This window comes from Hyphomicrobium sp. (genome assembly GCF_047600905.1).
GTDB lineage: Bacteria > Pseudomonadota > Alphaproteobacteria > Rhizobiales > Hyphomicrobiaceae > Hyphomicrobium_B.
On sequence record NZ_JASGKD010000001.1, the window covers coordinates 1,015,888 to 1,128,764 of the forward strand.

General features: G+C 60.5%; 113 protein-coding genes, 1 tRNA gene and 2 pseudogenes (1 of these 116 running past the window's edge). 55 read left to right on the forward strand and 61 right to left on the reverse strand.

Annotated features, from left to right (window positions below; all coding sequences use genetic code 11):
- The first annotated feature begins 154 nt into the window (after nt 1-154).
- From eno to QM780_RS05060, 5 genes are all read left to right on the forward strand, one after another.
- Entirely contained in the window at nt 155-1,444 is a 1,290-nt protein-coding gene (gene eno / locus QM780_RS05040; RefSeq protein ID WP_415069394.1) for a phosphopyruvate hydratase, read from the forward strand.
- 265 nt (nt 1,445-1,709) lie between these two features.
- Nucleotides 1,710-1,892 carry a hypothetical protein gene (locus QM780_RS05045; RefSeq protein WP_415069395.1) on the forward strand — a complete coding sequence of 61 codons (183 nt, stop codon included), beginning with the start codon at nt 1,710-1,712 and terminating at the stop codon, nt 1,890-1,892.
- A 128-nt stretch (nt 1,893-2,020) separates the two neighbouring features.
- Nucleotides 2,021-2,200 (forward strand): hypothetical protein, encoded by a 180-nt coding sequence (locus QM780_RS05050; protein ID WP_415069396.1) that lies wholly within the window; start codon nt 2,021-2,023, stop codon nt 2,198-2,200.
- A 143-nt stretch (nt 2,201-2,343) separates the two neighbouring features.
- Nucleotides 2,344-3,219 (forward strand): ParA family protein, encoded by an 876-nt coding sequence (locus QM780_RS05055; protein WP_415069397.1) that lies wholly within the window; start codon nt 2,344-2,346, stop codon nt 3,217-3,219.
- Nucleotides 3,220-3,288: 69 nt separating this feature from the next.
- Nucleotides 3,289-3,831, forward strand: coding sequence for a peroxiredoxin (locus QM780_RS05060; RefSeq protein WP_415069398.1), 543 nt, complete (start codon nt 3,289-3,291; stop codon nt 3,829-3,831).
- Nucleotides 3,832-3,862: 31 nt separating this feature from the next.
- Here the strand turns inward: QM780_RS05060 and cysC are convergent, their stop codons facing one another.
- The 3 genes from cysC to QM780_RS05075 all read right to left on the reverse strand — a co-directional run bounded on the left by cysC (nt 3,863) and on the right by QM780_RS05075 (nt 5,667).
- A complete protein-coding gene (gene cysC / locus QM780_RS05065; protein ID WP_415069399.1) occupies nt 3,863-4,504 on the reverse strand; it encodes an adenylyl-sulfate kinase in 642 nt (213 codons plus the stop codon).
- Nucleotides 4,505-4,671: 167 nt separating this feature from the next.
- Entirely contained in the window at nt 4,672-5,013 is a 342-nt protein-coding gene (locus QM780_RS05070) for a hypothetical protein (RefSeq protein WP_415069400.1), read from the reverse strand.
- Nucleotides 5,014-5,193: 180 nt separating this feature from the next.
- Nucleotides 5,194-5,667 carry a DUF1810 domain-containing protein gene (locus QM780_RS05075; RefSeq protein WP_415069401.1) on the reverse strand — a complete coding sequence of 158 codons (474 nt, stop codon included), beginning with the start codon at nt 5,665-5,667 and terminating at the stop codon, nt 5,194-5,196.
- A 423-nt stretch (nt 5,668-6,090) separates the two neighbouring features.
- Here QM780_RS05075 and QM780_RS05080 point away from each other — a divergent pair, with 423 nt between their 5' ends.
- From QM780_RS05080 to QM780_RS05095, 4 genes are all read left to right on the forward strand, one after another.
- On the forward strand, nt 6,091-7,290 hold the full coding sequence (locus QM780_RS05080) for a YbfB/YjiJ family MFS transporter (RefSeq protein WP_415069402.1): 1,200 nt from the start codon (nt 6,091-6,093) through the stop codon (nt 7,288-7,290).
- A 211-nt stretch (nt 7,291-7,501) separates the two neighbouring features.
- Nucleotides 7,502-8,320 carry a hypothetical protein gene (locus QM780_RS05085; protein WP_415069403.1) on the forward strand — a complete coding sequence of 273 codons (819 nt, stop codon included), beginning with the start codon at nt 7,502-7,504 and terminating at the stop codon, nt 8,318-8,320.
- Between the two features lie 4 nt (nt 8,321-8,324).
- The gene (gene cysQ, locus QM780_RS05090) at nt 8,325-9,167 is read left to right on the forward strand and encodes a 3'(2'),5'-bisphosphate nucleotidase CysQ (protein WP_415069404.1); all 843 of its coding nucleotides are present in this window, start codon (nt 8,325-8,327) and stop codon (nt 9,165-9,167) included.
- 318 nt (nt 9,168-9,485) lie between these two features.
- On the forward strand, nt 9,486-9,932 hold the full coding sequence (locus QM780_RS05095; RefSeq protein ID WP_415069405.1) for a nuclear transport factor 2 family protein: 447 nt from the start codon (nt 9,486-9,488) through the stop codon (nt 9,930-9,932).
- A 107-nt stretch (nt 9,933-10,039) separates the two neighbouring features.
- On the opposite strand, the gene QM780_RS05100 is transcribed toward QM780_RS05095, so the two are convergent.
- Nucleotides 10,040-11,320, reverse strand: coding sequence for a PAS domain S-box protein (locus QM780_RS05100; protein ID WP_415069406.1), 1,281 nt, complete (start codon nt 11,318-11,320; stop codon nt 10,040-10,042).
- Between the two features lie 364 nt (nt 11,321-11,684).
- Here QM780_RS05100 and QM780_RS05105 point away from each other — a divergent pair, with 364 nt between their 5' ends.
- Nucleotides 11,685-12,722: a PAS domain-containing protein gene (locus QM780_RS05105; RefSeq protein ID WP_415069407.1), complete on the forward strand. Its 1,038-nt coding sequence runs from the start codon at nt 11,685-11,687 to the stop codon at nt 12,720-12,722.
- A 146-nt stretch (nt 12,723-12,868) separates the two neighbouring features.
- Here the strand turns inward: QM780_RS05105 and QM780_RS05110 are convergent, their stop codons facing one another.
- Together QM780_RS05110 and QM780_RS05115 are read right to left on the reverse strand one after the other, a co-directional pair.
- A complete protein-coding gene (locus QM780_RS05110; RefSeq protein WP_415069408.1) occupies nt 12,869-14,077 on the reverse strand; it encodes a glycosyltransferase 87 family protein in 1,209 nt (402 codons plus the stop codon).
- A gap of 446 nt (nt 14,078-14,523) precedes the next feature.
- Complete coding sequence (locus tag QM780_RS05115) at nt 14,524-15,936, reverse strand: hypothetical protein (protein WP_415069409.1); 1,413 nt, start codon at nt 15,934-15,936, stop codon at nt 14,524-14,526.
- A gap of 569 nt (nt 15,937-16,505) precedes the next feature.
- Here QM780_RS05115 and QM780_RS05120 point away from each other — a divergent pair.
- Nucleotides 16,506-17,117 (forward strand): SOS response-associated peptidase, encoded by a 612-nt coding sequence (locus tag QM780_RS05120; protein ID WP_415069410.1) that lies wholly within the window; start codon nt 16,506-16,508, stop codon nt 17,115-17,117.
- An 83-nt stretch (nt 17,118-17,200) separates the two neighbouring features.
- On the opposite strand, the gene QM780_RS05125 is transcribed toward QM780_RS05120, so the two are convergent.
- A complete protein-coding gene (locus QM780_RS05125) occupies nt 17,201-18,130 on the reverse strand; it encodes a hypothetical protein (RefSeq protein ID WP_415069411.1) in 930 nt (309 codons plus the stop codon).
- Between the two features lie 93 nt (nt 18,131-18,223).
- On the opposite strand from QM780_RS05125, the gene QM780_RS05130 reads away from it, so the two are divergent.
- The 6 genes and pseudogenes from QM780_RS05130 (at nt 18,224) to QM780_RS05155 (ending at nt 23,805) form a co-directional block, all read left to right on the forward strand.
- Complete coding sequence (locus tag QM780_RS05130) at nt 18,224-18,772, forward strand: hypothetical protein (RefSeq protein ID WP_415069412.1); 549 nt, start codon at nt 18,224-18,226, stop codon at nt 18,770-18,772.
- Between the two features lie 417 nt (nt 18,773-19,189).
- Nucleotides 19,190-19,600 (forward strand): annotated as a pseudogene (locus tag QM780_RS05135) (DNA methyltransferase); the annotation flags it as partial.
- 540 nt (nt 19,601-20,140) lie between these two features.
- Nucleotides 20,141-21,436: a hypothetical protein gene (locus QM780_RS05140; protein WP_415072081.1), complete on the forward strand. Its 1,296-nt coding sequence runs from the start codon at nt 20,141-20,143 to the stop codon at nt 21,434-21,436.
- A gap of 2 nt (nt 21,437-21,438) precedes the next feature.
- Entirely contained in the window at nt 21,439-22,242 is an 804-nt protein-coding gene (locus QM780_RS05145; RefSeq protein WP_415069413.1) for a hypothetical protein, read from the forward strand.
- 220 nt (nt 22,243-22,462) lie between these two features.
- Nucleotides 22,463-23,410 carry a tyrosine-type recombinase/integrase gene (locus QM780_RS05150; protein ID WP_415069414.1) on the forward strand — a complete coding sequence of 316 codons (948 nt, stop codon included), beginning with the start codon at nt 22,463-22,465 and terminating at the stop codon, nt 23,408-23,410.
- Between the two features lie 11 nt (nt 23,411-23,421).
- Entirely contained in the window at nt 23,422-23,805 is a 384-nt protein-coding gene (locus tag QM780_RS05155) for a hypothetical protein (protein WP_415069415.1), read from the forward strand.
- Here QM780_RS05155 and QM780_RS05160 read toward each other — a convergent pair.
- The 4 genes from QM780_RS05160 to QM780_RS05175 form a co-directional block, all read right to left on the reverse strand.
- Nucleotides 23,802-24,758, reverse strand: a complete 957-nt coding sequence (locus tag QM780_RS05160; protein ID WP_415069416.1) for a DUF2971 domain-containing protein — start codon at nt 24,756-24,758, stop codon at nt 23,802-23,804. The two genes, QM780_RS05155 and QM780_RS05160, sit on opposite strands and share 4 nt — an antisense overlap.
- Nucleotides 24,759-24,764: 6 nt before the next feature.
- On the reverse strand, nt 24,765-25,826 hold the full coding sequence (locus QM780_RS05165) for a DUF4268 domain-containing protein (protein ID WP_415069417.1): 1,062 nt from the start codon (nt 25,824-25,826) through the stop codon (nt 24,765-24,767).
- 202 nt (nt 25,827-26,028) lie between these two features.
- Nucleotides 26,029-26,460, reverse strand: a complete 432-nt coding sequence (locus QM780_RS05170; protein WP_415069418.1) for a hypothetical protein — start codon at nt 26,458-26,460, stop codon at nt 26,029-26,031.
- A gap of 35 nt (nt 26,461-26,495) precedes the next feature.
- A tRNA-Ser gene (locus QM780_RS05175) sits at nt 26,496-26,585 on the reverse strand.
- Nucleotides 26,586-26,801: 216 nt separating this feature from the next.
- Between QM780_RS05175 and QM780_RS05180 the strand changes: the two genes are divergently transcribed.
- The 7 genes from QM780_RS05180 (at nt 26,802) to QM780_RS05210 (ending at nt 34,350) form a co-directional block, all read left to right on the forward strand.
- On the forward strand, nt 26,802-28,004 hold the full coding sequence (locus QM780_RS05180) for a septal ring lytic transglycosylase RlpA family protein (protein ID WP_415069419.1): 1,203 nt from the start codon (nt 26,802-26,804) through the stop codon (nt 28,002-28,004).
- Between the two features lie 120 nt (nt 28,005-28,124).
- Nucleotides 28,125-29,303 (forward strand): D-alanyl-D-alanine carboxypeptidase family protein, encoded by a 1,179-nt coding sequence (locus QM780_RS05185; protein WP_415069420.1) that lies wholly within the window; start codon nt 28,125-28,127, stop codon nt 29,301-29,303.
- 30 nt (nt 29,304-29,333) lie between these two features.
- Nucleotides 29,334-29,963 (forward strand): dTMP kinase, encoded by a 630-nt coding sequence (tmk, locus tag QM780_RS05190; protein ID WP_415069421.1) that lies wholly within the window; start codon nt 29,334-29,336, stop codon nt 29,961-29,963.
- A complete protein-coding gene (locus QM780_RS05195) occupies nt 29,963-31,096 on the forward strand; it encodes a DNA polymerase III subunit delta' (protein WP_415069422.1) in 1,134 nt (377 codons plus the stop codon). Before tmk ends, QM780_RS05195 begins: the two co-directional genes overlap by 1 nt.
- Nucleotides 31,097-31,142: 46 nt before the next feature.
- Nucleotides 31,143-32,684 carry a methionine--tRNA ligase gene (gene metG, locus QM780_RS05200; protein WP_415069423.1) on the forward strand — a complete coding sequence of 514 codons (1,542 nt, stop codon included), beginning with the start codon at nt 31,143-31,145 and terminating at the stop codon, nt 32,682-32,684.
- Nucleotides 32,685-32,737: 53 nt separating this feature from the next.
- Complete coding sequence (locus QM780_RS05205; protein WP_415069424.1) at nt 32,738-33,556, forward strand: TatD family hydrolase; 819 nt, start codon at nt 32,738-32,740, stop codon at nt 33,554-33,556.
- The gene (locus QM780_RS05210; protein ID WP_415069425.1) at nt 33,553-34,350 is read left to right on the forward strand and encodes an MBL fold metallo-hydrolase; all 798 of its coding nucleotides are present in this window, start codon (nt 33,553-33,555) and stop codon (nt 34,348-34,350) included. The genes QM780_RS05205 and QM780_RS05210 overlap by 4 nt, the downstream gene beginning before the upstream one ends.
- Nucleotides 34,351-34,375: 25 nt before the next feature.
- Here QM780_RS05210 and QM780_RS05215 read toward each other — a convergent pair whose 3' ends face one another.
- The 9 genes from QM780_RS05215 to QM780_RS05255 form a co-directional block, all read right to left on the reverse strand.
- A complete protein-coding gene (locus QM780_RS05215) occupies nt 34,376-34,768 on the reverse strand; it encodes a DUF930 domain-containing protein (protein ID WP_415069426.1) in 393 nt (130 codons plus the stop codon).
- Between the two features lie 210 nt (nt 34,769-34,978).
- The gene (locus QM780_RS05220; RefSeq protein ID WP_415069427.1) at nt 34,979-35,710 is read right to left on the reverse strand and encodes an SDR family NAD(P)-dependent oxidoreductase; all 732 of its coding nucleotides are present in this window, start codon (nt 35,708-35,710) and stop codon (nt 34,979-34,981) included.
- A 36-nt stretch (nt 35,711-35,746) separates the two neighbouring features.
- Entirely contained in the window at nt 35,747-37,234 is a 1,488-nt protein-coding gene (purF, locus tag QM780_RS05225; protein ID WP_415069428.1) for an amidophosphoribosyltransferase, read from the reverse strand.
- A gap of 90 nt (nt 37,235-37,324) precedes the next feature.
- Nucleotides 37,325-37,963: a CvpA family protein gene (locus QM780_RS05230; protein ID WP_415069429.1), complete on the reverse strand. Its 639-nt coding sequence runs from the start codon at nt 37,961-37,963 to the stop codon at nt 37,325-37,327.
- Between the two features lie 55 nt (nt 37,964-38,018).
- Nucleotides 38,019-39,395, reverse strand: a complete 1,377-nt coding sequence (gene radA, locus QM780_RS05235; protein ID WP_415069430.1) for a DNA repair protein RadA — start codon at nt 39,393-39,395, stop codon at nt 38,019-38,021.
- A gap of 142 nt (nt 39,396-39,537) precedes the next feature.
- Nucleotides 39,538-40,683: an alanine racemase gene (gene alr, locus QM780_RS05240; RefSeq protein ID WP_415069431.1), complete on the reverse strand. Its 1,146-nt coding sequence runs from the start codon at nt 40,681-40,683 to the stop codon at nt 39,538-39,540.
- 23 nt (nt 40,684-40,706) lie between these two features.
- Nucleotides 40,707-42,215: a replicative DNA helicase gene (locus QM780_RS05245; RefSeq protein ID WP_415069432.1), complete on the reverse strand. Its 1,509-nt coding sequence runs from the start codon at nt 42,213-42,215 to the stop codon at nt 40,707-40,709.
- Between the two features lie 157 nt (nt 42,216-42,372).
- A complete protein-coding gene (gene rplI / locus QM780_RS05250) occupies nt 42,373-42,957 on the reverse strand; it encodes a 50S ribosomal protein L9 (protein WP_415069433.1) in 585 nt (194 codons plus the stop codon).
- 36 nt (nt 42,958-42,993) lie between these two features.
- Nucleotides 42,994-43,389 (reverse strand): hypothetical protein, encoded by a 396-nt coding sequence (locus QM780_RS05255; protein WP_415069434.1) that lies wholly within the window; start codon nt 43,387-43,389, stop codon nt 42,994-42,996.
- A 47-nt stretch (nt 43,390-43,436) separates the two neighbouring features.
- On the opposite strand from QM780_RS05255, the gene QM780_RS05260 reads away from it, so the two are divergent.
- Nucleotides 43,437-43,718: a hypothetical protein gene (locus QM780_RS05260; RefSeq protein WP_415069435.1), complete on the forward strand. Its 282-nt coding sequence runs from the start codon at nt 43,437-43,439 to the stop codon at nt 43,716-43,718.
- Nucleotides 43,719-44,119: 401 nt separating this feature from the next.
- Here QM780_RS05260 and rpsR read toward each other — a convergent pair whose 3' ends face one another.
- Complete coding sequence (gene rpsR, locus QM780_RS05265; RefSeq protein WP_415069436.1) at nt 44,120-44,374, reverse strand: 30S ribosomal protein S18; 255 nt, start codon at nt 44,372-44,374, stop codon at nt 44,120-44,122.
- Between the two features lie 2 nt (nt 44,375-44,376).
- Nucleotides 44,377-44,940, reverse strand: a complete 564-nt coding sequence (gene rpsF / locus QM780_RS05270; RefSeq protein ID WP_415069437.1) for a 30S ribosomal protein S6 — start codon at nt 44,938-44,940, stop codon at nt 44,377-44,379.
- Nucleotides 44,941-45,318: 378 nt separating this feature from the next.
- Here rpsF and QM780_RS05275 point away from each other — a divergent pair, with 378 nt between their 5' ends.
- The 9 genes from QM780_RS05275 (at nt 45,319) to gmk (ending at nt 53,361) form a co-directional block, all read left to right on the forward strand.
- Nucleotides 45,319-45,558: a hypothetical protein gene (locus QM780_RS05275; protein WP_415069438.1), complete on the forward strand. Its 240-nt coding sequence runs from the start codon at nt 45,319-45,321 to the stop codon at nt 45,556-45,558.
- Between the two features lie 233 nt (nt 45,559-45,791).
- On the forward strand, nt 45,792-46,313 hold the full coding sequence (locus tag QM780_RS05280; RefSeq protein ID WP_415069439.1) for a VOC family protein: 522 nt from the start codon (nt 45,792-45,794) through the stop codon (nt 46,311-46,313).
- Nucleotides 46,314-46,466: 153 nt separating this feature from the next.
- Nucleotides 46,467-47,414 (forward strand): ACP S-malonyltransferase, encoded by a 948-nt coding sequence (gene fabD / locus QM780_RS05285; protein ID WP_415069440.1) that lies wholly within the window; start codon nt 46,467-46,469, stop codon nt 47,412-47,414.
- 10 nt (nt 47,415-47,424) lie between these two features.
- Complete coding sequence (gene fabG, locus QM780_RS05290) at nt 47,425-48,171, forward strand: 3-oxoacyl-[acyl-carrier-protein] reductase (RefSeq protein ID WP_415069441.1); 747 nt, start codon at nt 47,425-47,427, stop codon at nt 48,169-48,171.
- A gap of 398 nt (nt 48,172-48,569) precedes the next feature.
- Complete coding sequence (locus QM780_RS05295; protein WP_013215676.1) at nt 48,570-48,812, forward strand: acyl carrier protein; 243 nt, start codon at nt 48,570-48,572, stop codon at nt 48,810-48,812.
- Between the two features lie 139 nt (nt 48,813-48,951).
- On the forward strand, nt 48,952-50,214 hold the full coding sequence (fabF, locus tag QM780_RS05300; RefSeq protein WP_415069442.1) for a beta-ketoacyl-ACP synthase II: 1,263 nt from the start codon (nt 48,952-48,954) through the stop codon (nt 50,212-50,214).
- 131 nt (nt 50,215-50,345) lie between these two features.
- The gene (mltG, locus tag QM780_RS05305) at nt 50,346-51,698 is read left to right on the forward strand and encodes an endolytic transglycosylase MltG (protein WP_415069443.1); all 1,353 of its coding nucleotides are present in this window, start codon (nt 50,346-50,348) and stop codon (nt 51,696-51,698) included.
- A gap of 99 nt (nt 51,699-51,797) precedes the next feature.
- The gene (locus QM780_RS05310) at nt 51,798-52,688 is read left to right on the forward strand and encodes a YicC/YloC family endoribonuclease (RefSeq protein ID WP_415069444.1); all 891 of its coding nucleotides are present in this window, start codon (nt 51,798-51,800) and stop codon (nt 52,686-52,688) included.
- A 1-nt stretch (nt 52,689) separates the two neighbouring features.
- A complete protein-coding gene (gene gmk / locus QM780_RS05315) occupies nt 52,690-53,361 on the forward strand; it encodes a guanylate kinase (RefSeq protein ID WP_415069445.1) in 672 nt (223 codons plus the stop codon).
- Here the strand turns inward: gmk and rsmA are convergent.
- The 6 genes from rsmA to lptF form a co-directional block, all read right to left on the reverse strand.
- Nucleotides 53,358-54,224 (reverse strand): 16S rRNA (adenine(1518)-N(6)/adenine(1519)-N(6))-dimethyltransferase RsmA, encoded by an 867-nt coding sequence (rsmA, locus tag QM780_RS05320; RefSeq protein WP_415069446.1) that lies wholly within the window; start codon nt 54,222-54,224, stop codon nt 53,358-53,360. The two genes, gmk and rsmA, sit on opposite strands and share 4 nt — an antisense overlap.
- Nucleotides 54,221-55,273 carry a 4-hydroxythreonine-4-phosphate dehydrogenase PdxA gene (pdxA, locus tag QM780_RS05325; protein ID WP_415069447.1) on the reverse strand — a complete coding sequence of 351 codons (1,053 nt, stop codon included), beginning with the start codon at nt 55,271-55,273 and terminating at the stop codon, nt 54,221-54,223. Before pdxA ends, rsmA begins: the two co-directional genes overlap by 4 nt.
- The gene (locus tag QM780_RS05330; protein ID WP_415069448.1) at nt 55,257-56,606 is read right to left on the reverse strand and encodes a peptidylprolyl isomerase; all 1,350 of its coding nucleotides are present in this window, start codon (nt 56,604-56,606) and stop codon (nt 55,257-55,259) included. Before QM780_RS05330 ends, pdxA begins: the two co-directional genes overlap by 17 nt.
- Nucleotides 56,607-56,749: 143 nt before the next feature.
- Nucleotides 56,750-59,308, reverse strand: a complete 2,559-nt coding sequence (locus tag QM780_RS05335; protein WP_415071972.1) for an LPS-assembly protein LptD — start codon at nt 59,306-59,308, stop codon at nt 56,750-56,752.
- 3 nt (nt 59,309-59,311) lie between these two features.
- Nucleotides 59,312-60,406 carry an LPS export ABC transporter permease LptG gene (gene lptG / locus QM780_RS05340; protein WP_415069449.1) on the reverse strand — a complete coding sequence of 365 codons (1,095 nt, stop codon included), beginning with the start codon at nt 60,404-60,406 and terminating at the stop codon, nt 59,312-59,314.
- Entirely contained in the window at nt 60,403-61,590 is a 1,188-nt protein-coding gene (gene lptF / locus QM780_RS05345; protein ID WP_415069450.1) for an LPS export ABC transporter permease LptF, read from the reverse strand. The genes lptG and lptF overlap by 4 nt, the downstream gene beginning before the upstream one ends.
- 379 nt (nt 61,591-61,969) lie before the next feature.
- Between lptF and QM780_RS05350 the strand changes: the two genes are divergently transcribed.
- The gene (locus QM780_RS05350) at nt 61,970-63,499 is read left to right on the forward strand and encodes a leucyl aminopeptidase (protein ID WP_415069451.1); all 1,530 of its coding nucleotides are present in this window, start codon (nt 61,970-61,972) and stop codon (nt 63,497-63,499) included.
- A gap of 151 nt (nt 63,500-63,650) precedes the next feature.
- Here QM780_RS05350 and QM780_RS05355 read toward each other — a convergent pair whose 3' ends face one another.
- The 3 genes from QM780_RS05355 to QM780_RS05365 form a co-directional block, all read right to left on the reverse strand.
- Nucleotides 63,651-64,031, reverse strand: a complete 381-nt coding sequence (locus QM780_RS05355; RefSeq protein WP_415069452.1) for a hypothetical protein — start codon at nt 64,029-64,031, stop codon at nt 63,651-63,653.
- Between the two features lie 14 nt (nt 64,032-64,045).
- Nucleotides 64,046-64,774, reverse strand: coding sequence for a hypothetical protein (locus QM780_RS05360; RefSeq protein WP_415069453.1), 729 nt, complete (start codon nt 64,772-64,774; stop codon nt 64,046-64,048).
- Nucleotides 64,775-64,849: 75 nt separating this feature from the next.
- Nucleotides 64,850-65,368, reverse strand: a complete 519-nt coding sequence (locus QM780_RS05365) for a hypothetical protein (protein WP_415069454.1) — start codon at nt 65,366-65,368, stop codon at nt 64,850-64,852.
- Between QM780_RS05365 and QM780_RS05370 the strand changes: the two genes are divergently transcribed.
- Complete coding sequence (locus QM780_RS05370) at nt 65,367-66,026, forward strand: DUF2306 domain-containing protein (RefSeq protein ID WP_415069455.1); 660 nt, start codon at nt 65,367-65,369, stop codon at nt 66,024-66,026. The two genes, QM780_RS05365 and QM780_RS05370, sit on opposite strands and share 2 nt — an antisense overlap.
- A 70-nt stretch (nt 66,027-66,096) precedes the next feature.
- Nucleotides 66,097-66,981, forward strand: coding sequence for a nucleoside triphosphate pyrophosphohydrolase (gene mazG / locus QM780_RS05375; protein WP_415069456.1), 885 nt, complete (start codon nt 66,097-66,099; stop codon nt 66,979-66,981).
- A gap of 13 nt (nt 66,982-66,994) precedes the next feature.
- On the opposite strand, the gene QM780_RS05380 is transcribed toward mazG, so the two are convergent.
- From QM780_RS05380 to dusB, 9 genes are all read right to left on the reverse strand, one after another.
- Entirely contained in the window at nt 66,995-68,221 is a 1,227-nt protein-coding gene (locus QM780_RS05380; RefSeq protein WP_415069457.1) for an FAD-dependent oxidoreductase, read from the reverse strand.
- Nucleotides 68,222-68,232: 11 nt separating this feature from the next.
- A complete protein-coding gene (gene hflX, locus QM780_RS05385) occupies nt 68,233-69,642 on the reverse strand; it encodes a GTPase HflX (protein ID WP_415071973.1) in 1,410 nt (469 codons plus the stop codon).
- Nucleotides 69,642-69,890 carry an RNA chaperone Hfq gene (hfq, locus tag QM780_RS05390; protein ID WP_415069458.1) on the reverse strand — a complete coding sequence of 83 codons (249 nt, stop codon included), beginning with the start codon at nt 69,888-69,890 and terminating at the stop codon, nt 69,642-69,644. Before hfq ends, hflX begins: the two co-directional genes overlap by 1 nt.
- Nucleotides 69,891-70,072: 182 nt before the next feature.
- Nucleotides 70,073-70,936, reverse strand: a complete 864-nt coding sequence (locus QM780_RS05395; protein WP_415069459.1) for a D-amino-acid transaminase — start codon at nt 70,934-70,936, stop codon at nt 70,073-70,075.
- Nucleotides 70,937-70,948: 12 nt separating this feature from the next.
- Entirely contained in the window at nt 70,949-72,349 is a 1,401-nt protein-coding gene (locus QM780_RS05400; RefSeq protein ID WP_415069460.1) for a sigma-54-dependent transcriptional regulator, read from the reverse strand.
- Between the two features lie 44 nt (nt 72,350-72,393).
- Entirely contained in the window at nt 72,394-74,724 is a 2,331-nt protein-coding gene (locus tag QM780_RS05405) for an ATP-binding protein (protein ID WP_415069461.1), read from the reverse strand.
- Between the two features lie 247 nt (nt 74,725-74,971).
- Nucleotides 74,972-76,417 carry a nitrogen regulation protein NR(I) gene (gene ntrC / locus QM780_RS05410; RefSeq protein WP_415069462.1) on the reverse strand — a complete coding sequence of 482 codons (1,446 nt, stop codon included), beginning with the start codon at nt 76,415-76,417 and terminating at the stop codon, nt 74,972-74,974.
- Complete coding sequence (locus QM780_RS05415) at nt 76,417-77,586, reverse strand: two-component system sensor histidine kinase NtrB (protein ID WP_415069463.1); 1,170 nt, start codon at nt 77,584-77,586, stop codon at nt 76,417-76,419. The genes ntrC and QM780_RS05415 overlap by 1 nt, the downstream gene beginning before the upstream one ends.
- Nucleotides 77,583-78,569, reverse strand: a complete 987-nt coding sequence (dusB, locus tag QM780_RS05420) for a tRNA dihydrouridine synthase DusB (protein ID WP_415069464.1) — start codon at nt 78,567-78,569, stop codon at nt 77,583-77,585. The genes QM780_RS05415 and dusB overlap by 4 nt, the downstream gene beginning before the upstream one ends.
- 284 nt (nt 78,570-78,853) lie before the next feature.
- On the opposite strand from dusB, the gene QM780_RS05425 reads away from it, so the two are divergent.
- The 5 genes from QM780_RS05425 to QM780_RS05445 all read left to right on the forward strand — a co-directional run bounded on the left by QM780_RS05425 (nt 78,854) and on the right by QM780_RS05445 (nt 82,755).
- Nucleotides 78,854-80,035, forward strand: coding sequence for a bifunctional 2-C-methyl-D-erythritol 4-phosphate cytidylyltransferase/2-C-methyl-D-erythritol 2,4-cyclodiphosphate synthase (locus QM780_RS05425; RefSeq protein ID WP_415069465.1), 1,182 nt, complete (start codon nt 78,854-78,856; stop codon nt 80,033-80,035).
- Complete coding sequence (locus tag QM780_RS05430; protein ID WP_415069466.1) at nt 80,032-80,652, forward strand: cation transporter; 621 nt, start codon at nt 80,032-80,034, stop codon at nt 80,650-80,652. The genes QM780_RS05425 and QM780_RS05430 overlap by 4 nt, the downstream gene beginning before the upstream one ends.
- 182 nt (nt 80,653-80,834) lie before the next feature.
- Nucleotides 80,835-81,320 carry a MarR family winged helix-turn-helix transcriptional regulator gene (locus QM780_RS05435; RefSeq protein ID WP_415069467.1) on the forward strand — a complete coding sequence of 162 codons (486 nt, stop codon included), beginning with the start codon at nt 80,835-80,837 and terminating at the stop codon, nt 81,318-81,320.
- Between the two features lie 107 nt (nt 81,321-81,427).
- Nucleotides 81,428-81,919 carry a CinA family protein gene (locus QM780_RS05440; protein ID WP_415069468.1) on the forward strand — a complete coding sequence of 164 codons (492 nt, stop codon included), beginning with the start codon at nt 81,428-81,430 and terminating at the stop codon, nt 81,917-81,919.
- Nucleotides 81,916-82,755, forward strand: a complete 840-nt coding sequence (locus tag QM780_RS05445; RefSeq protein WP_415069469.1) for a pentapeptide repeat-containing protein — start codon at nt 81,916-81,918, stop codon at nt 82,753-82,755. Before QM780_RS05440 ends, QM780_RS05445 begins: the two co-directional genes overlap by 4 nt.
- Here QM780_RS05445 and QM780_RS05450 read toward each other — a convergent pair.
- The 8 genes from QM780_RS05450 to QM780_RS05485 all read right to left on the reverse strand — a co-directional run bounded on the left by QM780_RS05450 (nt 82,745) and on the right by QM780_RS05485 (nt 87,533).
- Nucleotides 82,745-83,218: a type II toxin-antitoxin system RatA family toxin gene (locus tag QM780_RS05450; RefSeq protein ID WP_415069470.1), complete on the reverse strand. Its 474-nt coding sequence runs from the start codon at nt 83,216-83,218 to the stop codon at nt 82,745-82,747. The genes QM780_RS05445 and QM780_RS05450 overlap by 11 nt on opposite strands.
- 90 nt (nt 83,219-83,308) lie before the next feature.
- Entirely contained in the window at nt 83,309-83,563 is a 255-nt protein-coding gene (locus QM780_RS05455; protein WP_415069471.1) for a GlsB/YeaQ/YmgE family stress response membrane protein, read from the reverse strand.
- A 75-nt stretch (nt 83,564-83,638) separates the two neighbouring features.
- Complete coding sequence (locus tag QM780_RS05460) at nt 83,639-83,926, reverse strand: hypothetical protein (protein WP_415069472.1); 288 nt, start codon at nt 83,924-83,926, stop codon at nt 83,639-83,641.
- Nucleotides 83,927-84,143: 217 nt separating this feature from the next.
- Nucleotides 84,144-84,521: a hypothetical protein gene (locus QM780_RS05465; RefSeq protein WP_415069473.1), complete on the reverse strand. Its 378-nt coding sequence runs from the start codon at nt 84,519-84,521 to the stop codon at nt 84,144-84,146.
- Nucleotides 84,522-84,733: 212 nt separating this feature from the next.
- Nucleotides 84,734-85,063, reverse strand: coding sequence for a DUF5076 domain-containing protein (locus QM780_RS05470; RefSeq protein ID WP_415069474.1), 330 nt, complete (start codon nt 85,061-85,063; stop codon nt 84,734-84,736).
- A 127-nt stretch (nt 85,064-85,190) separates the two neighbouring features.
- On the reverse strand, nt 85,191-85,523 hold the full coding sequence (locus QM780_RS05475; RefSeq protein WP_415069475.1) for an FtsB family cell division protein: 333 nt from the start codon (nt 85,521-85,523) through the stop codon (nt 85,191-85,193).
- 99 nt (nt 85,524-85,622) lie between these two features.
- On the reverse strand, nt 85,623-85,982 hold the full coding sequence (locus QM780_RS05480; RefSeq protein ID WP_415069476.1) for a hypothetical protein: 360 nt from the start codon (nt 85,980-85,982) through the stop codon (nt 85,623-85,625).
- A 252-nt stretch (nt 85,983-86,234) separates the two neighbouring features.
- Entirely contained in the window at nt 86,235-87,533 is a 1,299-nt protein-coding gene (locus QM780_RS05485) for a porin (protein ID WP_415069477.1), read from the reverse strand.
- 238 nt (nt 87,534-87,771) lie between these two features.
- On the opposite strand from QM780_RS05485, the gene QM780_RS05490 reads away from it, so the two are divergent.
- From QM780_RS05490 to QM780_RS05500, 3 genes are all read left to right on the forward strand, one after another.
- Nucleotides 87,772-89,007: an FAD-dependent monooxygenase gene (locus QM780_RS05490; protein WP_415069478.1), complete on the forward strand. Its 1,236-nt coding sequence runs from the start codon at nt 87,772-87,774 to the stop codon at nt 89,005-89,007.
- Nucleotides 89,008-89,109: 102 nt separating this feature from the next.
- Complete coding sequence (locus QM780_RS05495; protein ID WP_415069479.1) at nt 89,110-89,979, forward strand: lysophospholipid acyltransferase family protein; 870 nt, start codon at nt 89,110-89,112, stop codon at nt 89,977-89,979.
- A gap of 80 nt (nt 89,980-90,059) precedes the next feature.
- Complete coding sequence (locus QM780_RS05500; protein WP_415069480.1) at nt 90,060-90,860, forward strand: GTP-binding protein HSR1; 801 nt, start codon at nt 90,060-90,062, stop codon at nt 90,858-90,860.
- 82 nt (nt 90,861-90,942) lie between these two features.
- Here QM780_RS05500 and QM780_RS05505 read toward each other — a convergent pair whose 3' ends face one another.
- From QM780_RS05505 to QM780_RS05525, 5 genes are all read right to left on the reverse strand, one after another.
- Nucleotides 90,943-91,191 (reverse strand): DUF883 family protein, encoded by a 249-nt coding sequence (locus tag QM780_RS05505; RefSeq protein WP_415069481.1) that lies wholly within the window; start codon nt 91,189-91,191, stop codon nt 90,943-90,945.
- Nucleotides 91,192-91,462: 271 nt separating this feature from the next.
- A complete protein-coding gene (gene thrS, locus QM780_RS05510; protein WP_415069482.1) occupies nt 91,463-93,406 on the reverse strand; it encodes a threonine--tRNA ligase in 1,944 nt (647 codons plus the stop codon).
- 149 nt (nt 93,407-93,555) lie between these two features.
- On the reverse strand, nt 93,556-93,834 hold the full coding sequence (gene yidD / locus QM780_RS05515) for a membrane protein insertion efficiency factor YidD (protein ID WP_415069483.1): 279 nt from the start codon (nt 93,832-93,834) through the stop codon (nt 93,556-93,558).
- Between the two features lie 64 nt (nt 93,835-93,898).
- On the reverse strand, nt 93,899-94,501 hold the full coding sequence (locus QM780_RS05520) for a hypothetical protein (protein WP_415069484.1): 603 nt from the start codon (nt 94,499-94,501) through the stop codon (nt 93,899-93,901).
- A gap of 317 nt (nt 94,502-94,818) precedes the next feature.
- The gene (locus QM780_RS05525; protein WP_415069485.1) at nt 94,819-95,280 is read right to left on the reverse strand and encodes an iron-sulfur cluster assembly scaffold protein; all 462 of its coding nucleotides are present in this window, start codon (nt 95,278-95,280) and stop codon (nt 94,819-94,821) included.
- Nucleotides 95,281-95,486: 206 nt separating this feature from the next.
- Here QM780_RS05525 and hisI point away from each other — a divergent pair, with 206 nt between their 5' ends.
- The gene (gene hisI, locus QM780_RS05530) at nt 95,487-95,900 is read left to right on the forward strand and encodes a phosphoribosyl-AMP cyclohydrolase (RefSeq protein ID WP_415069486.1); all 414 of its coding nucleotides are present in this window, start codon (nt 95,487-95,489) and stop codon (nt 95,898-95,900) included.
- Between the two features lie 146 nt (nt 95,901-96,046).
- Entirely contained in the window at nt 96,047-97,042 is a 996-nt protein-coding gene (locus QM780_RS05535) for a patatin-like phospholipase family protein (RefSeq protein WP_415069487.1), read from the forward strand.
- Here QM780_RS05535 and QM780_RS05540 read toward each other — a convergent pair.
- The gene (locus QM780_RS05540; RefSeq protein WP_415069488.1) at nt 97,024-97,452 is read right to left on the reverse strand and encodes a CBS domain-containing protein; all 429 of its coding nucleotides are present in this window, start codon (nt 97,450-97,452) and stop codon (nt 97,024-97,026) included. The genes QM780_RS05535 and QM780_RS05540 overlap by 19 nt on opposite strands.
- A gap of 185 nt (nt 97,453-97,637) precedes the next feature.
- Nucleotides 97,638-98,375: a rhomboid family intramembrane serine protease gene (locus tag QM780_RS05545; RefSeq protein ID WP_415069489.1), complete on the reverse strand. Its 738-nt coding sequence runs from the start codon at nt 98,373-98,375 to the stop codon at nt 97,638-97,640.
- A gap of 242 nt (nt 98,376-98,617) precedes the next feature.
- Here QM780_RS05545 and QM780_RS05550 point away from each other — a divergent pair, with 242 nt between their 5' ends.
- From QM780_RS05550 to QM780_RS05560, 3 genes are all read left to right on the forward strand, one after another.
- Nucleotides 98,618-99,253 (forward strand): PAS domain-containing protein, encoded by a 636-nt coding sequence (locus QM780_RS05550; RefSeq protein ID WP_415071974.1) that lies wholly within the window; start codon nt 98,618-98,620, stop codon nt 99,251-99,253.
- Between the two features lie 168 nt (nt 99,254-99,421).
- A complete protein-coding gene (locus QM780_RS05555) occupies nt 99,422-100,051 on the forward strand; it encodes a PilZ domain-containing protein (RefSeq protein WP_415069490.1) in 630 nt (209 codons plus the stop codon).
- A 159-nt stretch (nt 100,052-100,210) separates the two neighbouring features.
- On the forward strand, nt 100,211-100,894 hold the full coding sequence (locus QM780_RS05560) for a transglutaminase-like cysteine peptidase (protein ID WP_415069491.1): 684 nt from the start codon (nt 100,211-100,213) through the stop codon (nt 100,892-100,894).
- 153 nt (nt 100,895-101,047) lie between these two features.
- Here QM780_RS05560 and QM780_RS05565 read toward each other — a convergent pair whose 3' ends face one another.
- From QM780_RS05565 to cysE, 3 genes are read right to left on the reverse strand one after another with little or no spacing between them, the layout of a single operon-like run.
- Nucleotides 101,048-101,578, reverse strand: a complete 531-nt coding sequence (locus QM780_RS05565; RefSeq protein WP_415069492.1) for a gamma carbonic anhydrase family protein — start codon at nt 101,576-101,578, stop codon at nt 101,048-101,050.
- 15 nt (nt 101,579-101,593) lie between these two features.
- Nucleotides 101,594-101,809 carry a DUF3126 family protein gene (locus tag QM780_RS05570; RefSeq protein ID WP_415069493.1) on the reverse strand — a complete coding sequence of 72 codons (216 nt, stop codon included), beginning with the start codon at nt 101,807-101,809 and terminating at the stop codon, nt 101,594-101,596.
- 20 nt (nt 101,810-101,829) lie between these two features.
- Nucleotides 101,830-102,657, reverse strand: a complete 828-nt coding sequence (cysE, locus tag QM780_RS05575; protein ID WP_415069494.1) for a serine O-acetyltransferase — start codon at nt 102,655-102,657, stop codon at nt 101,830-101,832.
- A gap of 201 nt (nt 102,658-102,858) precedes the next feature.
- Between cysE and QM780_RS05580 the strand changes: the two genes are divergently transcribed.
- Genes QM780_RS05580 through QM780_RS05590 form a run of 3 tightly spaced genes read left to right on the forward strand, consistent with a single transcriptional unit; the run spans nt 102,859 to nt 105,249 of the window.
- A complete protein-coding gene (locus QM780_RS05580; protein WP_415069495.1) occupies nt 102,859-103,662 on the forward strand; it encodes an enoyl-CoA hydratase in 804 nt (267 codons plus the stop codon).
- Between the two features lie 8 nt (nt 103,663-103,670).
- The gene (locus tag QM780_RS05585; protein ID WP_415069496.1) at nt 103,671-104,777 is read left to right on the forward strand and encodes a polysaccharide deacetylase family protein; all 1,107 of its coding nucleotides are present in this window, start codon (nt 103,671-103,673) and stop codon (nt 104,775-104,777) included.
- Between the two features lies 1 nt (nt 104,778).
- Nucleotides 104,779-105,249 (forward strand): GNAT family N-acetyltransferase, encoded by a 471-nt coding sequence (locus QM780_RS05590; RefSeq protein ID WP_415069497.1) that lies wholly within the window; start codon nt 104,779-104,781, stop codon nt 105,247-105,249.
- 717 nt (nt 105,250-105,966) lie between these two features.
- Here the strand turns inward: QM780_RS05590 and metH are convergent.
- From metH to QM780_RS05605, 3 genes and pseudogenes are all read right to left on the reverse strand, one after another.
- Nucleotides 105,967-109,733 (reverse strand): annotated as a pseudogene (gene metH / locus QM780_RS05595) (methionine synthase).
- Between the two features lie 26 nt (nt 109,734-109,759).
- The gene (gene metF, locus QM780_RS05600) at nt 109,760-110,674 is read right to left on the reverse strand and encodes a methylenetetrahydrofolate reductase [NAD(P)H] (protein ID WP_415069498.1); all 915 of its coding nucleotides are present in this window, start codon (nt 110,672-110,674) and stop codon (nt 109,760-109,762) included.
- Complete coding sequence (locus QM780_RS05605; protein ID WP_415069499.1) at nt 110,674-111,705, reverse strand: ArsR/SmtB family transcription factor; 1,032 nt, start codon at nt 111,703-111,705, stop codon at nt 110,674-110,676. Before QM780_RS05605 ends, metF begins: the two co-directional genes overlap by 1 nt.
- A gap of 144 nt (nt 111,706-111,849) precedes the next feature.
- Here QM780_RS05605 and QM780_RS05610 point away from each other — a divergent pair, with 144 nt between their 5' ends.
- Together QM780_RS05610 and QM780_RS05615 are read left to right on the forward strand one after the other, a co-directional pair.
- The gene (locus QM780_RS05610) at nt 111,850-112,488 is read left to right on the forward strand and encodes a hypothetical protein (RefSeq protein WP_415069500.1); all 639 of its coding nucleotides are present in this window, start codon (nt 111,850-111,852) and stop codon (nt 112,486-112,488) included.
- A gap of 121 nt (nt 112,489-112,609) precedes the next feature.
- Nucleotides 112,610-112,877, forward strand: the 5' end (the start) of a protein-coding gene (locus QM780_RS05615) for an ABC transporter substrate-binding protein (RefSeq protein WP_415069501.1). Its footprint extends 320 nt past the window's final position; 268 of the gene's 588 nt are visible here — the first part of the coding sequence; its start codon is at nt 112,610-112,612; the stop codon falls past the right edge of the window.

The window sequence follows — 112,877 nt, forward strand, 5'->3', positions numbered from 1 at the left end:
TGGTACACCTTGCTTGGCGGGGTAAATGGCCTTTCGGGTAGGGTTCTCCTGCCCGTGGGGACTTTGCCTTGCCGACAAGAGCAGCTAAAACCCCGGCGAACCTCTCACAGCCGTCGCATCCCGACAAGCCAACCAGAAAATATCGGAAACCCTCATGACCGCCATCGTTGACATTATCGGCCGCGAAATTCTCGACAGCCGGGGCAATCCGACGGTGGAAGTCGATGTGGTGCTCGAGGACGGCTCGGAAGGCCGCGCAGCTGTGCCGTCCGGCGCCTCGACGGGAGCGCATGAGGCAATCGAGCTGCGCGACGGCGACAAGTCGCGCTATCAGGGCAAGGGAGTGCAGAAGGCGGTCGATGCGGTCAACGGCGAGATCTTCGACGCGCTTTCCGGGCTCGATGCGGAGGATCAGCGCGGTATCGACGCGGCATTGATCCAGCTCGACGGCACGGACAACAAGAGCCGGCTCGGCGCCAACGCGATCCTCGGCGTCTCGCTGGCGGTTGCGAAGGCGGCGTCCATTTCGAACAACCTGCCGCTCTATCGTTATATCGGTGGCGTCAACGCGCACGTCCTGCCGGTTCCGATGATGAACATCATCAACGGCGGCGCGCATGCCGACAATCCGATCGACATCCAGGAATTCATGATCATGCCGGTTGCAGCGGAGACGTGCTCTGATGCGATCCGGATGGGTTCGGAGATTTTCCAAACTCTGAAAAAGAGCCTGAATGATGCGGGCCACAACACGTCGGTTGGGGACGAAGGCGGCTTTGCACCAAACCTCAAGAGCGCCGACGAAGCGCTAAGCTTCATCACGAAGGCGATCGAGAAGGCGGGATACAAGCCGGGCGACGACGTGATGCTGGCGCTCGATTGTGCGTCGACCGAATATTACAAGAACGGCAAGTACGAGCTTGCGGGCGAGGGCAAGTCGCTCGATAGCGCGGCGAACGCGAAATACCTAGAAGGCTTGGTCAACCGCTTCCCGATCATTTCGATCGAAGACGGCATGGCGGAAGACGATTGGGCCGGATGGAAGCTGCTGACAGATCTACTCGGCAAGCGCGTGCAACTTGTCGGCGACGATCTGTTCGTGACCAATACGAAGCGGCTGGCGGAAGGCATCGCGAAGGGAACGGCGAATTCGATCCTTGTCAAAGTCAATCAGATCGGTTCGTTGTCGGAAACGCTCGACGCCGTCAGCATGGCGCAGCGTGCGGGCTACACGGCGGTGATGTCGCATCGTTCCGGCGAAACGGAAGATTCAACGATTGCCGATCTCGCGGTCGCGACGAATTGTGGTCAGATCAAGACAGGCTCGCTTTCACGTTCGGATCGGCTGGCGAAGTACAATCAGCTTATCCGGATCGAGGAAGAGCTTGGGGATGTTGCCGTTTACGCCGGCCGTTCGGTGATCAGGCAAGAGCCTTCGGCGTGAGATTCGGCTGCGTAAACATCGCGTTCACAAAAAAACCTCATCGACTTTCGATTACTACCGCTTTCTGGTCCCTGCGATAGCTTGGCGCGGGAACGTTCCGCGCCCCGGGCGCTTTTAGTACGCGTGAGGTTTTTGAGTTATGCGCCAATCACGGTCCTTGGCTGAGCGGACAACGCAGCGTCCTCGCCAGATTGTGCGCTTGGCGCGCCGGCGCTGGAATGGCCGTGGCGCTTATCGTGCCATGCCTGTCGAGGTCTCCCAGCGGATGCTTGCACCTGAGTATATTCCCGGCGAGTTCGACGAACCTTCGCGCTCTCCGAGCGTGGTGCTCATACGCCGCGTTCTGGGGCTCTCATCCGATTTTTTCTTTCTGGCGTTGCTGTCGCCGTTTTTTGTCGGCTGGCTGCTTTATCGCGGGGCGATGCACTTGAAGCGATCGCTTCATTGAGCTTTCCCGCGCGTGCGCACGTCGCTCGTGCATTTGCTATCATCGCAATTGATTCCGACCGGATGATCGCCGAAGTCTGACGGCGCATCACGTGTCTTTCAGAAATTCAATTGTGAGGGGATAGCGTCATGAGCCTACTTGGATGGATGAACCGCCGCCAACCGCAGCAGGCCGATCCTCAGCAAAATCCAAAGCCGGTCAACAAACGCCCGAAGGTCGACGCGCAGACCGCGAAAGAACGGGCGCAGAAAAACAGTCCTTGGCGCTTCGATGACGGGCCCTCGCGCCGTCCGGTCGGCAGCAAATAGGCTTCGTTTACCTTGGCTCGTCAGAAAGCGGTATCGTAACGCTGGCATTTGCTCGTCCGCGAACGTAGTGTCTCGGCAGAAATTTGGGGGCATGCCGGTATGCTCGTGCGTATGTCATACCGCGACGCGTTGGAGTGGCGGCGATGAGCATTACGATTGCCATCGCGAATCCCAAAGGCGGCGTCGGCAAATCGCTAACGACGATGATGCTCGCGGAAGGGCTGGCGCTGTCATATGGGGCGCGCGTGCTCGTTCTCGATGCGGATCCTCAGGCCGGGGTGACGAAAGCGTTGCTCGGCATCGATGCCGAGCAGGAACTGCGCGAGCGGCGGATCGGCTTGGGGCCGATGCTGCAGGCTTTCAGCCGCGGACGGGACATCCGCTTGCCTTCGCATCGTGTCGCGGCAAGCGATCTGATCGAATTGCAGGATCGCCAGAACGGCTTCGTCGATATCCTGCCGTCCAATCACGAGCTGCTCGGCGATATGGCCGATTTCGAGCGTTCCGCACACCGAAAGCGGCGGCGCGATCGTCTCGATGTGCAGCTTTCCAAACTGCTGCGGGCCGAACTCGACAAGATCGCCGCCGACTACGACATCGTCCTAGTCGATTGTCCGGCGGGGCCGGGGGTGTTGGGTCTCACCGGCATACGGCTCGCGCACCATATCCTGGCGCCGACAAGCCTGGAGACGAATGCCTATTCGACGCTGACGGACTTCTTGAAATTCATCCTGGCGGATGACCTCGATCTGGCGTCGCAGGTCAAGGTGCATCCGCTGATCACGCAATACCAGGCGACGAATTCGGTCCAGCGTGAAATGCTGCATCACATCAAGGAAGGCCTCGCGCATCTCAACGCGATTTCGCGACCCATCCCGTATACCGCCGCATTACAGAATGCGGCGGCGCATCCCGGCATGGGGACGCTGCGGACCGCGCGACAGAAATACGGAAATGCGCTGCCCGACGTGGTGGCGCTGACGAAAGCCGTGGTCGAGAGAATTAGCTCCGGCGGCTGACGAGACACGTTCGTGACGCGCTGATAAGGTGGCGCCGCTACGCCAGCATCGAATAATTATGAGCCCGCTATGATGATCCGATTTCTTTCGATCCTGCTGATCGCGGTTGCCGGTCTTGCGACACCGGCGATGGCGCAACTCAAAACCGGAGACAAGGCGCCAATATTCAAGGCGCAAGCGTCGCTGGGCGGCAAGGAGTTCACGTTCTCGCTTGCCGAGGCGCTGAAGAAAGGGCCGGTCGTGGTCTATTTCTATCCCAAAGCGTTCACGTCAGGCTGCACGCAGGAGGCGCATGACTTCGCCGAAGCGATGGGTGCCTTTCACGCGCTTGGAGCATCCGTCATCGGCGTGAGCAACGATGACATCGAAACGCTTCGGAAATTTTCGACTTCGGAGTGCCGCAGCAAATTTCCGGTTGCCGCAGACAAGGATCAGCGGATCATGACGGCATATGACGCCGTGATGATGGGTTTCATGCCCTACGCCAGCAGGACGTCATATGTCGTGACGCCGGACGGGCGGATTTCCTATGAATACACGGCGCTCGACCCGTCGGATCACGTCAAGAACACGCTTGCCGCGGTGAAGAGCTGGAAGGCAAAGCACGGTTAGGCGTCGCTGCGCAGGGCCGGCAGCTGCGATTTCAGCCGAAGGGCGGCTCTAAGGCGCCGTACTCTTCGAGTTTCAGCCGGATCGATTTCACCAGGTCGTCGGGATGGGCACGTCCGTTCAACTCGATTTCGGCGCCTACCGGCGCTTCGTAAGGCGCGGTGACGCCGGTGAACTCGCGGATCAGGCCCTGGCGCGCTTTTTTGTAGAGGCCTTTGGCGTCGCGCGCCTCGCAGACGGTGAGAGGCGTATTGACGTAGACTTCCATAAACTCTCCGTCATCGAAGATTTTGCGCGCCGCTTCGCGATGGGCGAGGAGCGGGGAAATCAACGAGACGATGACGATCAGCCCGGCGTCGACCATGAGCTTGGCGACCTCGGCGATGCGGCGGATGTTTTCCATGCGACCGGCGTCGGAGAAATCGAGGTCGCTGCAGAGGCCCGTTCGGCAGCGGTCGCCGTCGAGAACGAAGGTATGCTGACCGGCGGTATGGAGCGTCTGGTCGAGAAGGTTGGCGATCGTTGTCTTGCCAGCGCCGGAAAGACCGGTGAACCACAGGCAGCAGGCTTTCTGGCCCTTTGCCTGAGAGCGGTCATCCTTGGAAACGACGGTGTCTTGCCAAAGCAAGTTCAGGCTGCGATCGCCGCGCAGTCTTTCACCTTCGATGATCCCCATTCGTCTCGACCCCCCGATGACGACTCAGGCACTTAGGCCATTCAACCTAGGCAATATAGCGATCATCCAAGCGTTATGTTGGAAAATCTTTGGTTTTTTACACAAAGCTTATCGGCCCCGCGAAAAAACGAGGGTCCGGCCTTGCGGCTTGAGCGGCTGGGGCTCGTCTACCAACGGCGGTGGGGTGGGCGGCGCATCGGTTGTGGCGGCGGCTGCCAGTACGGCTGCGGATAGAACGCCACCTGCGGTCCCCATTGAGGAAAAAGACCGAAATAGGGGAGCGGGTAGGGAGGGGCGTAGTAAACGCCGCCCTGTTCATAGACCTCGTTGTAAGGCCGGGCGAACAGAACGGGGGGAACCGGTACGACGAACGCTTCGGGCGAGGGCGCTTCCTCGCCACCGAAATCGGCCGCCCGTGCCGGGATCGAGAAAAGCGCCGCCAGCATACAGGCGGCCGCGACGAAAATGGCTTTGGCAGAGAGCGACGGCGTCGTTGGATCGCAGGCCATATCAAGTGTCCATCGTTGAACGCTGCGGAGTTGAGTTCTTCACCCAGCGCGTCGCCGGCGTGCTCTACAACCGAAGAGCCCGCCGAGATGTGCTCATCCTCGTGCATCGAACGTAAAGAACGGTTAAGAGCCGCCGCATTTCGGGAGCGGGCTATTTGACGTGGCGATTTGCGCGGACGGTCAAATGCGTTTGCGGCTCTCGGCCAGGAGCGCCATCGTTTTGGGATCGGCGCCATTGCAGAATGTGAAAAGTGCCCTGGCGTAAATGCTTTCGTGACCGGTGACGGCGGCGAACAGCGTCATCGAGGAATGGAACTTGAGATTGTCGGGGCTGCCGAGAATCTGAAGCAGCGATTCATAGCGGTGCTCCAGCATCAGCGCGGTGACATGGGCGAGCCGCGGACCAAGGATCGGGTGGCAGACGTAGGCGAGCGCTTCGTCGTAGCTGCCAATGCCGTATTTCTCGGACATGGCGCTGGTTCCGAGACCGCGCATCTGCGGGAAGGTGTACCACATCCAATGCGACTGCTTCTTGCCGGCCGTCAGTTCCGCGACGGCCCGCTCGAAGGTGTGTGTCTGAGCGCTGACGAAGCGTTCAAGCTGGTATGGGTCGTCAAGGTCCCGCATGGTCGTACCGCAATCATTGTCCAGCACGGAAGCAACGCCCGTTCCTGATGCGACGAGGCGGCGCCGAAAGCGTCGCTTGCGGGCACAACGGAACGGGCCTCGCGTCGGGTGCTGAAGTCCGGCTTTAAGTTTTCAGATCGAAGTGCATCTCGTCGTTGCGGCAGTCACCGCTGCCCCCGCCAAATCGATTTTTGAAAAGCATGTAATTTCGAAGCGATCATAGTCGGCGGGCGACAATCCGACAAACGCTTCCACCTCGGCTTTATTGTCGATCCGCTAATGAACGCCGTTTTGGGTTAGATCGCATCGGAATGTGTCTGCGAGCCTGCGAAGGGCGCAGGCGGAACAGGTCAAGCCGCCCAGCTGCAAGGGTGCCATCGCCTCGGAGCCATTCTCGGCGCCGGCCGGCGCACATATGTTGCGCCGCCATTAGCCGGAAAAGGATGAGGAATGGCGCGGGCGGATATTCTGCAAGTTGCCGACGTCAATGTCGGGCGGGCAATCCTTAGCGCGTTCGCGACAGGTCTCATCGGCATCGGGCTGGCGAGATTTGCCTACACGCCGCTATTGCCTGCGATCATCGATGCGCATTGGTTTTCTTCGGCGCAGGCCGCCTATCTCGGAGCCGCAAATCTCGCCGGATATCTTGCCGGCGCGCTTCTTGGGCGGCCGCTGTCGGCGCGCCTGTCGGTCGCCGTTGTCCTGCGGACGATGATGGTGCTGGCCACGATATCGTTCTTCGGGTGCAGCCAGCCGGCGGGTTTTCTTTGGTTTTTCATCTGGCGGTTCGTTGCGGGACTGGCCGGCGGCGCCATGATGGTGCTTGCCGCGCCGACCGTTCTTGCGCACGTGCCGCTGGCGCGGCGCGGGTTGGCGGGCGGGCTGATCTTCATGGGTGTCGGCACGGGCGTTGCCGCTTCGGGCACACTCATTCCTTTGCTCCTCAGGGCAGGTGTCGAACAAGCCTGGATCGGGCTCGGGGTGCTGTCGCTGCTGCTGACGATCGTCGCATGGAAGGGCTGGCCCGAAGGCGAGGCGGCGCCCATCAAACACGACGGACCACCGCATCCGCCCAAACTCGGTGCGCTCAGGGCCCTCTATGTCGAATATGCGTTGAATGCCGGCGGCTGGGTCCCGCACATGATCTTTCTCGTCGACTTCGTTGCCCGCGGGCTCGGGCAGGGCGTCAATGTCGGCTCCCGGTTCTGGGTGGCGTTCGGCGTCAGCGCGATGTTCGGTCCGATCCTGTCAGGGCATCTCGCCGACCGGATCGGTTTTCGCGCGGCGCTGAGAACGGTATTCGTCCTGGAAATCATTGCTATTTCAATTCCAGCGCTTGGAGTGACGAGCGAGCCCCTGCTGTTTGTGTCGAGCATGATCATCGGTGCTTTCATAACGGGGACGGTGCCGCTCGTGCTCGGCCGGATCCACGAGCTCATCCCTCATCATCCATCTGAGCAAAAGGCGGCGTGGAGCACGGCGACGGCCGCCTTTGCGCTTTGTCAGGCCATTGCAGCGTACGGGTTTTCATTCATTTTCGCGCACAGCGGCGGCGATTACGCCATCCTGTTCATGATCGGGGCCGGCGCCATGAGCCTGGCGCTCGCGATCGACCTTTATTTCGGCTTCCGAGACGCGCGTGCGACGTAACTGCCCGTCGGGATGGGGTGGGATGCCTACCCCGCGGAAAATGCGGCGAAATCTTGCGGATGCGGCGCTGAGTAATCCACCGATTGATGCAGTTTTCCCTCGTCTAGCTGATCAGCATAGGTCTTTCGGCGATATAGGCCTTGAATTGGCCTAGGCATGCTCGTCTATTGACCTCTCGAGGGTTCGAGAAATTCGGGGGGACGTTGCCGGGATGTCGGAGCCGCTGCTCATTCACGTGCACGTGCCGAAGTGTGCCGGCACGACTGTCGAGAGGCACCTGAGAAGCGAGCTTGGCCGAAACGGAACGTGGTTTGCGCCGAAGCGGACTCGCAAATTCCCACTTGGATGGTTCGGGCGAAAATACGATGCGACGCCCAAGGCGTCGCTTGATGAGATCAAGGCTTTATCCGGTCACTTCATAGGGCAGTCGATCGAGGGGCTGTTCAAGGACAGGTGCATCGTCCGTTCGATCATCCTGCGCGAGCCGGAAAGCCTGATGCTCTCCTATTACAACTATCGCATGATGCGTTACATCGGACTCGGGCAGAGGCCTTATGGCTTTTCCCTGTTCCTGCGGGCGACGCGCGAGAACTTCATCTCTCACTTTCTGTTGGAGCGGTGGCTCGAACTGCCGTGGGTCGACCTCGTGCGGTTGACGGATGCGCAGAAGGCCGAACGGCTCAACGCGGCGATGGCGTCGATGCACCATATCGCGCCGATCGCGGAAACGGACGCGCTGGTCGAAAAGATTTCGGAAGAGATCGGCATCGGTCCGGCGGCCGAGCGGCGCAACACCACGGAAGACAGGTTATCGAAGACCGGCTGGACGATGGTTCGCCTCGGCGATCTGTCAGACGAGGATCGCGGCGAGTTGCGATCGCGGACGCAGCTTGATCGGTATCTCTGGCGGCGCTGGGTGCTGAAAGAAAATGTGCCGTTCGGCGAGGAGGCTCGCGGCCGCTTCAAGCGTACGGAATTCGCCCGACCGCGGTATCAGTGCGAACGGCGTCTCGCCCGGTTGTTCGGCTAAGCTGATGCTGCAGAAGCTCGAAGACATTGCGATCGAAGCTGGCAATCTGATCTCGCAATACCGTAGCGCAGGGCCCAATATTTCGCGGAAGAGCGACGGCAGCCCCGTTACCGACGCCGACGAAGCCGCTGAAGAGCTTATCCTGCGAGAGCTGCAGAAGCTCGCGCCGAGCGTCGCCGTCATCGCCGAAGAGTCAGTATCTGCGGGTGTGATCGACATTGCGCCGAAGAGCACGGTGTTCCTCGTCGATCCGCTCGACGGCACCAAAGAGTTCATCAGCGGCAAGCCCGATTACACCGTCAACATTTGTCTGGTCGAGGATGGCCGGCCGAAGCTCGGCGTCGTCTTCGCTCCGGCGCGGGGCGAGCTGTTCAGCGGCGACGGTTCGTCGGCTTACAGATGCCGGCTTGGGCAGGATCGATCCGTCACAGAGCGGGCGCGGATAAGAACATCGTGCAGTTCGGGCCGGCTGACGGCGGTCGCGAGCGCCTCGCACGCAAACGCCGAGACGCGGGATTTTCTTGGCAAACTGCCGATCGAGCGCACGATTTCGGTCGGATCATCGCTCAAATTCTGCCTGGTCGCGGCGGCCGATGCACACATCTATCCGCGCTTCGGACGAACGATGCAGTGGGATACGGCCGCAGGTGATGCCGTCCTTCGCAGCGCCGGGGGCTCCACGTTGTCGTGGGATGGAAAAGAAATGGAATACGGCGTGTGGCGTTCGGAAACCAACGCATTCGACAATCCGTATTTCGTATCCTATGGCGGCGGGGTGGACGAACTGCGGCAACTATTGGCGCTTGGTGTCGGCGGACGGCCCGACTGTATCGTTGCGGCAAAATAACCCGAGCGCCGCTGGTTCACGCGTGTTTCAGCGGGCAAAGGTCCGATCGCTCTGATCGAAGTCGCTTCCGGTGTCGTAAAATCGTCTCTCCAACAGGCGCAAACTTGCTCGACAAGCCATTAATTTCTTCAAACTGATTTCAAGGCCAAGTATTCATCCTTATAAAGAATATTTAAGTCGTTGAGATGAACTATCGGATGTTGGCATCGCGAAAGTGGCGTGCCGGTGACGGGGTGCTTGGCGGCACTTGAGGCATATTAAATACAAAGCGTGGATGACTGTTTTTCGTTTTCTAAACGGCGTTGAAGGAGGCAAATCGTGACGCTCGATGCCGCGACAGCGCATGCCATCGTCGAAGCCGCCCATGCCGCCTGGAGAAACGGCGATATCGAAGCCGTTCTCGACCAATACGTCGATGATCTCGTGGCCATCACCAACGCAGGCCCTGACTGGCAGCCCATGATCATCGAAGGCAAGGCGGCGATGCGGGCCCGATATGCGCCGATTATGGATATTATCGATTCGAGAACGACCATCCTGTCATTCGATTTCGACGGCAGCTCCGCGCGCATCCGCTTCGGCGCGTTTCTCCGGCACAGGGCCACGGGCCTCGAAATGAAGGGGACGTATCGCGAGATGTGCACGTTTCGCGGCGATAAAATCGCCCGGATCGAAGACTTCCACGATGTCGCGAAGATTGCGGCGTTCTGGCGCCTGATCGAATTCGAGACGCTGCAGCATATGGGCGATGCCGTCGGGCTCTAGAGAATTTCAGATTCACGCAACGACACGTCATGGGCGCCCTTGAGACGGCCATCCAGGTCGGCGAGGCAAACACTTGAGTGGTTGCTCCAGCCGTCGCAATACCCGGTTCAGTTCTGCAATTCCTTGCCGAGCGTTTGCAGCTCCCTGCTGAGGTTCTCGAGCAATCCACGCTCCTCCTGAAGCGACTTTTGCATTTGTTCGAGATGTTCTTCGGTCAGAAGCGCTTCGGTGATGTCGATGATGAATCCGACGGCTCTCGCCGGTACTCCGTAGAGGTCGGTTATAATTGATGCGGCCGATCTGACCCAGCGGACTTCGCCATCGGGCCTGATGATGCGAAAGACTATGCCGTAATCTTGCCGGTTCGCCGAAAGGCGCGCCGCCGGCGCGTCGACCTCCGTTGCCCGCTCGACGTCGTCAGGATGAATGAACGGTTTGAATTCGGCCACCGAGTGAATTGGGTGATCGGGGTCACGCCCCATGATTTGGTACCACTGGTCGTCGCAGTGAAGGACATCGCGGACCAGATCGTAATCCCAGATGCCGAGGCCGGCGACGCGTGCGGCGTGCATCATCCGATCGTGCTCCTGGCGAATTTGGTGTTCGCTTCGTCTTAAATCGGTGATGTCACGGGCGACGGTTACCAATCCGGCGATTGCACCCTGCCGATCGCGATGAACGCTTCGCGTGGTGAGAAACGTCCTGTTTTCGCCGGCGATAGGAATGTGTTCCTCCGACGTCCACGCCTGGCCTGATGCCAACACCTTGCACTCTTCCTGCCGAATGCGACCGCCGGTCTCTATTCCGAAGGTTTCTATCGCAGTCTTGCCCAATGCTTCGCTGCGAGGAATGCCGACCAGTTGCTCAGCGCTTTCATTCAGCACTTTGTAGCGGCCGTTGCGATCCTGGAACAAAATCACGTCGTGAGCACTGTCCATCACGGCCTGCAGCAGTTCGCGGGCTTCTTTCAGTTCGGCCGTACGCTGCTCAACGCGAAGCTCGAGTTCCTTATTGAGAGTTTCGATTGCCGCGCGCGCAGTTTCGCGCTCGCTGATGTCTCGCGCCAAACCGAGAAAGAGCTTGCGGCCGTCGATCATCTGGCAGGTCACGCTGATCTCGACAGAAAAGATCGAGCCATCCTTCCGCATCGCTGTTTGACGGAAAGTTGCGGCCATGCCAGGCGGCGCATTCGCCCAGGCGGCAGCGTTTTCGTCCGGCGTCTGGCCGCAGGAAATGTCGTTGATCGTCATGGCGAGCAGTTCATCTCGCGAATATCCGAGATCGAGGCACGACCGCTCGTTGACATCCAGAATTCGTCCTTCGATGTCGTGGACGAAAAAGCCGTCCGGAACGGTTTCGAGCAGAATGCGGAGAGTACCTGCGATCACATGAGATGTTCCGATTGTCTCGCAACGGGTCACGGATTTTGCAGATCAATCCAAGTGCCTTGTACGCGAGAGATTTTGTTCAACACATACGCCGCGCCGCGGCAGAAACCCCACTATTGATACCATACAATCATGCCGCCGAGGCGCTGTAGGATGGCTCGCCAGCGGCAACAAAATCGGCGACAAAACAGCGCTTTGGCCAAATTTACAATTTTTCTCGTGAACAGAAAAACGCAGTTTGGAGCGTCCAATCCGACAGAAGTCGTTGCGGTTCAGTTGGCTATTTCGCTGATCGGTCGAAGTTTCCGCGGTCGCACACGAAGTGATGGTCGCTGAGGTAGAGACCGGGTCTCGGAGGCGGGAAGTGAGTAATGCGGATAATATCGATCTGGACATCATGCTCGGAACCGATCCCGACGGCGCCGAGGTGCAATTGTCATCGAAAGCGATGTTGGACGCCACTTCCGACTGCATCAAAATTCTATCGGTCGACGGCAAGCTTCTCTCCATGAACCGGGCGGGCTGTCTCGCTCTCGGAGTTCCGGAAGATTCAAAATTCGGAATGCCGTGGTTGCCGCTGTTGCCGGCCGCCGTGCATGAATCCGGACAGGCTGCCCTCGGCAACGCAGCTTCGGGTCGAAGCGCGCGCTTTCAGGGTCAAAGCGTGTCGGAGGGAATGGTGCGGTATTGGGACAATCTGCTGACGCCCGTCACCGATTCTTCGGGGCGGGTTCTGTCGATCGTGTGCGTTTCGCGCGACGTGACCGCAAACACGACGCTGAAGCGAGAACTGGAAAACGCGATCATGCGCGAAAAGCTTCTCTCGCTGGAAATGCAGCACCGTGTGAAGAACGTTTTCGCGATCGTGGGTGAATTGATATCGATGTCCGTCGAAGAGGCGGCACAGGAGGACGCGCCGGAGATCGCCACAGAGATTCTTCGCGATAAATTGAGAGCATTGTCTCGGGCATCGGAAGCGGGTTTTTCACTATCGGGCATCCACAACGTCGATGAGGCGAAGGTGGACCTCGGCAGTCTTGTGGATGCGGTGCTGCGGCCCTATGGCAATCGATATCGCGGAGGCGGAAGTGAAGCTTCCGTTTCGCAGGGCAATCTGACGACGATCGCCCTTTTTCTGCACGAACTCGCAACGAACTCGGTGAAATACGGCGCCTTCAGCATGGATGGCGGGCACGTCGCCGTCGACTGGTCGATGGGCGGCAATCAAGCGCTCGATTTGATTTGGGCTGAAAGCGGAGGACCACCGATCCAGGTCTCACCCAGAAAGCAAGGTTTTGGAAACGAGATGGTCGATCGCATCGTTCGGTCGGTCGGCGGCAAGGTCGCGCGCATCTGGTCGCAATCCGGGTTGATCGCGGAAATGCATCTGCCGAATGCCTAGGGCAATCCGATTTCTCGGATAATCGGCGGGGGACGATCGACCACCGCGATCCAATCGGGCCGCCGAGGATTGAACATCCCCCCACAACGGGCAGCAGCATTGGCTCGTCGACGTCGATCGGAGCGATCGTGGCGGCTTGGACGGTACTATCTTGGCGGCCTGGTATTCCGCGCGCCCACGTCTCCTCGTTGGACAATTAACGCTCCCAACATGATCGTGAACGCGATCGTCATAAAGCGCACGCCCAAGGAATACTGCGTTTCTGGATCATCGAGGCCGGTAAGCTCCGCTAAGTTGTTCGCACGAAAGATGATCAGCAAGCCAATGCCGAGGATCCACTGCAATAGAGTGGATAGTGGAGTCATCAGCACGATTATCGGTGCCACGATGAAGGTGTCGTAAATGTGCAGCGGAACAAAGAACAGAATGATCATCAGGAGGATGCTTAGATCTAGAGCATCTGTCTCTGCGCTGCGATGTTTCTCGCGGGAGCGCACAAATCCCAAGACGAATGCAGAAAAACACGCCAACACCGTCAATATTAAGACGTCAACGTTCCCCCCGCCGAGTTCATATACCAGGTATCTCACGCCGGTCATGCTGTGTGGCGCGTTGGGAGGCAATGCCCCGTGGGCCGCCAACGTCGCTATGAAATATTTGAGGAAGGGCATTACGCCGGCCTGAACCAATGCCGGAACAGCCGTTAATAGAACGATGGCCGCCGCCAACGTCACCGCAATGATTCCGCTCCAGGATGTCAGCAGAAACGCGCAAACAACAACGCCCACCTGCGGCTTTAGCATCATCAGCACGAGGCCGACGACGGTCCAGATCCGGCTTTTGGCGACGTAGCCGCACACGAAGCAGGCCATTCCGAAAAAAATGAATGGTGTTGTCTGGCCGAGCGCGAAAGCAGATGCAGTCGATGAGCTTAAACACGTGAATGCAATTAAAGCTGCCCACCGGATTAGAGACACAGACGTGACGTATTGATGCGCGGCCTGGCCCAGAATGATAATGCCACTGATGACGGCGCCGCCGCTAATCCCTCGCCATACAGTCTGCGCTTCTTCGTAGCGAAGCAGCCCCGTCAGGGTGGCTATTGGCCACCAATTCGGCGGATAAAACCAATATTCAGGGCGATTGCCGGTGAACATAGCGTCACCCAAGACGGCGTATTCCGGCGAATAGGGGCTTTTCCCCTGGTTCCACATATGGCCAGCCAGCCAGATGAACTGAAAATCGACAGTTTGCTGTCCATTGCCGACGGTTTTGAGCAAGAGGTAAAGAAGACTAACTGTTACAATTGTCGCGCAGACAATCAATTCGACGAGCGGTCGTTCAATCCGAAACATCTGTTCGCCCCCCTAGACGTCTTTCGATGGCTTCGCACTCGTCATGTCGTGGCCGTCGGCACGGCATCCCCCAAACAGCTTAACAATGTTAAGCGGCGCCTGCCGCGAAGATCATTTTAATTGCGGAACAGAGCAGACGAAAATCATCAACGCCGACCTTTGATCCGTACAAGAGCACGGGAGCATCAGTTACGTACACGGAAAGGAGACAGGTGTGTCGCTACGACGTCGATCGGAGCCATAGTGGCGGAGGGGGTGTCCGCCGAATCATATTGAATTCTCAGCGTAATTTTAATCGATCGGTGAGAAGTCCACAATTCAGTCCACAACCTTGAGATTGCAGATTGGTTTCGAGTTACGTCACCGGACCGGCAACTGAATTTGAAGTTCGCTCCTGCCCTTTAATGTGGTTGCTCTCGCAGGACGGTCAGGTTCATTCGTCCAATTCAGCAATGGAATAAACCGCAAACAGCCTTCTTGATATCGTTGTTTGGACCCGGGCCATTTTTCAGATCGTTAGCTATGGTGTTCGCGGCTTTGACGATGTCGTTGTTGGGCCCTGGACCATTTCTCATATCGTTTGTTACCGTGTTCCATGCTTTTACGACCTCCCCATTGGGATTGCCGAGATTATTGACATCGATTCCTGCGCCGCGAAGAGCTTTCACGATTTCGTTGTTCGGGCCGAAACATCCATTTCCTCCCACTCCATCGGTGAAGCATTTGGTAAGTTCCCGTGCCGTCAACCGCCCCCCGGCGCAGACTGCAAATGCGTAAGGTTGTGCACCAGTCGATACTGCGCATTCCAAAGCAATTTGATTTTCAGCATTCATTTGCAGTGAACCAGTAGCATAGCAGAGGCCAGCTCCCATATAGCTCGGCGATCCGCTTTCGGCCTGTTGTTTTACACACCTTGCGGCACGCGAGACGTCGCGATTCCCTCCGTGTTCAAGTGCACACAGTGCATAATCGGACGCCTCTCCGCCGGCATCGTAGCATTGCTGGATTGTCGATGCGATTGCAGCAGTTTGCGCATCCGCTCCTGCCGCCTGCAAACACTGCCCGACGTTGGTGGCGTCTTCGGTGACGCATTTATACGCGGCGAGATTGCGTCCGCTCAGTTTTCTTTGAGCGACGCAGTCCAGATTTGGATTGCCATCACTGTCCTCGCATGCCTTAATTACATCGATAGCACCCGCAGCATCAGGATTGATGCTGCGAATAAGACATTCACCACCGCCAATTTTATCATCTGGATTATCTTTCACACAATTATAGATGGCTTGCTGTTGCGGGTTGAGCATTCCCTGCGCCATGCACTGCATAAAGTCGGCGTTGTTTACTCCCCCCGATTGGTTCGAACATTCAATCGCTTTCTGCTCAGAAATTACGATTGGCATTGACCCTTGAGACGAAGCTGTGAATGACACGGTCTGGCCTGTAGGATCGGTTTCAGTGACTGCCTCGTTGGGCGTAAATCCGGTTGGAATTGGCGGCGGTGGCGGAGGAGGAGGAGGAAGAAAAGCAGGGACGACAGGGGGAAAGCCGTTGAAACAGCGAGCGAGAAGGTAGAGTTGCCCTCCATATACGCTCGCTAATGTGCCATCCTTCATAATGGCTGCCCCATTACCCAACACATCGATGTTCGCAAACATAACGGTGGGATGCATAACCGGCGCTAAGACGACCGGATAAGCGGCAAAATTCGCGGGCCTCACGAAGATCGTTCCGGGTCCGTAGGGGGCTGGCTGAATTAGGAACAACTGGTTTAATTGATTTTGGCAGTAACCAAATCCCTGAGCGGAAACTGGCGAGAAACCTCCGAGAATTAAGATCGCGAAGAAAATAAAACGCAACATAGCTGATCTCCTGGGAATCGACGACAGAACGCGAGATTAGTTCTAATAAACATGACATTAGATCAGTATGCGCACTATCTTACTAGGCTCGATCAGCGGCACAAGTAATTTATGATGCAACTCCTCTAAAGTTCGCTGCGGTGACTGATGACGGTCAAATATGACACGTTCGCACACGAATATGGTCCGTCTGCTGAGTAAATGCTAAATGCTATTTACCAGACGCGTCTCAATCACGAGCCGCCGCGCTGAGTGCTGGAGGACAATATGAGAATACCAAAGCTGGCCGCCGCCATATTTTTTTTCACCTGCTCTATGCTCCCGGCCGCTGCAGATTGCAGCGGAACCAATACGAATGGTGACGCCTCGTGCAGTTGCTCAAGCAGTAGTTGCTCTGATGGGAAGCAGTGCTCTTGCGCCAATGGCACAGGCTCTAGCTCACCGACCTGTGAGTGCAAGCATAGCCCCGATGTCATTAAACCATTTATAAATTCAGTCCGGAATAACCGGTCAATGACCCCATGGGGTCGAAATAGCTAATTAAAAAATTAAGGCGCGCCCGTTTGGGCGTGCCTATTGAAAGTGAGATCGTAACTGACTTGTCTCAACCTGATTTCGATATCTTTGATCTACGTCTCGGCAGCGTGATCAGGAAGGGCCGACGTCGGCGATGGCGAGCTTGTCACATGTCGTGGGGCTTCGTGCTCTTGCAGCCCGGCAAGGCCCCTCGGCGCGTCGCCAACGTCCGAGATGACAAAATCCTGACGTCGCGGTTCTGGAAACCGTCATTCGAGCAACGGCGCTGCCTCGTCCCGGCGTCGTCGTACTGCGAACCGGATACCAGCAAGCCTGCCCGCTGGCACTGGTTCGCCGTGAATGGCGACGATGACCGCGAGCTTTTCGCATTTCCGGGAATTTGGCAGCGCTGGGCCGGACCCGTGAAAAAGGACGGTCCGAACGTCGAGATCGACACCTACGCGTTTATGACGACGGCGCCGAACACCTTGACCGCCAGCATCAACCACGAACGCATGCCGGTCCTATTGAGCCGAGACGAAGAATTCGAGACGTGGCTATCAGGTACACCGGCAGAGGCATTCGCCTTGGGGCGAAGCTTCGACCCAGCCGCAATGCGTATCGTGCAAAGTGGATTTGAGAAAATGGATTTGATTGCTGCGTGAGCCGGATTGAGTCTGAAGTGGCTGACTCTTAATCAGCGGGTCGAAGGTTCGAGCCCGATATCTTGAGCGATGCTAAGAGAAAGCTACTCGAATTTATCTAACTCTTTTCCACGTGACCGCCCCCCTTTTCTGGGCGCCTGTTCCACTACGGCCGACCCGGGGGTTATGACTGTAGAAACGCTTACGTTCTTTAGCCTCGCTCGGACCAAGCTCGTGAGGGTTTTTCCAGTCCGCTTAGCTTCCTGCTGAAGGTCGGCAATTTCGTCGCCATTAATCGAGTGGCCTTCGTCGGCAAAGATCATTGTGCTGAAGTGAATTGGACTTGATGTTTCGTCGCCTGTTGTTGCTCTGTCGATCAGACGTTCAATATTGTCTTTCTGTAACACGTCCTGCATGCCCTCGCCAAACATGAACGTGCCTTTGATCTTATCTTGGGAGTGTCGCATCGCTTCAATTTGCAAGAGGTCGGCCTCGTGGAACTGCAAATGGAAATCGTTGAAGTTGATGAATCGTCGGCCGTCGACGCGCATTTGCAAATGGTAATGTGGCGTGGCTCCCTTGAGGGACTTCGGATGACCAGCAAGGTCGGATGTTCCGCAACTCAAAGACCACTCGACATTTTTATATCGAATTGTGACCTCAACAACCTTCGTGCCCGTGCTCTCTTCAACAAAATCATTGATATTTTTCGCGTAACCTTCGGTGTTGGCCAGCCACCGCATGAACGCCTGTATCTGAAAGAAACTGAATTTTTCTGAGACCGCAGTGATGTCGGACTTTTCGAAACCTTGAGGACGTAGTAGCCAATGCATGCAAGGCTTCGATCGATCAAAGCCAGCGAGATCTGCCTGGCAAATATAGCATCTGCCTTCGCCTAGCGCCTCGATGAATTCCGCGTGTTCCTGTTTGGCTGTCTCGAAAACCTTTCTATTGATCTCCGCTCGTTCCTCGTCTGAGAGACTTTGAAGGAATTCGATGTATTTTGAGGCTTGGGACTGCAATTTTTCGGACATGGGTCAATCAGTTTCGCTCTTGCAGAAAGGTGAGGTAATTGTCTGTGATGGTAGTCGACAGGCTACAAGTATCGGCCAATCAAGGGGGTGCCAATGACAACGGAGCAGCAGAAAACAGATTGGCTGAAGGAGCACTTACCCTATGAGTTGAAGATGGTGCGCTATTCGCGTCGGCGCTTGGGTGACCGACTAAATTACCTCCAATGGAACGCACACCTCCAGTCGTTCGCGACGTCAGCCCGGAATGTCTCGCATTTTTTGACCAACGACGACAAAGGCAATCTCAAGGCTAGTGACTATATTCAGGAGTTTCGTTCGACGAAAGGCAACGTTGCTTCCAAGTTTGCCCAATGCGAGCCACAGATATTTCACCTGGGGAAGAGCAGGCCGCAGAGCACAGGAAAGATCACTTTTGATGATGTCTCCGTGATGGCCGAGTGGATAGAGGAAGAGATGCGGAAATTCCTCTATGACTTAAAACAGATCGACCAGACCAAAGGAACGAACTACTCAAGTCTGTGGGACGAGGCGAAATCGCGTCCCGAGCCTGACGCAGACCTTGTTGTCGTACTTGGTGGTCCGCTTTCTACTTCCACTGCCGATCCAGTGACGAGCAAGTGGAAACCCGGCGGTCAGCTCTAGTTTTGCTTGAGTTTCAACATTCGCCGGGCTCCACGAGAACGGCGCTGCCACATGCATCACTGCGGTGACATACCGTTTCTCTAATTGTGGATGAATTCCTTGCTGAAACAAAAGCGGCGGGCTACGCGGGCTATTTGATGGCTGGGGCTGGAGGCTGAAATTCACTGCACCCAGCTGAAGTTTTATGTAAAGCTTGAGTCGTTCCCGCTCGCACGGATTTGAGACCCACTGAATGTTCCAGCCAACAACGCTCAAGCGTTTCACCGCCGCGCCCGATGCGCAGGAATATGTTTCCTCGTACGCGCTGGCGCACGCCCCGCGGCTGGCGCTTTCGCTTTGCTTTTTGGCCCAATCCAGAGGCCGCTCAATCACGTTGACTCCGGCGAAAAGGGCCAAGCGGTGAGCGGCAGGAAAGCGATGAGCACGACGTCTCCCGGCTGTGCGCGTCTGGCACGCGAGGACACGCCGGAACTGCCGTTCGAAGAGCCCGTCTGCGACGGTACCATACTGGCTTCGCCTTCCGGTCTGCGCGCGCTGGAAGATGACGGTTTCCCGTTCGAGGCGTTGAGCGACGTGGCCGAGACGGAAAGCTGGCGCAAGGAAATCAACCGCCCCACCACGCACATTCATAAATGGTGGGCGCAGCGCCTAGGGAGCGTCTTTCGTGCTGTAACCATCGGCGCGTTCGCTCCGTCTGGCGCCGATATTTTCGATCTGTTCTACAAGCCCGTGCGCATTCCTGGCGCTACCGTTTTTGATCCATTCATGGGGAGCGGCACGACGCTGGCCGAGGCGCTGAAGCTGGGTGCAAAAGCGATCGGCCGCGATATCAACCCGGTGGCGCACTTCCTTGTGAAATGCGCGCTATCCGTCCACAACCGCAATGCAATCCTCGACACGTTTCGTGCCATTGAGCGCGATGTGGCAGACAAGCTACGAGGATATTGTCGCTCGACGTTGCCGGACAGAACGCAAGCCGACGTTCTTTATTATTTTTGGGTCAAAACGGTGGCCTGCCCGTCCTGCGCGACCACCGTAGATCTGTTTTCTTCCCAGATTTTCGCCCGCCACGCTTATCCAAAAAAGTTTCCGCAATCGCATTCCGTCTGCCCGCATTGCGGCGGCGTCAACGAGGTCCATGTCGATTGCCGCGAAACACGTTGTTCGACTTGCACGAAGATTTTCGATCCCGGCGCGGGTCCGGCGAAAGGACAAAGCGCGACCTGCCCGAATTGCGCACATACCTTTCCGATTGCCAAGACAATCCGCGTTTCCGGCAAACCGCCCGCGCACCGGATGTATGCGAAGCTTGTTCTCATGCCGGACGGGAGGAAAGTCTATCATCCGGCGACTGACGAAGACCGCGCGTTGTACGCCAAGGCCGAGCGCGCGCTGGCCAAGCGGAAAAATGCGTTCCCGATTGTGGCCATCGAACCGGGCGACAACACCAATCAGGCGCTGGGCTACAATTACCGCCATTGGCACGAGATGTTCAACGCTCGCCAGCTTCTTTGCCTTTCAATCCTTGCAGACCGTATCCGCGAAATTCCTGATGCCGTCCTGCGCGAATTGTTCACCTGCCTTTTCTCTGGAGCGCTGGAGTTCAACAACATGTTCGCCTCTTACAAGGGCGAGGGAACGGGCGCGGTCCGCCACATGTTCGCGCATCATATTCTCAAACCGGAGCGCGTCCCGCTTGAAGCCAATCTTTGGGGCACAGCGAAAAGCTCCGGTTCGTTTTCCACCATGTTCGAGGGCCGCATCCGGCGGGCCCTCGATTACGCCGACGATCCGTTTGAGTTGCGGCTATCGTCCGGCAAAGGAAGCAAGGCAGAGAAGATCTATGGCTTGAGCGAGAGGATTGGCGCGCCTGTCGCGGAAAGCCACCGGGCCTACGCGCAAGGCGCGCGCGTCTATCTATCGTGCGGCGATTCCGGGGGAACCGACCTGCCGGATTGTTCGGTTGATGCGGTCGTGACTGATCCGCCGTTTTTCGACAATGTGCATTATTCGCAACTCGCCGATTTCTTTCATGTCTGGCAGCGGTATATTCTCGGAGAGGGCGGCACCCGCGCCTCCGACACCACTCGATCCGACCGCGAAGTGCAGAACGCAGACGGGGATGAGTTTACCGACCGTCTGGCATCCGTCTGGGAAGAAACGCACCGCGTGCTGAAAGACGAGGGGGTGCTGGCCTTTACCTATCACCATTCCCGTCCGGAAGGTTGGCGCTGCGTATTGCGGGCGCTAGTGCAGGCGGGTTTCGGCATCACGGCAGCCCACCCCATAAAGGCGGAAATGTCCGTGGCCATGCCTAAGCAGCAGGCCAAGGAGCCAATTGATCTGGATATCATCCTTGTTTGCCGCAAACGCGCGCAGCTCAAGACACACCGCTGGAATGGCGATCTGTGGGGAACCGTTGCGCCTCCCGCGCAGGTTCAGGTCAGCCGTTTGCGGGATGCAGGCCGCAAGCTAAGCCGCAATGACGTGCGGATTATCGTTATGGCGCAGCTTCTGCGGCAGCTGTCGCGCTCTCCGACATTAGAGTCCGCGCTTCATTTTCTCGACGGCGCCAGCCGCGATACGGAAGCCTTGATCGACCGAATTCATAACAAACGCAGCGAGAAAACCCATAAGCCCGAAAAACGGAAGGGAGCGGTGTAAGCATGTCGAATGCCTCAGCCGTCTTTAAAGCGTGCGCTAAGGCGATCCAGCGCGGCGAACTGATCGAGCGCGAGGGCCGCACCGACAAGGAATTTCATTTCCAGAACTGGTTCAAACGGCGGCTTGAGGCACTAAACATCAACTTCGATTCACCGGGCCGCAATTCGTACCCCGATTTTCGGCTAGTCCGCTTCACGGAAGGCTTCGAACTCAAGGGTCTCGCCTATCCCGGGCGCGAAGCGGATTACGATTGCAACAGCCAAGTGCCGTGCGGTGAGCATAACGGGCGTCAGGTCTACTATGTGTTCGGGCGCTATCCCGCAAACCCGGATGGCAACAGCTATCCTGTCCTTGATCTGGTTCTGTGCCACGGCAACTTCCTCAACGCCGACAACACCTATGTTCACAAGAACAAGAGCTTCCGCGGCTTCGGCAGCTATGGCGACATTCTCGTACGCGACCGCAAGATGTATGTCGCGCCCACGCCGTTTGCTTTGGTGGAAGGCACAGCGCACCGTCGCACATTGATCGTGCCCGAACGCTACGCAGTCGATGCCGATCTGGTGGAAGTCGGCACGCTCACCCGCCGCGAAGTCGATCAGATTGTTGTTGCCTACAGCTTTGATCTTCGCACGAATGAATTGGCCACCACGCAGGTTGCGAACCCAAATGCGGGGCGTGAGCATGTGTTCAAAGCCTACCGCGTATCAAACGATTCGGCCGACGCCGTGACAATGCGCGAACGGCAGCGCGTGTTGGCAGAACTCGGGGCGGCAGGGGCAGCGCTAGAGGATGATGAGGATTAGTCCGAAAACGCATGCGTTCTCCCGGAACGCTCAGAACGCTTTGAGAGACGAGAGTTAGAATAGCGTCCAATTTTGTAACGCTGGACATAGGTGAGCCTGGATGGGGCATCACGGCTAGCCCCGAAATTCTTGCCCCAAACATGCTAATAATATCTCTTATCAGCATACATGGCAAGTGCTATTATTGGCTCAATTTCGACCTGCAACTCAGGTGGTTTCCATGACTGGCACTGATCTTCAGATCATCAAGCCGAAGCGCTCCGACATTGCCGGTGGCGACGTCGAGCGGCTGCCGACACTGCATACGTCCGCCAAAAAGGACAAGGAGCTGGTCGCCGTCTGGCTCAAATCTCACGCCGATGGCTCGCGACATACGCTGCGCGCCTACGAGCGGATCGGCCAGCGCTTCATCGCTGCGATCGACACGGCCGGCACCGATCTCCGCCATGCAACCATCGACGACGTACAATCGGCACTCGAAGCCATCCGGGTCAAGGAAGACGGTTCACCGGCGAGCGCAGCGACGATCAATACTCAGGTTGCCGCCATCAAGGCGCTGCTCGGGTTTGCGCATCAGGTCGGCTACACCCGGTTCAACGTCGGGCCGCTGATCAAGATCAGGAAAGCGCCGAGGAAGCTCGCCCAGCGGATTATGCCGGAGGTGGACATTCACCTCCTGATCCGCGCCACCGGCGACTCTCGCCATCCTGAGCGCGACCGGGTACTGTTCGAGACCGCCTACTATGGCGGCCTGCGGGTTTCCGAGTTGGCAAGCCTGACATGGGAAGAGATCATTCCGCGCGAGAACGGCGAAGTGCAGCTCGCCGTCATCGGCAAGGGCGACAAGCCGCGCCACGTCCTGCTGCCCGCTGAGATCGCCACCCGGTTGTTGGCTTTGCGGGAAGGCGCCCGGGCCAAGGCGAGCGTGTTCGGCATCAAGGAGCGGGAGATCAATTACCTGATCAAGAGGACGGCTGCCCGCGCTGGGGTCAATGAGGCTGCATCCGCACACTGGTTCCGGCATGCGCATGCAAGTCACGCCATCGACAACGGCGCGCCGATCACGCTCGTGTCGCAGACACTCGGCCACGCCGATCTCAAGACGACGAGTGTCTACGCGCACGCCCGGCCAAACGAGAGTTCGAGCCGGTTCCTCAAGAAGCGATAAGGGAGGGATCGATGACGCCGCAGCAGCTCATCAGGAAGATCAAGGCGCTGCCTGAACGAGCGCCGCATACGGAAGCGTTGGAGCGGTGGCTTCGTCGCGGGCCGGTCTGGTACAGCAGCCAAAAGGAACATTGGCTCGGCTGGTTGAGCCACTACGGCGGTCCGGGTGCATACGGCCGAAAGGTTTTCGATCATGATGCAGCTTTTGCCTACAATCACTGCGGCTGTCCGCCGATGGCGCTCTGGCTTGGAGAGGCGTCAGGTGTTGACCAGGAAATTGTCAGGCGCGCGGGCAGGGCTGCTGTCAAAATGAATGGAACTTTTTCGGCCAAGTGCGGGATTATCCGACATCATGTACCGTGGCACGAAATTGAGGCTCGGCTGCTTGGCCACTAACGCACAGCATGTTGCGGAAGTATAGTTGCGGCATTCACGCCAGCGCTTCTCAATAGATCTGAAACCGTAGCGAAAGTCTCCTCGCCCGAAGAGCCCGGACCAACAATGACCTCTGCAATTAGTTCATTCAAGTCTGCTTGTGACAGATCTAGCTCAACGAAGCGGACTACTTTCAAGCCAGCGCTTCTGAAGCTGACGGGCTTTTGCGGCTGATGAGTGTTCTGACGATGCACAAACACACACCGCCATTCTGCTTCGCTCCTAAAATCTGGATTTTTTAGAAGTCCCGCAATTTCGGCGACAGAGCGCTCTAAATTGCCACTGCGTTGGGCTTGGATTATCAGGTCCACAAATTCCGCCGGATCATTTGAGGCTTGTTCCCTGACTGCTTTCTCGTTGATCGTTGATTTAACGAGACCATTCTTCATCCCATCGAGCTGGGCGCCAAGCCATTCATTAAAGTTTGGAGCGCCAAGGTAACGAACGGGCCCGCAGACGAAGTTCTGCTCGACCGCTAGGCGTTCGAGAGATGCAAGTCGGAAGCCAATGCTGACCCCCTGAGAGGGTGCATAGGCTCGCCATTGGGTAAGATCATTTCCATGGAAACTGAAAGATGCTGTGAACATCGACATGTGGAGTGGAGCGTGCCGAAGCAGTGCAAGATGATCAAGCGCATTATCCATATCATCGATTGAAATGCCAACCTCCTCGCCCCGTGCGGCGATCAGCGCTTCAACCACTTCAAATCCCGTGCAAAGTTCAGTGGTGTCATTAAGCTGCCGGTAGTCCGTGCAGTACATTGTGCGGCTGGATAGAATTGCCCCGAGCGCCGCTGCGTTGGTGTAGTGATAGACGTTTTCATTGAAAGGGCGTTCGAACGATTTGGACCACAGCTGAAGTTTTGCCTCACCTTCGCTTTTCGTTAGGCGACCGAAGGGATTGTGAATTTTCATGATGCCTCACAGCGGAACGCTAGCTTCTTTCTCCAAAAACTCTTTTGCTGGAAGCGCGTCTATGCGCGGTTTAAAGACCCGATAGAAGCGAATTACCTGATCGGCTAGCCATGCATGTTGACGGGGCCAGTCGCTTTCGTCGCGAGCGTCGCCATCGATCCACTGGATCTGTGCCCGATAGTTTTTATCCGGATCATGCTCCGCCCACATCAGCTCTTCGCCGAGTTCGGTTTCGATCGCGATCTTATCCGCAAGCAACCGCTCATAGACTATTCGAACAACGCCCGGGACGCCCTGCAAGCTTAGATAGGCGCCTATGACTTTTGATTGTACGACGCGATACACGTAGATGTAGGCGCCTTTCGATGCGTCGAGAGTGAAGGTATAAAATCCGAGCCTAGGCGGCTCCGGCCGAAGTTTTATGTGGCCGTCTTTGCTCCGCAAAACTTGTGCAAACGCTTCCCAATAACTCATTCGCTCTGCGTCGCCTGACGAGGATTGATGAGCGTCTAAACTGCGAACTTCTTCTGTCCAGTTACTCGGTTTTGCCACGACGTTGAATTTGGCGGCCGGCTGGGAATTGCCGATGCGCCATGCTTCGACGCGACAGGCAAAGACAGAGATTTTGCCCTCAAGGTGGTTGTTCAACCAGTTGACAGCATCAACATGCTCGTCGCGAAACTCCGCCGCAACCCACACGACATGGCGGACGGAGTTACCTTCTTTTGCGAGTCCGACGACGTAAGTAAGAATTTGCCCAAGGTGTTTATGGTCCGAAGCTTCGATCTGGTTCTCGACGAGAACAAATTGATCCTGACCTGATATTTCTTGAAGATTGGCAATGCGGCAGAGAAGGTCAGCGGAATAGCGACCTACAGGTACTTCCATTCCGTGCACGATGAGGGGAGGAAGCCCCAGAACGCTACCCAATGCGTTCAGATTTTCCTGCTTTGCAAGCCATGGCGTGAAAACGCGATCTTCCTTTTTCCAGACTGAGCGCAATTCGATTTGTGACAGAGTTCCAAGAAGAGGGAGCCCTTCGCTGTCGATCGGAATGCTCTCTGCCATTTGTCGCCCCCAGAACCGTTGGTCAGAGGCGCTGTCTAAATCGGCGAAGATTGAGTCACAACAGAAGCACAGCTTTATCCGCCCTCTTTTTTGTTTTGCGGCGATCGTTCTTGATGTCTGTCGTCAAACTTATTTCTTACCGGCAGTCAATCTTTGAGAAACAACTCGTTGTAGCGCCCCGGCTTTATCGAGGCTGAAATCTTCAATCCAACTGAAAATCATAGTCAGTTTCAGAATAATTTTGACGAAGGTATCGGTAGATTATTTCAAGCGGGCCGACGCTAAGAAATTCTAGCTGACCGCTTTCAAAGTGGCCTTTAAAGAGTCCGTATCCGTGTTCGGGATGAAAGCGAAACTGAAATGCATTTCCTAACTGACTAACGCGGCGTTCGATGTCACAATTCATCGCGTCCACAAGATCATACTTCGGTTCCCAAAATCCCCTAAGCGCGACATCATCTCGATCCTTGCAAACGGTCTTTTCCTCAACGAGTTCATCGAGAGCGCGTAGCATTTCATCTTTGCAGGATTGTTCTTCACAAACACCAATCGAAACAATCGGATGGAAAATGTGGCCATCATACCGGGGCGATAGCTGTTCCAACTGTGTGAAATCAGAAGGCTCTAATCTCATGGGCCGACGTCAATCGACGTCCATCGGAGCCGTAGTGGCGGAGGGGGTGGGATTCGAACCCACGGTGGACTTGCGCCCACGCCGGTTTTCAAGACCGGTGCCTTAAACCACTCGGCCACCCCTCCAGAAACCGCGTTGCCGAAGCACCTTATCGGCAGCGGCGGTCGGATTTTTCCGGATCGCCCCTCCTAGCGGGTTCTGCCGCCGGCCTCAAGCCCGCCGCTTAACCTGATCCTAAGCGCCTTTTGTCATCATTCAGGCAAGCTTCGGCCACCCTTGCCATGTGTAATGGGCATGGGTGCGCTTGGGCGGGCGTAGCGTATCGAGTTGGGTTTGCGTAGATGGGAAGGGGCCTTTACGGAAGGCTGACCCGCCGCTTTTTGCTGGCGGCGAGCGTCACGGCGCTTTTGAGCGGGTGCTCGAGCGATCCGTCTCCGCAATCCTTAACCGGCGTTTCACGATCGACGTTTTCCGAGAGCGACTACGGCGTCAGCAGCAGTCCGCGGGTCGGCTCCGGCGCGGTTGCGAAGGGCGGCGGCAGCTTCAAGCTTGGTACGCCCTACAAGGTGGCCGGAAAATGGTACGTCCCGCGCGATAATCCCAATTATGACGAATATGGCATAGCCTCTTGGTATGGCGCTGATTTTCATGGTCGAAGAACTGCCAACGGCGAAGTCTTCGACGCCAACGCGCTGACCGCGGCGCATCCGACGCTGCCGCTGCCGTGCTTCGCCTATGTGACCAACGTCGACAACGGCAAGACCGTGCTCGTGCGCGTCAATGATCGCGGGCCCTACGTCAACGACCGCCTGATCGACATGTCGTATGCGGCGGCCAAGCAACTCGGGTTTGTCTCGAAGGGACGCGCGCGCGTGCGGGTCCGATACGCCGGTCTCGCTCCGCTCAATGGCGATGACAGCAGGGAACGGCAGTTCCTGGCGTCGCAGCAATGGGGGCAGCAACGCATCGGCGAGCCGTCGCCGCCGCCGGCCCCTGTCTACGCTTCGGCGGATGTGCGAAATGAGGAATTGCCGGCCGAAGCATCCGATCAATGGGATCCTAATGCCTATCGCGCCGCGCTCGCAGGCAAGGCTGTACCGCCACCGCCAGCCGCCGCGCGACGTTCGCGTGCCTTTGTGCAGACCGCGAGCAACCGCGAGCGCGATATCGGGCAGGGCCGCATGTCGCTGACGGCGGCTCCGCAGCCGTTGGAAAACCCGCTGCCGTTCGCGCCGGCGCAAGCCACGGCTGACGAGGGGGATGCCTATCAGCCTGAAATGGCGGTGGCTGAGACTGCTTCACAGCCGATGTATTCCGGTCGAGCGTACGTACAAGTTGGGATATTCCGGGATCGTTCCAATGCCGAGCGTCTGCGGCGTGAGCTTGGATCTCTTGGTCCCGTTGAAGTGGCGCCGATGCAAGCCGGAAATGGTACGCAGGTCTATCGGGTGCGCGTCGGTCCCTTTTCGCAGAACGATGCTTCGCGTGCGCAGAGCCAAATCGCAACATATGGTGTCGCGAATACGGCAGTCGTCAGCGATTGAGGGGCTTCGGCCCGATTGCCAGCCGCCCGGCGTTGACCATGTCATCAAGCGGGCCGATACTTCTGCTTTCATCAGTCGCGTTGTCTAACGAGGCAGCATTCAACGGACGCGATTCGAGCAATGTGGAAATATTGGCGCTTCGGCCTGATTCTCATCCTGATCGTCGGGCTCTTCGCAACGGTTGCGCGCAATGCGGTCGCCGCCGAGTCCGTCTTTGCGACCAAAGCCCCCCACGCCATTCTGATGGATGCCGCGACCGGCGCGGTGCTCTATCAGCAGAACGCCGACGAGCTGGTGCAGCCGGCAAGCATGAGCAAGCTGATGACGCTGGCCGTGCTGTTCCGCGCCATCAAGGAAGGGCGAATTCACAAGACCGACGAATTCACGATGAGCGTCAACGCCTGGCGCAACGGTGGCGCACCGTCGGGAACGTCGGCGATGATGGTGCCGGTCAACACCAAAGCGACCGTCGATGAACTGATCCAGGGCGTCGCGGTTCAGTCCGGCAACGATGCCGCGATGTGCATCGCCGAAGGCATGGCAGGGACCGAGAGCGCCTTCGCGCGGATGATGAACGAAGAAGCGCGCCGGATCGGTCTGACGAAATCGACGTTCGCGAACGCGACGGGACTCGGCAATCCGAACCATCTGATGACGGTGCGCGAGCTTGCGCTTCTCGCCCGTTACATCATCAACGAATATCCGGAATTCTATCCGGTCTTCGGTCAGAAGGAATTCCTGTATCGCAAGCACCGGTTCATCAATCGCAACCCGCTTCTGTTTTTGAACATAGGCGCGGACGGATTGAAGACCGGGCATATCGCGGCGGCGGGGTACGGGCTTGTCGGCTCGGCGGTGCAGGACGGCAAACGGCTCATCGTGGTCGTCAGCGGCCTGCAGAAAGCCGATCAACGCAAGGACGAGGCGGCCAAGCTTCTCAACTGGGGTTTTCAGTCGTTCAACGCGGTCAAGCTTTTCGATGACGGCGAAGTCGTCGGGCGGGCGCGGGTCTGGGGCGGAAAGATCTGGTATGTGCCGCTCGCGGCCAAGGGCGACGTGATGTTTACGATGCCCAAATACCCGGCAAATCAGCGGATATCGGCTGAGATCGTCTACAAGGCTCCACTGAAGCCGCCGGTCAAAAAGGGCGATAAGGTTGCAACGCTGCGGATTACAAGCTCGAGCAGCGCTTCGACAGAAGTGCCGCTTTACGCGACGGAAGATGTCGCGAACGGCGGAATCGTGCGGCAGGGCGTCGACTCGCTCGTGTTAATGGCCTTGCGCAGGCTGGCGCTCTAGATTACCCCCGCCTGAGAGAGGCGAGGCCCCATGAAGCGCGGAAAATTCATCACCTTCGAAGGCGGCGAGGCGACCGGGAAATCGACCCAGACGAAGCGTCTGGCCGAGCGGCTCGAACGTGCGGGCATTCCTGTGATCGTCACGCGCGAACCGGGTGGCACGCCGGTCGGAGAGGACGTGCGCGATCTGATTTTAAAGGATCGTCCGACGGATCCGGTTACAGAGCTTTTGCTATTTGCGGCCGCGCGCGCAGAGCACGTTACCTCGGTCATTCGACCCGCGCTCGATGAAGGCACATGGGTGATCTCGGATCGCTTCATCGACTCGACGCGCGTCTATCAGGGCAAGCTCTACGGTCTCGAACCCGCCTTCATCGCTGAACTCGAGCGGTTCACGGTGGCGCCGGATTATCCGGATCTGACATTGATCCTCGATCTGCCGGCGAGCGCCGGGGTCGAGCGGGCGGAATTGCGCGGAACGTTGTCGCGCTATGATGCCGAACGGATCGAAACGCACGAAGCGTTGCGCGAAGGTTTTCTTGAAATCGCCGAGGCCGAGCCCAAACGTTGCGTGCTGATCGACGGCCATCTCCCGGTCGCGAGCGTCGAGACGGCGGTCTGGCAGGCCGTGACGGCGCACCTGCTTGCCGAGGCGGATTGATGGCGCGGGCGCCGGTCGCCGCCGAGATCGAGGCTCTTCCCGAAGCCGATCGCCTCGACGAGTATCCGCATCCGCGCGAGACGCGTGCGCTGTACGGTCAGGAGGCGGCGCAAGCGGTTTTCGCCGAAGCTCTGGCCAGCGGGCGGATGCATCACGCGTGGTTGCTCGCAGGACCCGCCGGCATTGGCAAGGCGACGCTTGCTTATCAGGTGGCGCGCGCTGCCCTGGCGCAGCCTGACGAGCGCGATCTATTCGGCCAAGGTCTAGCGATCGAGCCGCAGTCGCGAACGGACCGGCAGGTGCTGGCGCTGTCGCATCCCTCGCTGCTGGTCGTGAGGCGGACCTACGATCCGAAGACGAAGCGTTTCTCGCAGATCATTCCGGTCGACGAAGTTCGCAGGCTCAAAAACTTTCTGGCATTGAGCGCGGGCGAAGAGGGCCGGCGGGTCGTCATTGTCGATAGTGCGGACGATCTTAATCAAAATGCGGCGAATGCGTTGCTGAAGTCGCTCGAAGAGCCGCCGGGGCGCACGATCTTTCTATTGGTGACGTCGGCGCCCGGGCGATTGCTGGCGACGATCAGGTCGAGGTGTCGCGTCATCACGATGGAGCCGCTTTCGGCCAGCGATCTGAAGCGCGCCGCCGCGCAGGCTCTGACGGCGGTGGAGAAGCCGCTTCCTGACGATGTGGAGTGGGACAAGCTCCTGCCGCTTGCGGGCGGAAGCGTCGGGCGGGCGTTGACGCTGCTCGGTGGCGGCGGCCTCGCGCTTCAGGCACGGATCGATCAGATTCTAGGGGGATTGCCGAAGCTCGATCTCAGAGCCGTCCATGGGCTGGCGGACGAACTGCAATCGCCGCTCCAGGACGCGAAATTTCAGCTGTTCATGGATCTTTTGCAATCGAGCCTCGGGCGCCTGATTTCGGCGGCGGCTACGGGCGAGGGGGCGGCTCGTGACATAGAACTCGGGCGGCGGCTGACGGGCGCGGACGGTGGGGCCGGGCGCCTTGCCACTTTCGCCGAGCTATGGGAAACACTGGCCCGCGACAAGGCTGATACCGTTACGCTCAACCTTGACCGAAAATCGTTCATCCTCGGAAGTTTCGCGCGCCTCGAGGCAGCGAGCCGCGGCTGAGCAGCGCTGCAGCGCGTGCGTCAGAGAGATCAGAAAGACATCGAGAGTGGCGGACAAATATTACATCACGACGCCGATTTTCTATCCGAACGGAAAACCGCATATCGGTCATGCCTACACCGTGATCGCGAGCGACGTGCTGGCGCGTTTTGCACGGCTCGATGGAAAGGATGTGTTCTTCCTTTCGGGCACGGACGAGCACGGTCTCAAGATGCAGCAGACCGCCGAGAAGGAAGGTATCACGCCGAAGGCGCTGGCGGATCAGAACTCCGCGGTCTTTCGCGAAATGATTGCCATGCTCGGCGGCTCGAATGATGATTTCATCCGCACGACGGAGCCGCGTCACTACAAGTCATGTCAAGCCATCTGGGAACGGATGGCAGCCAACGGCGACATCTACCTCGACCGTTACGGCGGTTGGTATTCGGTGCGCCAAGAAGCCTATTTCGACGAGAAGGAAACGACCGTCGGGGAAGACGGCGTGCGCCGCGAACCGCTCGGCTCACCGGTCGAATGGAACGAGGAAGAAAGCTATTTCTTCCGGCTCTCGGCTTATCAGGACAAACTGCTCGAGCATTACGAGCGCAATCCTGAATTCATCGGGCCGGTCGAGCGGCGCAACGAAGTCGTGAGCTTTGTCAAATCCGGGCTGAAAGATCTTTCGGTTTCGCGCTCGACATTCAATTGGGGCGTGCCGGTTCCGGGCGACGACAAGCACGTGATGTACGTGTGGGTGGACGCCTTGACCAACTACATCACGGCAGCGGGTTTCCCGGACACCAACGCCGAGCGATGGAAATATTGGCCGGCCGACGTTCACATGATCGGCAAGGACATCGTGCGCTTTCATGCCGTCTACTGGCCGGCGTTTCTGATGTCGGCGAGCATCGAGTTGCCCAAGCGCGTGTTCGCGCATGGGTTCCTGTTCAACCGCGGCGAGAAGATGTCGAAGTCGGTCGGCAACGTCGTCGATCCGTTCGATCTGGTCAGCACGTACGGGCGCGATGCGGTGCGCTATTTCTTTCTGCGCGAGGTGGCATTCGGGCAGGACGGCAGCTATTCGTCCGAAGTCATCATCAATCGCATCAATGCCGATCTGGCCAACAACCTCGGCAACCTGGCGCAGCGGTCGCTGTCGATGATCTTCAAGAATTGCGATGGCGCCATTCCGCAGCCGGCAGTATTGAGTGAGGCGGATCAGACGATCCTGTCGGCGACCGATGGGCTCTATGTTGCGGCGCGCGGCGAAATGGATCGCCAGGGGATCACGAAATATCTCGATGCAGTGTGGGCGGTCATTGCCGATGCCAATCGCTATTTCGCGGCGGAAGAGCCTTGGGCGAAAAAGAAAACCGATCCGGCGCGGATGGGAACGATCCTATACGTCACGGCCGAATGCGTGCGGCAGTTCGCAATCCTGATCCAGCCGGTGATGCCGGAAAGCGCGGCGAAGCTTCTGGACCTGCTCGCTGTCCCGGAATCGGACCGCAGCTTCGCAAGCCTCGGGGCCAGCGGGCGTCTCAAACCCGGGACGAAAACCCCTGAACCGCAAGGCGTTTTCCCGCGTTACGTGGCTCCGGAGGAATAGGCGGACAACGCGCCGCAAGGCCCTCCAGCGCCGCAACAGAGTAAAATCAATTCATGCTTGTCGATCACCATTGCCATCTCGATTTTCCTGATTTCGCACCCGAACTCGACGACGTCGTTAAAAGGGCGCGGGCGGCGGGCGTCGGCACGCTCGTCACGATCTCGACGCGCATGCGGAAATTCGATCAGGTGAAAGCGATCGCGGAGCGTTTCGACGACGTTTACTGCTCGGTCGGCACGCATCCGCACAATGCGCACGAGGAACTCGACATTCCGCTGGAGCGAATTGTCGAACTCTCGCGCCATCCCAAGGTCGTCGCGATCGGCGAAGCGGGGCTCGATTATCACTATCAGCATTCGACGCCGGCGGCTCAGGCGGAAGGTTTTCGCCGGCATATCGCGGCGGCGCGCGAGACGGGATTGCCGCTCGAAATTCATACCCGCGACGCCGACGACGACACGATCGCCATTCTCGAAGACGAATATGCGAAGGGCGCGTTCCCGGCTGTGCTCCATTGCTTCACGGGCGGGCGAAAGCTGGCGATGCGGGCGCTCGATCTCGGGCTTTATGTGTCGTTCAGCGGGGTGATCACGTTCAAGAATTCCGAAGGCTTGCGAGACATCGCGCGTGACGTGCCACTCGACCGAATGCTGGTCGAAACGGACGCGCCGTTCCTTGCGCCCATTCCGTTTCGAGGGAAACGCAACGAGCCTGCGTTCGTCGTGCGCACCGCAGCCGCGCTGGCCGCCGCGAAGGGCGTCTCGGCCGATGAAATCGCCGCCGCGACGACTGAGAATTTCTTCAGGCTTTATAGCAAGGCAACGCCGCCGAAATCCGGATCATCAACTGCCAGCGGGTCGGCTGCTGCATGAGCTATAGATGTACGATATTGGGTTGCGGCTCATCGGGCGGCGTGCCGCGCATCGGCATGAACTGGGGCGCATGCGATCCGGAGAACCCGAAGAACCGGCGGCTCAGATGTTCGGCGCTGATCGAACGCACCGGTTCCGGCGGTCGCACCTCGGTTCTGATCGATACGTCGCCGGATTTTCGCGAGCAGATCCTATCGACGCGGCTGACAGCGCTCGACGGCGTGTTCTATACGCATGATCATGCCGATCATACGCATGGCATCGATGATCTGCGCATGGTCGCGTTCTCGATGAAGCGGCGGGTCGACGTGTATTTCAACAAGGCGACAGGCGAAAGCCTGAAGTCGCGGTTTGCCTATTGCTTCGAGACGCCGCCCGGATCGGCCTATATGCCGATGCTCAACGGGCATGAGATCGACGGGGTCGCTCCGGTCCCTATTGCTGGAGGCGGCGGCACGATCACAGCGCAGCCGATCCTGCAATGGCATGGCTCGATCCAGTCGCTCGGCTACCGGGTTTCAAATCTCGCGTATTCGCCCGACATCAACGACATACCGCTATCGTCTATCCCGCTGCTGGAAGGGCTCGATGTCTGGATCGTCGACGCGCTGCGGCATACGGGGCACGAGAGCCATTTCAGCGTCAAGCAGGCACTGATGTGGGCCGAGCGGCTGAAACCGAAGCGCACGATCCTCACGCATATGACGAGCGAACTCGATTACGCGGCACTGGCGCGCGAACTGCCCGCGGGCGTCGAGCCGGCTTACGACGGAATGATGATATCGTTCACGTGACGATCGTGACCGGATTGCCGCGCGATCATTTCCAGAGGCCGTAGTCTTCCCACTTGCCTTCTGGAATCTCGCCGCCGAGTTTGTAATCGAAGGTCTTGGCTTTCATCTGATCGGTGGTGACTGCACAGGTGAAATCGAGGAAGTACCAACGATTCTTGGCGCGCACCGCTCCGCCCTTGGCGGTAACGATATTATCCTTGAACACGGCGGGCTTTTGAATCGTGGTCGTGACGCGATCGACGCCTTTCAGATGACTGCCTTTGCGGACGGCATCGATGCCGCGCAAATTGCAGACCTGATGCGCGCGCTCTTCCGGTTCGAGTTCCTTGAGCACACGATCCATCGACGCATCGGCCAGCGCCGCTTGCGTGCTGCCCGCGAACGTAAGCAACAATACAAGACTTCTCTTCGAGAGCATTCCCCTGTCTTCCCCTTAGAATTCCGTCGCGTTCCTTCGAACCCGACACGGCCCCCCGACCGCCTGCGCAAAAACGCGCGCGGATGTGTCGGTATTGAGGCGGTGGCCGCGCCGCAAGGCTCTGCTGCATCGCGGTCATGGTTTTTGCGGGCGTTTGGGTGCCAGTTGTCGAAAATGTAATCGGCGACCGTTGGATCGGCGCCGGGCGGCTCAGGCGGCGGGTTCGCGCCATTCGCGGAAGTTTATGATCTCGCCGTTTCGCTGGCACTTCGGCGAGGCCAATTCGAGAAATAGCGGTACGAGATCTTCGGGTGAAGGAAGCGTCGCTGGATCTTCGCCCGGGAATGCCTTGGCGCGCATCTGCGTGGCGGTTGCGCCAGGGTTGATCAGGTTGGCGCGAACGGAGGTGTTGGTCAGTTCCGCGGCCCAGGATTGTACGAGAGCGTCCAGCCCGGCTTTGGAGGCCGAATAAGCGCCCCAATAGGCATACTTTCCGCTTGCGGCGCCGGACGTCACGAAGATGGCGCGGCCGGCGTCGGAGCGCTTCAGAAGCGGATCGAGCGTGCGGATCAGCCGCCAGTTGGCAATGAGATTGATGTCGATCGTCGCAAGGAAGCCTTCGTCGGTGGTGTGGCCGAGCGGCGAGAGCGGACCCAGAATGCCGGCGTTGGCGACGAGGATATCGAGGTGCTGCCAGCGCTGGTAGATCGTCGGACCGAGCTGATCGACACGGTCGCCTTTGCGAAGGTCGATCTGAAGGAGGGTCGCCGCATCGCCGGCGGAGCGGATTTCATCATCGACGGCTTCGAGGGCGCCGAGCGAGCGGGCGGCCAGGATGACATGGGCGCCGGCTCTGGCAAGACCTACCGCAACGGCGCGGCCGATGCCGCGCGAGGCACCGGTTACAAGCGCTATCCGGCCCGACAGTGGAGCGTCCGCCATGTTTCACTCGTCGATCGACGTGGCGACGCGTTGACGTCAGCCGACTTCGGCAAGAAGGGAGAGCTGTCTTGGAACGGCTTCGCCGCTGTAATCGGTCAGGTTGGTCGGATAGTCACCGGTGAAGCAATGGTCGGTGAACTGCGGCGCCCTGTTGTCACGGCCGTCAAGGCCGATCGCGCGATAGATGCCGTCGACCGACAGGAAGGCGAGGCTGTCGGCTTCCATGAACTCGCGCATTTCTTCAAGCGTCATGTTGGCTGCGAGCAGGTCTTTCTTGCTCGGGGTATCGATGCCGTAGAAATCCGGGTGCGTGATTGGCGGCGATGAAATGCGCATGTGCACTTCGGCGGCGCCGGCGTCACGGATGAGCTGGACGATTTTCTTCGACGTCGTGCCGCGAACGACGCTGTCGTCGATCAGCACGACGCGGTTACCGCGAATGACGCCGGAGTTCGCGGAGTGCTTCAGCTTGACGCCGAGCTGGCGGATGCGCTGCTCGGGCTCGATGAAGGTGCGGCCGACGTAGTGGTTGCGGATGATGCCGAGTTCAAACGGGATGCCGCTCTGCTGGCTGAAGCCGATTGCGGCGGGAACGCCGGAGTCCGGGATCGGGACGATGACGTCGGCGGCGGGTGCCGACTCGCGGGCAAGCTCGATGCCCATGCGCTTGCGGATATCATAGACGGTCTGGCCGCCGACGATTGAATCGGGCCGGGCAAAATAGATGTATTCGAAGATGCACGGACGCGCCGGGCGCATCGGGAAGGGGCGGTGGCTTTCGAGACCTTCATCGGTGATGACGACGACTTCGCCGTTATCAACCTCACGTAGGAATTCGGCGCCGACCATGTCGAGCGCGCAGGTTTCGGAGGCGAGAACGTAGGATTTGCCGAGACGGCCGATGACGAGGGGACGGATGCCGATCGGGTCGCGGACGCCGATCATCATGTCGTTGGTCAGGCAAACGAGAGCATAGGAGCCTTCGACCTGGCGGATGGCGTCAACCAGGCGCTCAACGATGCGGCGTTTTTTGGAGCGGGAGAGAAGGTGGAGGATGACTTCGGTGTCGGAGGTGGACTGGCAGATGGCGCCTGAGGAAATCAGTTCGCGCCGGAGCGTCAATGCGTTCGTGAGATTGCCGTTGTGGGCGACGGCGAAACCGCCGGTGTCGATATCTGCGAAGAGGGGCTGGACGTTGCGGATGAGCGGATCGCCGGTGGTCGAGTAGCGATCGTGGCCGATGGCCATTCGGCCTTTGAGGCGGGCGAGAACGTCGGGTTTTGAAAAGTTGTCGCCGACGAGGCCCATGCGCCGTTCAGAGTGGAAGTTGCGGCCGTCGTAGGAAACGATGCCGGAGGCTTCCTGGCCGCGATGCTGAAGGGCGTGAAGGCCGAGCGCGGTGATCGCCGCGGCATCAGGATGATCAAAGATCCCGAAGACGCCACACTCTTCGCGTAATCGATCATCTCCGTAGCGCGTGAACGTGAGGCCGTCGATTGTCGTCGCGCCGCCTTGCTGTGCCATAAGGCACCTCCCGCGATTGAGCCGCCCTGCTCTGCCCGATACGCCGGGTAACCAAATCCGAACGTGCCGTCGCTGATGACGCCGCCTGCGTCACGCGAGCGTCATATAGTACCGTTGACCGCTGATGACCAGCGCGACTGAACGACCCTTTCTTTGGTCAAGAAAGCCTTGTTGTCCAGGCTGTTCGTTAGGCGAAGAGGGGGGCGGGGAGGCCGAAGGCTGAGGGATGACATCGAGGAGGACGTTGCGGATCGCTTCCCCTGTCGATTTTACGTAAGGCCTGAAAAATGCATCCCGGACAAGGGGATGCTGCTTTTCCTTATCAGGAGAGATGAAGGCTTCGTAGGCCATGTACGGGATGACGAACAGAAGAAAGCCGCGCAACACCCCAAATATGAAACCTAAAACCCGGTCGATCATGCCGACCTGACTATCCAAAATCGCATCGGAGATGCGCGCCGTGATCAGGTGCACGATGATGAGCACGATAAGGGCGACGACGACGGCGACGCCCACGGTCGCAATTTGCGCCGGCAATCCGGTCTGGGCCGCGAGGTCGGCCGTCATGTCCTTTTTGGTGGCGAAGATCCAATAGCCGACGCCGGCGGCGGCGATCCATGACACGATCGAGAGAAGCTCGCGTGCAAATCCCCGGTACATCGCGAGAAGCCCGGAGATGAACGAGACGGCGATCAGCGCCAGGTCTAAATATGTGAACGGACCGACCATGGCCGAATTCCCTCTCTGATCGAGTGCGCCCCATACCGCAGACTCAGCCGTAGAATCAGTCGCATGGGGCCATGGCCTCTGCAAGAGACTTGAGGTGTGCGATGCGGGACAGTGACAACTTCATACCCTGAACGTCGACCTCGCCGCTTTCCGGCAGAATGGCGCGTCCGAAGCCAAGCTTGGACGCTTCCTTCAGGCGCGGTGTCATCATCGCGGCCGCCCTGACGGCGCCCGACAACGAAACTTCGCCGAAGTAGACGGCGTCGTGCGGCAAGGCAATGCCGGACATCGACGACAGAAGTGCGGCGGCGGCGGCGAGATCGGCGGCGGGCTCCGTAATCTTCAGGCCGCCGGCAACATTCAGATAGACGTCATGGCTTGCGAACGAGACGCCGCAGCGCGCGTCGAGCACGGCGAGCAGCATGGCGAGGCGGTTCGAGTCCCAGCCGACGACGGCGCGCCGGGGTGTGCCAAGGCCGGAGGGCGCGACCAGCGCCTGGATCTCGACGAGCAGCGGGCGCGTGCCTTCGACGCCCGCGAAGATCGCCGAGCCGGGGCTGCGGCTTTCGCGATCGCCGAGGAAAAGTTCGGACGGATTAGTGACTTCCTGAAGGCCGCCGCTGACCATCTCGAACACGCCGATTTCGTCGGATGGTCCGAAGCGGTTCTTGACGGCCCGGAGAATGCGATAGGGCAGGCCGCGATCGCCTTCGAAATACAACACGGTGTCGACCATGTGCTCGATGACTTTCGGGCCGGCGATCTGGCCGTCCTTGGTGACGTGCCCGACGAGCAGCAGCGCAGCGCCCGCCATCTTGGCGTAGCGGATGAGCGAGAGCGCGGCTGCGCGCACCTGGCTGACGGTGCCGGGCGCGGCGTCGAGATTGTCGGCCCACAGCGTTTGAATGGAATCGATGATGACGAGGTCGGGCGCCTTACCGTCACCGAGCGTCGCCATGATGTTCGACAGGTTGGTTTCGGACGCCAGCCCGACCTGAGCGTCGGCGAGCCCGAGGCGGGCAGCGCGAAGGCGGACTTGGGCGACGGCTTCCTCGCCGGAGAAATAGAGCGCGCGGCCGTTCTTGCGCGCGACGTGGGCGGCGACCTGCAGAAGGAGCGTCGATTTGCCGATGCCCGGCTCGCCGCCGATCAGAATGGCGGAGCCCGGCACGATGCCGCCGCCGGTGACGCGATCGAGTTCGGCAATGCCGCTGGAGAAGCGCGGAGCTTCCTCGGCTTCGCCTTTCAACGTCTCGAGCTTGATGATGCGGCCCTTGCTTTGGCGCGTCACGCCCGCACCGGGCGGCGGCCCGGCGTCGGTTTCTTCGACCAGCGTATTCCACTCGCCGCAGGCGGTGCATCGGCCCGCCCAGCGCGAGGAGGTCGCACCGCAGTTCTGGCAGACATAGAGGGAGCGCGAGGGCTTGGCCATGGTCAGTAATGGCCTCTGCTGTCATCCCGGCCGATGCGCAGCGGAGCGCCGGGACCCAGTGCAACACCTCGGGTGGAGAAAACTGGGTCTCGGGTCTCGCAAGAGGGCTCGCCCGGGATGACAATGGATGCGTGCGGCTCCATCACCGCACCTCGTCGTCGAGGTAGAGGCGCGTGAAGCGGCGGCCGAGGCGCGTCAGAATTTCGTAGCCGATGGTGGCTGCGGCAAATCCCGCGTCTTCGATCGTCAAGTCTTCGGCGACGAGTTTTGCAAATTCGCCGGGCATCGCCGCGCCTTCCGGCAGATCGGTGACATCGACGGTGACGAGATCCATCGAAACACGGCCGACGATCGGGACGAGATGGCCGCTGATCAGGACATGTCCGCCGGCGCGTCCATCGGAAGCGCTGGCGTTGCGCGGCAAGCCATCCGCATAGCCCGCCGCGATCGTCGCGATGCGGCTCGGACGCTTGGCGCGCCAGGTCGCGGAATAGCCGACCGTTTCACCTGGAGCGACGTCAGCGACGGCGAGAATGCGGGCGGCGACTGCCACGGCAGGTTTCACTGGTGCCGGTGCGATCTGCGACGCCTGTCCGCCATAGAGTGCATATCCGGGGCGGACGAGATCGAAATGATAGGACGGCCCGAGCATCAAGCCGTCGGATGCAGCGAGGCTGCGCGGCACACCCGGAAAAAGCGCGGAGAGCGTTTCGAACGTCAGCAATTGATCGCGGTTCTTCGGATCGCGCGGATTATCGGCGGAAGCGAGATGGCTCATGACCAGATCGAGTTCGAAGCCGGCCATCATCGAGGGTTCGGCCGCAAGGCGGCGTACGTCGCGCAATGGAAGGCCGAGACGATGCAGGCCGGTATCGATGTGCATCGCGGCGGCAAGCTTCTCGCCGCGTGCACGGCAGAGCGCCGACCAAGCGATGACATCATCGAGCGTCGACAGGACGGGCTTGATGCCGAGATGTGCGAACGGTGCTGCCGAATTTCCAACCAATCCGTCGAGTGCAAAAATTTCGGCATCGGGTGCGATCCTGCGAGCCATCTCGGCTTCGTCGGGCGTCGCGATGAAGAATGTGGTGCAGCCGGCGCGGGCGAGCGTGGCGATGACGCGTTCGGCGCCCAGACCGTAAGCATCGGCCTTGACGACGGCGGCACAGCGCGCTGGGGCGACCTTGTCGGCAAGCGCTCTCCAGTTCGCGGCGATGCGTCCGAGATCGACCGTGATCGTTCCAGTCGCGCTCGCTAGGCTTTCGGGCATGCGCGCATTGACCGTCATGTCATGTTCCCACCCGTGCCCCTTCAGCGTTCGGGCAGCATATAGTCCCGGGCCAGATTGCCAAAGCGCGTGAATTGTCCTTCGAAGGACAGCTCGACCGTGCCGACGGGGCCGTGACGCTGCTTGCCGATGATGACCTCGGCCTTGCCGGAGACCTGGCTCATCTTGGCCATCCAATCGGCGAATTCGGGCGTTCCTTCGACGGGCTTCGTGCGTTCGACGTAATATTCCTCGCGGAAGACGAACATGACGACGTCGGCGTCCTGCTCGATGGAGCCTGATTCACGCAGGTCCGAGAGCTGCGGGCGCTTATCCTCGCGGGTTTCAACCTGACGGGAGAGCTGCGACAAAGCGATGATGGGAACGGCCAGTTCCTTGGCGAGCGCCTTGAGACCCGTCGTGATCTCGGTGATTTCCTGGACGCGATTGTCGCTGCGGGCCTTCGAGCCGGCAAGCAGCTGCAAGTAGTCGACGACAAGAAGATCAAGGCCGTGCTGACGCTTCAGTTTGCGGGCGCGGGCGGAAAGCTGGGCGATGGTGATGCCGCCGGTTTGATCGATGAAAAGCGGAATGCGCGACATCTCGGTCGCGACCGCCTGCAGCTTGCGGAATTCGTTCTCGTCGATCATGCCGCGCCGGATTTTTTCCGACGAAACTTCTGCCTGCTCGGCCAGAATACGTGTCGCCAGCTGTTCGGACGACATTTCGAGAGAGAAGAAGCCGACAATGCCGCCATCGGCCGCGTGTACCGTACCGTCCGATTGTTTCTCGGGCCGATATGCTTTCGCGACATTGTAGGCGATGTTCGTCGCCAGCGCTGTTTTGCCCATCGACGGGCGACCTGCCAGAATGATCAGGTCGGAACGCTGCAGGCCGCCGAGCTTGTTATCGAGATCCGCCAGACCGGTGGAAGCGCCAGAAAGATGACCCGAGCGCTGGAAGGCACTGTTGGCCATATCGATGGCGGTTGTCAGCGCTTGTTTGAATGTCTCGAAGCCTTTGCCGTACTTGTTCAGCTCGGCAAGCGAGTAGAGGCGGCCTTCGGCTTCTTCAATCTGAGCGCGCGGCGCATGATCGACGGCGCTGTCGTAGGCCGTGTTGACCATGTCCTCGCCGATGATGATCAGCGAGCGTCGTGTGGCGAGATCATAGATCGTGCGGCCGTATTCGGCGGCGTTGATGATGGTCGTGGCGTTGGCCGCGAGCCGGCCGAGATACTGCGGCACGGTGAGGTTGGCGTCGATCGGCTCGGCATTTTCGAAGAACGTCTTGACCGTGATCGGCGTCGCCGTCTTGCCGGCGTGAATGAGCGTGCCGAGCGTCTCGTAGATACGCGCGTGCAGCGGATCGAAGAAATGATCGGGCGACAAGAAGCCGGAAACGCGATCGAGCGCCTCGTTGTTGACGAGGATCGCGCCGAGAAGCGCCTGCTCGGCTTCGAGATTATGCGGCGGCTGACGGAAGGTCAGCGGCTCATTGGCCGAGACAACCTGTTTGAGTTTCTCGGTGGGGAGGACTGCGGGATCTGCCATGGCCCGGACGCTAACCGATTCCGGGCCGCGGCAGTGGGTTGTGGTCATGCAACCTGCGAAGCTTCCCCGCTATCAACACGGGCCCGACGCGAGGCAGCGGAAGTGCTTGGCCGTGGGAATTGCGCCACGGCCAAGTTTGCTGGCTTTAGCGGTGGCCTCAGGCCGATTCGCCTTCTTCGCCGGAAGAAGCGGCGGCGCCTTCCTCGAACACGGCGTCGGGGTTGAACGTCTCGAGTTCCAGTGCCTCGTCCTTGACAACGGCGACGTTTTCGCCGCGTGCCTGCTTATCGGCTTCGTCTTGCGAGCGCGCGATGTTGAGCGAGATGGTCGAGGCGACTTCCGGGTGCAACTGGACCTTGGCCGGCGTCACGCCGAGGGTCTTGATCGGCTTGTCGAGAACGATCTGATTGCGATCGACGGTAAAGCCGCCTTCGGTGATGACCTCGGCGATGTCGCGGGTCGAGACCGAGCCATAGAGCTGACCGGTGTCGCCGGCGGCGCGAATGATGACGAACGATTTGCCGTTGAGCTTTGCAGAAACTGCTTCAGCCTCGGTCTTGTGGGCGAGGTTGTCGGCTTCGAGCTGGGCGCGGCGGCCTTCGAACACCTTCTTGTTGTCGTCGGTGGCGCGCAGCGCCTTCTTCTGCGGCAGAAGGTAGTTGCGGGCGTAACCGTCCTTGACGTTGACGATGTCGCCCATCTGGCCGAGGCGGCCGATGCGTTGAAGAAGTATGACTTGCATTGTTAGCTCCTAGTTTGAAAGGGATTTTGCAGCTTCTCAGTTCGGCGCTTCCGGCGGCTTGCCAGCCGCGCGGTAGCGAAAGACGGTTTCGGCGAGGCCCGTGATGGCGAGCAGCAGGCCAAGGTAGGGAACGAAGAGAACGCCGATGTAGAGCGCGCTCAGAATGAATGTTCGCCACTGCGAGCCGCGCGTCAGCGAATGCACGAGCGCAAGGCCGACAAGCGCGAAAGCAAGCGTGAAGGGCGCCGCAAAACCGGCCGCGAACAAGCCGGCGACGCCGCCGACAAACGTCAGACCAATCGCGATCAGAAGGGTGAAGGTCGCGCCCGGCGGCAGCGCGAACGTCGCGAGGTCGGGCCACGGACGCTGCAAGCGTCCCGAGGCGAGCGTGATGCGGCCGGCGAGCCAAAGATTGAGAAGGATTGTTCCCATGGCGAGGATGCCCAGCGCCCAGGGGAGCGAATAAAGAGTTCGAGCGCGTGATCTCGTCGATTTCGGCTGGACCGATTTCCGGCGCGCCTGGAATTTGCGTCAGCTCGGTCTTGACGAAGCCCTCGACGACCGTGCGCAACAGCTTCGTCAGCGTTTCGATGTTGCCGCCCATCAGGATCAGCGACATGACTGCGAACACACCGGCGAAGATGGCGGCGGCCACCGTGATCCGGCCGATCGGATACCATTCGCGTTCGCCATCGGTTTCGCGGCTCAACAGCGCCAGCCGCGTGCAGATGACGGCGGGAAGCGCCGTGCTGATGGCGTAGACTTCGGCCGCAAGCGGATTGGCGATGAGCAGGACACCGGCGGTCGCGGCGATGGCGGCAATCGCGGCGGCGATCGGGCCGAGGCCGAGCCCGGTGAGATAAAGCGAGAGCGGCGTCAGCAGGAACAGGACGATGCGGAGCAGCAAGGCTCCCGTCGTCGCCGAAGCAAAGACGACTGCCGAAATAAGACCCGCGGCGAGGGCGAGGAGGAAAACTTTGGTCGGCATAGTCTTTGCTGTCCCGCGCTTTGGGCGGTTAGAGCCAGATCCGGTCGCCCGTCCTGACCCAACGGATTTGATTTCAATCTCTTTCCCATCGGGGAGAGAGATCGGGTGAGGGGGTGTTGAACTCCCCCTCATCCGGCTTTCGGCCACCTCCTCCCGAGGGAGAAGGAAAGCGGATCACTTGATCACGTACGGCAGCAGGCCGAGGAAGCGGGCACGCTTGATGGCGCGGGCCAGCTCACGCTGCTTTTTCGCCGAAACGGCCGTGATGCGGCTCGGCACGATCTTGCCGCGCTCGGAAATATAGCGACCAAGGGTGCGAACATCCTTGTAGTCGATCTTCGGTGCGCCCGCGCCCGAGAACGGGCAGGTCTTGCGACGGCGCTGGAAAGGACGGCGTGCGCCGCCGCCACTGGTGGCGATCTCAGCCATTGTCAGCCCTCCGAACCAGGATTGGAATCACGACGAGGCGGGCGCGGAGCGTCGCCGTCGCGCGGCGGACGGGGACCGCGGTCACCATCGCGCGGCGGACGTGAATCGCCGTCACGCGGGGGGCGGGAACGGAACGTCGAGCCGCCTTCGCGGCCGCCGAAGCCACCGCGATCACCACGGGGCGGGCCGCCACGGCCCGGACCGCCGAAGCCGCGATCGCCACGATCGCCGCGCTCATCGCGGTCCTGCTTGCGCATCTGAACGCTCGGCTCGGTTTCGAGTTCTTCAACCCGGACCGTCATGAAGCGAATGATGTCGGGATTGATGCCCATGCGGCGCTCCATCTCGGTGACGGCAGCGGGCGCGGAATCGATGTTGAAGAACGCATAGTGCGCCTTGCGGTTCTTCTTGATCTTGAAGGCGAGGTTTTTCAGACCCCAGTATTCCTGCTTGGTGATTTTGCCCTGGCCTTCTTCGACGACGCCCTGGAATTCCTTCATCAGAGCTTCGACTTGGGCCTGGGTCACGTCCTGGCGCGCCAGGAAGGTATGCTCGTAAAGCGGCATACGAATTGGCCTTTCGGTTCGAGTTGTGACGTCTTTCGACGCTTTTGCTTCCCGCCGGCGCAAAGCCCCAAAAGGCCCGAGAAAGGCCGATCTGGTACCAGATAGGAGAAGACACTGGGGGACGGCACCGGTTAAGTGCCTCTCGGAAAATGAAGAATTGGCCAGAAGCCAATGCAGCCCGAGCCCCCGTTCAGCCTCCTGCCGAACGGAAAGGGCGCCTTATACAGGAATTTCGGGCGAGGGCAAGCCACCCGGCGGCCGGGTGCGTGGCGAAATTCCGGTCGACAACCCTGCCGGTGCCACGTCGGAGACAAGGGAATCATGCCCTAACGGAGCCGGGCCGGGAATGGACCGGCGCGTCGAGGGAGATCTGACGACATGAAGTTTGCCGCTTATACCGAGGAAACGATCTGGGCGGTCGCCGACGACGAGGCGACGGCGCGCAGCGAAGGCGAAGAGAACATGATCGAGAACGGCTCGGCCGATACGGCAGCGCTCAAGGTCGCGCCGATCGACGACAGCCTGGTCGAAGCGCTGGCGGAAGCCGAAGAAGCAGGCACCGATGTGCTTTTCGACCTCATCGATGGCGAGCTTTGCGAAGTCGAGCCGGTCGAATAATATCGTATAATTCTGGCGCTACTCGGCTCGACCACCTGTCGTCGCTGGACTGGTCGCCGAAACGTCATGAACGGGCAGATTACCGGCGCCACCCGATAGAATAAGGGTCGGCGCCGTTTTGCCATTGCCGGTTCCTAGCGGTTCGCCTGGGTGCTCTGGTGCGGGGACGCTTGTTGTGGGGTTTACTGCCGCTTATCTGATCCGTCGTGCAACAAACAATTCGAGGCGGTGCGATGGACGATGGGCGCGAGGCGGCGGTGAAGGGGTCTAAGGCGATCGATCCCGGCGTCAGTATCGGGCACGTTCATCTGAAGGTGGCCGATATCGAACGGGCACTCGAATTTTATTGCGGCGTGCTGGGCTTCGAGGTGACTCAGCGCTACGGCAGCCAAGCGGCATTCATCTCTGCTGGCGGCTATCATCATCACATCGGGCTCAACACGTGGGAGAGCCGCGGGGGCAATCGTCCGGCGCCGGGGACGACCGGGCTTTACCATGTCGCGATCCTCTATCCGACGCGGGCCGCATTGGCGGACGCGCTGCGCCGACTGATGGCCGCCGGAATCAGGCTTACGGGCGCCAGCGACCATGGCGTCAGCGAAGCGCTCTATCTCGATGATCCGGACGGTAACGGTGTCGAGCTTTATTGGGACAAGCCCGAGGCCGAATGGCCGCGCGATGCCGATGGCAAGCTCGCGATGGTTACCAAGGCATTGGATCTCAGAGATCTTTTGCGCGAGCCTGTTCCCGCCTGAGGCGGTGGTCGTGACGAACTGCGGGCTGCCCACGCGGCGGTTGGCTATGCCGCGCGTATCTTGACAGCGCGAGGGCAGCCGTGGACTAAGGCCGCCAAAAGTATCGGATTACGATACTTCCTTTAAGTCCAACACAAGGTGATCCCCTCCACGATGGCACGCGCTTTCGTTTTCCCGGGCCAAGGCAGCCAGGACGTCGGTATGGGCAAGGCGCTCGCCGATGCTTTTCCCGCCGCCCGCGCCGTCTTCGAAGAAGTCGATGATGCGCTGGGCGAGAAGCTCTCGGCGCTGATCTGGGAAGGGCCCAAAGAGACGCTGACGCTGACCGAGAACGCCCAGCCGGCACTGATGGCCGTCTCGATGGCGGTGATGCGCGTGCTCGAGAAAGAGAAGGGCATTTCGCTTGGCGATAAAGTGAAGTTCGTCGCTGGTCACTCGCTCGGCGAATATTCGGCTCTCGCGGCCGCAGGAGCGTTCTCGCTGGCCGATGCCGCGCGACTTCTGAGACTGCGCGGGCGGGCCATGCAGAAAGCCGTGCCGGTCGGCGTCGGTGCGATGGCAGCGTTGCTTGGCGTCGGCGTGGACGTCGCGGAGAAGGTCGCAGCCGAAGCCGCGCAAGGCGACGTCTGCCAGGTCGCAAACGACAACGAGCCGACGCAGGTCGTTCTTTCAGGGCACAAGGTCGCGATCGACCGCGTTGCCGAGATCGGAAAAAAATATGGCGTACGCCGCGCGGTGCCGTTGCCGGTGTCCGCACCCTTCCACTGCAGCCTGATGCAGCCTGCAGCCGATGCGATGGCGGAAGCGCTGGCGAACGTCACCGTGAACACGCCGGTCGTACCTGTCATCGCGAACGTTCTGGCGCAGCCGATTTCCGATCCCGATGCAATCAAAAAGCGGCTCGTCGAGCAGGTGACGGGAACCGTGCGCTGGCGCGAGTGCGTCGCGACGATGGCGGCCAATGGCGTGACGGATTTCTACGAGATCGGTGCCGGCAAGGTGCTCGCCGGTCTCGTCAAGCGAACGGCTTCCACTGCCAATGCGGTGAGCCTCGGCGCTCCCTCCGATATCGATGCGGCGCTTGCCGCCCTTTCTTCATAAGGAGACTTGAATGTTTGACCTGACCGGCAAAACCGCGCTCGTCACGGGCGCGACGGGTGGACTTGGAGCCGAGATCGCGCGCGTGTTCCACAAGGCGGGCGCTAACGTCGCAATCTCGGGCCGCAAGGTCGAGGCACTTGAAGCGCTGGCGAAGGAGCTCGGCGATCGCGTGCATGTTCTGCCCTGCGATCTCGCGGATCGGACGGCTGTCGGCAAACTGATCGACGAAGCGGTGAAAGCCTTGGGCGGCCGCCTCGATATTCTCGTCAACAATGCCGGGCTCACCAAGGACAACCTGTTCATGGTGATGAAGGACGATCAGTGGGACGACGTGATCGCCGTCAACCTGACGTCGACCTTCATGCTCTGCCGCGCTGCCTCGCGCCACATGATGCGCTCGAAGACGGGCTATGGCCGGATCATCAATATCGCCTCGGTTTCGGGTGTTTTCGGCAATCCCGGCCAGGGCAATTACGCAGCGTCGAAAGCCGGTATGATCGGCATGACCAAATCGCTTGCGCGCGAGGTTGCTTCGCGCGGCATCACCGCCAACTGCATCGCCCCGGGCTTCATCAAAACGAACATGACGGATGTGCTGACGGACAAGCAGAAGGGCGAAATTGCGCAGATGATCCCGGCCCAGCGCTTCGGCGATCCGCTCGATGTGGCGGCGGGCTGCCTTTATCTCGCCTCCAACGAAGGTGGGTACATCACCGGCCAGACGCTGCACATCAACGGCGGCATGGCGATGGTGTGATAGACTTCTGCAATGATGGTAAATGGCGAGAATGCTTGATTTATTGCCGTCTTTCTCATCATAGATCCGGGCGTCGCCGGCTGCGTCACCGCGTACTTTGCATTGCGGGTGAAGTGTGTTAACGACACCACGGTTTTGAGGCGTGAAAATCACGTTATCGGGACAGTGCGAAGCTGGGGAAAACTCGGGGACGCGCGATGTGGGGACGGTGCCCGAGCGGAAGACTTACGCTAGGGCGGCTAAGGAAAAAAGACTTCTTGAAACTGGGCGAACCCCTATCCCAACAGGCTGCACTTCTCGTAAGTTGATCACCTGTCATGCGGATTGGAGCGGGTTCTGCAGGACCAACAGGCGGGCCATCAAGGCCGCCAAGAATTAGAAAGACACGAGGATTGACGATGAGCGATGTCGCAGAGCGCGTGAAGAAAATTGTCGTAGAGCATCTTGGGGTCGAGGCCGACAAGGTCACCGACAATGCAAGCTTCATCGACGACCTTGGCGCTGATAGCTTGGATACCGTTGAGCTCGTGATGGCGTTCGAAGAGGAATTCGGCTGCGAAATTCCGGACGATGCCGCCGAACACATCCTGACGGTCGGGGATGCGGTGAAATTCCTCGAGAAGAACGCCAGCGCTGCTTAAGCGGCCCTCGTCCTTCCGGAATTGTGCCCGGCGCATTTGCGCTTTCCGGGCGGGATTTAATGGGGGCTGGGTCACCAACCGGCCCCCTTCACATGCCTAGTGCCGATCTCGAACATCCAACAGCGAACAAGAAACAGCGATGCGCCGTGTCGTCATTACAGGAATGGGTCTCGTCACGCCGGTCGGTTCAGCGCTTGAAGCGGCATGGGCCAATCTGCTCGCGGGGCAGAGTGGCGCCAGGCGCGTCGAGGAATTCGAAGTTTCCGACATCACCTGTCAGATCGCGAATTTCGTTCCGCGCGGCGCGGCGTCGGAGGGCAAGTTCAATCCCGATGATTGGATGGAGCCCAAGGAGCAGCGCAAAGTCGATGATTTCATCATCTACGCCGTTGCGGCTGCCGATCAGGCGATTTCAGATTCCGGCATAAAGCTCGATACGATCGAGGCGCAGGAGCGCGCCGGCGTTCTGATCGGTTCAGGCATCGGTGGTCTTTCCGGCATTGCCGATACGTCGATCCTGCTGAAGGAAAAGGGACCGCGGCGGGTTTCGCCGTTCTTCATTCCGGGCCGTCTCATCAATCTCGCGGGCGGCTATGTTTCGATCAAGCATCAGCTCAAAGGCCCGAACAACGCCGTCGTCACGGCGTGTGCCACCGGTACGCATGCGATCGGCGACGCGGCGCGCATCATCGCGCTCGAGGATGCCGACGTGATGGTGGCTGGCGGAACGGAGAGCCCGATCTGCCGGATCGCGCTTGCGGGCTTTGCCGCCTGCCGCGCGCTTTCAACCGGTTTCAACGATCAGCCGACGAAAGCGTCGCGGCCTTACGACAAGGATCGCGATGGTTTCGTGATGGGCGAGGGCGCGGGTGTCGTCGTGCTCGAAAGCTACGAGCACGCGAAGGCTCGCGGCGCGAAGATCTACGCCGAGATCGTCGGCTACGGCATGTCGGCCGACGCCTATCACATCACGGCTCCGGCCGAGGACGGCGACGGCGCTTATCGTTGCATGAAGGCGGCGCTGGCGCGGGCCGGAATGGCGCCGAGCGAGATCGACTACATCAACGCACACGGCACCTCGACGCCGATGGGCGATGAGATTGAGCTGAAGGCCGTCGAGCGCCTGTTCGGCAACAGCAGCGGCAAGCTCGCCATGTCGTCGACCAAGTCGGCGACGGGGCATCTTCTCGGGGCAGCGGGCGCTATCGAAGCGATTTTCTCGGTGCTCGCCATTCGCGACAACATCGTGCCGCCGACCCTCAATCTCGATAATCCGTCGGTCGAGACGGCGATCGACCTTGTGCCGCACAAAGCCCAAAAGCGTGACATCAATATCGCGCTTTCCAATTCGTTCGGCTTCGGCGGGACGAATGCCTCGCTGGTTCTGCGAAGGGTCGCGTAAAACGGCGGCGCGATACGCGATTTCGCCACATTTTACAGTGAGCGTCCAGCGCGGGTGGGGGATGGAGCGCCGCTTTTTGAGGCATGAGACCTCGTGCGCAGCGCTCCTTCAATGACGGTGCTCGCGGTATCATGAGTCAAAACAGGAAGCGTTCGGACGCAACGAGAACGTCTCGAACGGCCGGGGCACGAAGTCCCGCTGAACGACTGGAGCCGGGTCGCGCGCCAAGCCGTCCGCGCGGCGTCCAGGCCCGTGAGCCGTCGCGTGCCATCGCCGGTTTCGTGCGCGTCATCAGCGGTGTCCTGACCATTTCGCTCGTCGCCATGGTGCTGATCGGCGGGACCGCATTCCTCATTTTTCATCAGTTCGAAAATCCCGGACCCCTGACCGCAACGCGCACGATCGTCATTCCCAAGGGTGAAGGACGGATCGCTATTGCCGAACGCCTTGAGCGCGAAGGCGTCATCACCAACCGCTGGACGTTCGTGGGCGGCTATCTTCTGCAAGGCTTCCTCGGCGGCCGGAAGACCGGCGAACTCAGAGCGGGCGAGTACGAAATCAAAGAGCATGCGTCGATGCACGACGTGATCGACACGCTCTCGGAAGGCAAATCGATCCTCTACAAGGCGACGCTTCCTGAGGGTCTGACGAGCGAGCAGATCGTCGAGCGGCTCAAGGCAGAAGCCAATCTGAGCGGCGAGGTGACGAGTGTGCCGCCTGAGGGCACGCTGTTGCCTGATACCTATTATTTCTCGAAAGGCGCCTCGCGAAACGAGATCGTCGATCGGATGCGCGACGATATGGAAAAGACGGTGGCGACGCTGTGGGAGCAACGCGATCCCGACATCCCGGTGCGATCGATGGAAGAACTCATAACGTTCGCCTCGATCGTCGAGAAGGAAACGGGCCGTCCCGACGAACGTGATCGCGTGGCCGCTGTTTTTTATAACCGGCTGCGGAAGGGGATGCGGCTGCAGTCCGATCCGACGATCATTTACGGCATCGTCGGCGGTCAGGGCGCGCTGGGCCGCGGCATCACGAAGGCCGACATCGAATCCAAGTCGCCATACAACACGTATCAGATCAACGGCCTGCCGCCGGGACCGATCTGCAATCCCGGCAAGTCGGCGATCCTTGCGGCGCTGCACCCGGCCAAAACCGGCGATCTCTACTTCGTCGCCGACGGAACCGGCGGCCACACGTTCTCCGAGACGCTGAAAGAACACAACAACGCCGTCCAGAAGTGGCGGCAGGTCGAGAAGCAGAAAGCAAAAGACGCGAGCGACGACCAGGACGACAACGCGGCGCCAATTCCGACGACAAAGACCGCGAAGGCTCCGGCTGGAAAGGCACAGAAATCCGCGAAGGCAACCACCCCGTCGGCGGGGGCAAGCGACGGAGATGGTGACGCTTCCTCGCCGTCGGATTCTTCGGCGGACGCGTCCGCGATGCCGTTGCCGGTCAGAAAACCCAAGCATCAATAGGGTCTCGGCCGAGGCCCCCATACGATGTAGTTGGCGGATGCCAGCCAAGCCGTTAAGTTGCGCGCCGCATAACAGACCCTGCCGGCGAGACCTCTCCAAATGACCATTTCCAGTATGACGGGATTTGCGCGTGTCGACGGCGCTGCCGACGGTCTGGCGTGGATTTGGGAAGCGCGCAGCGTCAACGGCCGCGGCCTCGATGTCCGGCTGCGCCTGCCGACCGGCTACGAGGCCCTTGAGGTTGCGGCGCGGGAGGCGGTGAGCAAACGGCTGACGCGCGGCAACGTTTCGATCTCGCTCAATCTGGAGAAACAGCAGGGAAGCGGTTGCGTCCGTTTGAACGAGGCGGTGCTGGCCGACGTGCTCAAGGCTGCCGATCGCGTGATCGAATTGTCCGGCGCGGCAAAACCCGATGCGGCGCAGATCCTGATGATCAAGGGCGTTCTGGAAACCTCCGATCAGATGGCCGAAACGAGCGAGGCGCGGGCCTCGAGGGAAAAGACGATCCTGAAGAGCCTCGAAACCGCGCTCGACAAACTCGGCGAGGCGCGCCGGGCCGAAGGCAACCGGCTGCACGACATCATCGGCGATCAGCTCTCCGAGATCGAGCGGCTGGCGGGCGAGGTGAAAGCATCGCCATCGCGTTCGCCCGAAGCCATCGTTGCCCGTATGAAAGATGCGATCGCGCGGCTTTTTGATACAACTGCTCCGCTCGATACCGAGAGACTGCATCAGGAGGCTATGCTGCTCGCGACGCGCGCCGACGTGGAGGAGGAGCTGCAAAGGCTTTCCGCGCATGTTTCCGGTGCGCGCGACATCCTTGCCGAGCCGGGCGCCGTCGGTCGCAAGCTCGATTTCCTGGCGCAGGAATTCAATCGCGAGGCGAACACGCTGTGCTCGAAGGCCAATGCCGTCGACATTTCCCGGCTCGGGCTGCAGCTCAAAACGGTCATCGACCAATTCCGCGAACAAGTGCAAAACGTCGAATAACATGAGCAAGAACGCGGACGAGCAACACAAGCACGGCGCTGGGCCCGCCATCGCGCGCCGAGGGCTGCTTTACATCGTCTCGTCGCCTTCGGGCGCCGGCAAGACGACACTCGCCCGCCGTGTGCTGGCAGCGGACCCGAACATTACAATGTCGGTGTCGGTGACGACGCGGGCGCCGAGGCCGGGCGAACAACAGAGCGTCGATTATCATTTCGTCGACCGCACCCGGTTCGAGCAGATGAGAGACGGCGACGAATTGCTCGAATGGGCGAAGGTGTTCGACAATTTCTACGGAACTCCACGCGCGCCGGTCGAAGCCGCGATCAGCAGCGGCAAGGACGTGCTGTTCGATATCGATTGGCAAGGCGCACAGCAGCTATCGCAGAAAATGCCGGGCGACGTCGTCCGTGTTTTCGTCCTGCCGCCGTCGGGGGATGTGCTGGAAGACAGGTTGAAGACGCGGGCGCAGGATCCGCCTGAGATCGTGGCGAAGCGGATGGCGGCGGCATCGTCCGAGATCAGCCACTGGCCCGAGTACGATTATGTGATCGTCAACACGGATGTCGAAACAAGCGTCGCTTCCGCGCTTGCTATTTTGACCGCGGAGCGATTGAAGCGGGCGCGCTTGCTCGGGCTTTCGGATTTCGTCCGCAAGCTGCAGTCGGCGCTCTAGGCAGCGTCGCTTTCGTCGAGCACGAGCGCCAGGCGAGCGAAGTCCGTAACCGACAGATCTTCAGCGCGTCGCTCGGGTGCGATGTCGGCGCGCTTCAGCAGAAGCTCGGGAAAAGGCGTCAGCTGCTTCAGGCTCGAGCGCAGCATCTTGCGGCGCTGGCCAAAAGCGGCGGCGGTGACGCGAGCCAGCGTCTTGACCCGGCACGGCGGCTGCGGTTGTGCGATGGGCCTGAAATCGACGATGGCCGATGACACCTTCGGTGGCGGCGTGAAGGCTTCGGGCGGCAGGTTCATCACGATTTTCGGGTCGGTGCGCCACTGTGCGAGGATCGAAAGCCGACCGTATGCCTTCGATTTCGGTTGCGCGACGATGCGCTCGGCGACCTCGCGCTGGAACATCAGCACCATGCGGTCGTACCATGGTGGCCAGGGGTCGGTTTCGAGCCAATTGACGAGCAGCAGCGACGCAACGCCGTAGGGGAGGTTCGCGACGATGGTGGCGGACGGCGCGTCGCCGAGAAGGGCGCGCCAATCGACGTCGAGCGCGTCGGCGGCGTGGACTTCAAGTCGTCCGGGATAGGCCGTGGAGATATCGGCAAGCGCCGGGAGGCAGCGATCATCGCGTTCGACGGCGATCACGCGCTTGGCCCCTTGCATCAGCAGGGCTCGTGTCAGTCCGCCGGGACCCGGTCCGATCTCTACAACCGTTCGATCGCTCAGATCGCCGGCGAGGCCTGCAATTTTTCGCGTCAGATTGAGGTCGAGCAGAAAATTCTGGCCGAGCGATTTCTTGGCGTTCAGTCCATAGCGCTCGATGACGTCGCGAAGCGGCGGAAGTCCGTCGGCACGATCCTTTCCGCTCATGTCGGTGCCGAAGCGCGCCGGCGTGCGCTCATCGAGGCGGCAAGATGCAAAGCGGATTTGAGGCTCGACGCAGACGCGATGCCTTTGCCGGCGATGGAAAAAGCGGTGCCATGGTCGGGCGAGGTGCGAACGAACGGGAGACCGAGGGTGACATTGACGCCGTCGTCGAATGCGAGCGTCTTGATCGGGATCAGCGCCTGGTCGTGATACATCGCGATCGCCGCGTCGTAGGTTTTTCGCGCGGCGTCGTGGAACATGGTGTCGGCCGCGAAGGGACCGGATGCATCGATGCCTTCGGCGCGTAGCTGCCTGATGGCGGGCTCGATGACGGAGCGATCTTCCGAACCCAAGGCTCCGTCCTCGCCGGCATGGGGATTGAGACCGGCGAACGCAAGACGCGGCGCCGCAATACCGAAATCGCGTTTCAAAGCGGCGTCGACGATGCGCGCGCATTTGACGATCTTGTCGGTAGTCAGCAGCGCGGGAACATCCTTCAGCGGCACATGGATCGTGACCGGAACGACGCGCAGCATCGGCGCGGCGATCATCATCACTGGTTCAGCCGCAGCGGACGGCCAGAATTTCTGAGCCAGTGCGCCGAGATATTCGGTGTGCCCGGGATGCTTGAATCCGGCATCGTAGAGAACCGATTTCGCGATTGGGTTGGTGACGACGGCGGACGCATGACCGGCGGCAACTTCGCCGACCGCTTCGGAGATCGAGAGAATGGTCGCGGCGCCGTTGGCGACGTCGGGCTTGCCGGCGACGGCGGGCTTTGCCAGGGCGACGGGAACGACGGGCAGTGCGCTTTCGAAAATAGATGCGGCTGCGGTGGCGTTGGCCACCGGCTGGATGACGGTCTCCGCGTCGAAACCCGCAGCGCGGGCAAGCCCGCGGATAAGGTCGATATCGGCGTAGAGCGCAAAGGCCGGGATCAGGTCTCTTTTGCGGTCCTGCCAGACGCGAAGAGCGAGTTCGGGGCCAATGCCTGCGGGATCGCCCATGGTCAGAGCGAGGGCGGCGCTCGGCTCCTTATTTGGAGCCGACATTGGTGCGGTACTCGATGTGGGCGTCTTCGCGCAGATCCTTGAGATAGCGCTTCGCCATCAGCTCGAATTCTTTCTGCTTGAGTTCGCCTTCGGCTTGATTGCGCTGAACTTCCGATGCCTTGACGGCATCGCGGCCGCAGACCACCCACAACTCGACGGCGCCGTCGTTCACGGTGGGAGGAAGCATCTCGCCGTCGGCGGCGTTGAGAAGCAGCGAACGTGTCGGCTCAGGGATGGCTGACGGGCGCTGCTTGCCGATGTTTTCGAAATGCGCGCCGCTGACGCCCATCGCTGCATCGGCGGTCGATTGGCAGCCGGTGAATTTCTGCCGGATCTTGTCGGCATCCTGGATGCGCGCCGCAACCGCGTGCTCCTGTTCAGCCTTGGCAGGCAGCGTGATGCGAACGCGCTGCAGCTGCAATTCGACGTCGTCGCTGCCGGTGATCGAGGACGTTGCGACGAGCTTATCGACATCCCTGTTCGAGACGTTGATCAGGGGCGCGAATTTCTTGCGGACCACTTCGTTCCAGGACAGCGTCGCACGGATGCGGTTCTTGATCGGATCCAAGCTTCCGCCGATCTGCTTCTGGAACTGTTCGATCGTCATCTTGTTGCGTTCGGCGATGCTCTTGACGATGACGTCGACCTGGGAATCTTCGATCGTCACGCTTTGGCGTTTCGCTTCCTGGGTCTTGAGCCGGTCATCGATCAATTCCTCGAGGGCCTGTTTCTTCATAGCAGGAAGAGTAGCGGCGCGCGCGCTTTCGAAGGCCTGACGCTGCAGGCTCATGCCGAAGTCTTTCTTGCGGCGTTCGAAGATGGCGATGATCTCGTCGCGAGATTTGCCTTGGTTCTCCTGCGCCGTCTGCTGCAGGATCTGCTTCAGGCGCTCCGAGGTTTTCGGGTTTTTGACGATGGCTTCGAAATTGGCTTTGGCCTGCGTCTGGACATTCGTGCCGCTGAGCATCATCGCGCGCTGATCGACTTCATAGCCGGTGATCGGCTCGTCGTTGACGAGGGCGACGATGGAGCGCTGTTCGGCGGTCGGCGCGCCGGCGATATCAGGTCCCGAGGCCGCCGCGGCCGATGACTTGGTTGCGAGCGACTTCTTGCGCCGCTGGTTCTTGCCCTTCCCGGTCGCGCCGTCGTCGGGGATGGTATCGCCGATGACGGGTTTGGTGGTGGCGGCCGAAGATGTCCCGTCACCTGTGACGGCGACGGTTCCACCTTGCGCGAATGCGGTGACCGACGACGCAAAACAGACAACCGCTGTCAGCGCGCCCAGCCCGGCGAGGCGGGAAATTGCGGGAATGATACTCCGTTTGGACGGCATGCGTTAACGACACCCATTGCTCCGATTCGGCGCAGGATCACGATACTGCGGCCAAGTCCGGGGAAACGGCCTTATCCACATGAAGAGTGGCCAAAATCCGGTTTTCAAGCCGTTTTCGACCAAGCCAGCGCCGTTGCACGCGATCAGTTGGTGCGCTGGTCGCCGCCGAGGTTGAAATCGGTCCCGGTCGAGGTTGCGAAGTCGCCGAGGTGCTTGAATTCGAGCCGCAGCATGACCGTCTGATCCGGTTCGATCAACTCGTCGGAGTAGTTCGACTGGATGTAGGACGCGGTGAGCGCGAAGCATTCGTCGACGTATTTGAGGTTAACGCTGTCGTAGCGGAAGTTGCCTTCCTCGAGGTTATAGCGGGAGGAACCGCCAATGCTCCAGCGATTGGTGAGCTGAAGGGTGGCAGCGGCCAGAAGTTCTTCTTCGCGCGACACGGTGGCGATGACGGTCGGGTCGTCGGGATCAGAGAACAGAGCGTCAGCGTCGTAGGAGTATCCGGCCTGGATCGACAGCGGTCCCCACGTGGTGATGACCGATGAATCGTTCCGCTTCAGCGCGAACGTCGACTCGTCGAAGCGGCTCTGCGAGATGATGCGGAAGTTGCTCAGCGGCGCGAGGTAGGCGCCGAGAACATAGTCGGAGCGATCGGTCTGAAGGCCGTTATACGGGTTGAAGACGAAGTTGCCGTCGGCGTTACGGCCTGGGTTCAGATAGATGTTATCGCCCGAGAGATGATAGCTCTCGCCGGCCAGGAAACGGGCGTAGCCACCGTCGTTCGACTGGAACGTATACTGCACGCCGGCGTTGACGCGGGTGCCGGTTTCGATGCGGTCATAGCCCGAGAACTTCGAAGTCGAGAACAGGTTGGTGTCGTCGAAGACAAGGCTCTGCGCGTCTTCGTCGGGCAGACGGCGCTGCGGGATCGTTTCCTGATGGGCCACGAACTGGCCGATCGGCTCGATGATGTGGGTGCCGGCGGCATTCGAGGCCGCCCACGGATAAGACACGGTCATGCCACCGTCGACGATACCGCGGGTGACTGTGTCGGAGAAGACTTGCGAGGATTCCACCGCTGTTCCGGCGGAATTCAAGACGACGCTTTGCGGGTTGGTGGCGTTGTCATACTGATAGACGTCGCCACGAATATCGGCGAACGGCGTGTAGCTGATGCCGATGGCGTCGGTCAGGCGACGGCGCCATTTGAGCTCGCTGACGATGCGATTGACGTTCTGATCGGCATCTTGTCCGGTTTGCGGATCGACCACCGATCCATCCGAGCGCGTGAAGCTCAGGATATTCGTGTTCCACCTGAGTTCGCCGCCGACCACGGGATCCTTGAAGACGTAGTTATAGTCGATGATCGGGTGCGTGTAGCTCTCGGTCTGCGGCGTGTCGTTGGTAAGCAGCCCGCCGAACTGGTAGAGCTTGGCGCTGAAATAGTTACGATCCGATTGGCCGGTCAAATAGATCTGGTTGACGCGGTCGGTGACGAGGATGCTGTCGAGCTTGTAGAAGCGGCGGAACTGATCGTCGCTTTCGACGATCGCATCCCAGCCGAACTGCCACCAGCTCGAGAGCGAGAACTTGCCGTGCGTCTCGACGCTGCCGCGCAGGCCGTCGAGGTCCTTGTTCGTCGTCGCGGAGCCGGGAAGGTCACGGTAGTCCTGGTCGATGCCGGCGAGGCGGACGTTGTATTCGCCGTTGGCAAGCCGATGGCGCCATTCGGCCTTCATCATCAGGCCCTGATCGCTGAAATAGATCGGCTCGATCGTCGCGTCGTAGTTCGGCGCGAGGTCGAAGAAGTACGGGATGCCGGTGATATAGCCGAGCGTCGATGAGTGGCCGTAATCAGGCGTCAGGAAGCCCGACCGACGCTTCACGGTTGGATCGGGGCTCTGGAAATACGGCAGGTAGAAGATCGGCTGGCCGTAGATTTCGAAATAGGCGTCCTGGTAGGTGAGGGTGGCTGCCGACTGGTCGTGGATGATGCGGGTCGCGCTGATGCACCAGAGCGGTGGCGTGCCGCCGTCGCTTTGGCATGGCGTGAAGCGGCCGTTATGGAACTCGGTGATGTTGCCTTCGCGCCGGGTCGCGCGATCGGCCGAGATGTGGGACTGATCTTTCGAGGTGATCGAGAGCGCCGACACGAATCCGTCGCGGAAGTCGTCGGTCAGCGTGTAGCGGTCGGCGTGGACGATATTGCCCTGCGGTTCCTTCAGGGTGACGTTGCCGATCGCCGTCAGCGTTCCAGCGCTTTGGTCGTAGACGACTTCGTCGGCAGTCAGGATGAAGTTGTTATAGAAAATCTCGACGTTGCCGCGTGAAATGACGCGGTCGCCGGACTTGTCATAGATCAGCTGATCACCCTGCAACCGCATCGGCTGGGCGCGATCGATATTGGTGTTGATCTTGCCGAAGATTGCACTGGGGGCGTTGGCCGCGCCGAAAGAGGACGTGGTTTTCTTTTTGCTGAGCGTGGTCGAGCCGGACGACGTGCTGCTGCTGATGGAGCCGCCGGGATCGGTGGTTTGAACGCCGTAGTTCTGGGCGTGGGCACGGGGGCTGGTGATGATCGTAAAGCTGAGCAAAATCAGGACGCACGAAAGCGCGCGAGCGATCCCGGCCACCTTCCGGTGGCGAGAACTCTCGCTTGACGACCCGCAACCCTCGTGCGGTGTCAGCGCCTGACGCATCACTCAGCCGTCCTCCTGGTGCAAAAGCACCGTGGTCGAGATGATCAGAATGAGCAGTACGGGAACCCACGCGGCGACCCACGCCGGCGCAAGCCCCGCGATCCCAATTTGTCTCGCAATTTCCGAGAACAAGAAGAAACTAACCCCACCGATCATCCCAGTCGTAACCATAGTCTGGATGCCCCCTGAGCGGAATGACCGCAATGACACAGTTGCCGCCAAAAGGACCATGGCGAGACAGAGCAGCGGGCGAACCAGCAGAGACTGATATTGAACGCGCAATCTTTCGGTTGAAAGCTTCGCTTTATCAGCGGCATCGATCAGTTCGGGTAGGTCCCAGAAGGACACCGAAAAAACGGTGCCGAGGGCCTCTTGGACTCGGTCGGGGGTGAGGTAAGTCGATACAAGGTAGGAATTGAACTTTTCGGGCTGCTGTCCGAGCCGAGAAACCCAGGCATCCTTGAGCTGCCAATAGCCGTCTTTCAGCTCGGCTTGGGCGGCGTCGATGCGCTCGGAGAAATGGCCGCCGCGATCATAAGCGAGGATCATTACGCCGGTGAGGGTGAGCCCCCGGTTGGACGCCGCCGCGGCTCCGAGCACCGACTCCCCGTCGACGCCGTTTTGCCTGATCCATGAACCTCCGCCCTGCGCTCGCAACAGATTGTTGTCGTTGCCGAACGCCTTGGCGAAGACCTGCTCGGATTTGGCACGGCCTCGGGCGGCCAGAGGGTTGTAGACCATAACGCCAAGCAACCCGACGGCGAGCCCGACCATCAGTCCAGGCGCAAGGAACTGCCAGACGGACATGCCGCCGGCGCGCATGACGGCCAGCTCGCTGCGGCGGTTCAGGTAGAGCAGGGCGCTGAGCGCACCGACCAGAACGGCGAAGGCGAGGAGGAATTCGACATAAGCTCCGAGACGCAGCAGGGCGATGAACACGAGAGTCGAGGCCGGGACGCTGCCGTACTTGCTTGATTGGCGAAGCAACTCGACGAAATCGATCATGAAGATCAGCATGGCGCAGACGGCAAGCGTCGAGACGATGGCAACCAGGAACAGCTTGGTGATGTAGCGCCAGAGCGTGAACGAGCTTCTCATGGCGCCACTTTCCGGCGCGGTAGCAGCCGGCCGATGCTCGCTGCGATGGCGGAGGGAAGCTCGGACAGCGTCTCGAGCAGACGCGAGGGCGGCCGCTGGCGATCGGCGCGCTTGATCATGAACAACGACAGCCCGATCGCGAAGATGGGAACGCCATAGAGCGCAAACAGCATTGTCGGGTTGCGCGCGACCGCGCTGTTCAGCGCCAAGCCCGCCATTCGACAGGCGGCGCCGAGCAGGAACGTCAGCACCAGGCTTTGCATACGGCTCGATCGCGTCGAGCGGGCCTGGCCGACGAAAGCGATGATCAGGAACGCGAAGGCGATCGGGTAAAGCGGGCTTACAAGTCGTTCGTTGATTTCCGCCCGGAACTGACCGGCGGAGCTTTTGTAGAGCTTACTGCTCGGACTCGGATTGACGAGCTCGCTCCAATAGCGTTCGCGCGGCTTCAACTCGCCGGAGCTGTCGCTCTGCGGCTCGAACCGGTCGAGATCGACGACGTATTTATCGAAGGCGATGATCTGCGGCGGTCCGTCGGCGTCGGAGCGGCGAATGATGTGGCCGGTCGTCATCAGCAGGTAGGCGGTGTCGTCCTGCTTCACGATGGTGCCGTGCTCGGCGAGATAGGTCTGCGACTGAGACTTGTCGCGCGTATCGTGCATGATGAGACCGAGAAGCTCACCGTCGGCGGAGCGGTCGCGGATGTGGAACATCAGGTCCTGCTCGGGGCTCGAGAAGCGGCCCGGCTGGATGACTTGCGTCAGCAGATCGCTGCGAACCTGTACCATGTAATCGCGCAGCAGGCGCATGCTCCATGGTTGCGCCAGGTGGCTTACGAACGCCAGGAACACACTGACGATCAGAGCCAGCAGAAGCAGGGGACGGGCGACCGTCCACACTGTCGAACCGGCGGCGGAAAGCACGATCAACTCGCTGTCCGTATTCAGGCGGTTGAGGGTCTGAAGGGCGCCGATCAGGAACGAAAAGGGTGCGATGATCGCCATCAGGTTGGGAACGGCGAGCGACGTCACGCGGACGAGCATCCAGGTATCCTGGCCTTGGCTCGTCACGACGTTGAACTGGCGGAGCGCCAACGCGATCCAAACGATACCGGTCAGGGAAATGAGAATCAGCAGGAACGCGGTCGTTGCCTGGCGAAACACATACCTCGAGAAAATTCGCATGTTTCGCGTCCCCGCTTCCGTTACCCGACGGAAGCTCCCCCGCCATCGCCGGCGACGCGATGACCGCTTTCGGCTCCCATAGCACAGTGGCAGAATTTCGGCTGTTCAGAATTGCCGGCTTTCCCGCTCGGCGGTGCAAAAAACATATTTGCCCGGCAGGGGGTTAGGCCGCCGGTTTGCATTAGGGCCGACGGGGCTCACAACGCCTCGCTTGCCACGGCATCGCGAACGACTAAGTTGTGCGCGGCCAAGCGATCCCGTCCGCCCTTCTTCACATGACCGGCGAGTCGCAAACGTGGACCTTTCGTCCGCGTGCCGGCAGCAGATCATCTCTCAATCCCCGCGCGGGATCCCGCCTTAACCTGGAGTCGACTAGAAAATGTCCGATCGCTTCGAAATTGCATTCGCGCCTCTCAACACCGAGCCCGAGACGGCGACTGTCGTCCTTGCGAGCGACGGCCTCGTGCTCGGCTCGAAGGGCCGCGAGTTCGATACCAAATCGGCGAGCGCGATCAGCAAGGCCGCGGCGGCCGCGGACTTCAAGGGCAAGTACAAGTCTTCGATCGAGATCCTTGCACCCGCAAAGCTCGGCATCGATCGCCTCATCGTCAGCGGGCTGGGAAAAGTCGGCTCTCTGACCGAGCAGCAGGCCGTCGACCTCGGAGGAGCGATCGTCGCCGCGATCCAGGCGCGCAAATCGAGCAGCGCAAGCGTGATCGTCGATGTCGAGGGGAGCGAAACCCTCTCGGCGAATGAGATCGCAGCGCTGATCGGTCAGGGCGCCATGCTCCGCCACTACAACTTCAAAAAGTATCACACGAAGAAATCGAGCGAGGACGGCAACGAGCAGGAGGGGCTGAAGAAGCTCGTCATTCAGGTTGCCAATCCGGACAAGGCGAAGGCCGCGTTCCAGCCGCTGAAAGCCGTCGCCAACGGCGTCAATCTCGCGCGTGATCTCGTCAACGAACCGGCCAACATCCTCGGACCGGTCGAACTCGCCGAAAAAACGAAAGCGCTCGAAAAGCTCGGTGTCGACGTCGAAATTCTCGATGTCAAAGACATGGAGAAGCTCGGCATGGGTTCGCTGCTGTCCGTCGGCCAGGGGAGCGTGCGGCCGTCGCGTCTGGCCGTGATGGTGTGGAACGGAGCCAAGGGATCGAAGAAGCAAAAGCCCGTGTGCTTCGTCGGCAAGGGCGTCGTGTTCGACACCGGCGGCATCTCGATCAAGCCCGCGGCCGGCATGGAAGACATGAAGGGCGACATGGGCGGCGCGGCCGCGGTCATCGGCACGATGCATGCGCTGGCCGAGCGCAAGGCGAACGTCAACGCCGTCGGCCTCATCGGTTGCGTCGAGAACATGCCTTCCGGTACGGCGACGCGTCCGGGCGACATTGTCAAGTCGATGTCGGGCCAGACGATCGAAGTGATCAACACGGATGCCGAGGGGCGCATGGTCCTGGCTGATGTGCTCTGGTACGCGCAGGATAAATTCAAGCCGAAGCTCGTCATCGATCTTGCGACGCTTACGGGCGCGATCATGGTGGCGCTCGGCAAGGAATACGCGGGGCTGTTCTCGAACGAAGACAAGCTCGCCGACGAGCTGCTGTCGGCTTCGCGTTCGACAGGCGAGAAGCTTTGGCGGATGCCGCTCGACAAAGCTTTCGACAAGGCGATGGATTCCAAGAACGCCGACATGAAGAACGCGGGCGGTCGCTGGGCCGGCGCGGCGACGGCTGCGGCGTTCCTGCAGCGCTTCGTGCAGAAAGATACGCCGTGGAGCCACATCGACTTGGCGGGAACGGCGATGGACGGCAACCGCAACGACACCAACCAGAGCTGGGGCGCTGGCTGGGGCGTCCGGCTGCTCAATGCGTTCGTCGCCGAGCATCACGAAAAGGGTGAGAAATAATTACAAAGGCCGAGCTGATCTGGTTCCCATGGGTTGGCTCGGCACTTTGTATCATTTTGAAACAACGTCAGTTCCTGACATTATTTTCCATAATACATATTATGCGAATTTAGGGGCGGCTTAGAGAGGTTTCGGGTTCGGCGGCCGGAACTCAGTTCGCAAGATGCGATGTCGGTCTATCCGTTGCCGACTTCCTGCCCGCGTTGCGATACCAGAATGGAAACGGCGCGCCCATGATCGTGATCAGGAAGCCAAGAATGGCATTGCGCAACGGATGAACCTCGAAGCTTTCGCTTTCGATCGAGACGTAGCCCGGCACGACCTCCCCTTCCGCGATCAAGCGCTGGGCGTCGGTCAGATCTTCCTCACTGACCAGGAAGGAAACGCCGCCATAAAAGATCGCGAGCTGCGGCGCCTGACACACGAGATCCTTGCCGAACGTCGCGTGGCGTATGCCGTAGGCCGTGAGCAGGCTTTCGATGACGATGGCTTCGGGAAGCATCAGCGTCGTATGCGCGACTTGCAGTGTCATGGTTCGTCTCGCGATCAAGGTTCGCGGCGCTCGATGGTCCTTATGCCTTCGGCTATCAGCACGGCGTAAAGCGCCAGGACGAAGCCTGAGAGCATATTGACGGAGACGACGGCGCCGATTGCCTGCGCCAGCGTCGGATCGAACACCCACGACAGCATTCTGACGACGATTTCGTCAAAGCTCTGTTTCAGAAGGAACAGGAATTCGCTGGCCTGCTCCATTGTCGGCTTGGCTGGAAGATCGAAGGCCGCGCGCTTGGCGAGTTCGGTGATGCCGGGCGCCGGCAGGAACGTGAGGCCCGCCGAGAAGATCAATCCCAACGGCGCGGCGAGGCGGAAATAGCCCCAGCGCAGCGGACGGGCCTTCAGGCGGTCCATCAGAACGCGGACGACCTGGACGCCGAGAAACAGTGCGATGCCGAAGATGATGGCGACAAACTTCAGTCGTTCCTGATCGGTGCCGAGAAACGTCAGCAGGCCGACGACCCCAGCGAGGATCGCCTTGGTGACCGACTCGATGATGCCGACAGTGACGATCAAAAAGATCGAGCGGCCGGGTACGCGATCGAAATAAAACGGAAATTCATATTTCAAACGCGCGATTTCAAGCGCGGCGCCGACGGCCAGCGCGATGAGCGCCGTGCCCGCGGCGAACCATAACGGCGCGGTATAGCCGACCCAGGCCACGGCGTAGATCGCCGCGATCTCGAGCGCCATCATCAGGCCGTTGAAGAGAATGTGCATCGCCGCCCCTGCTCCCGCCTGCGAGAGTAACAGAGGCGCGGCGCGCGGCAACGACCATTCAGTCCGGGGATCTGTTCAGCTCGTTGCCTTGTCGAGGGTGCAGACGGCGTCCCCACTCCGCGCCAGGGTCGCTTCGAACGGATAGGAGCGGCGGTACATCAGCAATTCTGAACCGGTGTCGCCGACGAAATGCAATTCGACCGCGCCGGTCTCTTTATCGGCGTCGTGCCAGGCCTGCACGACATACGGGGCAGCGCCTTTGGCGATTTCGAGCCGGCCGGTGAAAATATGTTCGCCGGTCTTGGCGTCCGCGGCGGCGAGATGCAGACCGATCGCGCCACAGGATTTGTCGTCCTTGATGGCGATGCCGCACCAGCCGTCCTTGCAGGCGACGACATCGAAGGTCATCCGGCATCCGGTTTCGCCGCATCCCTTTTCATCGCTGCTTCGGCCGTAACCGTAGTATTGGCCAACCCAGCGTCCGGCGAGCGATACGGGCGTCGCGACCACATTCGCGGCGCGGCTTTCGTCGGCTGCCGCGGAACCGCCAAACCGAATTGCCATCATGCCCATCGCCATGACGGACAGCACCATGACCGATGCCGCAATGACGACTGGCGCTCTTCCCGCGAGGGCGGTGCTGCGCAACATGCGGCTCGCGCTTCGCTTCGCAATTCTGCTGCTCATTATCGTCCTCGTTATTCCTGTCGGCGTGATCGCAATCGGATCGGGGACCGGTCTCATTGCGCTGCCTTATCAAATGTTCGAACTCGCGGGCCGTGCGCCGCTTCTGTTTCCGACCCACATGGTGTCGTCGGCGCTGGCTCTACTGCTCGCTCCCGCCGCTGTTCTGACGCGGCGACGGCCCGAGTTTCACAGACCGCTGGGCCGTCTGTTGGGCGCCTTTGTGGTGATTGGAGGGCTGACGGCGTTGCCGGTGGCAATCATGAGCCATTCGCCGCTCGTGGCGCGCGCAGGCTTTTTCGTGCAGGGATTGGTCTGGCTTTATCTGCTCAGCGCGGCGTGGGTCGCGATCCGGCGTCGCGATATTCGCCGGCATTCCCAGATGATGATTGCGATGCTCGCCGTCACGAGCGGCGCCGTCTGGTTCCGCGTCATGACCGGGACAGCGATTGCATTCAATCTGCCGTTCGAGCCGGTGTACGCGTTCGCTGCCTGGGCGGGCTGGTTGCTGCCCCTTGGGCTCATCGTCGGAAATCCGCGCCGGGTTTCGAGTTTTCTGGCGAGATAGCCGCAGCGCAGGCCCTCGTCGATCCCACCAGCCTCCGCTAGTCTCCGGCCCGACGCATCAGGGGACTAATATGACGGATAAGATGAAACCTTCGCGCGATATTTCGCGGCTCATCGAAATCATGGCGGCTCTTCGCACGCCGGTCACCGGCTGCCCCTGGGATTTGCAGCAAAGTTTCGAGACGATCGCTCCTTACACGATCGAGGAAGCCTACGAGGTGGCGGACGCGATCGAGCGGCGCGACCTTGCCGATCTCAAGGACGAGCTTGGCGATCTCTTGCTTCAGGTTGTCTATCATTCGCGCATGGCGGAAGAAGAAGGCGCGTTCGCATTTGGCGATGTGGTCGAGGCGGTGACGAAGAAGATGATCCGGCGGCATCCGCACGTCTTCGGCGACGGCACCGCGCGCGATCCATCGGCGGTGAAAGCGACGTGGGATCAGCTCAAGGCCGAAGAGCGTACCGAGAAAGCCGCCGAACGCGCGCGGCTTTCAGGTGGACGCGCAGCGGCCGTCGAAGGGACCGTTACGCTGGCCGACGTCCCGACCACCCTTCCGGCACTGACGCGCGCGATCAAGCTGCAGAGCAAAGCTGCAAAGGTTGGGTTCGATTGGCCGAACCTGAAGCCGGTGTTCGAGAAGCTGAAAGAAGAAATCGCGGAGTTCGAGGAGGTTGCATTGCCTCACGATCCACGCGCTTCCGAGGCAGCCGCTGTCAGCACGGCGACGGCTGCGGTGAAAGAAGAATTCGGAGACATGCTGTTCGTGATGGCGAACATCGCGCGGCATCTCGACATCGATCCGGAAGATGCGTTGCGCGGCGCCAATCGCAAATTCGTTCGCCGTTTTGGGCATATTGAAAAGGTGCTCGGCGAGCGCGGCAAGACACCGTCGCAATCGACGCTTTCCGAAATGGATGCACTTTGGGATGACGCCAAGGCGTTAGAGAAAAGCTAGTTTTCCGAAAAAGCTAACGTCCGTTCGACGCTCGGATGTGCTGGGCGATGTGCTCGGGCCGAAAGCCCAGTCCCAACACGCGCGCCGTAAATCGCGCCAGGATCGGAAACTTCGCAACAAGGCGCATGAACAGCGGCGGCTTGAGCGGTCCCTTCGCCGTCAGTGCTTTCGAAATTACGTTGTTCTGAATGATGAGTTGCAGCCGCTGGGTCGCGGCTGTGGGAAACGTTCGGCGTGATTGAATGGCGCGAAGATCGCTCATCTGCAGATCGCCTTCCTTCAACGGTTGCCAAAGTCGGTTGGCGGTCGCGACCGCGTCCTGGACAGCGAGGTTCACGCCGACGCCGCCAATGGGACTCATGGCGTGCGCCGCGTCGCCGATGCATAGAAACCCGGGCTTCGACCATTGCTTCAAACGATCGACGGCGACGGTCAGCAGCTTGACGTGATCCCAATCGGCGATGGCGTTGGCGCGTGAGGGATCGAAGGGCAGAAGCTCGCCGACCGACTTGCGGAAAGCATCGAGCCCGGCGGCGCGCGTGGCGGCGTCTCCGCCTTTCGGAATGACAAACGCACACTGCCAATAGTCTCCGCGCTGGAGCATTATGAAAATGTGCCCTGCATCGAAGCGGCCCTGGCTTTCTTCGGTGTCGGTCGGAAGACGCGGCAGCCGGAACCACATCACGTCCATAGGTGCGCCGAAGTTCTTGGGCACGAAGCCGGCAGCAGGCCGAAGCGTGCTGTTGCGCCCGTCCGCCGCGACGACAAGATCAGCGGCGATGGTGATTTCGCCATCAGGCGTTTTGGCCTTCACACCCGTAACTCGATCGCCGTCGTAGACGAGGCCCGTCGCCTCCGTGCTCATTTTCAAATCGAAGCCCGGATAGGCGCGGCCTTTCTCAGCCAGGAAGTTCAGGAAATCCCACTGTGGCATGAGCGCGATGAACTTCGTGGTGATCGGGAGATGAGTGAAGTCGGCCATCTCGATGCGTGTTTCGCCGAATTGCATATAGAGGCGCTGCACGTCCTGATGCGGCAGCTTCAGAAACTCGTCGAGCCAGCCCAATTCCTCCATCATCCGCAATGTCGAGGGATGGATGGTATCGCCGCGAAAATCGCGAAAGAAATCCTGGTGCTTCTCGAGCACGCACACCTTGACCCCGGCGCGCGCCAGAAGCACGCCGAGCATCATGCCGGCCGGTCCGCCGCCGGCGATACAGCACGTGAACCGCTGATCCATGCGGCCGGACTTTAGACGGATATCCCGTTCTTGCGAAGGCGGCCGATCACGCGTTCTTTCTTTTCGCTCGGAATTCGAAGGCGCAGTTCGATACTGCCGTCCTTGCGCGCCTCGCGCGCCAGCACGTCGCTGGTCTCGTGCAGCCAATTGAGCAGCGCGCCGGCGGAGCCCGGGAGGATGACGTCGAGGATTTCATCGGATGCGCCGAGGCGCGAGTCGATCGATTGCAACAGAGGCGCCATCCCCTCCCCCGTCTCGGCGGAAACGAGAACAGGCGGCCGGACATTACGCAGGGCTTCGTGTTGTAGCTCGGCGCGCCGATCGGCCGACAGCAAATCGATTTTATTCCAGACCTCGAGGATGTTGCTTTCGACCGGCAGCGTATCGATGCCGAGGTCGGCGAGGACTTTTTCGACGTCCTGCGCCTGGGCGTCCGTTTCTTCGTGCGCGATGTCGCGAACGTGCAGGATCAGATCGGCTTCGACCACTTCTTCGAGCGTGGCGCGGAAGGCGGCGACGAGCATGGTGGGAAGATCGGAGATGAATCCGACCGTGTCCGACAGGATGATGCGCCGGGCGCTCGGCAGCTTCACCTCGCGCATGGTGGGATCGAGCGTCGCGAACACCTGATCCATCGCGACGACGCCGGCGCCGGTGATCTTGTTAAAGAGGGTCGACTTGCCGGCATTGGTATAGCCGACGATGGCGACGATCGGATACGGCACCTTGCGCCGGCCCTTACGGTGCAAATCTCGAGTTTTCACGACATCGGCAAGATCGCGCTTGATGGCGTCGATGCGATCCTGAAGCATGCGGCGATCGAGTTCGATCTGGGCTTCGCCGGGGCCGCCGAGAAAGCCGCCGCCGCCGCGCTGGCGTTCCAAGTGGGTCCAGGCGCGAACGAGGCGGCCTTTCTGGTACGTCAGATGCGCGAGTTCGACTTGCAGGACGCCTTCCCGCGTCCGCGCGCGTTCGCCGAAGATTTCGAGGATTAGGCCGGTGCGATCGAGAACCTTGGCGTTCCACGCCTTCTCGAGGTTACGCTGCTGTACGGGCGTGATGTTGTAGTCGACGACGACCAGGCCGATTTCGAGATCGGCAACGCGCTCTTTCAATTCATCGACCTTGCCGGAACCGATAAGCGTCGATGGCCGCGGCTCGGCGACCGGCACGATGACGGCATCGATGATGTCGAGATCGATCGCCTTCGCGAGCCCGACGGCTTCAGCCAGCCGACTCTCGGCACTGTGATTTTGCGCTTCGGCGTTGGCGGCGCCACGCGACTTCGGCCCACGCTTCAAGGCGGGCACGACCACCAGCGTACGCGTTCGTGGTGCTCGTGTCGCTTCCGGGGCTCGCCGACGTTTGCGCTTTCCCTCGCCTTCGCGCCGTTCGTCGTCGCCGTCTTTGGGGCGCGATATCAAGCGCCGCCGCTCTCGTCCTGATCGTTGAGATTGACAGGGCCGCCGGGCATGATGGTCGAAATGGCATGCTTGTAGACGAGCTGCGAATGGCCGTCGCGGCGAAGCAGAACGCAGAAATTATCGAACCAGCTGACAATTCCCTGAAGCTTCACACCGTTGATGAGGAAGATCGTCAGAGGTGTTTTGTTCTTGCGGACGTAGTTTAGAAAAGTGTCCTGCAGGTTTTGAGGTTTTTCGGCCGCCATGGTTGTTGTCCGTTTTTATCTCGACGTCTTATCTGGGCATCTCGTCTGAAACGCGTGGCGCCGTCACGCGTGAAAAGCAACGAAGCGCCGTAGCGGTTCGATTTTCACCGGGGGAGCGATGACGATCGAAGCGAGGGCACTCTACATCCCTCACTGCTTCGCACAATGCGGCAACGTTCGCACTACCCCGCTGAAAATTCAGCAACATGATGAAATCTCAAGCGTAGCTGCCGGGCCAAGGGACCGGGACGGCCATCGCCTACCGGGGCACCGTCGATCTGCACCACCGGCATGACGATATTCGTAGCCGAAGTGATAAACGCTTCCTTGGCACGAATGGCTTCATCCTTGTGAAAGCGGCGTTCCTCTATTTTCAGACCCTCCGCCTTTGCGACATCCATCACGGTTGCGCGGGTGACGCCCGGCAGGACGTGGTGGTCGAGCGGATGGGTCACAAGGGTTCCGTCGGATGTGACGATCCAAGCGTTGCTGGACGCCCCTTCCGTCACATTCCCATTCGGATCGACGAACCAGGCTTCCTTGGCGCCGCTCCTGTGGGCTTCGTCCTTTGCCAGCACTGCGGGCAGCAGCATGACGGTCTTGATATCGCAACGCGCCCAGCGGTTGTCTGGAATGGTTTTAACTGCGATGCCCGTCTTCGCTTGTGCCGCCGACCATCCCTTGCGCTGGGCACGGGCGAGAATGACGAGTGTTGGAAGAGTTCCTGCAGGCGGTAGGGCAAAATCCCTAGGCCCGGCGCCGCGCGTGACCTGAATATAAACGACGCCGTCGCGAACACGGTTGCGCCGGATCACCTGATCGATGACCTGCAGCAGCGCCACGTCAGACATCGGCCGCGGAATCCCCAACTCGCGGAGCGAGCGGTCCAGGCGCGCGAGGTGGCGGGTTGCATCGACCAAGCGGCCATCGAGGATTTCGATAACTTCATAGATGGCATCAGCAAATTGAAAGCCGCGATCCTCGACGTGGACGGCAGCCTCCGCATAGCGCTTGTAGGCGCCGTTGACGTAGACGATGCGGGTCAAGCGCGGCGGCTCCTAGGATGCTGACCTTAGATCGCCGCTCCGCTGCTCGGAGGACACGCCCAGCGCTCTGAGCTTACGGTGAAGCGCGGAACGCTCCATGCCGACGAACTCTGCTGTTCGGGAAATATTCCCGCCGAAGCGATTGATCTGGGCGAGCAGGTATTCGCGTTCGAAAATTTCGCGGGCCTCGCGGAGCGGCAGCGACATCAGGTGCTCGGCGCCGCCGTTGACCGGAAGCGGCACGTTCGAGCCGATTTCCTCGGGAAGCATGTCGGCCGTGATCGCGGCATTGGGTTCGCCGCCCGCCAAAATCAACAGACGCTCGACGTTGTTGCGCAGTTCCCGGACGTTACCGGGCCAATCGTGGGCTTGCAGAACGGCGATCGCGTCTTCGCCGATGCGGCGCGGCGCGAGACCCGAGGTCTGCGCCACCTGGCCAATGAAATACTGGATCAGCTCGGGGATATCCTCACGGCGCTCGGCGAGGCTCGGGACGCGCAGCGTCACGACGTTGAGACGATGATAGAGGTCTTCGCGGAAGCGGCCTTCGCGAATGTCCTGCTCGAGATCGCGCGAGGTCGAAGAGATGATACGGACGTCGACCGACACCTTCTGCGAGCCACCAAGGCGGAGGAATTTCTGCTCGACCAGAACGCGCAGGATCTTGCCCTGCGTCTCCATCGGCATGTCGGCGACTTCATCGATGTAGAGCGTCCCGGTATGGGCTTCTTCCAAGGCGCCAACCTTGCGCGGTCCGCCGGTTCGATCCTCGGTGCCGAAAAGTTCTTCTTCGACGCGGTCCGGCACCATAGCGGCGGCATTGAGCACGACGAACGGGCCGTCGGCGCGCAGCGATTTCTGATGCAGAACGCGGGCGGCAAGCTCCTTGCCCGAGCCTGAGGCGCCGCGCAACATGATGCGGCTGTTGGTCGGCGCGGCCTTGTCGATGTTGTTTTTGAGCTGATTGATCGCAGGCGACTTGCCGATCATTTCGGCCGAGACGACGGAGCGTTCTTTCAGCTCTTTGACTTCGCGCTTGAGCTGTGAGGCCTCAAGGGCGCGCAAGGCGACGAGGACAAGGCGATCCGACTTGAACGGCTTCTCGATGTAGTCGTAGGCGCCGCGCTTGATCGCCGTCACCGCCGTTTCGATGTTGCCGTGTCCGGAGATGATGACGACGGGCAGATCCGGATAGGTGCGCTTCATCACGGTCAGGACTTCGAGACCGTCGAGGCGGCTCCCCTGCAGCCAGATGTCGAGGATGACGAGGTGCGGCTTGCGATCTTCGATGGCGCGGAGTGCCTCGTCGCTGTCGCGTGCGAGCCGCGTCCGGTGGCCCTCGTCCTGGAGAATGCCGGCGACCAGATCCCGGATATCGGCCTCGTCATCGACGATCAAAATATCAGCTGACATTGCTGCGCTCCTGGGGGGTTCCTGGGGGGGTTAAGCGTTTCATCTCATGCTCCACCGACGGCATGGGCTGCTGAGCGCATGGGCTCGATGGAAGATTCTTCAGAGGGTTTGGCTTTGAGGGGTAACGTCAGACGGACCAGGGCGCCGCGTGTGCGCGTCTCGGTCAAAGGTGCATCCTCGAGCGATAGCGTGCCACCGTGCTGTTCGACGACCTTTTGCACGATTGCGAGACCGAGGCCAGTCCCCTTCGCGCGCGTGGTGACGTAGGGCTCGAGCAGCTTGGCACGGTTTTGTTTGGGCAGACCGATGCCATTATCGATGACTTCGATCGCGACGCGATCGGGGTAAGGCAAGAGACGCACTTCGATCTGGCCTTTGTAGCCTTGCGGCCGGCCCTGCGGCTCGCCGTAGGACTCGATTGCTTCGGCGGCGTTCTTGATCAGGTTGGTGACGGCCTGCGATATCAGCCGCAAATCGAAGCGCGCGCCGACGGGACGGTCGGGAATTTCGAGCTTGAAATCGATGTCCTTGTTGCCTTCGCGGAAAAGCACCGCCGGCTCCTGCACGGCGAGACGCAAATCCTGATCGGCCATCACCGGCTGCGGCATGCGGGCGAAGGACGCGAATTCATCGACCATGCTCTTGATCTGCCCGGTCTGGCGCTCGATCGTTTGCGTCAAGGTTTCAAACAGCTCGCGGTTGTCGCCGATCTGTGAACCGAATTTTCGGCGCAGTCGCTCGGCCGAAAGTTGTATGGGCGTGAGTGGGTTTTTGATTTCATGAGCGATGCGCCGCGCGACGTCCGCCCACGCGCTGGTGCGTTGCGCCTGGACGAGTTCCGAAATGTCGTCGAACGTGACAACCGAGCCGACGTCGCCCTCTTCGCCTTCGCTCTCGTGCGTGATGCGGACGGCAAATGTACGCTCTTCGTCGCCGATCTGCTTTTTGACTTCGTGCTGGCCCTTGCTCTTGAAGCCGGGTTCGTCGGAGGCTTTGAGGACGGGTCCGAATTCGGGGATGACCTCGGTCAGGTGCTTGCCGACGGCGTCGCCACTCGGACAGCCGAGCAGGCGTTCGGCCGCACGGCTCAGCAGGGTGATGCGATCGTTGCTGTCGAGACCGATGACGCCGGCGGACACGCCCGATAGCACCGCCTGGATGAAATTGCGGCGCTCGGTGAGCTGGGCGTTGGTCGTGACGAGCGCGTCCTGCTGGCTTTTCAGCTCGCGCGTCATCAGGTTGAAGGTGTGCGAGAGACGGCGAAGATCGCCCTCCCCTCGCTTCTCCGGCAGCTCGATTTCGAGATTGCCGCGCGACACTTCCTGGGCGCCGGCGATCAAGCGGCGGATCGGCGCGACGAAGCGGCCCGCAAACCACATACCCACCCAGATGGCCGCCAGCAGCGACGTCAGCGAGATCATGAAATAGATGATGCCGTGCGCGACTTTCAGGCCGCTCTTGGCCTGTCGCAGCCGCGAATACTCGTAGACGTTCTGCTCGGTGCTCTGCAGGTGATTGATCACCTTCGGGCTGACGCCGCGGGCGACGTAGAGATAGCGGCCCGGCATCGTGTCGATCTTGGCGATTGCCGAGACGCGATAGTCGCTCGACGGACGTGAAAGCGCGACCTGTCCGGCCTCGGCCTGCTGGATGGCGGTGGGCGGCGGTACGACATAGGGAAGCTTCGGATCATCGAGCGCGAGCACAGTCGGTACGCCCTCGGAATCGATGATGTAGGCGGATGTCAGATCGCGCAGGCCGGCTTGTCCAATCAGGAATTTCTGGAAGGCGTCGGGATCGTCCTTCAACGTCGCGGCTTCGCCGTTGATGTCGCGGACCATGTTGACGATGTCGGTCCGGATGATCTGGTTGTGCTCGTCGACGTAGGCGCGCGCCACGTCATATGAGTTTTCGACGATGGCGCTGGTGCGGCCCGAGAACCAGCCGTCGAGCGAGCGGGAGAACGTTGTTGTCGCGGCGACCGCAAGGAGAACGGCGGGAAGCGCGGCGATCAGACTGAACAGCAAGACGATGCGGATGTGCAGGCGGGCGCCGGGGACCTTCTGCTTCCATGCGCGGCGGAGGCCAAGCGCCTGAAACGCGATCGTGCCGAACATCGTTAGGATGAGAACCGCGTTTACGGCGAGAGCGCCCCAGACGTATTCATTGCGCGGAGCAATTGCCGTCAGCCCGGTGAGGATCAGATAACTGACGAGCGCGGAGGTGAGCGAAAGCAGCACGACGCCCAATCCGAACCAGAACGCGCGGTCCGAAGGGTTCAGAGGCGTCTCGCCTTCCTCCATCAACGCGGCAACGGCTTCGCGATCGCCGTGGGCGATCGTGTCAGCTTTGCCATCGCTGTTGCTGGCACTCATCAGTTCAGGACCACTTCTTTTAGCGCTATGAATTCGTTTTCTAATTTTCGTTCGGCGCAAATCGGCGGCGACGTTCGCCAACGCCGGGGATCGCCTGTCGGCGCGCGTGGAGCGGCGATCCCGCACCATGTGCCGAGAAGGAACAACCTAACTGTGACATTTTCGCGACGGGTGTGGCGCAGTTCAAGCGCCATTTTTTGATGACGCCCGGCCTGTGGATAACTTTGCGTTGCCGAGTCTTGCGGCCTCAGCCTTCGACCGTGCGGAAGACCCTGATGTTGAGGTCGCGGATGCGGGCGCGGAGCGTGTTCCGGTTGAGCCCTAAAAGCTCGGCGGCACGGATCTGGTTGCCGCGCGTTGCTGCGAGCGCCGCGCTCAGCAACGGCTTCTCGACATCGCGGATGACGCGATCGTACAGGCCGGGCGGCGGCAGATCGTTGCCGAAGGACGAGAAATAGCGCGACAGATAGCGTTCGACGGCTTCGCCGAGATCACCGCTTTCGGTTGTCCCACCAATCGGCGGGGCGACGGAGGAGCCGGCGAGTTCCTGCTCGACGATCTGAGCCGTCAACGTGTCTTGCGTATAGAGAGCGACAAGGCGGCGAACGACATTTTCGAGTTCGCGGACGTTGCCCGGCCAGGGATGCGCCTTGAGGCGCTCGATGGCCGCGCTCTCGATCGATTTCTGGCCGAGGCCCTCGCGCGCCGCCTGGCGGAGGAAGTGGCGGACGAGATCGCCGACATCCTCCAGGCGCTCGCGCAGCGGCGGCAACCGGATCGGCACAACGTTGAGGCGGTAGAACAGGTCTTCGCGGAAGAGACCCTGCTGGATCTGGGTTTTGAGATCGCGGTGGGTCGCGGCGATGATGCGGACATTGGTCTTGATCGGCGTGCGGCCACCGACGGTCGTATATTCGCCCTGTTGCAGGACGCGCAGAAGCCTGGTCTGGGCTTCGAGGGGCATGTCGCCGATTTCGTCGAGAAACAGCGTGCCGCCCTCGGCCTGCTCGAAGCGGCCGGGCGTGCGGGTCTGGGCGCCGGTGAAGGCTCCCTTCTCGTGGCCGAACAGTTCGCTTTCGATCAATTCGCGCGGGATCGCGGCCATGTTGATGGCAACGAACGGTCCATGGCGGCGCTTGCCGTAATCGTGCAGCACGCGGGCGACGAGTTCCTTGCCGGTGCCGCTCTCGCCGTTGATCATGACGGTCAGATCGCTCTGCGTCAGGCGAGCGAGGACGCGATAGATGTCCTGCATCGGCAATGAGCGGCCGATGAGGGGAAGCTCGTCGGATTCGCGCTCGTTCGGGGTGCTCTGGCGTTTCCGGCCCGGCTCCGACAGCGCGCGCGAGACGACGGCCACGACTTCGTTGAGGTCGAACGGCTTCGGGAGATATTCGAACGCGCCCTTCTCCGCCGCGGTCAGCGCCGTCATCAGCGTGTTCTGGGCGCTCATGACGATGATGGGCAGATCAGGCCGCAGCTTCTTCATGCGCGGAATAAGATCGAAGGCATTTTCGTCCGGCATGACGACGTCGGTGATGACGACATCGCCCTCGCCCTGACTGACCCAGCGCCAGAGCGTCGCCGCGTTTCCGGTGGCGCGAGGCGCAAAGCCTGCGCGCGCCAACGCCTGGTTCAACACCGTGCGAATGGCGGTGTCGTCGTCGGCGATCAGTATGGTGCCTCTGGCCATCAAGTCTCTCTTGTCGTCGGCACGGTTGCCGGGCGAGTGCGCTGCATCGGGAGCAGGACCCGGAAGACCGTGCGTTTGGGTTCGCTTTCACATTCGATAATGCCGCCGTGGTCGGCGATGATCTTGGCGACCAACGCCAGTCCAAGACCGCTGCCCGAAGATTTCGTGGTGACGAACGGGTCGAACAGATGCGGCTTTAAATGCTCGGGGATGCCGCAGCCGTTGTCCTCGATCTGGATCATCAGCGGCAGGCTGACGCGCGTGTCGGAGCCCGGGAGCGACAACCGCACGCCCGGCCGGAACGCCGTCTGCATGATGATGCGGCCGGATTCGGTATTTTCGCCGATCGCCTCTGCGGCATTCTTCAGAAGATTGAGGAACACCTGCACGAGCTTGTCGCGATTACCGAGAACGTACGGCAGCGACGGGTCGTAATCCTCGACATAGCGGACGTTGCGGCCGAAGCCGTGCTCGGCGATGCGACGGACATGATTGAGAACGTCGTGGATGTTGACGGCATCTTTCGAGATCGGTCGCTCATCACCAAAAACTTCCATCCGATCGACGAGATTGCGGATGCGATCGGTTTCGGAACAGATGAGTTGTGTCAGCGCGCGATCTTCGTCGGACAGACCAGGTTCTAGCAATTGCGCGGCGCCGCGGATGCCGGAAAGCGGGTTCTTGATCTCGTGCGCCAGAACGCCGGCCATTCCCGACACGGAGCGGGCGGCGGCACGATGCGTCAACTGCCGCTCGATCATCAGCGCCATCGAACGCTGCTGCAGCATGAGGAACATATTGCGCGGCTCTTCCGGCAACGGGCCGCCGTAGACATCGACAAGCTTGGCTCCGGAAAAGCGCGGCGTCGCGACCTCGATGCCGTATTCATTCACAGTCGCACCGGTGGCCTGCACCTGCTCGATCAATCCCAACAGCGGGCAGCCGAAGGCCACGATCTCAGAGATCCGGCTGCGGGTCAGCGCGGTTGCGCTCATCGAGAAAAATGATTCAGCCGCGGTGTTGGCAAAAACGATCGAATGATCGTTGGCGATGACGAGGATCGGGTGGGGAAGCCCACTCAGAAGATCCTCGCAATCGACGATCGGCGCAGGCGGCGGCGAGGCCGGAATGCGTTCGGATTTACGTAGGGAAGCTGATTTGCTGCTCATGCCGCGACAGACTCCGTACCAGAGTAGAAGGCTTTGAGGCCATCGATCACGCGCTGGGGTTCAAGCATCACGCAAAGCTTTCCCCGCCAGGATTTCACGACTGCGCCGCCAGCCCCGCTCGACGCCAAATACCATCCGATGTGCTTGCGGGCGTTGCGCAGCCCGAGATCCTTGCCGTAGTGGACGAGCATCTGCTCGACGTGCTCGACGGCGATATCGCATTGCTGACCGAGAGCCGGATCGCCGGGATCGCGGCCCGTTGCCAGATACTTCGCGATCCGGCCCGGCATCCATGGCGCGCCATAGGCGCCGCGGCCGACCATCACTCCCCTCGCCCCGGACGCTTGCAGCGCGGCGCGCGCATGATCGGGTGAGAGAATGTCGCCATTGACGATGACGGGAAGCGACGTTGCGTCGACGACCTCGCGGACGGCGCTCCAGTCGGCCGTTCCGGTGAAAAATTGGCAGCGCGTGCGGGCGTGCACGGAGATGAGCTTCACGCCTTCGGCCTCGGCGCGGCGGGCAAGTTCGGCGGCATTGCGGTTTTTATCGTCCCAGCCGAGCCGCATCTTCAGCGTGACCGGCACTTTGACGGCGTTGACGACTGCACGGATGAGCGATTGGGCGTGGTCGAGATTGCGCATCAACGCCGAGCCCGACAGCTTGCCCGTTACTTCGCGGGCCGGGCAGCCCATGTTGATGTCGATGACGTTCGCGCCCTTGGCTTCAGCGATGCGCGCGCCTTCGGCCATCCAATGTTCCTCGCGGCCCGCGAGCTGAATGACGAACGGCGTCAGCTCACGGCCTTCAACGCGACGCAGGACGTCGCGGCGCGATTTCGCCAGTTCTTCGCTCGCGACCATCTCTGACACGACAAGCGTCGCACCAAGACGGTGAGCAAGGCGCCGAAACGGCAGATCGCTGACCCCAGACATGGGCGCGAGCACTGTCGGTGGCGCGCCGTTTACGATGTTTTCCAGCATATGGTCCTGGTGAAGCGGCCCATCAGCTGCCCATTCGTTGAGCAGAACAGCTTTGTGCTGCGAGTTTGGGCAGACTAGGCAACGAGGAATGATTTCGCAAGGGCGAACAATACATTTACAATTTGCCCATTTGACGCGGTTCGGCTTCTTCTGGCTATGAAATCGGCAGGCGCGCCACCTTTCGGGGATGTCCGACATCCGCCAAGAGTTGCAGGGGCGCCGCACGCTATGCAGGGATTGGCAGCCCTGTTTTCGGGCAGATCCTATTCCTGGGGAGACCTATCTTGCGCATTGCCGCTCTGATCGTCGCGGCCGGACGGGGGACGCGTGCTGCCGTTCATGGGGCAGGACCTAAGCAATATGCCGAAATCGGCGGAAAGACGGTGCTGGCGCGGGCCGTTGCCGCGTTTGCGGGGCATCCGCCCGTCGACGAGGTCAAGGTTGTCCGCCATGCGGACGACGGCGATCTCTACCGGGATGCCGTGGCGTCCGTGGCTACGGGCAAGCTTACCGAACCGGCGATCGGCGGGCCGACCCGGCAGGCGTCCGTGCTTTGCGGACTTGAGGCACTTGCCGCCTCGCCGCCCGATCTGGTCCTGATCCACGATGCAGCGAGGCCGTTCGTTTCCGCCAAGACGATTACGAATGTGATCGCGGCCCTCGAAGCGCATCCAGGAGCGTTGGCGGCTCTCGCGGTGAGCGATACGCTCAAACGCGCATCGGATGGCGTCGTCACCGAAACGATTGCCAGGTTTGGGCTATGGCGGGCGCAGACGCCGCAAGGCTTCAGGTTCGCCGACATTCTTGCCGCGCACCGTAAGGCCGCAGCGGCGGCGATCGACACATTCACCGACGATGCGGCAATTGCCGAATGGGCGGGGCTCGACGTAGCTATTGTCGAGGACTCAAGCAGCAACGTCAAAATCACGACGGCAGAGGATTTGGAAGTGGCAGACCGGCAATTTTCGAGCGTGCTTGAACCGCGCGTGGGCACGGGCTTCGACGTTCATCGCTTCACCGAGGGCGATCACGTCTGGCTCGGCGGCGTCAGAATTCCGCATTCGCACAAGCTCGAAGGTCATTCCGATGCCGACGTCGTTCTGCACGCGCTGACGGACGCCCTGCTCGGCACGATCGGCGATGGCGACATCGGCCAGCATTTCCCGCCCTCCGATCCGAAATGGAAGGGCGCTGCCTCCAAGCTCTTTCTCGAAGATGCGGCGCGGCGCGTTCGCGAGCGCGGAGGCCGCGTCGGCAATGTCGATATCACCGTGCTGGCGGAAGCACCGCGCGTCGGACCACATCGGCAGGCGATGCAGGAATTGATCGGCGGCGTGCTCGGCATTCCCGCCCAGCGCGTCGGCATCAAGGCGACAACGACGGAGCAGATGGGCTTTACCGGCCGGCGCGAAGGCATCGCGGCGATGGCGACCGCGATGGTCTATCTTCCGGCGGACGGCGCATGAAGGAAGAGCAGCAGACATCGTCAACGGACATCGCGACGAACAGGGCGTTGCGCGTGACCGTGCGAAACGTCGCCGTGCTCAACCTCACCTACTTCGGGATCGAGTTCGCGGTCGCGCTGGCGATCGGCTCGGTCGCGCTGTTTGCCGACAGCGTCGATTTCCTCGAGGACGGCGCGATCAATCTGCTGATCCTCGCCGGTCTCGGATTCTCGGTGGCGCAACGGGCAAAGCTCGGCATGGTGCTTGCCCTCGTCATTCTGGTGCCGGGTCTCGCGACGCTCTGGACCGCCTGGCAGAACTTTTCGAGCGGGCTCGTACCGGACGCGTTGCCTTTGACCGTGACGGGCGCGGGTGCGCTCGCGGTCAACGCCATCTGTGCGTGGATGCTGGCGCCCTTCCGGGCTGCCGGTGGAAGTCTGACCCGCGCTGCATTTCTTTCGGCGCGAAACGACGTGGCGGCGAACGTGGCGATCATCGGCGCGGGGCTGCTGACGAGTGTCACCCACTCGCACTGGCCGGACCTGATCGTGGGTCTTGGGATCGCGGCCCTCAATGCGGGTGCTGCACATGAAGTCTTCGAGGCGGCCCGCGAGGAACACGCGCAATCGCGTTCATAATCTGCGCAAAATCTGATCTGCGCGGCGGCTTCAGTTGTATCTGAGCGTTGCAGCCACTCGACAGGACGAGATGCTGCTTTGCAACGCCTTTCTCCATTGACCCTCAAGGCAGAATCGCGGCATCAAATTGGCACGTGGTTGTATTGCCACGAACATTTGCGAGTGCTCATACGGGAGCCGATATGAACATCATGCCCCAAAATCTCGACCGCCAACCCGTCGATGCTGCCATCAGCACAATTGCCGAGGCTCAAGCTGAGATGTGCTTGGCAACCCGTGTGCGTCAGCTCTCGCGTATCGTTACGAGGGTTTACGATGATGCCCTGCGCCCACTCGGCATCACCGCTAGCCAATATACGCTGCTCGCCCAGCTGGCGTCTCGTGACGGCATCACCGCCGTCGAGATCGGTCACGAACTCGACATCGAGAAGTCCACACTCTCTCGCAACTTGAAGCGCCTGCTCGGGGACGGTCACATCATCATGGACCCCCCCGCCGGTCGGCGCGGCCGCGGCTTGCACCTTACGCCCAAAGGTCAGGCCGTCCTGAAAGAAGCCTATCCGATCTGGCAAGATGCCCAGAAGCGTACCGTCGGTGCCATGGGTTCCGACAGCCGGTCTGTTCTCGACAGTCTGCTTTCACATGCCGAGGTTCTAGCGGCGGCCTGATCAAGCAAGGCCGTTTGCACATTCTCCTCTCTCTAGTTACCCTTATCGGGGGGCGCTTCAAAAGAAGCGCTCCCTCTTTTCTTTTGGGCTGAGCGACGAGGATTGACGTGTTTCCCGCAGATGTATTCGAGAGTGCGAAGCGTATTATTGAGCGTCTGCGAGTGCAGAACCGGATGCTGACGACGGCGGAAAGCTGCACCGGCGGCCTAATCGCTAGCGCGATCACGGCGGTGCCCGGCTCGTCGGACGTTTTTTTTGGCGGGTTCGTCACCTATTCGAACGACGCCAAGATGCAGATGATCGGCGTCGATAGCGAACTCCTCAAGCAGCACGGTGCGGTCAGCGAAGCGGTCGCGCACGCGATGGCCGACGGCGCCGTGCGTACCTCGGGGGCGGACCTTGCGGTATCGGTCACGGGGATCGCGGGGCCCGGTGGCGGGACGGCCCACAAGCCGGTCGGTTTGGTTTACATCGGCATCGCCTCGGTATTTGATGCCCCTCGCGTGGAACGGCATATGTTCGGCGATGCCGGCCGCGACGAAGTCCGTTTGGCCAGCCTCAGGGCGGCATTAAGACTGCTCGAAGAGGCGGCGCAATGAGAAGAAGCGCATTATCGCGCACGACCATCGCGGCGCTGGCGATCGCGGGCATCGGCCTGCTGATTTTGCCGGTATCGGCTGCCGATCTCACGGCGCGAGATATTTCCGTGCTTCTGTTCCGCGCCGCTCCAGGAAGCCATCCTTCACTCATCGGCCGCGACCTGACGCGCCTCGATCTCGCAGAACTGGATTTCAAGCAGGCGGATATGCGGCAAGCCAATCTGTTCGGCTCGGATTTGACCGGAGCCAATCTTTCGAACGCAAATCTCACCGGTGCGATACTCGATCGAACGACGCTGATCGGCGCCCGCCTGGACGGCGCGACCCTTGACGACGCGACGATGATGCGGCCGTCGACAACGTCGACGCTGGAGCCTGTGCCGAAAGAAGCGCCAAATCTGAAAGCCGCTTCGTTGAAGCGGGTAAAGTTTTTCGGCGATTTTTCCGGTTCCGATCTCTCGGGCGCCGATTTGACGGATTCGTCCTGCGCTCCAAACAACAAGACAGGTTTCATCGAACATCTCTGGCGGACGATCTTCGTCAACGCCAATCTGTCGGGAGCTAATCTAACACGCGCCAACATGGAGCGCGCTCAACTGAGCTTCGCCAACCTCAGAGGCGCGGTTTTGCAGGCGACGATGCTGCGGGGGGCCGATTTGTCCGGAGCCGATCTCAGCGGCGCTGACCTATCGGGTGCGGACCTCACCGGCGCCGATCTGACGGATGTCAATATCACCGGCGCCGATCTCTCCGGGACCCGGCTTCACGATGCGATAGGGCTTGAGACGCTCAAGGGACTATCGCTCGCGCGCAATTCCGAGAAGATCATCCGCTAGTCGCGGTTTCAGGCGGCGCTGTCTTATAGATCTTTGCCGCGCGGTCTTCGAAGGCTTGCGTAAAATGCCTGAATGCCTGGTCGAACATCGTTCCCATCAGCGCGCCGAGAAGCTTCGAGCGAAACTCGTAATCGATGAAGAAATCAACGTTCGAGCCGGTGGCATCGTCGATGAACCGCCAGCGGTTATCGAGACGCTTGAAGGGACCGTCGAGATAGGCGACGTCGATGCGCCGTTCGGCCGGATCGGTGACGATGCGAGTCGTGAAGTTCTCGCGAACGGATTTATAGCCGACGCTCATGCGGGCGGTAAGTTCCTCGCCCTCGCCTCGCGGCTGGCGCGAAAGCACGGTCAGGCCGGTACAGAGGGGGAGGAATTCGGGGTATTTCTCGACGTCGGCGACGAGCGCGTACATTTGCGCGGCTGAGAAGCGGACGTGGCGTTGAGTGGAAAAAGACGGCATGGCGCGGACTTATGACACACCGTCATACGCTTGTGAAATGCAGAGAGAATTCGTGCAGTTAACAGCGCGCGCGGAGCTATTGCGGGTGGCTTAGGCGATGAGCCGCGCCAGAATGACGATGATAATCGCGCCGATCGCAGCGGTGATGATCTGGGAAATCAGAGGATTGCCAATCCCGAGATTGATGCCCAAAGCCTTGAACAGATATCCGCCGACGAAAGCGCCGATGATACCGGTGATCAGATAGCGGATCAGGCCGTCTCCGCCGACAACGAGAGAGGCCAGGAAGCCGGCGACGATGCCGATCAGAGCGAAGACGATCAAATCACGGGTTTGGCTGTCCATCGTTATCTCCGACAACGTTCGGCTCGCGGATGACCCGAGCCCAAGCGGTCCGCGCTTCAGGCAAACAACACCTGCCTAAACGTGGCAACGCGCGCCGAGATACTGATTGAGCAGGTCATTGTACTTGTCAACGTCGCTGCGCTGCGCCGGCGTGAGCTTGCCGCCATTGCTTGCGCGTTCGACTTGAGCCGGCACGCCCTTGGAGTCCAGGCGATTGAGCTCATTGCGGATCGAACCGCATGACTCGCCTGGCGGCAGGGGTCTCGCCCCCGGATCGCCATTGCCTCCAGCGGCTCCGCCGCAACCTTGAAGCGCTGCCGTCATGACGGAAACAGCAACGACTGCTCGGCAACCCCGCATCATTCGTCTCGCTTGCTTAAAATCATCAGGAAGCCTCGTCCTTCGAAGGTCGGAAAGACCACAGGCTTACCGGCTTCGCAATCCCCCGCGGCGTTCATGTGGCAGCGTGGCAGCACTCTCCCGTGTGAAAATAGGCGCTCTTCGACGCACCCTCCCGGCGGCAGCCAAAATTTCGAGGCCGCCAATCCGGCGTCATGCGAGCGCGCGCGGACCGCGCAACTTATTTGTTGGTCGCCGCCGGCGTCGTTGTCGGCGTCTGCGCTTGCGCAGTCACCTGACCAGGAACGGACGGGCCGCAGCGGGTCTGGAACTGCTCATACGCCTTGTTCAGCTCCGCTTGCTTCTGAAGCGCGGTCCGCTTGACGGATACCTTGGCGGTTTTGCCGTCGGCGGCCTGCTGCAGCCTTTCGATCGTGCCGTCAGCCTTGAGCGCGTTGATCTGGCTTGCGAGCGACGTGCAGATCGGATCGGTCTTCGCGGCGGTTTGCTGTGGCGTGATCGATGCGGTCGAAAGGTCGAAACCGGAATTCGCGCAGCCGCAGACGAGTGCCGCCGCTGTAATGACCAATCCCACCTTGCCAAAAGAAACGAGAGTCATGACCAATTCCCCCGAGTTGCACGCAGGCAACTCAACGCGCACGAACCTTGTTGTTTAGAGATCGATTAGCGCGGGGCGCAAGCTGGGGAGCCCCAGTCATCCCCGGGGGATGGACGCCACAAAAGGTGAAGGTGTGGACATCGGCGATGTGACGCAAATTCGCAACAGTCTAGGCCGCTTAACGAGCGCGGCGCGTGCGTAACTTGGGTTTTCTAGTGCGTGACGCGGCGGCGCATTTTGCCGTAGGCGGCCAAATCCGATTTCGGGAAGGAGGCGTCAAAGCCCTTACGCAGCGCATCGATCGAATGCTGCTCGCCCAATTCGCCCGACAGCGACGCCGCGTGCGCGATGTGATGGCCGATCTGCGCCAGGACACGGCCCCACTCTTCGAGCTGCGTTCCAAAAGCTTCGCCGTTGAGAGCGACCGCCAATGCACCGTCGGCAACCCAAGCGCGGATCAGTTCGACGGCTTGTTCGGCTTCAGGCACCCCGTCGGGAATGTCGAGTTCGAGGAGAGGCTCCGAATCATGAAAATCAGACATCTTCGATGCACTCCTCGCTTTACAAACGCGCCGCTGCGCGGCCGAGGCGCATTCCGTTCGGCGATTGCACATCGCAAATCCGGCTGACGCCATCGCAATATTTCTGGATATCAGTGAACTACGGTCTTTATCGGGCGACAACAATTTTGTCGTCGGGACGCACGTAACCTAGCACGTCGCGGGCGATTTCTTCGATCAGATCGGAATTGGGAATTTCCGGCGACAAGAGCGCCACGTCCTGACGGAGTTTTGTGCGCACCGATTCGAGGCCCTTGATCTCGAAATCGAGAAGCGCTGAGCGCTCCTGAAGCTCGCTACGCGCTTCGAGGCCGTGGCGACCGTATCGGATGTGGTAAACGAAGTAGGCCGTGGTGCCGATGCAGATGATCGTGACGGAGAGCTGCTTCAGAAGCCACCAAGCTCCGCGGCGTCGATCTGGCGCTGGGCTCGCGTAATTCACGCGCTTCGATCCCTCGCAAAAAAGAAGGCGATCTCGGCTTATAGGAGTGCCACGATTAAGGCCGGGTAAAGCGGGCGCCGGACGGGCGAAGCGGAATGGCTAGAAGCGATGCTTGACGCTGCCGTGGATCATCAGATCCCGCTTTTCGTCATCATCCTTGCCGTTCTGGAAGTCGGGCGTCGTCTTGGCGTTGTCGTCCTCGGCGGCGCCGTAAAGCAGGTCGAGACCGAAATCCATCTTGGGCAGCGTGCCGATCTTGCCGAGGCCGGGAATGCGGATCTCGGTGCCGGTTTCAGCTTTGGCGGGAGCGGACTCTTCCTGCTCCTGGGACTTCGGGGCATCGGGCACAGCTACGCCGCCGGGGATGGCACCCCGTTGCTCTTCCATAGCGAATACGTCCGTGCCTCGTGCGGCAGCCAACGCCGCCAGTACGACAAGCACCAGTCCTAGCCGTCTCACAAATACCCCGCGATGCTTCGAAAGCATGCACATAAGCCAGTGTTGCTAGGTAGATAGCAGAAACTCAATGGCAATATCCCAGGGTTGTTGAACTTGCCATCGTTTCTTGGTGTGCCTGTTGTACGGTCGCCATGTCGCCCAAGCGACACATGCCGGGAGAAATTCTCGAAGCATAACTAAGTATTCGCTACAAGAACAAAAAGGGGCCGCCCTAAGGCGGCCCCAACTTCTGTCGCAAACGGGAGAGAGCGATCAGAACTTAATCAGAGCACCCATCTGGACTGCATCGAAGGCGTCGAGATCGAGCTTGTCCGTCGCGACGTTGGTCATGTTGCCTTCAGCGTGACGGTAGATGACGTAGAAATCCATCTCCGCCGGATCGATGTGCTGGACGACGCCGGCGCCGACGAAGTTCAGGTCGGTGGACGCAAGTGCTGCGCCATTGAAAGTGACGTTGTCCTTGCTGCCACCTTCATCGTGGCGGTATTCGCCGAAGACGGTCGTCTTGCCGAGCGGGATCCACTTCTGCTCGATGCCGCCCTGGACGAACCACATGCTGCTCGTCGCCTCGGTGCCCGGAGCGCCGAGGTCGGCAACCCGGTTATCGTGGTTCTGAGCGTAGCCGCCGTAGACGTACAGGCCGGTCGGGACGTGCATGATGGTCGCGGCTGTGCCGAACATTTCGCAGTCCGTCGGTGCGGTTTTGGTCGAACAACCGATGTTTTCATCGGAGTTCTGGCCGTAGCCGACCTTGGCGAGGACTTTGAAATCGCCCCAGACGTTGGTGAAGTTCAACGACATGCCCCAGTCGTCATCTTCACCCCACGACGCCGTGACGGTGAAGCCAGCGAACGTCGGCGAGTCGTAACGGACGACGTTGCGGCGGCCGTCCTGGCCGACGGTTCCGTTGTCGATGCCTTGAAGAATATTGCCCCAGGTCAGCCCGTTGATGGTCGAGCCGTTGTGGCGAAGCAGGAAGCCGCTCTGTGCGACGGCAGCTGCCTGCGCGTCGGAGAAGTTACGCGTGTTGGCGCCATCGGCATCGTCGAGCACGTGGTACAGGGCGGTGCCGTCCTGCCCGACCGTGACCTTGCCGAGGTCCTTGCTCTTGATGAACCAGCTGCTTTTGCGAACCGAGACGGCGTTGCTGCCGCTGCCATCGACGTTGGTTTGGCTCCAAGTGTTCGAGCTACCGCCGTTGATGCCGAGTTCGAGCGTGTAACCAGCCGACCAGCCGGGAACGATCTGCGCTTCACCGACAAAGCGGACACGCGATTGCTCAAGCTTGTTGGTGCCGACGTAGACGTTGCTCTCGGTACCGTCGTTCCAGTACATCACCTCTTCGTTGACCCAACCGGAAACCGTCAGCGAAACCTTGCGGTTACCCTTGCGGGCGGTGGTGGCTTCCAATTCGGCAACGCGCTCTTCGAGATCGGCGCAGCAATCGCCGCCCAAATCCGCCGCGGCCGCCGGTGTGGTCCCAGCGGCAGCCAACCCAAAGGCTGCCAGCAACGCCCAACGGCTGGCTGATAACTTGAAAACCGATTTCATCGGTGCCCCTCTATTTTACAGACCCCAGATCAGAACGGCGTACAATCCCCTGGTACGCCGGGCGTTTTCGCCCTTATGTCCTCAGGCGTTGAAACCATGTGGACAACTTGGATGTCTGCTAACCACGCTAATATAACAGATACGTGACAGAGGACCGTCACAAACGTTGCAATCGGGTCACAGCTGGGCCTTTGCGCGGTTTCTGTGTTTCAATGATCACACTTTCGGGGCCTAAAGCATGGCTGGACAACAGATTTTTGACGTTACTGTGATAGGCGCGGGCCCTGCCGGACTGATCGCCGCGGCGGCTTGCGCGCGATCCGGTCTCGATACGTTGCTGATAGGACCGCCAGCCAATTCCGAGGATCGGCGGACATCGGCCCTGTTTGGCGGTTCGATCGAGTTGCTCAAAAAACTCGACGTGTGGCCGGAGCTCAGGGACCGGTCCGAGCCAATCGGCGGCATTAGAATTGTAGATGGGAGCACAAGCCTCTTCAGAGCCCCGGAGGTGCTCTTTGAGGCGCGAGAAGCGGGCTTTGAGGCCTTCGGCTACAACATCCCGAATATGGCCCTGACGAAGGCTCTGGAGGCCGTCTGCGGCCCCTCAATGACCCGCGTACCGACTGGGGTCACGAGCGTCAAAATCGGTGCCGATGAGGTCGAACTGACGGTCGCGGGTGATGGCGTGTTTCATGCGCGGCTTGCCGTGGCGGCTGATGGGCGGGCGTCAGCTACGCGCGCCGCGGCGGGTATCGAGGTTTCGAGTTGGACCTATCCTCAATCGGCGATCATCACGATGTTTCACCACCAGCGTCGGCATCGGGACATCTCGACCGAGTTGCATCGACCCGCTGGCCCGTTGACCGTCGTGCCCGGGCCGGGACTAACGTCGCATCTGGTCTGGATCGACAGCCGTGAGGAAGTCGAGCGACTGATGGGGCTCGACGATGCGGCCTTCGGGCGTGAGCTTGGACAGGCGCTGCAAGGGTTGCTCGGCAGCCTTTCGAATTTCTCGCCGCGGCAATCGTTTCCGCTTTCCGGACAGACCGCGCGTTCGCTGGCAAAAAACCGGGTGGTGGTGGCGGGAGAAGCCGCGCACGTCATTCCGCCGATCGGCGCGCAGGGCCTCAATCTCAGTTGCCGGGATGCCGCCACGCTTGCCGAAATTGCCAGCGACGCCAAACGCAGCGGAGCGGACATTGGCGGCGAGGAGACGCTCAGCCGGTACGAAAGCGCGCGCAGGGCGGACATCGGGACGCGCGTTTTCGCGGTCGATCTGCTCAACCGGTCGCTGCTTTCCAGCTATATACCCGGCGTGAGCCTAGCGCGCGGACTTGGCCTGTTCGCGCTGGCGTCGAGCCCGGCGCTGCGATCACGCGTCATGCGCGAAGGCATCCTGCCTGCCGCTTCAAACCCGCTGATGATGAGCGCTGAGGAAATCTCGCCACCGAGGCTTGACGAGCAAACGCGCTGAAAGGCATCTCGCCTCAGCGTTCTTCGCGCAAGATAAGGAATCAAAGACCTGTCCTCGACTGAAGTTTCAAGGCTGCGGGATCTGCAGTTCAGACTGGAATACGTGCTTCTGCGCTTCATCGTCGGCATCGTACGTATCGTGCCGCTCGACACCGCGACCCACATATCGGCATGGTGCTGGCGCCGCCTCGCGCCGAAAATCAATCCGAAGCGCCATCAGCGCGCGCTCGCCAACCTGAAGATCGCGTTTCCGGAAAAATCCGAGTCAGAACGCGAAGCGATCGCATTCGCGCACTGGGAGAACCTCGGCCGTGTCATGGCCGAGACGATGCGGATCGATCAGATCATCGCCGAACCCTCGCGCCTCACCATCAAGAATCCCGAAGTGTTCAACCGCTATGCGAGCAAGCTCGGGCCGATCGTCGGCGCGTCTCTGCACATGGGCAATTGGGAGCTTGCGATCTGGCCGCTAACGCTGGCGGGCGCCAACCCCGCGTGCGTCTATCGCTCCGTCAACAATCCCTACATCGATCGATACATCCGCTATCAGCGACGCGATCTCTATCCCGGCGGCCTGTTCGGCCGCGGCCGGGTGGAAGGCGATCACGGCGAAAGCCAGAAGACGGCGCGGATCATCATGGATTACGTCCGCAACGGCGGCCGCCTCGGCGTCGTCTGCGATCTCTGGGACAGGACTGGCATGCCCGTTCCGTTCTTCGGCAAAGACGCGCGCACCGTCACGATCCCGGCGATGATCGCGCGGCGCGTCGGGGCACGGATCTGGATGAGCCGGTGCATGCGCGTCGGCAATGACAGCCGGTTCGAAATCGAGCTCAAGGAATTGCGAATTCCACGCACCGCCAATCAGGGCGACGACGTCAAATGGGCGACCGCAGAGATGACCCGCCAGTTCGAAGAGTGGGTGCGAGAGCTTCCCGAGCAATGGATGTGGTCGAACCGGCGCTGGAGCTGATTGTGCTCCAACTTTAAGTGCTTCGGAACAGCAAGGGCAGCGATTGCGTTTTCGGAGGTTGAACCTCGACGGAGCGCGGAATGAACGACGCCCTTACGTCCCTACGCCTGTTTGTCGTCGCGATGGGGCTTTTGCTGCCGACGCTTGCCCTCATCCCGCTTGGCAGCCTTTGGCTTTGGCAGCATGGCTATCTCGTCTACTGGGCGCTTGCCACGCTCGCATGTACGGCGGTTGCGTTCGTGTTCGAGCGGCAAACTCTTGGGCGTCCTGCTGCCGTGACACCCGAAGAGATGGTTCGGCCGAAAGTTGCAGCGCCGCCGACGAACCCGGATGTCATGATCGATTCAGATTCTGCGCGCGAGGAAGCGGAAGCCGCAGTTGAAGTCTTCGCGAACGATTCCAATTCGCGGACGATATCGACCTGGAACGATCTGTTGAATACAGGGCTGGAAACGGTCGAGATCGTCGCCAAGGTCTATCACCCCGCCGACAAGGATCCGATGCTGCACTTCACCGTGCCGGAGGCTTTGACGCTTGTCGAACAAGTCAGCGGCCGGCTGCGCCCCGTATTCGAAGGGACGATCCCGCTCGGCAGCAGGCTGACGGTCGCGCAGTTCGCAAAAGTCTATCGCTGGCGCGGCATCTACGACATCGCCGGGCGGGCATGGTCGGTATGGCGGGTTGCGCGTTTGGCCAATCCTGCCACGGCCGCGACTTACGAAATGCGGGAGCGATTATCAAAATCGCTGTTCCAATGGCTCAAGGGGACGATCTCAGGACGGCTCGTGCGTGCCTACATCAACGAGGTCGGCGCGGCGGCGATCGATCTCTACAGCGGCGAATTGAAGAAGGAAGCCGCAGCGCGGAAGTCGGAGTCGTGATCGGCAAACAAAAACGTCGAGAGATCGAAACGATGATCTCTCGACGGAGAAAAAATTCAGCGTTCGCGCGGGGCGTGTGTTTTTATGATTTCCAAAGCGCGCCGATGACGAAACCGACGCCAGCCGCCATCAACAGTGTGGTGATCGGCTGATCCTTGACGGATTTGTCGATCGCGCCCTTTACGTTGCCGGCAACTTCGCCGACCTGCTCGCGAGCCTGGCCCGCGATTTCCTGGGCGCGATCCGTTGCGTCATCGAACGACTGCTTGGCCTTACTTTTCAGGTCTTCAATGGTGCCCGACCCGTACTGGGATGCGGAAGATGAAGCCATTGGGGGGTACTCCGTTTGTTGCAACATCGAGGGTGCAACGCGAACGGAGACGGGATGGTTTCATGCAGGTTCGGCGAGCAATTTCCAAACGCCGTCTCCTAACCAGATTGGGGTTTGCGCGGGGCATAGCTTTGATAGCACGTCGCCTTGGATGGCCGCCTCCGCGGCCATGACGTCGAGGAGAGGGAACCCGCATGATCCAGCGTCATCCCGGCGAAGGCCGGGATCCAGCCAAGCCGGATACTTGAACGGATGCCCGCTGCGCGGGCACCTACCGCAAATCCGGAGGGACGGCTTCGGCGGCGAGTGCCGTTAATGCCTCGTCGAGGCCAAGCACGGTTTGATCCTGCGATCCAAGACGGCGAACGGAAACCTTCTTCTCTTCCGCCTCGCGTTTGCCGACGACGAGAATGACCGGCACCTTGGTCAGCGAGTGCTCGCGGACTTTCAGGTTGATCTTCTCGTTGCGAAGGTCCGTTTCGACGCGCAGTCCCAGCGCCTTCGCTTTCTCCGCAACTTCGACGGCGTAATCGTTCGCGTCCGAGACGATGGGCGCGACGACGATCTGCAGGGGCGCGAGCCATAACGGGAAATGCCCGGCGAAGTTCTCGATCAGAATGCCGGTGAAGCGTTCGAGCGAACCGAAGATCGCGCGGTGGATCATCACCGGCGTTTTCTTCTCCGACTTCTCGTCGATGTAGAACGCGCCGAGACGGCCCGCGAGATTGAAATCGACCTGCGTGGTGCCGCACTGCCAGTCGCGGCCGATGGCGTCGCGCAGGACGTATTCGAGCTTCGGACCGTAGAACGCGCCCTCACCCGGCTGGATCTCGGTCTTGATTTGATCGTTCGAGCGGCGCTTCACTTCTTCGAGCACGTCGCCCAGCGCCTTCTCGGCCTTGTCCCAAAGCTCATCCGAGCCGACGCGCTTTTCTGGGCGCAGCGACAGCTTGATGACGATGTTCTCGAAGCCGAAGTCCTTGTAGATCGAGAGCAGCAGATCGTTGATCTTGAGGCATTCCTCCATGATCTGGTGTTCGGTCAGGAAGATGTGCGCGTCGTCCTGCGTGAAGTGGCGCACGCGCAGCATGCCGTGCAATGCGCCCGACGGCTCATAGCGATGCACCTTGCCGAACTCGGCAATCCTCAGCGGCAGATCGCGATAACTCTTCAGGCCGTTCTTATAGATCTGGACGTGGCCGGGGCAGTTCATCGGCTTGCAGCAGAACACGCGCTCGTCCGGCAGGACGGTCGTGAACATGTTCTCACCGTAGTTCTCCCAGTGGCCCGAAAGCTCCCAGAAGTGCTTCTCCATCATGTCCGGGGTGTTGACCTCGGTGTAGCCCGCGCGCGCCTGCTGTCGGCGCATATAGGCGATGAGGGTCTGGAACAAGGTCCAGCCCTTCGGATGCCAGAACACAGAGCCCGGCGCTTCTTCCTGGAAATGGAAGAGATCCATCTCGCGGCCGAGCTTGCGATGATCGCGCTTCTCGGCTTCTTCGAGCTGATGCAGATAGGCTTTGAGTTCATCTTCGGTCGCGTAGGCCGTGCCGTAGATGCGCTGAAGCTGCGGCTTCGTTGAATCGCCGCGCCAGTAGGCGCCCGCGAACTTCATCAGCTTGAAAGCTTTGCCGACCTGACCGGTCGACGTCATGTGCGGGCCACGGCAGAGATCGAGCCACTCGCCCTGCTTGTAGATTTTGAGATCCTGGCCTTCCGGGATCGCGTCGACCAACTCGACCTTGAAGTACTCGCCCTTGTTCCGGAAGAACTCCTTCGCCTTGTCGCGCGACCAGACTTCCTTGGTGAAAGGCGCGTTCTTGGCGATGATCTCGCCCATGCGCTTTTCGATCTTCGGAATGTCCTCCGGCTCGAACGGCTGCTGCTTGGCGAAGTCATAGTAGAAGCCGTTGTCGATCACCGGGCCGATCGTCACCTGGGTGCCCGGCCAAATCGATTGCACGGCTTCGGCGAGCACGTGCGCGGCATCGTGCCGGATCAGCTCCAAAGCGACCGGGTCGGTGCGCGACACGAAGTTGATCGACGCATCGTGATTGATCGGATCGGCAAGATCAGCCAGCGCGCCGTTCAGCTGCATGGCGACGGTACGTTTCGCGAGTGAGGGAGAGATCGACTTGGCGATTTCGAGGCCCGTCGTTCCCTTAGCGATCTGGCGCTGTTTGCCGTCGGGGAACGTAATGGTGACGTCTGTCATCGTGGCCTCCTTTGCTCACTCGCCGCATACGAACGCGGCGTAAGACGATTTCGGTGGGCGTAATGGGGTGCAGGCGGCTCCGAGTCAAGCTCTGGTCGTTCGTCATCCTCGAACTTGCTCGCCCGACCGAAGACGACGGTCGCGAGCGCTTACCGCCAGCGGCCGTAGCGCCAGGGTTGGAACGGATGGTTGACGTTGCGAATATCCGGAACCGGGTCGACGCCGTGCGTGCCTCCGGGGCCGCAGCGGACGAAGCGGGACAGGGTCAGCCAGAAGCCGCGCCAAGCGCCGTTCAGTTCAATAGCCTGAAGGCCGTATTCCGAGCACGTCGGCCAATGCCGGCACTGGCTGCCGATCAACCATTTGAAAGTATGGCGGTAGATATGGATCGGCGCCTTGGTGAGCGTTTTGGTGAGCCTGGACGTCATGGCCCGGAACAAAACGCCTTCCAAGCGCCGATGCAAGACCGAAGCGATGCGCGGCTGTCTCCGGTCAGGGCGCCGCGGGCGTTTCAGGCGCGGGAGCCGGTGTCGCAGGCGGCGTCGCCTGCTGCGCGGCGGCCTTTGCCGCATCGAGATCTTTCTGAAGCGTCGCGATCTGGCCCTTGAGACTGTCGATCTCGCCGCGGAGAGCGTTGGCGGCGGATTCGGCGTCGCTCTTTGCCTTGTTGGCGACGTCGAACTCGGAGGTCAGTTTTTTGGCGGCGTCGCCAGCGGCCGCGAGCTTGGCCTGAAGACCTTCGTTGTCCTTCGTCAGACCGGCGACCTTGTTGTCGAGTTCGGAGACTTTGGCCATCGCCGTCGAGACATCGGCCTTGCCTTCATCAACCTGGCGCTGCGCATCGGCTACTGCCGACTTCAAGCGGTCGATCTCATCCTGGGAGGATTTCCTGACTTCCGCCGCGTCGTCGACGGCCTTCTGCAGGGACGCCACTTCGCCTCTGAGCGCCGTGAGTTCCCCTTCGGCGGACGATTTCTGTTGCCAGCCATACATCGCCAGCAACGCAAGTATCGCAATCGCGACCCATTTCAAGGCGCTGGTCGATGAGGCTGCACTGCTCGTGCGCGCGCCACTATCGTTATCCTGCGCTGACATCTGGCTCTCCTATTGTGCTCTAAAATCGGTTTTGTCCGGCCGCCGCGCACTCAGTCATCGCGCCGAATGCGCCTGCTTCTTTCTTCATTTTTGTGACTAACGAACCGAGCGCCGACAGTGTCTTCTACTCTCAGTTTTTCACAAACCAAAAGCCTTCCAGCAAGACGACGAACAAACAATTTCGCCGCGTTGTCGAAACAGCCCGCCGGATCGATCGAGGGTGTAGTCAGCGCGATATAGAGCACGGCGAACCCGTGTCCGTCGATTGGCGGAAGGGGCGACGCAGGCCTTTCCGCCGGAAAAAATTGCAGTCAAGGTTAGCGGGCGACCTGGAGCGCTTCGCCGTTACGGCCCTCGGCATCCTCGAGCGCTTTTTCGACGGCATCGAAGACGAGCAGGGTCGAGGCCTGGCGCGCTTTATAGTTCCGGACCGGCTCCAGGACCGCAAGGTCGGCCCAGCGCCCGGTCGGGGGCTGCCCGCCCTCCTTCAACATAGCGCGCATCTCGCGGCCGACTTGCCGAAGCTCGTCCGGCGTCGAGCCGATGATTTCGCGGGCCATAACGGAGGCGGATGCCTGGCCCAACAGGCAGGCCTTGACCGACTGGCCGAAGTCGCTCACCCGGCCGCCGTCAAGCTTGAGATCGACGGTCACGGTCGAGCCGCAGAGCTTGGAATGGCCGGTGGCGCTGCCGTCCGGATTGGGCAAACGGTCGGTATGTGAGATCGCCCCCGCGAGTTCGAGGATGCGCGTGTTGTAGATCTCATCGAGATTGGCCATAGGACCTTCGCGGTTCGTCGTCTGTCGAAACAGCCGTAATGACGGCGGGGTCCTTGCCACACCCCCTGCTGAAGCCGTTCCGGTCGCCGTATATAAGGCGCAAGGTCGGCGAATGCGAGATCCGCGTCACTCTTGACCTGAGCATTGAGACATCGAAGAGATTTCCCTGCGGGCCCACCAGCGGCGGTTCAAAGAGTTCAGGCGGAATGACAGAGACAATTGAGACAACGCGGTCGTTCAAGCCGAAATTCAGTCCGGAGGGGCTCATCCCCGCGATCGTCACGGATCAGCGGTCAGGCGATGTCCTGATGTTCGCCTACATGAACGAGACCGCTCTCAACGAAACGATCGCCACTGGTATCGCCCACTTCTGGAGCCGCTCGCGCGGCAAGCTGTGGAAGAAAGGCGAGGAAAGCGGCAATCTGCTCAAGGTCATAGAGCTGCGGACCGATTGCGACCAGGACGTCGTTTGGATCGCGGCCGAGGTTCAGGGCGACGGCGTCGCCTGCCACACCGGCGAGCGGTCCTGCTTCTATCGGCGGGTTGTAGAGCCTGCCGATGCAAAAAATGCGGTTCTTGAATTTGCCCCCCTCCCCGCTCCCAAAGTGCCGAAAGTCTGATCTTCAGCGCTTGAGGCGCGCGTTTCCGCTACCGCCATTCATTCCTTGCTTACCTGTTGGTAGCCAGACCTTAATCGGCCAGCGGTAGCCTGTGCGTTGTGCTGCCCGCAGTGGCAGCAGCAGAGGTGCGGTAACGGAGTGCCATCGTGCTTGGCCGGGCCGGCGTTAGAATCGGATTAGCACTCGGCGGCGGCGCGGCGCGCGGATGGGCGCACATCGGCGTTTTGAAAGCGCTTGAACGCCACGGCATCCGTCCCGACGTCATCGTCGGCACTTCCATCGGAGCGGTCGTCGGCGGTTGCTACGCGGCGGGCCATCTCGAAAATCTGGAGCGCTGGGCGCGCGAGCTGACTCCGAAACGCATCTTCGGCTACCTCGATTTCAATTTTGCCGGCACGGGGCTCATCACAGGTCAACGCCTGTGCGAAAGGCTCGAGCAGCATCTCGGCGACCGCAACATCGAAGATCTTCCGACGCGCTTTACGGCAGTGGCGACCGAGATCGGCACTGGGCATGAGCATTGGCTGTCGCGCGGCCGGCTGGTCGAAGCTGTTCGCGCTTCCTACGCGCTGCCCGGCGTGTTCAAGCCCGTGAAGGTCGGCGGACGCTGGCTGTTCGACGGCGCTCTCGTCAATCCGATCCCTGTTTCCGTCTGCCGGGCACTCGGCGCCCGCTTCGTCATCGCAGTCAATTTGAACTTCGACATTCTCGGGCGGGGCAGCGTGATTTCATCGCCCGATGCCATTCTGTCGGAGGCGGACGAGCAGTTGCGCGCCGCAGCGGCCGCGGAAAGCGAAGGCAAGACCGGCGTTCGAGGTCTGTTGCAGCGCCAGATCCTCGGCAAAGGCGACGGCGCTCCTGGCATTTCAACCGTGATGGTCGATGCGCTCAATATCGTGCAGGACAGGATCGCGCGCTCGCGTCTGGCCGGCGATCCCCCCGACGCGATGATTTCTCCGAGACTTCAGGACGTGGGCCTCTTCGACTTTCATCGTGCCCAAGAGTTGATCGAGCGAGGCATGCACGCCGTCGAGCGCCAACTCGACGACATGATCCGTGAGATCGAAACCTGCGATCCCCGGCGCTCTCGCGGAGATGTCGAGCGCACCTCCGCGATCGAGTTTCAGCCGGTCGCCAAATAACCGCGCATCGCGGTGACTTCGAGTTCGACCTCCGCGGTGTGGTGCTTGACGACGTCACCGATCGAGATGATGCCGACCAGGTTGCCATCTTCGATGACGGGCAGATGGCGGAAGCGGCCCTTCGTCATCGTTTCCATGATCTCGTCGAGCGTGCAGTCGCGCGAGCACGAGATGACGTCACGAGTCATTCCGTCCCTGGCGGACATCGAGAGGGCCTTCGCACCATGCTCGGCGACAAGACGGATGATATCGCGTTCCGAAATGATGCCGACGACCTTGCTGCCTTCGAGAATGATGATGGCGCCGATTTTACGACTGGCGAGACGTAGGGTTATCTCTTGAATCAAGTCATCGGGCGCCGCGGTCATGACGCTTCGCCCCTTGGACTTCAATATTTGTCCGATGATCATAAGCTTCGCTCCGTGCTCGGTTGGTTGCCGAACTGGAAGCACGACCGCGCGCCTGCGCGTCACCTATAGGCCGCAAGCTTGCCCGGTCTTCCGCCGGCATTCCGCTGCGTTTCTCACCCAAAAACGTTCCGCTCTAACGGCGGAATGACGGAAGGCTGAGGCAATTCTTACGGGATTGCAAGCTTTCATTCGAAATCTGCTGTAGGCGGCAGATCATTTTGCGTCGCACTCAAATCTGAACGGTCAAAAGCTCCGAATGCGAGGAGGCCAAACAGGTAACCACCGATGTGCGCTTCCCATGCGATCGTTCCGGTCTCGCCGAATTTTCCGAAGCCGACGATGGCGAGCAGGTTAATGGCGAGGAAGACAATCGAGGCCAAAACGATGCGGCTGTCGCGGAAGGCGCCCACGATCGAGACGGCAGGTATCGCGGATGGTTGATTGCGGAGCAGATAGCCCTCGCCGCGATCGATCGCGTTGAAGAGAAAGCGCATGACGCCGCCCATCATCGCCGAGACTGCGCCGGAGGCGCCGATCACCGGTGCCGCCAGACCCGGATTGAACAATAGGAACAGGAGTGCGCCCGCTATGCCTCCTGAAATTGAGAAGGCGAGGAAACGGAATCCTCCCATTCGGGAGCAGAGAACGGATCCGAACGCGAGGAGCCAAAGGCCGTTGAACGCTAAGTGCGTGGCATCGGCGTGAACCATCATGTGCGTGATGAACGAAGTTACTTCCGCGGTGCTGCCGCCTGGGATCTGGTCAGCCAGTCCTGAATAGCGCGCCGGTATGAAGGCGAGCGCCAGAACCCACCACGTGTACCGTTCCGGCGATAAAAGCGACAAAGCGAAATCGACGGCAATCAAGACGGCGAGCGTGCCCAGCACGGCGCCCGGGACGTTGAAAATCGGTTGGCGGCTCACGGTGACGTCCCACTTTAATGCGAGGAAGCGCGATTAGTCTGAACGCCCGTAGTTAACGGTTCGAACGACCTCGGGCAACACCACACAAGGCGGATAGCCGTTCCCTTCCCTTTGCTGGCACGAAGGATGCTCCTGTCGCGTATGAGGGGGCGGCCAAAGTCGCGGCATGCTCCGAAATGGGACGAGGGCGAACGTTAACGCAAGCTCTCATCTCGCGGAAATTCAGGGTCGTACGCGTGAGCATGCAGGAAGCCGTCAGCAGGTCGCTATATTCGTATTGGAACGCTTTGCGCGGCAGCCGTCCGGCGCCGAAGCGGTTCGAGATCGAACCGTCGCGGATCGCGAACAATCTTCCTGATGCATTCATTCTCGAGCGGATCGATGCCGGCAACGTTCGTTTTCGGCTTGCCGGTACGCGCATCGCCGAAGTGCTCGGGCTCGAGTTGCGCGGCAGAAATCTTTTCGAGCTGTTCGACGCCGAAGACCGCAGGACGCTGCAAGACCAAATGGATATTGTTGCGGCGCGCTGTGCCGTCGGCGTTTTTCAAATTGCCGCCAGCAGCGATGACGGCATGACGGCGGCATTCGAAATCCTGATCCTGCCTCTGACCCACACGCGCGATTCCGTCGAACGCTTTCTCGGGTCGGTCGCGCCGGTCGACAAGCCGGGCTGGCTCGGCAGCCTGCCGCTTACGAAGCGCAAGCTCATCCATCATGAGATCATCTGGCCGGACGGCTCGCCTGCATTCGCGGAGCATTCGACCCAAGCTCAAGTTCCGGTTCTGCATCGCCAGCGCGAGGCGCGCATCGTGCGATCGGCCAGGCGGCAGTTCCGCGTCTACGACGGCGGACTGAACCAGTTCGGCGACGATCGGTAATCCTCTCTTGATCTCCAGGTCCGCCATGCCGTCGCAGGCGAATTTGGTGCGTCGGTTAGAGCTTCATTAAGGACCGTCCCCGCATACTTAGCGCGGGTGTTTTTCGAGCCTTGACAATGCGGAGAGCGCCCACAGGACCACTTGTCGTCAGTAGTCTAAGGGGCGGTCATGGCCGCGCATGCGAGCATCATCCGGGACGTCCGGTATTCGGCCGATGCGGTCAACGCGGGCGAAATGCGCAAGCACCGCCGCCTGCCGGTTTCGATCGCCGGGCGCTTCATGCGCGCCGACCGCAGCGAATACACCTGCCGCTCGAAGGACGTTTCCGTCGGCGGGGCGGCTGTCATCAGCTCGATTACTCCTGAAGTCGGAGAACGGGTCGTCGTCTATTTCGATCACCTTGGGGGTTTCGAAGGCGTGGTCGCGCGCGCAACTCCAGATGGTTTCGCATTCGTTTACAAGATTACCGAGCACAAGCGCGAAAAACTCGCCGCGCAGATTATGTGGCTCATCAACAAGGATGATTTTCCCGCCGAGACCAGCCGCATCCATGAACGGATCGGAACTCGCGGGCGACGCACGACGTTGAGGGTCGAAGATGGCGTCATTATCGACGTCGAACTGCTCGATCTTTCAGCATCTGGTGCATCGATTGGCACGCCTGCCCGCCCGCCGATCGGCAGCTTCGTTGTCGCCGGGAAGACACGAGCCATCGTTCGGCGCCACCACGAACACGGAATTGGTCTGCAGTTTCTGTCGTTGCTTTCGCCAGAGGCGTTGCGCGACAGGTTCCTCTGAAAGTTATGCGTTGGTTGTGTGATGCCTCAAATTGCTCGCCGAGTTGCCAAAATCCTGAACTTAAATTTTTATGCAAATTTAGCAGGAATGCCGCGGCGGGTATTCATGCTAAAACCAGCTGTATCGCGTAGAGTATCGTACCGTGTTCGAGGGCGTTTCATGAAGTACGGTAGCGTAGCCATCTCGGTGGCGGTGTGGTTATTTGGTGCAGCGTTGCCGGCGGCGGCGCAACAGGTCGCAGTTGTCACTCCGGCGACCCGGGCACCGGAATTCATGCGTGTTTATGGCAGTTCGCAGCCTCCCTATGGCTTTGTTGCCTTCTGCGAGCGGATGCCTCAGGAGTGCATCGTCACCTCTTCGGATGACTCCCGGTTCCAGGCGACACCGCAGGCTCTGAGCGAGCTCGACGAGATCAACCGTTCGGTCAATCACGAGATCGAGCCTGCAACCGACATGGAAGTCTACGGTGTAGCGGAGTATTGGACGCTGCCCAAGACCCGTGGCGACTGCGAGGACTATGCGCTTCTCAAACGGCATCGCCTGATCGCACACGGATGGCCGTCGGGCGTGCTCCTGATGACGGTCGTTCGGGATGAGAAGAACGAAGGCCACGCCGTCCTCACCGCGCGGACCACGCAGGGCGACTTCATTCTCGACAACAAGGTCGACGTCGTACGGCTTTGGAACCAGACGCCTTATCACTACGTGATGCGGCAGTCGTACATGGATCCGAAGGTTTGGGTTTCGCTCGATCCGAATGACGCTTCCACGCCGTCGGCGTTGTCGGGTGTGCAGTCGGTCGATCCGGCCTCTCTGTTCGATCCGATGCCGAATTTTCCCTGAGCGATCGCAGCGGATAACCATCTAGATTTCGCAGGCCCGGCCCCCCTCCGTTCCCCAACGTGACCCGGACCTGTTCATAGCGGACCGCGTGCCCCCAGCGCCGGTCCGCTTTTTTGTGCGAACTTCGTTCCGGAGAGGACCAGAGAGCACCGGTCAGTCCTGTGGGACGAGACCCTTGGCGTAGCGCTTCCAGTTGGCAACATAACGCTTTGCGCCCCGTCCGAAGCGCTCGACTTCCTCATCGCTCAACTGGCGCACGATCTTGCCGGGCGATCCGAGCACCATTGAGCGGGCCGGAATTTCCTTGCCTTCCGGAACGAGCGCTCCGGCGCCGATCACGCATTCCTCGCCGATTTTGGCGCCGTTCATGATGATGCTGCCGATGCCGATCAGGCTTCGATTGCCGATTGTGCAGCCGTGCAGCATGGCCATGTGGCCGACCGTGCAATCCTCGCCGATCGTCAGGGGAAAGCCGGGGTCGGTATGCAAAACCGAGCCGTCCTGAACGTTGGAACGGGCGCCGATCGTGATCAGCTCGTTATCGCCGCGCAAAACCGCTCCGAACCAGACGCTCGCTTCCTCCTCCAGCTTCACTTTGCCGAGAAGGATGGCGTTCGGAGCCACCCAGAATGCGCCGCTCGGCGGCGTAGTGACGCTTTGTCCGTCGAGTTCGTAAAGAGGCATTGGCGCGGTCCGGCCTCAGACGCCTTCGAGATCCATGTCGAGGATCGCCATCTGGAACTGATAGGAGGTCTCGCCGTCATCAACTTCGCGATAGAGCGTGGCGATGAACTCTCCGTTGATGAAAACCTCGGCCATATCATCCTTTTTTGGCTGCGGTCTGACCTCGAGCGACGCCGCTCCCAGCGTTTTACGCAAATAGGTCTGCAGGCGAGCGAGCTCTTCCTTTTTCAATGTCTTTCTCCTGAACGATCTTAAAGTCCGCCGAAATCGTCGACCCAGCCCTGCTCCATCGAGCGGGCCGGTTCGGCACAGCCGGCGCTGCCGACGATCTTCGCGGGAATGCCGGCGACGGTGACGTTGGGGGGTACCTCCGAGAGGACAACGGAGCCGGCCGCAACGCGCGAGCAGGATCCGACCTTGATGTTCCCCAGGATCTTGGCACCCGCGCCGACCAGCACGTTATCGCCGATCTTAGGATGGCGGTCTCCGGTTTCTTTGCCGCTGCCACCAAGCGTCACGGCATGCAGGAACGAGCAGTTGTCCCCGACGACCGCCGTCTCGCCGACGACGAAGCCGGTGGCGTGATCGAGCATGATCCCTTTGCCGAAACGCGCGGCCGGGTGAATGTCGACGGCGAACATGCGCGAAGCCTGGCTTTGCAGGTAGAGCGCGAAGTCACGCCTACGGCTTTTCCAGAGCGCGTGCGCAAAACGATATGTGACCAGCGCATGGAAGCCTTTGAAGTAAAGCAGCGGGTCGAGAAAGCGGGTGCACGCCGGGTCGCGATCATAGACGGCCTGGAGATCGGCGCGAAAGATCGAGCCGAGCTCGGGCTGTTCGGTCAGAACGCTGGTGAACGTCTGCGAAATGAGGCCGGCATCGACGTCGGTATGATTGAGCCTTTGAGCCAGCCGGTGGCAGATGGCTTCCTCAAGATACTGATGACTGAGGATGGTGGCGAAGATGAAGCTGCCGAGCGCCGGTTCAGCCTTCATTGCGGCTTCGGCTTCAGTCCGGATCTGCGCCCAGATCGGGTCGACGATTTGGACCTTGGACGTCGCTGTTTTGGTGTTCGACACGTGCGGCCTCTGGCTCAAATCCGGTCCGTTTGCAATATGTTAGCGCAGGCGATTAACGTTGGAGCCGACTACGGTCAATCGGCCTTTCCCATAAACCTATACACTTTCTAACCGCCGCGTGCATCTGCCGCTCTGGGGGCGGTTTGCGGTGCCAACGATTGCCACTTAAATGGCCGCACCGACCGAGAGGATTCCCGTAATATGGCAGATGCCACTGACGTCACAAACCCGGCCCTGCGCTACGCCAAGGATGGGGCGATTGCGTGGATCACCGCCGACAATCCTGCCCGGATGAACGCGTTGACGGCCGCAATGTGGAAGGCCATCCCGGACGCCGTTTCGGAGGCGGTCGGCGATCCGGACGTTCGCGTCATCGTTCTCAGGGGCGCGGGAGACAAGGCTTTTTCCGCGGGCGCCGATATTTCGGAGTTCGAAAGCGTGCGCACCGGCGACGCTGCCAAAGTCTATGATGCGCTGAACGACGCGGCGTTCAATGCTTTAATTGGATGTCCGAAACCCACGATCGCCATGATTCACGGATTCTGCCTCGGCGGCGGACTTGGCATCGCGCTCTGCTGCGATATGCGCATTGCGGATGATGCCAGTCAGTTCGCCATCCCGGCAGCGAAGCTCGGCATTGGTTACAACGCGCGCTGGGTGCGGCCTATTCTGGCGGCCGTGCCCGCGGCGCGCGCAAAGGAACTGCTGTTCACTGGTCGTCGTTTCCGCTCTGCGGACGCCGAGGCCATGGGGCTCATTTCGCAGCTCGTCCCGAAAGATGCGCTGGAAGCGAGCGTAAGGGCGCTGGCGGAGGAGATCGCGGGCAACGCACCGCTGACGGTGGCGGCTGCGAAAAAAGTGATCGACGAACTCACGCGTCGTCCGGAAAATCCCGATATGGCAAAACTCGACGCGGCGATTGCGGCTTGTTTTGGAAGCGAGGATTACGCGGAAGGACGCCGGGCGTTTCTGGAAAAGCGAAAACCCATATTCAAGGGCAAATGATTTCGACCATGCGCATCGCGATTTTTGCAGCTCTCGGCGCGGCTTCGTTGGCCTTCACGGCGAGCCCGGAGGCGTTCGCGCGCGACGATGCCTTGCAGCACGCATGTTATTCTCCTGCCCTGCTCGCCGGCGTTCCGGGCGAAGAGAAGGTTTCGCGCGGCGTGCATACTTTCGATGCGTCGATCAAGATCGATGGTTTGCCGGCGGCCCAACCGGTGCCCGATGCACTGCGAGGATCGATCCGTCGCGTCGATGTTCCGAAAGGCGAGAAAGTCATCGCGCTGACGTTCGACCTGTGCGAGCAGCGCGGCGAGATCGCCGGCTATGACGGGCGCATTTTCGACTACCTGCGTCAGCAGGGCGTCAAGGCGACGTTCTTTGCCGGCGGTAAATGGATCGTCTCGCACCGCGCGCGTACCGAGCAACTGATGCTCGACCCGCTGTTCGAGATCGGCAACCATACCGAAACGCACGCGAACCTTCGACTTCTCAACGATGCCGCGATCCGGCAGCAGGTGCTCGCGCCCCAGAAGGCCTATCAGGATGCGCGCGCGGATCTGGCTTCAAAACAGTGCGTGGCATCCTCGGCGGAAGGACTGCGGGACGTTCCGCCGCTGCCAACGCTGTTCCGCTTCCCGTACGGGACCTGCAATGAAGCCTCGCTCAAGGCCGTCAACGACGCCGGGATGCTCGCGATCCAGTGGGACGTTGCGACCGGCGATCCCGATCCGCATGAAGCAGCCGAGCGCATCGCGGCGGCCATGGTCAACGAGGCCAAGCCCGGATCGATCATCGTCAACCACGCCAACGGGCGCGGCTGGCATACAGCCGACGCGCTGTTGATCGCGATCCCCAAACTCAAAGCCAAGGGCTTCAAGTTCGTCACGGTCAGCGAACTGATGGCGATGGGAAAGCCGGTGATCAAATCGGAGTGCTATGATCGCAAGCCCGGCGACGTCAATCGCTACGACTTCCTGTGGGCGCTGCAGAAGCCTTTGAACACCAATGCCAAGCCCGGCGCCAAAGTCGCTTTTTCGCCGGCCTCGGGTTCGAAAGCTGCCGGCAAGAAGAAGCCGAAAGCAGCCGTTCGCGCGACCTCTCCTGCCGTAAACTGACATGCCGGCCGAGATCCGCTTCCAGCCGATGACGAGCGCGAGCGCGGAAGTGCTCGGGACGGCGTTCGCCGCCATCGATCCATGGGTGCATTACGGCTATACGGCGGAAGCGCTCTCGACGTTTTTGCTTAGCAGCGAAGATGGTGCCCGGCATTTCGAAATCATCGTCGATGACGAGATCGCGGGAGCAATCTGCATCCGGAAGAACTGGCTGCGAGGACCGTACCTGCAGTTTTTGGGCGTGGTGCCCGGAATGCAGAAGAGAGGGGCTGGCAGCGCAGCGCTGGTGTGGTTCGAAGCGCAGGCCCGCAAAGATCGGGCACGGAATATCTGGGTCGTCGCGACCGAATTCAACGTCGGCGCGCTCACCTTCTATGAACGCTTCGGCTTCGTTCGGATCGCGACCCTCGACGGCCTGGTTTCCGACGGAACGGCCGAAATACTTTTGAGAAAACGGCTAATAAATAATTGAGCCGGAATTATCCGCATACGTTGCATGGGCCGCCTTTGAGATCGGAATTGCAACTCGCGGCCGATTTCGAACACAGACAACCGCTTCGAATTGGCAGCCGGAATAGAAGCAAGCAATTTTTTTTGGGATTATTTTTGTGCGCTGCATTGGCCTAAGCTAAGCTTGGCGGCGGCATTTGAGCTTTATTAATCAACCCCAGCCGGCGCGCGCCCTGTACTCAAAACATCAGCTTTTCGCGCGATTTTCACATCATGGCGTTGGAGCCTGAGGGAACCCGCCCCGGTGCATCCCGTTTGAGAATTTGGCGCCGCGAACGAATTAGGGATTTCGAGCGCACGAAACGCCCTGCGATGCAAAATGCTTTTTTCTTGTCAGCGCGGTGGGGCGCTCAGTAGCTTTCGGCCGCGCTTCGACGAGGGAAGTGTGGCGAATTCTGAAGCATCTCGGCCTCGGAGGTGTGGCATGGGTCTGCAAGGCAGCTTTAACATTCTTGCGGTATTATTGTCGTTTGGATTCGTGATTTTGGTCGTGCTCGGGACCTAATGAGAGCGACCGTCCGGAGGAGATGCCTGAAACAGTAATCCCACGCACGATGCTTCAAGGAGCCAACGAGACGGGGGACTATTTCTGGGATGTCTGGCGCGAGCCAAACGACCATACGGCGCGGCTTCAGATGAAGACCGCGCCGATTTTTTTGCACGACTGTTCCCAAATTACTCAAGCAGCGGCGTCGACGGAACTTGTCCGTTCGTAGTTCAAGACCGGCGCCAGCCAGCGTTCGGCTTCTTCGACCGTCCAACCTTTACGTGCCGCATAGTCCTCGACCTGATCGCGCTCGACCTTGCCGACGCCGAAGTAGTGGCTGGCGGGGTTTGCGAAATAGAGGCCCGAGACGGATGCGCCCGGCCACATGGCGTAGCTCTCGGTGAGCTTGATGCCGGCGGCTTTCTCGACGTCCATCAACTTCCAGAGCGTGGCCTTTTCGGTGTGATCGGGCTGAGCAGGATAGCCGGGTGCGGGACGGATGCCCTTGTACTTTTCGAGGATCAGATCTTCGTTCGATAAATTCTCGCCCTTGGCATAGCCCCACAGCTCCCGGCGGACTTTTGCGTGCATTGCTTCCGCGAACGCTTCGGCAAGACGATCGCACAGAGCCTTCGCCATGATGCGCGTGTAATCATCGGTTTTCTTTACATGGCGCTCGATGGCTTCCTCTTCGCCAAGTCCGGCGGTCACGGCAAAGCCGCCAATGTAATCGGCGATGCCCGTCTCCTTCGGCGCGATGAAATCGGCGAGTGCGGTGTGGGCGCGATTGCGGGAAGGATCGCGCGCGATCTGCTGGCGAAGGGTATGGAGCGTCGCGAGCTCAGCGGTGCGGGCCTCATCCTTGAAAAGCTTGATGTCGTCGCCGACGCTGTTCGCCGGCCAGAAACCGACGACGGCGGAAGCTGCGAACCACTTCTCCGCAACGATGCGCTTCAGCAGCGCCTGGGCATCATCGAACAGCTTCTTGGCTTCCGATCCAACCTTATTGTCGGTCAGGATCTGCGGATAGCGGCCGGCGAGTTCCCAGGTCTGGAAGAAAGGAGTCCAATCGATGTAGGGCACGAGCGAGGCAAGATCGTAATTGGCAAACGCCCGAGCGCCGAGGAAACTCGGCTTGACGGGCGTGAAGGCCCGCCAATCGATGGCGAACTTGTTGTCGCGAGCCGACTTGACGGTGATGCGCTGCTTGCGCGCTTCGTTTGCGAGATGCGCGTCGCGAACTTTTGTGTATTCCGATCTGATGTTCTGGACGAAAGGAGCCTTCTCCGTTTCCGACAGCAGGTTCGACACGACGCCGACCGCGCGGCTGGCGTCGAGCACGTAGACCGCCTGCCCGGAATGATAGTTCGGATTGATCTTAACCGCCGTGTGGACCTTGCTCGTCGTCGCGCCGCCGATCAGGAGCGGCACGGAGAAGCCTTCGCGCTCCATCTCGGCCGCGACGAAGCACATCTCGTCGAGCGAGGGCGTGATGAGCCCCGAGAGGCCGATCATGTCGACCTTCTCTTTCTTCGCGGTTTCAAGGATCTTGGCGGCTGGCACCATGACGCCGAGGTCGATCACCTCGTAGTTGTTGCACTGAAGCACGACGCCGACGATATTCTTGCCGATGTCGTGAACGTCGCCCTTGACCGTCGCCATCAGGATCTTGCCGGCAGCCGGCATCGCTTCGAGGCCGGACGCCTTTTTTTCCTCTTCGAGGAACGGTTGCAGATAAGCGACGGCCTGCTTCATGACGCGCGCCGACTTCACGACCTGCGGCAGGAACATCTTACCCGCGCCGAAAAGATCGCCGACGACGTTCATGCCAGCCATCAGCGGCCCTTCGATGACGTGCAACGGCTTTTCAGCCTTGGCGCGGGCTTCTTCGGTGTCGATCTCGATGAAGTCGGTAATGCCGTGGACGAGCGCGTGCGTCAGGCGGGCTTCGACCGGAGCCTCACGCCATGACAAGTCTTTTTCTTTCGCCTTCGCGCCGGTGCCGTCGCCTTTGAACTTTGGTGCCGCTTCAAGCAGACGATCGGTGGCGTCCGGGCGGCGGTTGAGGATCACGTCCTCGCAAAGCTCGCGGAGTTCGGCGGGAATGTCGTCGTAGACAGTCAGCTGCCCGGCATTGACGATGCCCATGTCCATGCCGGCCTGAATGGCATAGTACAAGAACACCGAGTGCATGGCCTGGCGCACCGGCTCATTGCCCCGAAATGCGAACGACAGGTTGGAGACGCCGCCGGAAATGTGCGTCAGCGGCATCTTTTCCTTGATCTGCCGCGCCGCCTCGATGAAGGCGATGCCGTAACCGTTGTGCTCTTCGATGCCGGTCGCAACGGCGAAGATGTTGGGATCGAAGATGATGTCTTCCGGAGGGAAGCCGACCTTCTCGGTCAAAATCTTGTAGGCGCGTTGGCAAATCGAGACCTTGCGCTCGATGGTGTCGGCCTGCCCTGCTTCATCGAATGCCATGACGACGACGGCGGCGCCATAACGGAGCACCTTGCGCGCGTGTTCGAGAAACGGCCCCTCGCCTTCCTTGAGCGAGATCGAGTTGACGATGGGCTTGCCTTGAACGCACTTGAGCCCGGCTTCGATGACGCTCCATTTCGAGCTGTCGATCATGACCGGCACGCGGCTGATGTCGGGCTCGGAGGCGATCAGGTTCAGGAACGTCGACATGGCCTTTTCGGAATCGAGCAGGCCCTCGTCCATGTTGACGTCGATGATCTGGGCGCCGGCTTCGACCTGCTGACGCGCGACCGCAAGCGCGCCGGCATAGTCGTTCTGTTCGATCAGCTTGCGGAATTTCGCGGAGCCGGTGACGTTCGTGCGCTCTCCGACGTTGATGAAGGACTGGGCTGCATTGGCTGTTGTCATGTTTTCATTTATCCGTGAACGAACGGTTCGAGGCCGGAGAGGCGGAGGCGCGGTTCGGTTTTGGTGATCGCGCGCGGTTTGTAGCCTTTTGCATGGCTCGCGATGTGGGCGATGTGATCGGGCGTCGAGCCGCAGCAGCCGCCGACGACGTTGATCAGGCCGTCCGCCAGCCACGGCTCGATCTTGCAGGCCATGTCATGCGGGTTTTCGTCGTATTCGCCCATCGCGTTCGGCAGGCCGGCGTTCGGGTATGCGGAAATTCTGACATCGGCAACATGCGATAGCTCGGCGATGTAGGGACGCATCAGCTCCGCACCGAGTGCGCAATTCAAGCCGATGGAGAACGGCCGCAGGTGGCGCATCGAATACCAGAACGCCTCCGCAGTCTGGCCGGAAAGCGTGCGGCCGGAACGGTCGGTGATGGTGCCCGAAATCATGATCGGCAGTTCGAGGTCTTTCTCCTCGAAGACTTCGAGCGTGGCAAAGCCGGCAGCCTTGGCGTTCAAGGTGTCGAAGATCGTCTCGATCAGAATGATATCGGAACCGCCGTCGATGAGCCCCCGCACCTGCTCCTTATACGCGTCGCGCAGATCGTCGAAGTTGACATTGCGATAGCCCGGATTGTTGACGTCGGGCGAGATCGATGCGGTGCGGTTCGTCGGGCCGACGGCGCCGGCGACGAAGCGCGGCCTTTCCGGCGTCTTCTTGGTCCACTCGTCGGCCGCACGGCGCGCGAGCTTCGCCGCCTCGAGGTTGATCTCGTAGGCGAGGTCTTCCATGTGATAATCGGCGAGCGAGATGCGCTGCGCGTTGAACGTGTTCGTCTCGATGATATCGGCGTGCGCGCGCAAATATTTGCCGTGGATCTCTTCGATGATCTCGGGCTGCGTCAGGACGAGCAGATCGTTGTTGCCCTTGATGTCTTTCGAGTGATCCTGAAAGCGCTCGCCGCGATAATGGTTTTCGCCCAGCTTGTACTGCTGGATCATCGTGCCCATCGCGCCGTCGATGATGAGAATGCGTTCGCTTGCGGCCTTTTCCAGCGCGGCCCAGCTTGGTTTCCGTCTCATAGCACACCTCGAATTTTTATGATGGCCTAGGCCGCGTTGGCGTTCGCCGCTCTTCCAGGACGCAAGCCCAGCAGATGGCAGATCGCATAAACGAGGTCGGCGCGGTTCAAAGTGTAGAAGTGGAATTTCTTGATGCCCTCGTCGACGAGGTCCATCACCTGCTCGGTCGCGACGGCGGCGGCCACGAGATGCGATGTGCCGCTATCGGCTTCGAGGCCCTCGAAGCGCCGCGCGAGCCACGACGGCACACTGGCCCCGGCGCGCTTGGCGAAGCCAGCGACCTGCTTGAAATTATGGATCGGGACGATGCCCGGCGAGATCGGGACCCAGATGCCGGCGGCGCGGACGCGTTCGAGATAGCGAAGGAAATGCGCATTATCGAAGCCGAACTGCGTGATGATGCGATCGGCACCGGCGTCGACTTTGGCCTTGAGGTTGTCGAGATCGGCTTCGACCGACACACTTTCCGGATGCTTCTCTGGATAGCCCGCTACCGATATCTCGAAATCGCCGATGCGCTTCAGACCTGACACGAGATCGGCGGCGTTCTGATAGCCATTGGGATGGGGTTCGTACTTGGCGCCGGTTCCCTGGGCGGGGTCGCCGCGAAGGGCGACGATGTGGCGAACGCCTTCGTTCCAGTATTGGCGCGCGACCGCGTTGACTTCGTCTTTCGTGGCATCGACGCAAGTCAAATGCGCTGCGGGCTTCAGATCGGTTTCTTTGAGGAGCCGCGTCACGGTCGCGTGCGTGCGCTCGCGCGTAGAGCCGCCCGCACCATAGGTGACGGAGACGAATTCAGGCTTCAATGGCTCAAGGCGCGAAATCGCCGACCAGAGCGTCTCTTCCATCTTCTCCGTCTTCGGCGGAAAAAATTCGAAGCTCGCAATGATATCGCCCGAGCCGAGCAGCTTGCTCTTTCGTTCGTTGTTCTGCGCCATCAACGGGCTCCCTCGCGCGCCTCTTCCTTGGGTAGGCTTATTTTTGTAATCGGCATCTGCGTCGCGGGACGTTCCGCAAGCCAGATCGTGACCGTCAGCATGTCGTCGCGGCTTCCGGCTTTCGGCGCCAGATCCTCGACCGCGCGCAAGGCGAGGCCTGCGTCTTGCAGCCAGCCTGCGACCTGATCGTGCGGAAAGCCCAAACGCTCATGCGCCTCGCGCGTGCGGAGAAATTCCAGTCCGTGCGGAGCGAAATCGACGATCAGCAGCCTGCCGCCCGGAGCCAGAACGCGAGCGGCTTCGCGGATGGCGAGCGCGGGATCCGACAGGAAGTGCAGAACCTGATGCATGACGACGGCATCGGCCTGACCGTCGGCGAGCGACAGAGAATAGATATCGCCGTGCCTGACCTGAGCCTTGGTGCAGCCCTTGGACTTCAAATTGGCGCGGGCGAAGGTCAGCATCGTCTGATTGACGTCAAGGCCAAGACCGCGTTCGAAGCGGTCGGCGAAAAGTTCGAGCGTGCGTCCGGTGCCGGTGCCGAGATCGACAAAGAATTCGAACGAGCGGTCGCCGAGGGCGCGCCGCATCGCTGCTTCAACGTCCTTCTCAGCGATGTGCAGCGTACGGATGCGGTCCCAGTCGGCGGCATGCTCTTCGAAGAAGGATTGGGCGACGGACTCGCGTTCGCGCTTCAGGGCCTCGGCGCGTTCGCGGTCGCGACGGACGGAGGCTTCGGAAGGATCGACATCGGCGACGAGGCGTAAAGCCAAGCGGCCCCCGGCTTGGCGGTCGGAGATGTGGAAGTAGACCCAGCTGCCGTCGCGAAAGCGCTCGATCAGTCCGGCTTCGCAAAGGAGCTTCAGATGACGGCTGATGCGCGGCTGGCTCTGCCCCAGAATGAGGGTCAGATCCTTGACGTTCAATTCGCCGCCGGCCAGCAGCAGAAGGATGCGCAGGCGCGTGGGTTCAGCAGCCGCCTTAAGGGCCGCGACGAGATCTGCCGTGCGCATCTGCTCGATATTCGACATGCGCGGTAAGATATAAAGATATGTTTATATGTCAAGGGCGATCGTCGTTTATACCTTTCCTCTTCCTAATCCGGGCTTAACCGCCTTTTAGCGATATTTACCATAAGTTGTTCGCCTCTCTTCGCGCGGGGGTCGAGCGGCGGCATGCAGCGTCATGATTTTGAAGTCGTTGAATTTTCAGGTGACCCCGGCAGCTTGCCGATAACCATAAGGCAGACCAACTCGAAGCTCGCGAAAATCCCGGGACTGGTTCTGATGACCGCCCTGGCAGCGCTGATCGTGCTGCCGCAGCTCGGTTTTGCCGTCTACGCGCTCACTTCCGCCGACGTACGCGGCGCGTTGGCATCGCATCCGATGGTCGCGGTCGAACTGGCGCTGGCATTGGTGTTCTGGGTCGGTCTCATCATCTGGCCGCTTCGCAACATCCTGATCGCGTTGATTTCGGATCGCTTGATCGATATCCGCGACGGTCAGATCAAAGTCGTCGACCGGACGCCGTTTTCCGCGGCGCTCTGGCAGTCGCCGCTGGCGAGCTTCGAAGGCGTCGCGCTGCATACCCGGACGTCGCTTTCGGGCGTCCGGCAGGAAGCTGTCCTGGTTCATCCGGATAAAAATCGCAGCGTCATTCTGATGACGGCCGACCGGATCAGCGGACAGGAATTCGACAGGATTTGCCAGCTGTTAAGTCTGCCGGTGGTTCCAGCCGGCCGGCTTTACGTTTGGGCCAGCGGCCCAGGTGCCGTCAAAATGCTGTGGCCGCGTAGCCATTCGGCATCGTTTTGACGTGATTGTTGCTTCTCTTGCGTGACGAGAGACTTGTTTCGATTGGGTTGCGGTAGCAGAATCGGCATCGCCGTCTGTTGCCACGGGATTGACTAGGGGACGAAGAATGCGAGGGTTCGACATGGGGTGGGCTGCTTCGCCGCGAATTCACTCCGCCGGCTGGCTGGTGATGCTGTTTGCGTGCTTGGCCGGATTTTCCGCGAGCGACGCGCGGGCCGAAAGCCCTGCGGTCTACATGCAGCGCGTGCAGAACGAGTTGATGTATGCCCAGCGCCAGGGCGGTGTTTCGGCTTACGCCAACGTGCTTCGCCGTCATATGGACGTGCAGAACATCGGCTTGACGGCGCTCGGACCGCACGCACGGACGCTGCCGAAGGCGGATCGCCCGG

Bases quoted from the DNA above. Each gene is read 5' to 3' on its own strand.
- eno (WP_415069394.1), top strand. From the start codon at position 155: ATGACCGCCATCGTTGACATTATCGGCCGCGAAATTCTCGACAGCCGG.
- QM780_RS05045 (WP_415069395.1), top strand. From the start codon at position 1,710: ATGCTTGCACCTGAGTATATTCCCGGCGAGTTCGACGAACCTTCGCGC.
- QM780_RS05050 (WP_415069396.1), top strand. From the start codon at position 2,021: ATGAGCCTACTTGGATGGATGAACCGCCGCCAACCGCAGCAGGCCGAT.
- QM780_RS05055 (WP_415069397.1), top strand. From the start codon at position 2,344: ATGAGCATTACGATTGCCATCGCGAATCCCAAAGGCGGCGTCGGCAAA.
- QM780_RS05060 (WP_415069398.1), top strand. From the start codon at position 3,289: ATGATGATCCGATTTCTTTCGATCCTGCTGATCGCGGTTGCCGGTCTT.
- cysC (WP_415069399.1), bottom strand. From the start codon at position 4,504: ATGGGGATCATCGAAGGTGAAAGACTGCGCGGCGATCGCAGCCTGAAC.
- QM780_RS05070 (WP_415069400.1), bottom strand. From the start codon at position 5,013: ATGGCCTGCGATCCAACGACGCCGTCGCTCTCTGCCAAAGCCATTTTC.
- QM780_RS05080 (WP_415069402.1), top strand. From the start codon at position 6,091: ATGGCGCGGGCGGATATTCTGCAAGTTGCCGACGTCAATGTCGGGCGG.
- QM780_RS05085 (WP_415069403.1), top strand. From the start codon at position 7,502: ATGTCGGAGCCGCTGCTCATTCACGTGCACGTGCCGAAGTGTGCCGGC.
- cysQ (WP_415069404.1), top strand. From the start codon at position 8,325: ATGCTGCAGAAGCTCGAAGACATTGCGATCGAAGCTGGCAATCTGATC.
- QM780_RS05110 (WP_415069408.1), bottom strand. From the start codon at position 14,077: ATGTTTCGGATTGAACGACCGCTCGTCGAATTGATTGTCTGCGCGACA.
- QM780_RS05115 (WP_415069409.1), bottom strand. From the start codon at position 15,936: ATGTTGCGTTTTATTTTCTTCGCGATCTTAATTCTCGGAGGTTTCTCG.
- QM780_RS05125 (WP_415069411.1), bottom strand. From the start codon at position 18,130: ATGTCCGAAAAATTGCAGTCCCAAGCCTCAAAATACATCGAATTCCTT.
- QM780_RS05130 (WP_415069412.1), top strand. From the start codon at position 18,224: ATGACAACGGAGCAGCAGAAAACAGATTGGCTGAAGGAGCACTTACCC.
- QM780_RS05145 (WP_415069413.1), top strand. From the start codon at position 21,439: ATGTCGAATGCCTCAGCCGTCTTTAAAGCGTGCGCTAAGGCGATCCAG.
- QM780_RS05150 (WP_415069414.1), top strand. From the start codon at position 22,463: ATGACTGGCACTGATCTTCAGATCATCAAGCCGAAGCGCTCCGACATT.
- QM780_RS05155 (WP_415069415.1), top strand. From the start codon at position 23,422: ATGACGCCGCAGCAGCTCATCAGGAAGATCAAGGCGCTGCCTGAACGA.
- QM780_RS05160 (WP_415069416.1), bottom strand. From the start codon at position 24,758: ATGAAAATTCACAATCCCTTCGGTCGCCTAACGAAAAGCGAAGGTGAG.
- QM780_RS05165 (WP_415069417.1), bottom strand. From the start codon at position 25,826: ATGGCAGAGAGCATTCCGATCGACAGCGAAGGGCTCCCTCTTCTTGGA.
- QM780_RS05170 (WP_415069418.1), bottom strand. From the start codon at position 26,460: ATGAGATTAGAGCCTTCTGATTTCACACAGTTGGAACAGCTATCGCCC.
- QM780_RS05180 (WP_415069419.1), top strand. From the start codon at position 26,802: ATGGGAAGGGGCCTTTACGGAAGGCTGACCCGCCGCTTTTTGCTGGCG.
- QM780_RS05185 (WP_415069420.1), top strand. From the start codon at position 28,125: ATGTGGAAATATTGGCGCTTCGGCCTGATTCTCATCCTGATCGTCGGG.
- tmk (WP_415069421.1), top strand. From the start codon at position 29,334: ATGAAGCGCGGAAAATTCATCACCTTCGAAGGCGGCGAGGCGACCGGG.
- QM780_RS05195 (WP_415069422.1), top strand. From the start codon at position 29,963: ATGGCGCGGGCGCCGGTCGCCGCCGAGATCGAGGCTCTTCCCGAAGCC.
- QM780_RS05205 (WP_415069424.1), top strand. From the start codon at position 32,738: ATGCTTGTCGATCACCATTGCCATCTCGATTTTCCTGATTTCGCACCC.
- QM780_RS05210 (WP_415069425.1), top strand. From the start codon at position 33,553: ATGAGCTATAGATGTACGATATTGGGTTGCGGCTCATCGGGCGGCGTG.
- QM780_RS05215 (WP_415069426.1), bottom strand. From the start codon at position 34,768: ATGCTCTCGAAGAGAAGTCTTGTATTGTTGCTTACGTTCGCGGGCAGC.
- QM780_RS05220 (WP_415069427.1), bottom strand. From the start codon at position 35,710: ATGGCGGACGCTCCACTGTCGGGCCGGATAGCGCTTGTAACCGGTGCC.
- purF (WP_415069428.1), bottom strand. From the start codon at position 37,234: ATGGCACAGCAAGGCGGCGCGACGACAATCGACGGCCTCACGTTCACG.
- QM780_RS05230 (WP_415069429.1), bottom strand. From the start codon at position 37,963: ATGGTCGGTCCGTTCACATATTTAGACCTGGCGCTGATCGCCGTCTCG.
- radA (WP_415069430.1), bottom strand. From the start codon at position 39,395: ATGGCCAAGCCCTCGCGCTCCCTCTATGTCTGCCAGAACTGCGGTGCG.
- alr (WP_415069431.1), bottom strand. From the start codon at position 40,683: ATGACGGTCAATGCGCGCATGCCCGAAAGCCTAGCGAGCGCGACTGGA.
- QM780_RS05245 (WP_415069432.1), bottom strand. From the start codon at position 42,215: ATGGCAGATCCCGCAGTCCTCCCCACCGAGAAACTCAAACAGGTTGTC.
- rplI (WP_415069433.1), bottom strand. From the start codon at position 42,957: ATGCAAGTCATACTTCTTCAACGCATCGGCCGCCTCGGCCAGATGGGC.
- QM780_RS05255 (WP_415069434.1), bottom strand. From the start codon at position 43,389: ATGGGAACAATCCTTCTCAATCTTTGGCTCGCCGGCCGCATCACGCTC.
- rpsR (WP_415069436.1), bottom strand. From the start codon at position 44,374: ATGGCTGAGATCGCCACCAGTGGCGGCGGCGCACGCCGTCCTTTCCAG.
- rpsF (WP_415069437.1), bottom strand. From the start codon at position 44,940: ATGCCGCTTTACGAGCATACCTTCCTGGCGCGCCAGGACGTGACCCAG.
- QM780_RS05275 (WP_415069438.1), top strand. From the start codon at position 45,319: ATGAAGTTTGCCGCTTATACCGAGGAAACGATCTGGGCGGTCGCCGAC.
- QM780_RS05280 (WP_415069439.1), top strand. From the start codon at position 45,792: ATGGACGATGGGCGCGAGGCGGCGGTGAAGGGGTCTAAGGCGATCGAT.
- fabD (WP_415069440.1), top strand. From the start codon at position 46,467: ATGGCACGCGCTTTCGTTTTCCCGGGCCAAGGCAGCCAGGACGTCGGT.
- fabG (WP_415069441.1), top strand. From the start codon at position 47,425: ATGTTTGACCTGACCGGCAAAACCGCGCTCGTCACGGGCGCGACGGGT.
- QM780_RS05295 (WP_013215676.1), top strand. From the start codon at position 48,570: ATGAGCGATGTCGCAGAGCGCGTGAAGAAAATTGTCGTAGAGCATCTT.
- fabF (WP_415069442.1), top strand. From the start codon at position 48,952: ATGCGCCGTGTCGTCATTACAGGAATGGGTCTCGTCACGCCGGTCGGT.
- mltG (WP_415069443.1), top strand. From the start codon at position 50,346: ATGAGTCAAAACAGGAAGCGTTCGGACGCAACGAGAACGTCTCGAACG.
- QM780_RS05310 (WP_415069444.1), top strand. From the start codon at position 51,798: ATGACCATTTCCAGTATGACGGGATTTGCGCGTGTCGACGGCGCTGCC.
- gmk (WP_415069445.1), top strand. From the start codon at position 52,690: ATGAGCAAGAACGCGGACGAGCAACACAAGCACGGCGCTGGGCCCGCC.
- rsmA (WP_415069446.1), bottom strand. From the start codon at position 54,224: ATGAGCGGAAAGGATCGTGCCGACGGACTTCCGCCGCTTCGCGACGTC.
- pdxA (WP_415069447.1), bottom strand. From the start codon at position 55,273: ATGTCGGCTCCAAATAAGGAGCCGAGCGCCGCCCTCGCTCTGACCATG.
- QM780_RS05330 (WP_415069448.1), bottom strand. From the start codon at position 56,606: ATGCCGTCCAAACGGAGTATCATTCCCGCAATTTCCCGCCTCGCCGGG.
- QM780_RS05335 (WP_415071972.1), bottom strand. From the start codon at position 59,308: ATGCGTCAGGCGCTGACACCGCACGAGGGTTGCGGGTCGTCAAGCGAG.
- lptG (WP_415069449.1), bottom strand. From the start codon at position 60,406: ATGAGAAGCTCGTTCACGCTCTGGCGCTACATCACCAAGCTGTTCCTG.
- lptF (WP_415069450.1), bottom strand. From the start codon at position 61,590: ATGCGAATTTTCTCGAGGTATGTGTTTCGCCAGGCAACGACCGCGTTC.
- QM780_RS05350 (WP_415069451.1), top strand. From the start codon at position 61,970: ATGTCCGATCGCTTCGAAATTGCATTCGCGCCTCTCAACACCGAGCCC.
- QM780_RS05355 (WP_415069452.1), bottom strand. From the start codon at position 64,031: ATGACACTGCAAGTCGCGCATACGACGCTGATGCTTCCCGAAGCCATC.
- QM780_RS05360 (WP_415069453.1), bottom strand. From the start codon at position 64,774: ATGCACATTCTCTTCAACGGCCTGATGATGGCGCTCGAGATCGCGGCG.
- QM780_RS05370 (WP_415069455.1), top strand. From the start codon at position 65,367: ATGACCGATGCCGCAATGACGACTGGCGCTCTTCCCGCGAGGGCGGTG.
- QM780_RS05365 (WP_415069454.1), bottom strand. From the start codon at position 65,368: ATGGTGCTGTCCGTCATGGCGATGGGCATGATGGCAATTCGGTTTGGC.
- mazG (WP_415069456.1), top strand. From the start codon at position 66,097: ATGACGGATAAGATGAAACCTTCGCGCGATATTTCGCGGCTCATCGAA.
- QM780_RS05380 (WP_415069457.1), bottom strand. From the start codon at position 68,221: ATGGATCAGCGGTTCACGTGCTGTATCGCCGGCGGCGGACCGGCCGGC.
- hfq (WP_415069458.1), bottom strand. From the start codon at position 69,890: ATGGCGGCCGAAAAACCTCAAAACCTGCAGGACACTTTTCTAAACTAC.
- QM780_RS05400 (WP_415069460.1), bottom strand. From the start codon at position 72,349: ATGTCAGCTGATATTTTGATCGTCGATGACGAGGCCGATATCCGGGAT.
- QM780_RS05405 (WP_415069461.1), bottom strand. From the start codon at position 74,724: ATGAGTGCCAGCAACAGCGATGGCAAAGCTGACACGATCGCCCACGGC.
- ntrC (WP_415069462.1), bottom strand. From the start codon at position 76,417: ATGGCCAGAGGCACCATACTGATCGCCGACGACGACACCGCCATTCGC.
- QM780_RS05415 (WP_415069463.1), bottom strand. From the start codon at position 77,586: ATGAGCAGCAAATCAGCTTCCCTACGTAAATCCGAACGCATTCCGGCC.
- dusB (WP_415069464.1), bottom strand. From the start codon at position 78,569: ATGCTGGAAAACATCGTAAACGGCGCGCCACCGACAGTGCTCGCGCCC.
- QM780_RS05430 (WP_415069466.1), top strand. From the start codon at position 80,032: ATGAAGGAAGAGCAGCAGACATCGTCAACGGACATCGCGACGAACAGG.
- QM780_RS05435 (WP_415069467.1), top strand. From the start codon at position 80,835: ATGAACATCATGCCCCAAAATCTCGACCGCCAACCCGTCGATGCTGCC.
- QM780_RS05445 (WP_415069469.1), top strand. From the start codon at position 81,916: ATGAGAAGAAGCGCATTATCGCGCACGACCATCGCGGCGCTGGCGATC.
- QM780_RS05450 (WP_415069470.1), bottom strand. From the start codon at position 83,218: ATGCCGTCTTTTTCCACTCAACGCCACGTCCGCTTCTCAGCCGCGCAA.
- QM780_RS05455 (WP_415069471.1), bottom strand. From the start codon at position 83,563: ATGGACAGCCAAACCCGTGATTTGATCGTCTTCGCTCTGATCGGCATC.
- QM780_RS05460 (WP_415069472.1), bottom strand. From the start codon at position 83,926: ATGATGCGGGGTTGCCGAGCAGTCGTTGCTGTTTCCGTCATGACGGCA.
- QM780_RS05465 (WP_415069473.1), bottom strand. From the start codon at position 84,521: ATGACTCTCGTTTCTTTTGGCAAGGTGGGATTGGTCATTACAGCGGCG.
- QM780_RS05470 (WP_415069474.1), bottom strand. From the start codon at position 85,063: ATGTCTGATTTTCATGATTCGGAGCCTCTCCTCGAACTCGACATTCCC.
- QM780_RS05485 (WP_415069477.1), bottom strand. From the start codon at position 87,533: ATGAAATCGGTTTTCAAGTTATCAGCCAGCCGTTGGGCGTTGCTGGCA.
- QM780_RS05490 (WP_415069478.1), top strand. From the start codon at position 87,772: ATGGCTGGACAACAGATTTTTGACGTTACTGTGATAGGCGCGGGCCCT.
- QM780_RS05500 (WP_415069480.1), top strand. From the start codon at position 90,060: ATGAACGACGCCCTTACGTCCCTACGCCTGTTTGTCGTCGCGATGGGG.
- QM780_RS05505 (WP_415069481.1), bottom strand. From the start codon at position 91,191: ATGGCTTCATCTTCCGCATCCCAGTACGGGTCGGGCACCATTGAAGAC.
- thrS (WP_415069482.1), bottom strand. From the start codon at position 93,406: ATGACAGACGTCACCATTACGTTCCCCGACGGCAAACAGCGCCAGATC.
- yidD (WP_415069483.1), bottom strand. From the start codon at position 93,834: ATGACGTCCAGGCTCACCAAAACGCTCACCAAGGCGCCGATCCATATC.
- QM780_RS05520 (WP_415069484.1), bottom strand. From the start codon at position 94,501: ATGTCAGCGCAGGATAACGATAGTGGCGCGCGCACGAGCAGTGCAGCC.
- QM780_RS05525 (WP_415069485.1), bottom strand. From the start codon at position 95,280: ATGGCCAATCTCGATGAGATCTACAACACGCGCATCCTCGAACTCGCG.
- hisI (WP_415069486.1), top strand. From the start codon at position 95,487: ATGACAGAGACAATTGAGACAACGCGGTCGTTCAAGCCGAAATTCAGT.
- QM780_RS05540 (WP_415069488.1), bottom strand. From the start codon at position 97,452: ATGATCATCGGACAAATATTGAAGTCCAAGGGGCGAAGCGTCATGACC.
- QM780_RS05550 (WP_415071974.1), top strand. From the start codon at position 98,618: ATGCAGGAAGCCGTCAGCAGGTCGCTATATTCGTATTGGAACGCTTTG.
- QM780_RS05555 (WP_415069490.1), top strand. From the start codon at position 99,422: ATGGCCGCGCATGCGAGCATCATCCGGGACGTCCGGTATTCGGCCGAT.
- QM780_RS05560 (WP_415069491.1), top strand. From the start codon at position 100,211: ATGAAGTACGGTAGCGTAGCCATCTCGGTGGCGGTGTGGTTATTTGGT.
- QM780_RS05565 (WP_415069492.1), bottom strand. From the start codon at position 101,578: ATGCCTCTTTACGAACTCGACGGACAAAGCGTCACTACGCCGCCGAGC.
- QM780_RS05580 (WP_415069495.1), top strand. From the start codon at position 102,859: ATGGCAGATGCCACTGACGTCACAAACCCGGCCCTGCGCTACGCCAAG.
- QM780_RS05585 (WP_415069496.1), top strand. From the start codon at position 103,671: ATGCGCATCGCGATTTTTGCAGCTCTCGGCGCGGCTTCGTTGGCCTTC.
- QM780_RS05590 (WP_415069497.1), top strand. From the start codon at position 104,779: ATGCCGGCCGAGATCCGCTTCCAGCCGATGACGAGCGCGAGCGCGGAA.
- metF (WP_415069498.1), bottom strand. From the start codon at position 110,674: ATGGCGCAGAACAACGAACGAAAGAGCAAGCTGCTCGGCTCGGGCGAT.
- QM780_RS05605 (WP_415069499.1), bottom strand. From the start codon at position 111,705: ATGTCGAATATCGAGCAGATGCGCACGGCAGATCTCGTCGCGGCCCTT.
- QM780_RS05610 (WP_415069500.1), top strand. From the start codon at position 111,850: ATGCAGCGTCATGATTTTGAAGTCGTTGAATTTTCAGGTGACCCCGGC.